Origin of the sequence: Halobacillus kuroshimensis DSM 18393 (assembly GCF_000425705.1) — a bacterium.
Classification (GTDB): domain Bacteria; phylum Bacillota; class Bacilli; order Bacillales; family Halobacillaceae; genus Halobacillus; species Halobacillus kuroshimensis.
The window spans coordinates 1-112,094 of record NZ_AUDY01000015.1 but is presented as its reverse complement, the minus strand read 5'-3'; the positions used below and the strand labels follow the sequence as shown (position 1 = coordinate 112,094).

The following is a 112,094-nucleotide window of genomic DNA, read 5'->3' as shown; positions in this document are numbered from 1 at the left end:
CCCGCTCGGCGTAGCTTCCGGGGCAGCAGGAGCTCTTGCTTTTCTTAACCGGTTGTCCGGGAACCTTGTCGGTGTTATGGTAGCGGTTGCATTACTGCCGCCTTCTGTCGCCCTTGGCATGTCCATCGGTGACGGGGAGTTTGTGTCAGCTTACGGCGCCTTCCTGCTTGTCACAGTCAACATCATGTCAATCATTCTTGCGGCCGTTATGATCTTTTCCATCAGCGGCATTCGTCCCGTCCGATGGCAGGAGGTCCAGAGAGCCAATGTTTCCCGGCCGCTTTCCATTGTTTTTGTCAGCATCATCATCCTTGTCCTGGCCATAGTCATTCTGGAAGGTCAGAAAATTATATAATTGCCGAGCGGGTTTTGAGTGAGCCTCCGGCAGGTTACCGAGGAAAAACATACGTCCGGAGCGTATGTTTTTTTATGGTTCACAGCATGGAAACTGATCTATCAAAAATAATGTCGTATTTCCCGGGAAATGTCCACCGCGTTTTTGCTGGTCGGCTTTTCATCCATAACCGTGATACAATGATGAAGCGGAGAACGCATGAGCAAGATCATGGGCTTCTCTAATTCAAAAGAGTTGGAGGCAAATCCGATGAGTGATCAAGATGAGAAAAAAAGAGACATCATTGATGAGGATTTGTATGAAGAAATAGATGAAGAAGAGTTGTATGATCTCGTGCAGGAAGAAAAGCGGAAAGCACTGGAACGGGATCGTGAAGAAAGGGAACAGCGCAGAGAAAAGCGTCCTTTTCCCAGATGGATTTTCTGGCTGATTGCCGGGGTTATGGTTGTCAACGTAACGGCAGCTCTGCCCAATACCTTTTCCATTCCGGCGGTGGATTTCCTGATGACCTCGGCTCAGTTATCCAATGACGAAACGATTCAAACATACAAAGAGGCCGTCGTCGTTGTAGAAGCAGGGCAGAGTAAGGGCACCGGCTTTGCAGTATCTGAAGACGGGACGATTTTGACGAATCATCATGTCATCGAAGGGGAAAAGCGGATTGCTGTAGCTTTTCCTGAGCAGGGATTGTTTAGTGCTGAGGTTCAAGCCGTTTACCCTGAGGTGGACCTCGCCGTCCTGCAGGCGGATGGGGAGGGAGGCTTTCCCCACTTGGACCTCGCCGCCTCCACCCGGTTTCAGAGGGATGAGCATGTCTATTTCATTGGAAACCCCCTTCGTTTCTCCGGGATCGCTAATCAAGGAAATGTGCTCGGTTATACGGACGTTTCCGGTATGGAGCAGGAGGTTCTCATGCTGGATGCCCCCATCTACCGTGGGAATTCCGGTAGTCCAGTCATCAACGGGGAAGGGGATGTCATCGCCGTCGTTTATGCTACAATGAATGATGAAGACGAAGGACGTGTCGGACTGGCTGTACCGATTGATTATTATTATGAACAGTCAGGAGAGGCTCCATGATTGGAGCTTCTTTTTTAGTTCTAAAGTCCTGTTCCGGTGTGGGAAACTGGATGATAGTTTTGTCATTTGGTGTAGAATACGGTCCCATTGGCGAAAGGTGGATGGAAAAGGGGACGAATGGCCTGAATTTTGAAATGATTATTTAATAAAATGTAAACCTCATGTGGTAGACCAGTCCCCCTTTCTTTGAGTAAAATGGTCATGCTTACATGCAATATCTATGCCCAAAACCCATTCAAACACATACTTCAGGCATATTGGTTGATACAAATCTGTAACATAAATGAAACAATTTATAGATAAACACCCAGAAATAGACGGATTTATACGAAAACATTAGTAGGCTGGAGGTGGTAAAGGTTGATCAAACGTCTTTTTCACAAAAACGACGCCTCCCTGGACGAACAAGTAGCGTCCGCAAAAGAGGGAGATGACGAAGCAAGAAACGAAATGCTCAAGCAGTATCAACCTTTTATCGCCAAAAGTGTTTCTGAAGTGTGTAAAAGATATATAGACCCTGCCAGAGATGATGAATTCAGTATTGGACTGCTCGCTTTCAATGAAGCGATTCAATCCTACTCTTCGAACAAAGGAAGTTCCTTTCTATCCTTCGCCCGTCTTGTAATCAAACGGAAAGTGATCGACTATATCCGTAATGAGCAGAAGCGTCCACCCGTTACCTCTTTGGATGAGGACTTCCATGAGGAGGAACAGATGGAGAATCCATTGGAAATCTCCGCAGCCAGAGAGCGGCATCAATTGGAGACGGAAGCTTGGCACCGCAGGGAGGAGATCCTTGAATTCCAGCAGGAGCTGGAGCGGTACAGGCTTTCCTTTGAAGAATTGATTGAAGTATCTCCCAAGCATCGGGACGCAAGGGAATCAGCGGTACAAGTGGCCCGACTCGTTTATGATGATCACGATCTGCGCGCACAGGTACTTGAAAAAGGCCGCCTTCCCATTAAAGATTTAGTCGACCGTGTGGATGTCAGTAAAAAGACACTGGAGAGAAATCGGAAATTCATCATTGCTCTCGTACTCATTTTTAAGGGGGATTATATATATCTTAAGGACTATTTGAAAGGAGTGGGCATGTGAAAACAGGCATTGTCATGGAGCGTAAGAAAGAGTATATGATTGTCATGACGAATGAAGGCCGCTTTTATCGAGCTGTTACGATTGCTCATGCAGAAGTGGGGACAGAAGTACAGTTTCAATCCATCCCCTCAAGTAAAGCGGCCCGGCAGTGGTCACAGATGCTGCAGTACCGTTATACAAAAGCCGTCGTGGCGGCTGTGCTTTTTCTAATGGTTTTAATTCCCGCATACTCCTGGCATGGCAGCAACCAGGCCTTTGCTTATATAAATATAGACATCAACCCTAGTGTTGAACTTAAGTTGAATGATCGAATGCAGGTGCTCGACATCGAGCCGAACAACGCTGAAGCGGAGGAAATTGTCGCTCTTCTTTCAGACTGGAAGAAGGAAGATGCTTCGGATGTAACAATGGACCTGATTCAAGCGAGCCGTGATAACGGTTTTGTAAATGAGGGGAACCAGGTGCTCATCGGCATCAGCTATCTGGAATCAGACTTTGATCACCAATACTTAGAAGAAATGGAAGGTACGCTGAACGAGGAGTCCAAACAGATGACTGTAGCGGCCTACCTTATTCCGGACGAATGGCGCAGAAAGGCCAAGGACGACGATCTTTCTGTGAATAAATGGATGGCCGAACGGCTCACGGATGAGGAGAATCTGAACGAAGACACAGAGAATATCCCGGAAACCATTGATGATACGGACAAAGAAATCATACAATCCTTTTATCAAAAACCGGCATCTCAAGGTGAAAAGGATACCAGTGAATCTTCTGACGATTTTTCTGATGCAGTCCCTGCCCATCCAAAAGTAGAACCGCAGAACTCCATTGAGCGACAGTCTCCTGGGGGCGATCAGGAAAAAGAACCGGAGCTTCTTCCCGGGAAAGCAGAATTCGACCTTCATCATGAAGACCGGTCTTCCCGCAGTCCCGCCACCAGTAATAATGGGAATGATCCTGTCCCGGAGACCTTACCGTAAAAGGCATGTCCTGTGTTTAAGAAAGTATTCCATGTGACTGAAAACACTCCTGATTTATTGGGGAGTGTTTTTTTATTGTATTTTGAGTGAATATAGAGGTAGTGTGAGTAAAAGGAGGAATAGTGATGAGTAAACCGTATCTGGGTGTAAAAGACGGCCGTCTGGCAGAATGTCCGTCCTCCCCCAATTGTGTGTCCACACAGACCGACCAGCAGGATAAAAAGATGAATGCTCTTCCATTTACCAATGATCTGGAAACCTCTAAGCAGGTCATGAAGGAAGTGCTCCATCAGATGGAGAGAACGACGATTGAAACGGAAACAGAAAATTATATCCACGGCATCGTCAAGTCTAAATGGATGAAATTCAAGGATGATGTGGAATTTTATTTTGATCAGGATGAACAGGTGATCCACTTCCGTTCCGCCTCCCGTACAGGGTATTCGGATATGGGGGTCAACCGGAAGCGGATGAATGGCATCTCAGAACATTACGAAAGCATGAGGAGGAAATAGACGATGGATTATGATTATCAAATTGCGGTGATCGGGGGCGGATCAGGAGGCCTTACCGTCGCCGCAGGAGCTGCAAGCTTCGGTGCAGAAACGGCTCTTATTGAAAGAAAGCCGAACCTTGGAGGCGACTGTCTTCACTACGGGTGCATGCCGTCCAAAGCCCTCATACAAGCTGCGAAAGAGGTTCACACCAGTTCTCACTATCAATCCTTCTCTAATGAGGACTACGATCACCTGTTCAGTGGAGCAATGGAGCGTGTGGCTGAAGCGGTAGAGGATGTGCAGAACCATGATTCCAAAGATCGTTTTATCGATATGGGCATCGATCTGTATGAAGCAGAAGCTGTCTTTCAAGACCCGCATACACTCCGCGTAGGCGAAAAGACGATCACGGCCAAGCGGATTGTCATCGCGACAGGGTCCTCCCCTTTCATCCCGCCGATCCAAGGAGTGGATGAGGTCGATTACTTAACGAACGAAACCATTTTTTCTCTGCGTCAGCGGCCGGCATCCATGGTGGTTATCGGCGGCGGGATTATCGGCATTGAACTTTCCCAGGCCATGAGCCGTCTTGGTGTAGACGTGACGGTATTGGAAGGGAATGATACGATCCTCGCTAATGAAGACGAGGAAATTGCGGGGATCGCCCAACAGACAGCTTCCCGTGAAATGAACATCTTGACGAATGCAAAGGCAGACCGCATTGAGAAGACGCAGACCGGAGTCAAGGTCGTTTATACAAAAGACGGCGTGGAAAACACGCTTGAGGCTGAACAGCTTCTTGTTGCGACAGGAAGAAAAGCGAATACCGGTAGTCTCGGGCTCGAACATGCAGGCGTGGAGACAGAAAAAGGAGCGGTTACCGTCAACGCTTCTTTAAGAACGTCACAGAATCACATCTATGCCGTCGGGGATTGTAACGGGTCCATGCCGTTCACACATGTCGCCGGCATGGAAGGGAAAATCGCCGTGTCCAACGCTGTGCTGGGTCTTTCCCGGAAAGCTTCCTATGAGAAGATTCCATGGGTGGTGTACACGGCACCGGAAATTTATCATCTCGGCTTAACAGAAAAGGAAGCAAAAGAAAAATACGGCGATAAACTGTTGACGTTCAAAACGAAACTGGAAAATAATGACCGGTTTATGGCGGAACGGAATACCACAGGCTTAGTGAAAATCCTGACGACCAGCAGAGGACGCATTGTGGGGGCCCATGCGGTCGGCGAAGGGGCAGGCGAATGGATGCAGGAAGTAGGAACCGTCCAAGCGCTGAATAAAAAGTTCCAATCGATTTCCAACATCATTCACCCGTATCCCGCGCGCAATAATGTCGTATCCCAGACATCAGACCTTTATTGGAGAGAGAAGTTGTTCGGCAGCCGGGTCAATGATTTGATTCAATGGTATGTGAAAAAATGGCGTTAAAAAAAGCTGATATGACATCCGGGCTCTCGGAAAACCGAGGGCTGCCTGCATGTCGGTCTATCATACAGCGGGGCCTTATCGCCTCCAAGATCCTCGTGACATTTCCTTCATGTATTCATGAGGGTGACGATAAAAAAAGCTGTAGAAAATTATTCGACAGCTTTTTTTATGGTTCTATTGATTCAAGTGCTGACTCTGGTCACCAGCCAGCCCATAAAAGAACATATGGGTAATTTCCTCTGTAAAGGCTGCAATCGATTCATCAAACATGTGATCCGTTGACTGCAGAGCTTGATAAAAAGCGTTGATAAAAAACAAAATCGATCGGAAAGAAATATCGGGATGTACGTCTCCTTCTTTTTTTCCCTGTTCAATCAATTCCATTAAGAGCGGGATGGTTTCATTCTGGGTAAACGATTGAACAAACTCCTGAATTCCAGGGTGATCTGTGAGAACGGTTTGTAGAAAGCCTGGGTCCAGATGCAGAATATTTTCTTTCTTTTCTAATATGACATGGTTGATTTTATCCTTGAAGCTCCGGTCAGGGTCCCGTACAATATGCCGAAACTGTTCGAACCGCTCGTAGAAGAACTTCTTTATCGTTTCAAAAACGAGTTCATCTTTACCACCGAAGTAATTGTAAATGGTCACCTGGGAGACCTGGGCTTTTGCTGCGATTTCCTGAATGCTGACCTTCTGTACTCCATATTCAGCGAATAAGGAGAGGGAAGCATCGAGGATGCTGCGCTTTTTTCTTTCCTTCCGCTTTTCAAATCCATTCATCGGCCACACCTCTTCCCGTACATCATACATCGAATTATGAACTGTTTCAATTCATATATTTCAAATCAGAAATTCTATGTGAATCTTCTGTAAATAAGAAGCGGCCACTGGGTATGGTTTGATATGATGAACATATGGAAAAAACAAGTAATGGGAATCACGAAGGTTTTTAAAAAGGGGGAATGGCTGTGAGAAGAAATACCGCAGTCGTCGTAACTGAAGCGGCAGAAGGCATGGGAAGAGAGGCGGCGCTCCAGCTGGCGGCCGAAGGTGCCTCCCTTGCTGTAACCGGTTATTCGGAGGATATTTTTCTATTTAAGGAAGTGTTGGAGCAGAAGGGAGCTGGACGTGTTCTTGCTTTTCAGGCGGACGTCACAGAAGAAAACGATATGGAACATGTTGTCCAGGCTGCCCGGAATGCCTTTGGAAGGGTGGATGTCCTTGTCACCCATGCCTATTTTGAGGACTCCGGTTCTTTGGAAAGCGTCACGGTGGAAGAGTGGCAGCGTACTTATGAGCGGAACGTACAGGGCATTTTCCTTCCCGTCAAGGCGGTGTTTCCAGCTATGAAGCAGCAGAGGTCAGGAAAAATCATTACGGCTTTTCAACACCCTGTCCAGCAGAAGTCTGTCCTTAACTCCTCAGGGTTGGCGGCGGTCGAAGCATTTGTCCACGCTGTCATGGAAGAAGCTGGTCCCTACCAGGTTCAAACGAGTATGGTGCATGTTTCTATCGACACGCAGTCATTGGATGATGTTGAATGGACAAAAGAATGGGCGCGTGCGTTCACAACGGTTTTGGATGATCCATCACCTATGGCTGTCCAGCGAATCAGGAGCGAAGATAAACACGTGAAATGAGAAAACCGCAGAAGCGAATTCTGCGGTTTTTTTATAAGGAAAGGCTTTCCATTGTTGTGGTTTGAGCATGATCGATATAGCTGAGCAGGGCCTCGTGTGAATGGAGGCGGTCTTTGTGCCGGCTCGGGTAATAACAGGCATGCAGAAAGGTTTCAATCTTTTTGGACAAAAGTTCATCATTGGTCCGGACCATAAGGACAAGCAGATCATCCCACTGTCCCCATATCATATAATGGAGAGCCTTATCATAATCGTACGTATTCATCGCTGACACTTCCTTTATGAAAGAAGTGTTTTTAGTATCTCCATCAGCGGTCATCCCCACACTGAAAGATCGTCACAGTTCTTCCAGACTCGACATAAAAATGCGTTTTTCTTCCGCAGATCCATGGAAATTTTGTTATGATGGAATGGAAAGTTTTTGCTATATCTACGGAGGGAGACGTTCGGATGTCGGAGAAACAGCAGCTTTATGCGCACACGGGACTTCTTGCCGCCTTCAGCTTATTCTTATTCCTGAGCTTTGTAACAGCTGAAGCCGACAGTGTCCAGAGAGTCATGATTACGATCAGTGAAGTGATTGGATGTGCATCCCTGGCAGGAGCCGTCATTTCGCTGTATTACATAAAAAGCAGTCAGCGTTTTATGATCCTGGCCATTCTTGCTTTTCTTGTGCCCTGGCTTGTTTATGGGATCGGATATGAAGCGGGATTGGATGGTGATACCTCCTATGTCTGGGTGTGGTTCATCAGTCTGTATCTCCTGCTTGTGGGCGGTTTTATCATCTTAAGGATAAGCTATAAGAAAACGGAGGAAATCTTCAAACTTGTCCCAGCATCTTTAATGTTTGTTAATGCTATTCTTTTCGTATACCTTATCTTTATACATATATGGTGGAGTCTTCCTTTCGTTTGAAAGAAAACCCAGGTCCTACAAGGATCTGGGTTTTCTTATGGTTGATTTTACAACCGCATATTTGCGTTTTGGACACACATACTAAAAGCAATCGGAAAGGAGGAATACCAATGAAAATTAAGACACTTGCCCTTGGGTTATTAGCAGCGGGTTCTCTTGTCGCCTGTCAGGCGGAACAGGAAGCCGGCAATGACGGTAACTACAATGGGGTTGAAAATACAACTTTTGAGCGCGAGGCCGACAACATGTATCAGGAAGGCCGGAAAGCGAATCAATACGACAATGACCGCGGCATGGTCCACAATACGAACTACCATGTAGCTAAAGATGCTGCCAACCGTATTATCAAAAATGTGGACGGGGTGGATCGCGCCTACGTGTTGAAAACCCGTGATAACGCCTACGTTGCCGCTGAACTTGATAATCCAGCAGGAGATAAAAACGAAGTCTCCGATAAAATGGAAAAGCAGATCAAAGAAGCGGTAAAAAATTCCGACCAGGATATCAACAACGTATATATTTCTACAAACCCTGATTTCGTCGACTTGACGAACAACTATGTGGATGATGTTGAAAATGGCGAACCTGTGCAGGGATTTTTCCGTGAATTCGGAGAAATGGTCGACCGCATATTCCCAGATGAACGTTCCTAATGGATACACCAGCTTCCTTTCCGGGAAGCTGGTTTTTTTATGTATAAAGGATGCCTGCCGGTGTTTTCTGTTAAGCTGTAGAAAAACCTATTCTGGAGGGAAGCCTGTGATTCGAACAGCGGAAAGAAATGATGCCGGACGTTACAAAAGGCTGATGGCAGAACTTGAGGGAGAGACAGACTTCCTGCTTTATGGAAGGGATGAACGCACGTGGACGCTCGATCGTGTGGAAGGAATGATTCAGCATTGCAGAGAACAGCAAGGATCACTGCTCCTTCTTTCTGAAGACGAGGGGGGACTGAACGGGCATGTCACGGTATTAGGAGGGTCTGCTCCGAGAAACCGGCATGCGGCAGGGATCATTACAGGGGTGAAGAAAAGGGTGCAGGGGACGGGAGTGGCCGATGAGCTGTTCGATGATGTAGACTCATAGGCGCGGGGCCATGGGATCTTGCGTCTTGAGCTTACTGTGATGGTTCGGAACACAAGGGCTGTCCGGTTTTATGAAAAGCATGGATACATAAAAGAAGGAAGAAAGCAGGGGACGCTGATGGTGGACGGGCAGCTTGTGGATGAATACATGATGGCTAAAATTCTATAGCGGGTGGATATAACATGCCCGTAACCTTCATGTTCGCTCTTTCCTGTTCATATAGTAAGGTAAGCGAAACTGAAGGAGGGGGCATCTTTGAAACCAGATGACCAGAAAAAGCTCGAATACGCGATCCGGGAAATTACGGAAATCGCCAAGGGATTCGGGCTCGACTTTTACCCGATGCGTTATGAAGTCTGTCCTGATGATATTATTTATACATTTGGTGCCTATGGTATGCCGACGCGGTTTTCCCATTGGAGCTTCGGAAAGCAGTATTACAAAATGAAACTGCAGTATGACCTCGGGCTCAGCAAAATTTATGAACTCGTCATCAACTCCAACCCCTGCTATGCGTTTTTACTGAATTCCAACAGCCTGATTCAAAATAAGCTGATTGTCGCTCACGTTCTTGCCCACTGCGATTTCTTTAAAAACAATGCCCGTTTTCAAAATACGAAAAGGGACATGGTTGAAAGTATGGCTGCCACAGCAGAACGGATTGCTGCCTATGATAAGCTCTACGGTAAGGAAGAAGTGGAGTCCTTCCTGGATGCGGTCCTGGCGATCCAGGAACATATCGATCCCTCTCTCGTAAGACCGAAGCTGGCATGGTCGGTGGATGATGAGGAAAGCAGCGGAGAAAAAGCGCTGCTTACGGAATATGATGACTTATGGAACATTGATGAATCGTCATCGGAAGATCAGCCCCGTTTCAAAAAGAAAAAGAAGTTTCCGCCTCGTCCGGAGAAGGACTTGCTCTTATTTATTGAACAGTACAGCCGGGAGCTTGAAGACTGGCAGCGGGATATCCTGACGATGATGCGGGAGGAAATGCTGTATTTCTGGCCTCAGCTCGAAACGAAGATCATGAATGAAGGATGGGCCTCGTACTGGCATGCGAGAATCTTGCGTGAAATGGATCTGACCAGCGACGAGTCGATCGAGTTTGCGAAATTGAACGCAAGTGTTGTCCAGCCTTCCAAAACCCAGCTCAACCCCTATTACTTAGGTTTGAAGATCTTTGAAGATATCGAGGAGCGCTATGACAATCCTTCAGAAGAGATGAAAAAGCACGGCGTCGTTCCAGGGACGGGCCGCGAGAAGATGTACGAAGTCAGAGAGATCGAATCCGATCAAAGCTTTATCCGCAACTATTTAACGAAAGAGCTTGTCCGCCGTGAAGATTTGTACCTGTTCCAGAAACAGGGGCAGAAATATAAGATTACGGATAAAGATCATGAAGCGGTCCGTGATCAGCTTGTCACAATGAGAGTCAACGGTGGCTTTCCCTATTTAACCGTGCAGGACGGAGACTACGTGAAAAGCGGAGAGCTCTACTTGAAGCACCATTATGAAGACGTGGAGCTGGACGTCAGTTACCTGGAGAAGACGCTTCCTTACGTGTATCAATTGTGGGGACGCCCGGTGCATATGGAGACGAAAGTGGAAGGGCGCGATGTCATCTTCAGCTACAGTGGTAAAAAAGTTCAGAAAAAATATGTGTAAGTGTAAAACTGCTCTTGAAAAAGGGCAGTTTTCTTCATGAAAAGGGCGCTGCATCTGCTATAATAAGTAAATAATAAAACGTTTGCAGAAGGGGTGGCATGATGCGTAACGTCCGTCTTGCAATTCTGGGTTTTCTGGCTGTCCTTACGCTTGCGGTCGTGTTTTTCTTTGACAACCGGGAATTGAATGGTCTTACGAAAGACCGCCTGTATCCGATGATGGACGAGCCCAGGCAGCATCCTCAGGCGTTAACGAGCAAAGTCAGTGAACTGGGAAACGGCATCCTTGTTACGAAGCTTTACAGCCGTAATGATTCGACAGGGTTGTATTTCGGGATGTGGTATAGAAACCAAGACGCGCTGATCGAGCTGGAAGACGTGGACTGGCTGTTGGAAGACGGAGAAATTGAATTTCTCGTCAAAGCGGTGGACTCTAATGGAACGACCTATAATGCAGAAACCGAGGGCATTGTGGAAGGCACCTTCTCCACATTCCGCTATGTGCAGTTTGATGACTTTCATTATGATGACACGTTGAAAAACCTTCATGTAGCCTTCTACCCTATGAAAAAGGAAGAAGGAGAACGGACACCGCATCACCTTCCCCTGGTGGAAGCGGATATTGAAATAGAACCAAACATCCAGTAAAGACGGCGCATACCCTGTTGTTAGGAAGGTCTTCAATCCTTCTGTTTCAAGGGTGTGCGCCGTGTATTTTTCGTGATACAGAAAGATTTACAGAAGAAAGAACAAATGGTCCGCGTTTTCTGTTAAACTAGTTCTTAATCTGTAATGGAATGCTGAGGAGGTAAAGAATGACGATTTATAACCATATTTTGACGCAGGATGATTTTGTCGGACAGGATGAGCTGAGCTATCCGTTTGAAGAACGCGGGCTGCAGTTCGGGGATGGTATTTATGAAGTCATCCGTATTTACGGCGGCCGGTATTACTTAATTCATGAGCATGTGGAGCGGTTATATCGTTCCGCAGCAGCTATAAAAATCCAGGTTCCTTATAAGAAAGAGGACCTGTATGCCAAGCTTGACGAGCTGCTTGAGAAAAACCAGGTCACTGGTGATGCCAAGGTTTACCTGCAGATCACAAGAGGATCCGCTCCAAGGGATCATGCCTTTCCTGATGAGATTGAGGCGAACCTTTACGCTTATGTGAAAGATCTCCCAAGACCTGAGGAGAAGTTGAAAAATGGGGTAACCACCATTACACATGATGATGTACGCTGGGACTGGTGCTACATCAAGAGTTTGAACCTGCTTGGAAATGTTCTGGCTAAACAGGCAGCTAAAGAGAAGGACAGTTATGAAGCTATTCTTCATAAAGATGGGGAAGTGACCGAGTGCAGTTCATCCAATGCCTATCTGGTCAAGGACGGAAAGGTCTATACCCATCCAGCTAAAAAGAACATTCTTCACGGCTGTGTAAGGATGCGTGTAGAAGCTTTTTGTCAGCAGGAGAACATCGAATTCATTGAAGAAACATTTTCATTAGAAGATCTGCAGGACGCGGATGAAGTCTTCTTATCCAGCAGTACCTCTGAAGTCATGCCTATTTTAAAAGTGGATGAGCTGATCATCGCCGATGGAAAGCCGGGTCCGGTTACACGGACGCTTCAAAAGTGCTATGAGCAGGATGCAGGACTTCCGGAAGAGGCATGCCTCTTCTCTACAGCAGCAGCGGAATAAATGAAAAACAGCCGGCAGCCGGAAGCGCTGCCGGCTTTCTTTGTGTGCTGTGGTTTTACGTATGCTATAATGCAGATGAAATCAAGGAAAGGGGCGGAAATCGTGCCGAATGTAAAGCTGGATTTAACGCAGGACCAATATGAAAAGCTTGTAGAAGCGGTGTTTCTTGGAACATGGATGGTCAACTCGACAAAAATGGAGCTGGATGAGCAGTTTGAGGACGTCCGGGAAGCCGTTCTGTCAAAATATAAAGAGGGCGGTCTGGAAGACAAGATTACGCACCATGAGCAGCTGGGTGTCCATGATCTTGATGTGGACTATGAATCCAGGCTGATGGATACCCATGTCGAGGAATATGACGAATTCAGCTTCTGGGACAAGCTGGTGGAAAAGCTCTCAGAGAAAGAACTGACGAACATCTATGGTCCGCTTGGCGATAAACTCACAGAAGAGCAGATGGAGAAGCGGATGGAAATCGAGGAAGAAATCGGACGGAAACTTGAAGAAACAGGGGTTACTCACTTAACTTTTGAAAAATAACCTCCCAAAAAAAGCGTGATGAGAGCATCACGCTTTTTGAGCGGCCTGTTTCTCGGAATCTGACCAGAGCCTGGCAATGGGACGGGCCCACTGGAAGGTCCATTGAATAAGCGGGCCGAGCAGAATCGCCACTATCAACGTTCCAAAGCCGACAGGAGCTCCCAGTAAAAAGCCGATCAATGCCATTCCCGATTCGGAAAAGATCCGGATGGAGCTTTTGGACTGATTGGTTTTCTCGTTCATGATCATCATGAAATGATCGAGAGGGATACGCGGGAACGGGGTGCGGAGGTATACCGATATCCCTACAGCTGTGGCGAGGAGGCCGAGGCTGAAGATGCCCCACTGGCCCCACCATACCTGTACATCCAGGTTTTCCAACGATCCGTACAAAAACAGATCAAGGGTGCGGCCGCGCAGGATGATCGGAATTAACGATTCATACTGCGGCCGTTTCCGCTCAAGCCGCGCGTTAACGAGAAGAAGGATGATGAAGGCGGCAATCATCACGCTTCCGACAGTGACTGGTAAATGCATGGACAAACCAACGGCAATGCTGTCCCCCGGCCCTACACCGAGGCCGGATTTTATAATCAGGGCAAGGCCGAGACTCGACACGACCAGGCCCGCAACGTAAATAATGAAGAGAAAGAAATACTTCATGATCGGCTCCTTTGCACGAACACATTTGCTTTGTTCATCATATCGCTTGAAAAGTTCGATGTAAAGCAGAGCCGGCTTTGGAAGAGGGACAGGATCGGTTCCCTCTATCTATGGAAAGAAGAAGGAGGATATGACATGAAATATGCAGTCATTACCGGCACATCCCGTGGACTTGGGGAAGCGGTGGCAGAAAAATTCATGAAGCAGGGCGTCCACGTCTTAGGGATTTCCCGTTCAGGAAATGCAAAACTGGATGCTCTGAATGGGGAGAAAGCTGGAAGTTTTGAGCACATCGAGGCAGACTTGAATGATCCTGCCGATTTGAAGAATGTTGCAGCTGTCGTAAAGGAGAAAGTTTTTCATGAACAGTCGGAATACGTGTACGTTGTCAACAATGCCGGTGTGGTGGAACCGATTGAAACAGCAGGGAATCTTGATGCTGAAGCGGTGCAGAAGCACATGCAGATTAATGTGACAGCTCCGATCCTGCTTATTAATGAACTGCTTCCAGCAGCGTCCGAAGCCAGCGTCAAGCTTGGCATTGTGATGGTTACGTCCGGAGCTGCTGAAAAGAGTATCCACGGCTGGAGTGTGTACAGCAGCTCCAAGGCTGCATTGAATCGTTTTACAGAGACGCTTGCTCTTGAGCAGGAGGGCAGCGGCCATACAATTCTAGCCTTTAGTCCCGGGGTCATGGATACGGATATGCAGCAGGAAATCCGTTCTTCCAGTGAATCCGCGTTTGCCGATGTGGATAAATTCAAAAAGATGAAGGAAGAAAATGTCCTGCGTTCTCCGGAGGAAGTGGCTGAGGTGCTCATGAATCTACTGGATCAGGAAATTACGAACGGACAAGTGTACCGCTTATACGACCTCGTTAACTAACTAAAAACCACCCTTGTACGGGTGGTTTTTGACTGTAGAAAAAGTCTGTGGGTAACCAGTTAGAGTTGTCCATTTGTCGTGTGAAGGGTCACATTCCGCTTGTTGGTGAATGAATGCCGTGGGCACGCCCACAGCTGACGTCGCCTGCCCAAGTGGATCTTCGGCCCGTGCTGTTCCCGCAGGCATCACCACCGAACGCTCCTCGTACCGACGTTAGAATATAGAGAAGAGAGGTTGTGCCCTATGCAGGTGTGCAGATTCAAAAGAACGGCATGGGATGCGCTATGGCCGCTTGCGTGGAAAAGAAAAAGTGAAGGAACAGCGCTGATAACGGCTGCCTGCCGGAGTATGAAAAGATTATCCTCCATCCAGCAAGGGTGAGCTGGGTGAAGGAGAGTCTTTTTCGATGTTAAATAACTCCCAAGGAGCGGTTCCCCTTTCGCTCCTGGCGGTAAGAAAGAAAAAAGCTTGTAAAGAAACAGGGGTTTCTGCTTATATAAAAGGATTTGTCTTTTCGTGGCCCTGTCCCTGATATGTGAATATCCACATCGGCTCACGACGTTCCCGGAGGCGTCACCACCGTGCGCTCCACGTGAGCCCAATAGATCCCGGGGCGGAAAGGGATTGGTGCTCTCCTGGTGGCTGTGGAAAACACCCCGCAGCTTTAAAAAACGGTTTGTTATCCGTGGAGACGGATGTTGACTTGGGTTTTTCCGGCCTGTATTTCTACATATCCTCCGATGGGAAAGGTGAAAATCGGGCTGGTGTGGCCGAAATCAGCTTGAACAATGACAGGGAGGTGAGCAAGCTCCGGTTTGCTTTCAATGACAGCGGTCAGTGTATCAAAATCCATATTTGAAGCCGTTTGGAACCGGCCGATCACAATTCCCTGCACTTGATCAAATCCAGGCTGTTGAATCAGCGACTGCAGGTCGCGATCAAAGGTTTCTGGATTGGAAAGCTCATCATCTTCCAAGAAAAGAACCGTACCGGCAAGCTCCGGCATAAAGGAGGTTCCCTGCAGCAGATTGAACGTACACAGGTTTCCTCCGATCAACGTGCCGGATGCTTTTCCCTCCTGAATGACGACGGGGCCTTGATTAGGGTAAAACGTACGGTCATCTTGATCAAGGTACCACGCATCATCACTCCAATGAGCGGCTGGTTCGATGTCCACAGGATCGTTTGTTGTTAACATGGTCCGGAAATGCTCCAGCGTATAGTCCAGACCTTTTTCCATTCCAAAAGTAGAAAAGTGTGGGCCGCTGTAAGTGACCAGACCTGTTTTATGGTAGATGCTGTTGGACAATGCTGTAATATCCGAATATCCACAGAAAATTTTGGGATGGGCTTTAATTAAATCATAATCCAATCGGTTCAGCAGCTGGTTGCTGTCGTATCCTCCCAATGTTGTAAGCACAGCTTTAACAGCTGGGTCCTTAAAAGCTTCATGAATATCCGAGATTCTGTGTTCCACAGGATTGGAAAAAAGCGTCGGTGCTTCTGCTGCGTACGTACTGAAGCTGGTTGTAAACCCCATGTCTTTGAAGCGCTGGCGAGCAAGCTCCTGCTGTTCGGGAGCGATGATGGACAAGCTTTTGGCTGGAGAGATGACCCGTATTTCATCCCCCTGGTTTAGTTTTTCAGGTATCATCAATAGCCCCTCCTTTTATGAATCATTTAAATATACCAAAGGAAGCGGAAGGTGTCTATAATTTGTTAATATTTTGAATCTTAAAGGGGAGCTGATTCGTAAAGAAGAAAAAAGGGGGGAGAGAACATGTGGGAAACCATACTCGGGCTTGGAGGCGTCCTTATCTTTTTCACCATGGTTTTTGTCTACCTTATACGAAATCCATTAAGGAAGCAGCAAAAGCCAAGCCTGCATCAGAAAAAACGGGATGCCTCGTTCTACGCACCTGGAATCATGGGAGCGGACAGCGGAGATGCAGGAGACAGCGGGGACTGATCCATAGAACAGAAAGGACGGAGCACAGCGGCTCCGTCCTTTTCTTGTTTATGAGGCTTTCGCCTGCTTTTTTGCTTCTTTATTGTTTTTCAAAAACATGTAAAGGGAAGCACCAAATATAGTGAAATAACCAGCAACACTCAGAAGGTCTGGAATCTGGCCGAACAGCAGAATGCTGATCAGGGCCGAATAAACAACCGTGGAGTAAAAGAAGATGGAAATTTCACGGGCTGGAGCGAATTTATAGGCAATCGTCAGACCGAATTGTCCGAGCGTCGCGAATGCACCGGCACCCAGCAGATAGGCCCACTGCCTGGCTGTCATCGGTTCGTAGAAAGCGATCGTGAACGGCAGCAAGGTTACCGTTGTGAAAAAAGAGAAGTAGAACACGATGGTGTAGAATTTCTCTTTATCCCCAAGGACGCGGAGCAGCGTGTAGGCTCCTGCAGCGAATACCGCAGAAAACAGGCCGGCCGCATATGGGATGAATTCAAGTGAAAATGCCGGCTTGATAATAAGGAGCGTTCCTGCAAAAGCTACGGCAATGGCGATAAGCTGGTACGGTCTCGTCCGTTCTTTTAAGAAGATGGCAGAGAAGATAATTAATAAAAACGGGCTCAGTTTATTCAGCATATCCGCATCGGACAACACAAGGTTATCAATGGCGTAAAAGTATAGAACCATCCCGATGGTACCGAGAGCGGACCTGGAAAGCAGAAGCTTTTGATTTTCCTTCTTTCCGAACAGACGCTCTTTATTATAGCGTACAAATCCAAAAGCGATGACAGCGGAAACGAGGTTCCGGAACAGTGTCTTCTGCACGGTTGGAACGTCTCCGGACAGCTTGACTAAGGCAGCCATCATGGAGAAACCGAACGCTGATATGAGCAGTAATACAATTCCTTTGTTACGATTTGTCATGGTTGATGTTCCTCCAGTTGTTCTTAGGTTGTTCAAAAACACCTTTACCATCCTAATACAAATCAAGAGGGATGAAAAGCAGAATTGCTTCAATCCTAAAACCGAAGAGGAGTCGTGTATAATGGAGACAGACAAAATAGAGAAGGGACGATTGGTGTGATTTGTGCTCATCCCGTCATTGTTAAAACACGGACCATCCGTAATAATCAACAGCTTTATGAAGAAAGGGAGGAAAGCCTGGAATTATATGAGGATTCAGTCGTATGCCCGGATGAAACGTTCCAGCTTAAGGACGTCCATGATGTGTCCTACAAGGAATTTTCCCAGGGCTCGGGATTTCTTTACCTTCATACCATGAAAGGCGTGCGGACATTTTTAGTGAAAGAACATCCCCGGGCATGGATGGATGCGTTCAGGACAAACGTATGACGAACACCAGAATACCGTTTGATCTGACTCCGTCGGATGATCGTGGGATTCAGGTAACGGCAGAAGGGAGGCGCCTCTATCTCCGTGAGGTTCTCCCGGAAGACTGGGAGGAATTCCATCCCTACGCTTCAGATCCGGATACCGTTAAATACCAGCCCTGGGGGCCGCACACAGAAACAGACAGCAAATTTTTTGTCCGTCAGGTCCTGATTGACGCCAGGCAGAAACACCGCTCGCGTTATGTATTTGCGGTTGTGGAAAAGGCCGCAGATCAGGTGATTGGAAATATTGAGTTGAATATCAAGGACTGGGATGGTGTCGGTGAAATTGGATTTATCATTCACCATCATTACTGGGGACAGGGATACGCGACAGAAGCCTGTCGTCTGATGCTGGCGTACAGTTTTGACGTGTGCGGTCTACATCGCGTTACAGCACTGAGCAGTCCGGAAAATAAAGCGTCCCAGCGGGTGCTCGAGAAAATCGGAATGGTTAAAGAGGGGACGCTGAGGGAGGATATTTTTGTGAAAGGCGCTTGGAGGGATTCGTCCGTCTACGCGGTTCTCCGGAGTGAGTGGAAAAAAAGAAAAAGCAGGCATTGATGTACATCAATGCCTGCTTTTCACTTTGCAGCGGATTCTTCTGTTTAATGATTGGATAGGGAAGCATCCGCTTTATGATGGACCGCCAGCTTTTTGACAAGCTGGGAGCTGTCTTTGTTGAGCCCGGCGATTTCTACTTCTTTGTCCTGTTCTCTGAACTTCAGGACAAGTTTATCAATCGCAGCTACGGCTGAGTCATCCCATACATGGGCATCAGTGAAATCAATCCGGACCGTATCGGCTTTTACATTAAAGTCGAAATGCTTCAGCAGGCTGTCCGTTGAAGCGAAAAAGACTTGTCCGGATACGTGATAAACAATCCTGCTTGTTGTTTCTTCAACATGTTCTTCGACGTGGACTTTGGAAATCTTGGACACAAAGAAGATAGCGCTCAAGATGACACCAGCCAGTACGCCTTTGGAAAGGTCATGGGTGTAAACAACGGTTCCAACGGTCACTACCATTACGACCGTGTCTGTGACCGGTGTTTTATGAAGTCTCGTCAAGGCACTCCAGTCGAAGGTTCCCACGGACACCATGATCATAATACCGACAAGCACAGCCATTGGAATCTGTACAAGAAGATCATTAAAGGCAATAATCAATGTCATCATGAAGACACCGGCCACCAGTGTGGATAAACGGCCGCGTCCTCCTGAGGATACGTTGATGACCGATTGTCCAATCATCGCACATCCGGCCATTCCGCCGAACAGACCGGAAACGACGTTGGCCATGCCCTGTCCGCGGGCTTCTTTGTTCTTATCACTTACAGTATCTGTCATATCATCGACAATCTGAGCTGTAAGCAGTGACTCAAGAAGTCCTACAAAGGCGAGAGCCAGCGATATCGGGAAAATGATCTGCAGCGTCTCAAAGTTTACTGGAATATCAGGTACAAGGAAGATTGGAAGCGTGCTTGATAGTTCTCCCATATCTCCAACGGTCTTAAACCCGGCTCCTGTTGTTACGGCAATAATCGTCATGACGACGATGGCAACAAGCGGAGATGGGACAGCTTTTGTAAACCTTGGCAGAAGATAAATGATAGCAAGAGACCCGGCAACCATGGCGTACATAGCAAGTCCTGCGCCATCAAAGTGAATCAGCTGGGACGAGAAAATCAAGATGGCCAGGGCGTTTACGAAACCGATCATCACCGATCTCGGGATGAATTTCATGAACTGTCCGATTCTTAAGGCACCAAGAATAAACTGCAGGATACCTGTCAGAATAGTGGCGGCCAGCAGGTATTCAAGTCCGTGATCCTTCACAAGCGTCACCATAAGCACAGCCATCGCTCCTGTTGCGGCCGAAACCATTCCAGGCCGTCCCCCTACAAAAGCAATGACAACAGCGATACAGAAGGAAGCGTACAATCCTACCATGGGGTCGACTCCAGCGATGATAGAGAAAGCGATCGCTTCAGGAACAAGGGCCATGGCGACGACCATACCTGAAAGCACATCGTTTTTTACGTTTCCAAACCATTGTTGTTTTAATGTTTGTGTGTTCAATTGCGCACCTCTCTCTTAAATTTTGTCTGTATTACCCTTGGCAATACGTAATTCCGGCAAGAACGTTCAGATTATATCACCTATCGAAGGATTAACATAACCCCATGTAAGCGCATAAATAAACTTTTTTCTCTTTTATTCTTCAAATATCTCTATGAAACTCTTATTTGTCTGTAGCCGTAATTTTTTCTGAAGCGGGGGTTCCAATATATGGGGGAGGGTGCGTATCTTCAATTATTTACATGGGCTTCACATTCCATGGTAAAATGATGAAAAAAGGGGGAAGCGGTCATGTATAAAAACATATTGATTGCGGCCGATGGGTCTGAGCATTCCATACGTACAGCAGAACGAGCGGCAGAGCTTGCCGGACTGCAGATGGGAGCAAAGATCACCATCATTTATGTGGTCGATGTCGACCAGTCTAAAACCGATGTCCTGACACAAGGAGATAAAACAGTGATCGATCAGAAGAGGAAAGAAAGACTGGAGCCGATCGAAGACGTCCTCCAGGGGAAAGATATCTCTTACGAAATTGTCATCCGTCATGGAGAACCCGGGCCAACCATCGTTCATTACGCCAATGATCATGCCTTTGATATCGTCATCATCGGCAGCCGGGGATTGAATGCTCTTCAGGAAATGGTTCTTGGCAGTGTCAGTCACAAGGTGGCTAAACGGGCCAAATGCCCAGTTATGATAGTGAAATAAAAACAGGCAGAAGAGGCGGTCTCTTCTGCCTGTTTTTTTGCTTACAGCAGGTTGTGGTAGCGTCGTTCTGTTAACTTCCTCATGGCCGTCTGCATAAGAAACACCAGCAGCAGAAAGATGATCAATAATGCGCCTGTTACCGGCCAAAGACCCTGCAGACTGTTGATATTCCACACAATCACTAAAATCACTCCGAAGACAAGGGCTTCAATGGCGAGGGGAACAATTCCGATGAAACGCCCCTTGAATACTTCACGCTCATCTGTCCAGTCCAGCTTGGGGCTGTATAGATCCACCATCACGCCGGCGGCAGAGGCAATCCAGCTTATGAGGAGGGACAGGATGAACCACGCTGTCCAGATTGACAGAGGGATTTTTATGACCCATAAAGCGGCTGCGCTCAAAATAACCAAGGAGATGGCATTCAGCAGATAGGCCGTCAGCATTTTACTCATGATTACCTTTGAAGGTGGAATAGGCAGATACAGATGATTGAACCAGCTTTTCCCATCCCTTGAAATCGAAGAGATGGAAGCGGGGTTCGATCCGAAAACAACTACTGAAAGACCGACAGAGGCCAGAATGACGAATTTTCCATTCATTTCTGCCAGCTGTGGGCCTGCTCCCCCTAGCGGTCCATCCATTTCCATGATGATCAGAACAATGGCCAATACAGGCAGAATCAAACTTTGCACAAAGACTTGGGTGAAAAAGGTGGGGGTGCGTAAAATCAACAGGACTTCTTTTCTGAAGAGACTGTAGATCAAAGGCTTTTTCTTCACATAAACTTCGACTGTATCCTCAGTGAACGTGTTCCTTTTTCCACCGGATAAACCGAGTACGCCTTTGAAATAAAGCTTCTGGCCGATAGTGAAGAAGAGAGCAATCCCTCCTGCGGATAGTGCGGTCATCAATACGAGAAAAAGGATGCCCTGAATGGACGCAGGGGCGGCGAGGGCTGAACTGCTTATATAAGCAGTAGGGAAAAACTTCGTCACTAATCCGAGCAGGTCCCCCTGTCCGGCCGCCAATTGATACATATTCTGACTGCCGCCCTCCAGACGGATCACAACATTGATTCCGATAACAAATCCAAAACCAAGAAGTCCAGCAATGACTTTGCTTCGGTCCTTGTTTTTCGAGATATTGACAAAACGCATCATGAACATGATGGCAATGGCAGTCAAAACAAAGGGAAGCACCGGAAGCAGAAGCCACACAAGTAAGGCGGAGCTGTAATAAAGCAGTCCCGCACCGCTGTGGAGACCGTAAAACGCAAGCCCGGGGAGCAGAATGACCGCATTCACCCCGTAAAGGGACAGAAATGGAACGGCTGCTTTTCCGGCTGCTATTTGATAAGGGTGAAAGGGGAGTGGTACAAACGATTCCACATCCTCTGCAAAATAAAAAGATGATAAAACCGTACCTATGCTGATAAAACAGTAAAAAACGGTCATTAAGACAAATAAAACCCCAAGGATGACCGCTTCATCCCCTGTCGGGCTGAAGGCGGCATACATGGCTGCGATCAGTTCGTTCAACAGTGTAAGAATCAACAGCCCGAAGGGGATCATGATGACTGCTAAGATGAGGTAGCCTGTTTTTTCTGCTGTACTGCGGTGAGCGAAGGATAACTGCATCTTCACCATCAACTTCATCAGCTTCCACGTGTTACTCATTTTGTGTCAGCTCCAAAAACAGCTTCTCAAGGTTGTTGTCCTCTTGAAACTGCTGCTTCATTTCTTTCATACTTCCTCTGAATTGAACATGTCCTTTGTTGATAATAGCCACCTCGTCACATAACTGTTCGACGACTTCCAGCACATGGGTGGAGAAAAAGACGGTCTTTCCTTTGGCTGCGTGTTCCCGCATCATTTCTTTCAAAGTATAGGAAGACTTAGGATCAAGGCCGGTTAACGGCTCGTCAAGAATCCAAACATCAGGATCATGCAGAAGTACACCACTGACAACGATTTTCTGACGCATCCCGTGCGAATATGTATGAATCTGGTCATTCAGTGCTTCATAGATGTCGAAGCTTTTCGTTAAGTATTCAATTTTCTCTTTTCGGACGTTTGGCGGTACATCAAAAACATCTCCGATAAAATTCAAGTATTCCATTCCCTTTAACCGGAGAAAAATGTCTGAGCGGTCCGGAACATAGCCGAACTGATGCTTGGCTTTCATAGGGTCTGTGCTGATATCCACGCCGTTCATGGATATGGAGCCTGCATCCAAGGGCAGGATCCCCGTCATCATTTTGATCGTTGTCGACTTTCCTGCACCGTTGGGACCGAGAAAGCCGAAAATTTTCCCGTCCGGCACCGTCAAATTCAAGTCCTTGACGGCTGCTTTGCCGGCGAAGTTTTTGGTTGCCTGCTTGATTTCAATCATTCCATCCCTTCCTTTTTCAGGAGCTTATGAATGGTATACGAACGGTAGCTTTTATCCGTTTCAATTTTACAGAAAAAGTTCATAATGCTCCTCATCTAAATAACCTGTGGGGAGTTTGATCGCTTGCTTCTCCACGCCCCAGCATTGAAAACCGAGCTTTCGATACAGCTCTCTTGCCGGGGTGTTTTCTGTAACAACGCTGAGGTGAAGGACTTCGACTTCCACTGCCCGGGCATGCTGGATCAGTTCTTCCAGCAGAAGCATGGCTCCTCCAGTCCGCCTTACCTCCGGTGTGATGTACATCGCAACGATGGATGCTTTATGTCTGAACTTCGGGTGTGTTTCCCGTACCAGTGTAACTACCCCTGCCAGTTTTTCTCCTGAAAAAAGTCCGAAGGTCCTGGTGTCTTTACTCTCCAGCCGTTCCGCGGTCGTTTCGATCGGGTTCGGTTTCTGCTTTTCCTGTTCGTAGGTCGTAATAAAAGCGTCCGGGTTTGTAAGCAGAGCTTCGAGTCTTAACTCAAAGTAGGCTTCTGCATCTGAACGGTTCAATTCGCGCGTCTCCATGGGCTTTGCCTCCTTTTGTTGTTCCTAGCCTAGCCGAAAACTATGGTAAAGTAAAGACATCAGGACTACAGGAGGGATGGCATGTCGGAGAAGGAAAAAATGTTAATGGGCGAGTTGTATCAACCGTGGGACGATGAGCTGGTGATGGAAAGGTCGCGCGCCAGACAAATCACCCATGCGTTGAATCAGACGAAGAATACAGAGGAGCATTACCGCCGTCAGCTGATCGAAGACCTGTTTGGAACAATTGCCGGGGAGATGTCCCTCGAACCGCCTTTTTACTGTGATTATGGTTACAATATTCATGTAGGTGATGGGTTCTTTGCTAATTTCAATTGTATCTTTTTAGATATATGTCCAATTACGGTGGGAAACCGTGTCTTGATTGGACCAAACGTACAGCTGTACACAGCTCTTCACCCTATGGATCGGGAAACGAGAGCAAAAGGGCTGGAGTCAGGCCGGCCGATTACCATCGGTGATGATGTGTGGATCGGAGGAGGAGCGATTATCAACCCGGGGGTTACCATTGGAAGCAATGTCGTGATTGGTTCAGGGGCGGTTGTCACTAAGGATCTCCCGGATAATGTCTTCGCCGCCGGCAGCCCTGCAAAGGTCATCAGGACAGTCGAATAAGGCTCCGGGGTAGTTTTGGCGGTATTTTTTCGTTATCATACAGAGGGATACTTGCATACGTAATAAGAAAAAAGAGAGGATTGTATCACTATGATTAAACGTAAGAGTCAAAGAGAAATTGAAAACATGCACGAGGCAGGGAAGCTGCTGGCTGATGTCCATAAACAATTGCGCACCTTCATAAAGCCGGGTGTCACAACGATGGAAGTCGAAAACTTCGTGGAAAAATATCTAGCTGAACGCGGGGCTACCGGAGAGCAGAAAGGATATCAAGGGTACGAATTTACAACATGCGCATCCATCAATGACGAAATCTGCCACGGATTCCCACGCGATGAGAAGTTGAAGGAAGGCGATATCGTAACCATCGATATGGTCGTCAACTTAAATGGCTACCTGGCTGACTCCGCCTGGACACATGCGGTGGGAGAAATCAGCGAAGAAGCTCAAAAACTGATGGATGTAACGAAAACATCTCTTTATAAAGGAATCGAGCAGGCTGTACCGGGTAAACGAATCGGTGATATCGGCCATGCGATCCAGGCCTATGCGGAAGGAGAAGGGTATTCGGTTGTCCGCGACTTCACAGGACACGGAATCGGTGAATCGATCCACGAAGATCCTTATATTCCTCACTTCGGTGCTGCCGGCAAAGGAGCACGTCTGAAAGAGGGAATGGTCATTACCATCGAGCCGATGATTAACATTGGAGACTGGGCAAGTCAGATGGATGAGAACAATTGGACGGCACGAACGGTTGATGGGACGTTATCCGCACAGTATGAACATACAGTAGCCATTACAAAAGAAGGCCCTGTCATCTTGACTGAGCAGGGAGATGAATAAATAAAAAGGGAACAGCTGTGAGCTGTTCCTTTTTTATTTTAACCTCTGTTAAAGTCTGTGGTTGATATTTTAAACGGATTACTAAATCGTTTCCGTCTGGAATTAGGGGTCCGGTCCGCTATTTACTCAGAGCATGGGATGGCAGGGAAAACCGTCCGCTTTCCGCGGGGAACGATGAGCCTCCTCGAACTTCGTTCTCCGGGGTCTCACCTTGTTCCTTTTTCCCGCAGGAGTCTACCTGTTTTCCCTGCCATCCCTTTCGTAGTGGTGTAACGGACTTCGGTTATGTCCTTTCTAACTACCCTTCTTTGAAGAGGCGGCCTTGGGAATGGCGGGACTCCTGTGGGATGAAGGTGCATCGTGAGACCCCGGAAGGCGCTGCCTGAGGAGGCTCACGGTACCCCACGGAAAGGGAGTCATTCCCAAGGCCGCCTCATACAAATCCCATGACAGAAAGGGGTGATCTGAGCTCACATGTTAAATAACAACACCAAGCAATAACAAAGCCTTATTTTAAAAACAAGACATAAAAAAACTCCCCTCGAAAGGGGAGTTTTTTATACGTTCTTATTTTTGAACGTTAGCTGCTTGTGGTCCACGCTGACCTTCTTCAATTTCGAAAGTTACGACTTGACCTTCTTCAAGAGTTTTGAAACCTTCTTCTTGAATAGCGGAGAAGTGTACGAAGACGTCGTCTTGACCTTCTACTTCAATGAAACCGAAACCTTTTTCTGCGTTAAACCATTTTACTGTACCTTCGACCATGTACAAAAACCTCCTGCGTGGAGAAACTCCACATTGTATTACTATTCTTGCTCATTCAAGTCCATCAAGACGACATCTTGCGATACATCTTCTCTTGCATGACACTCATCGAACAACGAATAATTAACCATAGTATAACAGATGGGCAAAAGGAATGAAAGCCCTATTACGAAAAAGTTCCTTTTTACTCCTGGGGCTGGGTCATATAGGCCTGGTTCATTAATGAAAGCAGGGAACGCTCCACAAGAGTATCGACTTCCTCAGGGGCTATGCGGGCCAGTTCATACAACGGCTTTCCCTGCTCGAGAAGGTGCTGGATGACAAGCCACCCTGTGTAATTGGCTTCTTTTTCAAATCCTGACGCACCGGTACCTTTGGTAAAGGAGTAGAGGGCCTCGTAATCTGTGCGGTGCAGATGGGGCTGTATGTTCATCATGACCCGGTTCGGTTCGCGGCTGCAGTTTTCTTCATCCCAGCTGAAGTAAGGATCTGATATCCCGCTTTCCTCCAGCACCTCCAATGTCGTGTGGATGGCCAGCCCCTCCTGAAAGATCAACTGTCCGAGGGTACGTGTATGGCTGGGGGCGAGTCCGGACTGGCGGCAGTGAACGACCCTGGCAAGCTCCTGAATCAAGCGCGTCTGACCACCGGGGAGTTCGACAGGGAAGCAGAGAATGTATTGATGATTTTCCTGGATGATGAAAGGATCCGTTTCAAATGTTCCGACAAAAAAGAGAACGTTTACATCAACGTAGGTGGTGCTGTGCAGAATTTGTTTAATATGATCCACGTGCCCATTCAATTCCAGCGGACTGATATCGAAATATTGAATTTTATCATAGACGTAATAGTACTTGTTCCAGGCATACTCCACCATTTCCTTTGCGAGCTGGCCTTGTTGATACCCCGGTGGTGTATGAGGGAAATCATAATATTCCATCCATAATTCATGACGCTTATGAGGGGGTTCTCGATAAGCCTGGTCATAAAACGTTAAGAAACGATCCAGCATTTGTGAGCACCTTACATCATCCATGGTGATCCCTCCGAATGTTTTAGGATTGATTTAGAAATTCCAGCCGTTTATTCCAAACATCATGAGCATCTTTTCCAATCCAGATTAAATGACTGTCAGCATTGACCTCGTAGATTTCACAATCGGGTACCGTCGATTTCAACAGCAGAGCGTTTGTATAAGGGACGCTCCGGTCTTTTTGAGAGTACATGCCGAGAACAGGTACATTCAGCTCATCCAGGTTTGTTACATCATGGTCAAGGTCAAGGATAAAGCCTCTGCCGGGCTGGGAGGTGGCGAGCATATCATAGATGAAGCGCCGGTCATTGGCCGATAAATGCTTGAGGTAATCCTCCACATCTTCGGTGGTCATATCAGCAAGAAGCTGTTTCATGACAAGGTCAGGGAAAAGCTTAAGCATAAACTTGAGGCTGCCTGTGACCATTTTTTCTGCGGGGCCGAACATCATCAATGCCTTTCTCCGGGTCTTTCGATCCCATGCCCCCGTCAGCGCTGCTTCGAGGACAAGCCGGTCCACCCTCTGCGGGTAGCGGGAAGCTAGAGCGATTCCGCTTGGCCCTGCTGCCGATACAGCAATGACATGGACGCGTTCCAAACGTAAATAATCAAGCACCTCAACGATTGTATCTGCGAATTCGTCCGGAGTTCGTCCTGTCGAGGGTTCTGTGTAGTCGTAACCAGGCCGTGAAATCGTCAGCAGTGAAAATCCTTCATATACGAGACTGCTGTGGGATAAATCTGTATCTCTACTGCAGTGGCCGCCTTTGAGCAGCAGCACAGGAGGACCTTCTCCGATATATGTAAATTCCACTATTCCGTTTGTTGAATCAAGGAGTGTCGTGGTCATGGGCTCATCCCTTTCTTTCTTTTTCCATACATTAAATATAAGCTATAATAAAAGAAAATGAAACATCAGACAATTCTGTTAATAGGGGTGGAAAAGTGAGAATCGTGTCGATATGTCCAAGCAATACTGAAATTGTCGCCTATCTGAATCAGACCCACCTGTTGGTTGGTGTCGATAATTATTCTGATTATCCGGAGGAAATCAGGAAGCTTCCGAAGCTCGGCCCTGATTTATCCATAGATATACAAAAAACAGCAGAGCTGAAGCCGGACTTGGTTCTGGCTTCGCTGTCTGTACCGGGCATGGAAAAAAATATTGAAGGGCTTGAAAAAGCCGGACTTCCTTATATCATCATCGATTCCAACAGCCTGTCAGAGATTGGGGAGGACGTCCGCCGTGTCGGCCGGGAGCTCGGGATGGGAGAGGAAGCTGATCATAGAGCGGATGCGTACAGGGATGAATTGGATCGTTTGAAGGAAAAGGCTTCTCTTGCTGAGATCAAGCCTGTGTTGTACTGGGAATGGTGGCCCAAGCCGGTTTTCACTCCGGGTGGAAAGAACTGGTTGACCGAAATCAGCCGTCTGGCCGGAGCTGAAAATGTCTTTGCAGATCAGGATACGGCCAGTTTTCAAACGGACTGGGATGAAGTCAAGAATCGTAATCCTGACCATATCTGCATGGTATGGGTGGGGGTGAAGGAAGAGAAAATGAACCCGGATCTTCTTAGGAAACGTCCGGGGTGGCTGGACATGAAGGCTGTAAAAAACGACAGGATCTATGTCCTGGAGGAATCATTATTCTGCCGTCCAAGCCCCAGACTGCTGGAGGGGCTGGAAAAGTTGACGAATGTCCTGCAAAAGGAAAATGACGAGCTCGGATAAGCTCGTCGTCTAGTGAAGCTTTCGTTTATGCTTAGGAACAGCCAGCTCGCGGAAATTGGACGCGAGCTCCTTGAGCTGATGGCTGAGGTCTTCCCCTCCCATAGGAAGTCCGTGTCCGGTGATCGCGGTGACCGGGTTCAAGGCAGCTAACTTCTGTACGGATTTTTCAGCTTCCTCCCAATTGTGCGTAAAGTAGGCCGGGGGTCCATGAACATGCTGATGCTGGATGAAAACGGCCATACTGGATTCCTGTTTTACAGTAATAAAGGCATCTCCAGCGAGAAGGGTGCCGTCGTGCGGACGGTATAATGCGACATGCCCCGGTGTGTGACCGGGAGTGTGAATGACCTGCCAGTCAGGGAGGGAGGGAAGTTTCCCGTCGTTCGGTATGGCATGGATATAGCGGCTCAAATCCGGCTGATGTGTAGGGAAGAATGGGGAAATCAAAGCAAAAAATCCTCCACCAACTGTGGCATCACCGACAGGGTAATCCCGTTGATTGGTCACATAATCCATTTCCATTGGGTGAATAAAAATGGGGACATTCCAATGGTCTGCCAGTTTTTTTGCTGAACCTACATGATCGAAATGGCCGTGGGTCAAGACGATCGCTTTTGGAGGCCTGGATCCATAGCGTTTTTCCGCAGCCGCTATGATCCTTCTGCTGTAATGGCTGATTCCACAGTCGACAAGGACCCAGTCATCGGTCTGTTCTTTTCCTATAAAGATGACATTGACAATCAACGTACGGTAAAAGGCGACATCGTCAAGAACTTGTTCAGCTTCTGCCTGCTCCATATCTAAATGATGATCCTGCTGTTCTCCATGCTGCTCCTGGTCCACACCTGTCACCCCTTTCGGATTCTCTACTGGTTAGTGTGAGGAATTATCCTGCGGATTATGCAATAGAAAAAGGACGTATCCTCTAATGGATACGTCTCTGTTTTCATATAGCTGTGTTTCCTTCCGCTGTCCGTAGATGATTCATTTTTTCCTATTCCAGCTTTAAAAGTGGAAGCGCCTCATAGGAATGAGGCGCTTCCGATTAGTTCGCTTTATGATAAGACTGAGTGGCTGCCGGAGCTATCGTTTTTCCTGTCAATCCGTACAAGATGGTAAGGATTGGGGATAACAGACAGAAGAATGCAAATGGAAGGTAATCAAGAACCGGTACTCCCAGCACACCGGAAAGGAATACACCACATACACTCCATGGGACAAGAGGGTTAATGACTGTTCCTGCATCCTCCAGAGTCCTGGACAGGTTTTTACGTGCGAGTCCCGCTTTTTCGTATACATCCTGATAGGCTTCCCCTGTCAACAGGATGGAAAGGTATTGTTCACCAATCGCGATGTTGATGCCGATCGCTGTAAATGCGGTGGAAAGTGTCGCTGATCTTGCGGATTTCAGTGAATCCTGTACACGAGTCAGGATGGCGGGAATGACTCCGGTGACGAAGAACAAACCGCCGAGCGCCAGTGCTAAAATCACAAGGGAAACCGTAAAGAGCATACTGTTCATCCCGCCCCTTGTGAGTAGTTCATTGACGACTTCCATCTCTGTGCTTCCTTCGAATCCACTGAACCATGTCTGCCATAAAGCCGTCCACGGCAGGACTTCTCTAAACCCGGCCAGAACCGTAGCTGTCAGACTGCTGACAGCCAGAGAAATAAAGGCTGGACGCTTGGTCATGGTCATGGCAACGAGGACAATGACTGGAATCCAGGATGTCCAGTGCATCAGTCCTGAGGCAGCCAGGCCGTTTTGGAAGTTATCGAGCTGTTCAACATCCGGGTTTCTGTCCGGAGATAGGAAGATGAACAGAATGAACGTGATGATGAAGGCGGGGATTGTTGTCCAAGCCATATTTTTAATGTGATCGAACAAGTCCACTTTTACAACAGTGGAAGCAAGGTTGGTTGTATCAGAGAGCGGTGACATCTTGTCTCCGAAAAATGCGCCCGAGACGACGGCTCCTGCAGTCATTGCAAGGGAGGCGTCCATGGATTCGGCCACGCCGATAAAGGCCACACCGACGGTAGCAGCTGTCGTGAAAGAGCTTCCGAGAGCCACACCGATGACAGCCGTAACGGCAAAAATAATGGCCAGGAACCAAGGGCCGTCCGCAATCGTAAATCCGGCTTCCATAAGGACAGGAATGGTACCCGCGGCCATCCAGCTGGATATAAGGATACCGATGACGAAGAACAGGAGTACCGCTCCCATTCCTGTCTGCGCGCCCTGAGTCATTCCGTACTGCAGGTCTTTAAAGGATTTTTTCTTTAATAAACCATACGTAAGCATAAAGAGAATGCCTAAAAGAATCGGGATATGTGGAACGGTCTGCAGGGAGATGATGAAATAACTGATTACTCCAATAGTCAGAACGAGCATAACTATGGATTCTACCAATGATGGCAGTTGTTTTGGCTGTAAATGAAACATGTTTCTTCCTCCTCTAATCCATACAAAAAAGCTCCGTCCCAAAGAAAGGGACGAAGCATCGCTCCGCGGTACCACCCTTATTGGTAAAGAAACGTTTCTTTACCCGCTCTTGTGGTTGTATCATTTGAACCGTACCCTGTAATTCAAAGGAAGCCGGCCCGGATTTTCACCATCCATCCGGTCTCTGCTGGCTGTCTGACTGCCTTTTACTGCGGAGTACTTGATACAAAAAATCTTCTTTGCTTAAACGCTTTTCAGTAATGAAGTAAGTTGCATTTATAATATAAGAGCACTAACGCGATGTCAACATTTTTTCATTGAAAAATCTTTCCATCATCCGCTCCAATTGGGTATAATAGTGGAAATTTTAGAAAGGAGGTGCCCTATGGAAACCCATGCTTTAAAAAACTCCCATGCCTCTTCACGGATGCATATGGTACAGAGAGGAATCACGGCCGGCTTCCCTATTATGCTCGGTTACCTGCCAGTAGCTTTGACGTATGGGGTGCTCGCTGGACAATCCGGCATGACGAATTTGGAATTGACATTGATGAGCGTGCTCGTGTTTGCTGGAGCTGCCCAGTTTCTCGCTGTTGGAATGGTTGCTGCCGGGACAGGGTTTGTTGAAATTGTTACGGCAGTGTTTGTTTTGAATTTCCGCCATTTCGTGATGGGGCTTTCCTTCGTGAACCGGTTGAAAACGATGGCTCTTCGCGCCAAGCTACCGTTAACCCTTGGGCTGACAGATGAAACGTTTACGGTTTCCACCCTCTACAAAAAGGAAGCTGCTGAACCTTATGGCGCTTATTTTTACGCATCCCTTATGTTGACTGCCTACGCATCCTGGGTGGGAGGATCCTTTTTAGGAGGGGTGCTTGGTGATGTGATTCCTGCAAGGCTGAGTGACAGCATGGGTGTAGCTCTTTATGCGATGTTCATCGGGCTCTTAATCCCTTCCGTAAAAAGAAATGGGCGGATTGCCATGATCGCTGTAACCGCTCTTCTCATTAATTATCTCTGTCAAAGGATGGGGATGAATCAAGGGTGGGCCATTGTTGCCGGCACGCTTGCCGGTGGTCTGAGCGGGATTTGGATTCTAGGAGAGGAGGAGGAATCATGATCATCTGGATGATTATTGGGATGGCCGTCGTTACAGCTGTTCCCAGATTTCTGCCTGCGTTCATTGTGGATTTTGCTACTTTTCCACGCTGGGTGGATCGATGGTTAAACGCCATCCCGTACGCAGCTTTAGGAGCGCTCATTTTTCCCGGCATCCTGACAGTGAAACCGGATGCTCCGCAGGTAGGGGTCGCCGCGGGTCTTGCTGCTGTGCTGCTGGCCTGGCTGAATATACATATCATCTTTGTAGTTCTGGGAGCCATCGGGACTGTTTTTCTATTAACGGTATAAGCACACCCGCCCAGTGGATGCATATCGTATAGGGATACTTCCGAGAAAGGAATTGATCGTTATGCATCGACAATTTGGCTTTCCTTTTGGGCAGATCTTCGGATTTCCTGGAGGAGGACCTGGTGGTCAGCCGCCCCAAGGGCCTCCACCTGGAGGACCCGGCGGTGGGCCAGGTGGACCGGGCGGACCTGGGGGGCCCGGCGGAATGCTCCCGCCTCCACCTCCAGCACCTCCATCCGGAGGACAGGGAGCAGAGTTGTATGCCGTTGACCCCGGCTCCCTGTATGGCTGTTTATACCGTTATACATGGATCCGTCTTGTCAATGGAAGGTCGTTCTGGTTTTATCCAACCTACATTGGAAGAACATCTGTAGCGGGTTATCGCTGGCGTCCCGGTCAGCAGCAGTGGGTTTATTCGGGGTTCGATACACGCAGGATCTCCAGTTTTTCGTGTCGATAATTGTGAACAAAGAGATGATGCCGTACGGAGCATCATCTTTTTGTTACAATAAAGAAAATAAATAAGAAGAAGGTGAACGGAATGCCTCGTGTCAGAGAAGCGCGTTTTGAAGATGCCGCGACTATAGCGGACATTCATGTGAAGAGCTGGAAATCCACATATAAGGATCTGATTGATGAAAGGGATATCAGTAATACAACGCTTGAGCATAGGATCACATTATGGGAAACCATTCTACGAAAACCTTTGAATGGTCAGATTGCCTTCGTCATCGAAAATGATGAAGGACAGGTGGTTGGTTTCGTTTCCGGGGGGAAAGAGCGGACGAAGAACTATGGGTATGACGGAGAAATCTACGCCATCTATCTCCTTGATGAGTATCAGGGGAGAGGGTATGGAAAAATACTGCTGCAGACTTTTGTACGTGGAATGGGGGAGGCTGGTTATCAATCGCTTCTTGTCTGGGTGTTGACCCGGAATCCGTCCAGTCAGTTTTACATAAAGTATGGAGCGGACCCCGTAGAAGCAGAAAAAGTGACGATTGGTCAAGGTACCTATGAAGAAACGGCGTATGGGTGGAAAGATCTCCATACACTGGAAGAAGCGCTGACGGTATAGGAAAAGCTCCCGCCTGGAGATGACAGGCGGGAGCTTTTATTCTTCGTAAGGTTCAATGTGGATATGGGCATACCGGATGTCATTCTCTTTCTTTAAGAGGGCCTCCACTTCATCCGTAATTTCGTGACCCTGCTGGATCGTAATGTGAGGGTCTACGTGAATGGTTGCTTCAACAAGCGTCTGACTGCCCTGTAACCTTGCCTTCACATCTTTAACGGCCCAGACGTCTGGATGGCCGGAAATCGTTGTACGAATATGTTCAATCTGTCCTTCCTCATAACCATCGGTCAAACTGTGGGTGGCTTCCTTGAAGATGTCCCAGGCTGTCTTGCAGATGATCAAACCGACGATAAAGCCAGCCAGAGGATCGAGCCAGAAGAGGCCGAGTTGGGCCCCGAAAATACCTATACAGGCTCCGATACTGACAAGCGCGTCGGATCGGTTGTCCTGTGCGGCCGCATAGAGGGAGGGGCTGTTCACTTTTTGTGAGAGATTTAAGTTATAGCGGTAGACGCCGAACATGACTCCGGCAGCTCCCAGAGCGGTCCAGGCAGTCAAAAGCGACGGCTGGCTTGTTTCTTGATGAATGAGGTCCTGCACGGTTCCTATAATGACCTCGATTCCGACAGTCATCATAATGAAGGCGGCAATCAAAGAGGCAATCGTCTCTGCGCGGAAATGTCCGTAATGATGGTCCTCATCAGGGGGCTTGCGAGATATTTTCAGTCCGACGAGTACAGCGATGGAGGCGACTACATCCGTCGTATTATTCAAGCCGTCCGCCCGTAAAGCTTCAGACTCTCCGGTATAGGCGACCAGCAGCTTGACAGAAGCCAGAACAAGGTAGGCAATGATACTGACCCAGGCTCCCCGTTCGCCTCTCTTTAAATTTTCGTATTCACTCATCCGCCTGTCACCTCCATCCTCTGTTTTACAGCATGTTTTAGCTTACCAAAACGGTCATTGGTGAGTCCAGAGAAAAAAAGCTTCCCTCATGCATGTACATTGCCTGAGGTCAAATTAAGGATAATCTCGATTTGGAGATTCTTTAGTTTTAAATAAATGAAGTGGGGGAATAGCAACAATGAAAATCATAAAATTCGAAATTCATTAAAGGAGAGATAAGAAATGGCTGAGGTGAAACTTGCGATTATTTATTACAGTTCTACAGGAACGAACTACAAAATGGCCAAGTGGGCGGAAGAGGAAGCACAGAAAACCGATGCAGAAGTGAAGCTCATCCGTGTCCCTGAACTTGCTCCGATGGAAGCTATAGAGCAGAATCCCGCTTGGAAGGACCACTACTTAGCTACCAAAGATGTTGTACCTGAAGCTACTGTTGATGATCTGGACTGGGCAGATGCTGTTATCTTCAGCATGCCGACCCGCTTTGGAAATGTGCCGGCGCAGATTAAACAATTTATGGACCAGGCCGGCGGATTATGGTTCCAAGGGAAGCTTGTAAACAAAGTCATCAGTGCAATGACATCTGCACAGAATCCTCATGGCGGTCAGGAATCCACCCTTCTCAACTTTTACACAACGATGTTCCACTGGGGTTCCATTATTGCCACTCCAGGATACACCAATGATGCGGTATTTGGAGCTGGAGGAAATCCATACGGAACGAGTGTCAGTGTAGACGGGGAAGGCAATATGAAAGAAGATGTGGAAGCAGCTGTCCGCCACCAGGTCAACCGTACTCTTGAAATTGCGGGTAAATTCACAGAATAAGGAAAAGAGGGAGGACGCAGACGTTAAGCTGCGTCCTTTTTTTATATATACGGACACAGGAAATAGAAAGTTCAAAAAAATATCAGACGGTTGTGTGTGCGGTCTCCCTAGTAAACAAGCGGTTCAGCAGGTTTATGAAAGTAGAAATCGGGGAATGATATAACTAAATATTCAGAAAACTTGTTGCGTTCTTCTAGTAAATCCTGCATAATGAAAAAAAGCATGAAGGGGGTAATCTCATGAGAAAGCAAAAGATCAATTACGTTATTCGTCGGAACCCCGGTTACAAAGGGAAAGAGATTACGGCAAAGAGAGAACTGTCTTTTGGAATCCAACTAGCCTCGCGTCTGCTTTTGGATCACCTCAGCTATCAATTCAATAAGGATCGTTTAGATAGAGAAATCAACCAGGCTATCGACAGCGGCGACCGGGAAGCGTTCGACCGGCTCAGCCTGCAGTATCAGCCGTTCACATGGGAATAAAGCACAGCCGCTGGAGTGACAGCGGCTTTTTTATATGGCATGTCACAGACCTGTTATTAGGTAGAGATGTGGATATACAACTTCTTCCTGACAATGTTATAGTTGTTACAGCATCTTTGAAAGTAGGAAGGGAATTAGAGTGAAAAAAATACTTACCATGGCCTTGATAGGGGCCGCATTAACCGGGTGTTCCAACAATCCTCTTAGTTCGGATGACCATAAGGCAGAGGAAGCACCTGCCTCATCCACCGCACAGCAGGATGAAAAAGAAGGTACACCAGCATCAGGAGAGGCGCCTCAAAATGAGGATACCGTCTTATCCAACGGAATGATTGAAGTCGGTGATCCTGAAAGTGTCGAAGTCGTCGTCAACAAACAGCGGAAACTTCCAGACGGCTATGCTCCTCCGGATTTAACCGTACCGGATGTGCCGTTTTCCTTTGAAGAAGACCATCCGAAAAAGCAGTTAAGGCAGGAGGCGGCTGATGCGCTGGAGGAGCTTTTTGAAGGAGCGGACCAAGCAGGGCTTGGACTTGTAGCCGCATCAGGCTATCGTTCGTATGAACGTCAGAAAGAAATTTATGAACGGAACGTAGAAGTGTATGGGAAAGAAGAAACCGATACGTTTTCTGCGAGTCCGGGAACAAGTGAACACCAGACAGGTCTGGCGATGGATGTGACTTCGGCAGAAATGGCGTTTAAACTGACCCAGGCTTTCGGTGATACCCCGGAAGGCGAATGGGTGGCGGACCATGCTTATGAATATGGGTTTGTCGTCCGTTATCAGGAGGGAAACAACGATATTACCGGTTATAAATATGAACCGTGGCATCTTCGCTATGTTGGTAAAGAAGCAGCGGCAGAGGTACATGAACAGCAGGTGACCTTAGAGGAATTCTTCGGTTACGAGCCGGTCAATGAGACAGAATAACAGAAAGCCGTTTCCCGATGGGAAACGGCTTCTTTTTTAATAGCAGATGCCGACACGTTTTTGCAAAAATTGGTCGTTTATAAGCGTATGGTAGGCGAAGACGGCCGTATCTCCGGTGGTCACTTTTTTACCATCCTCCGGAAGCCTATCCAGTTCAAAGCGGACGCCGCCTTGAACGTCTCCTTCAGGCAGGTAGGTCGGACAGACAATCGTCCATTCGAGTGTGGTTTTTTGTAAATGCTGGTAAACCCCGGCATGTTCTTCTGCCGCGAACGTTTTACTCCGTTTGGATTCCGAACTTTCGAACCTGTACTTTCCATCCTCAAAGCGGCTGTCGAGGATCCCGGCGGTCCCGATTGTCACCAGCCTTTTCAAGCTTTGACGCTCCATTTCATCCGTCAGAAGCGGGACGGCTGTTGTGAGGGTATCGGACTTATCCGTACTTAATCCGCAGAACACGACTTCACAGTCTGTCAGCGTCTTTCTGATATCTTCCTGATTCCTTGCATCTCCTTGGACAAGTTCTGCCCCTTCCAGCATTTCTTCTGCTTTATGAATGTTCCTGACCAATGCTTTTATTTCATGGCCCCTGCTTAGGGCATGGCGGATGAAATGGGTACTTACACGGCCTGTTCCACCGATTACGGCTATTTTCATATGGATCACCTCAAATGTTTGTAAATTTTTCTATCAAGAAACCTTTCCGCTCTTTTCTTCTGCTTTTCACAGGATTAAAAAGAGTGCGGGGAGGATGGCTGACACGAAAAAATCTGTGCGCAGCTGGGTTTTATATAATTTTGGGAACTCAGCGTCTGCCACCACCATTGTGGCTGCTGTGCTGCCTGTGTTCTATTATGACGTGGCAGCGAAAGGAGTACAATCGCTGGTTGCAGCGAGTTATTGGGGCTATTCCCAGTCAGCCGCTGTTTTAATCGTTGCGCTGCCCGCACCCTTTCCCGGTGCCGTCAGTAATTATACAGCTTCCAAGAAACGTTTTTTTATGTTTTTCGTTTTAAAGAAAGGGGCCGGACCCTTGGCGCCCATATGCAGACTGTTCCTGTTCGGTGCTGCACGGAGCAGGGGATGGGAGGCAACCCTCTCACAAAGTTCATCATTAAATAGAGTGTGAGACCAAATGTTCGGCCTGGTCGTTACCTCCTGTTTCAAAGCAAAAAAAAGAGCCGTTCCAAGGCTCTTTTCACCACTTTATACCCACTTGAGAAGTCAAGCGAGGTTTGCTTAACCTGTGCTTGATAGCCTAAGTATAGACTATTATCTGAAAAATGTAAATAATCAGAAATGGAAACGTGGAAATTTGTCAAAAACACCCGTCATTCAGGTGATTGTTCAAAAGATTCTTGATACAATGAAAGAGCATAGAAAGAACTGAAAAGGGAGGATTTTTCATGGATTACCGCGTGGAGAAAGATACAATTGGTGAAATTCATGTGCCAAGTGAAAAATATTGGGGCGCACAAACGCAGCGAAGTAAAGAGAATTTCCCGATCGGTGATGAAAAAATGCCGAAGGAAGTCATCGAAGGCTTTGCCATCTTGAAGAAGAGCGCAGCGAAAGCCAATGCCGCTCTTGGACTTTTAGAGGAGGAAAAGGCGGAGGCTGTAGGCTATGCTGCGGACCAAATCATTGCAGGTGAGCTGGATGAACATTTTCCGTTAGTGGTCTGGCAGACCGGCAGCGGCACGCAGTCGAATATGAACGTGAACGAAGTCATCGCCTATGTGGGGAATCAGTGGCTGGAAGCGAAAGGGAGTGAGACCCGTCTTCACCCGAATGACGATGTCAACAAATCACAAAGCTCAAATGATACGTATCCTACAGCGATGCATATCGCTTCCGTTCGTAAAGTGGAGGATGTTGTCCTACCTGCACTCACTCAGTTGAAGCACACGCTGCAAGAAAAAATGGAAGCGTTTAATCATATTGTGAAAATCGGCCGAACCCATCTTCAGGATGCGACACCTCTTACGCTTGGGCAGGAAATCAGCGGCTGGCACCGTATGCTTGAAAAGACGGAGAAGATGCTGATCGAGAGCAGTGAATATGTGAAAGAACTTGCTATCGGCGGCACGGCTGTCGGGACAGGTCTGAATGCGCATGAAGATTTTTCAGAACAGGTTGTTGCTGAAATCAATGCATTGACCGGCAAAGGGTTTGTTTCAGCACCGAATAAATTTCATGCCCTCACATCCCATGATGAACTTGTACATACGCACGGAGCTTTGAAAGCTCTGGCTGCGGATATGATGAAAATCGCCAATGATGTCCGCTGGCTTGCGAGCGGTCCGCGCTGCGGCATTGGAGAAATAACGATTCCGGCGAATGAACCTGGAAGTTCCATCATGCCTGGCAAAGTGAACCCGACACAAAGTGAAGCCGTCACGATGGTTGCGGCTCAGGTCATGGGAAATGACGCTACTATCGGTTTTGCTGCCAGTCAGGGGAACTTTGAATTGAATGTATTCAAGCCGGTGATTGCTCATAATTTCCTTCAGTCCGCCCAGCTTCTCGCTGACAGCATGGTTTCCTTTGATGAGCGTTGTGTCAGCGGCCTTGAGCCGAACCATGAACAGATTGAAAAATATCTGCGTGATTCCCTGATGCTGGTCACGGCTTTGAATCCTCATATCGGTTATGAGAATGCCGCGAAAATAGCAAAAACAGCGTTTGAAAAAGACCAGACGTTGAAAGAAACAGCTGTGGAGCTCGGTATTTTGACCGAAGAGCAGTTCGAGGATTATGTAGATCCAAAAGCCATGACAAAACCAAACGCCAAGTAAAAGGAATCCAGCCATGTGTCTGTTGTTTTTCTCCATTAATTACCACTATCTTTTTTGACATAAAAACAAAACCTCCGACCCATACTACGATTACACAGGACAGGAGGTGAGACACATGGCTAACAACAACAGTTCAAACGAGTTGGTTGTACCTGGTGTACAACAAGCTCTAGACCAAATGAAATATGAAATCGCTCAAGAGTTCGGCGTACAGCTTGGTCCAGATTCTACAGCACGTGCTAACGGTTCTGTAGGTGGAGAAATCACTAAGCGTCTTGTACAAATGGCTGAACAGCAGTTCGGTGGATACCAAAAATAAATACGTGTGACGAAGGAGGAAGGGTGCGCCCTTCCTCTTTATTTTTGTGAAAGAAGTGGACAAATTATGTACGAATGCGGGCTTTGTAACGGGTGGGGAGAAACGCAGCGCTCCTGCCCTAAGTGTGAGGGAAGGATGAAGGATCAGGGAAGGGTGACTGATTTTCTAGATGAATACAGCCCTTATCTGGATCTTACCTATACAGATCTTGTTGATGGTGATATCGATTCCTCCCTTCAGGATGAATGTGTTCACCTTTTTGTGTGTGAAGCCTGTGGTCTGCAGGACATTCAGACAACATAGGCTGTTGCAGGTACGGTATAGTCCGGGCGGTGTTTTTGTATAGACATTGTCCGGGTTTTACCGTTTTTGGAGTCATTCAGTAACATACAGTCTCCATAAAAAACAAAGCAGCCCTGAATAGGGCTGCTTTGTTATGATCAGCGGATACGGCTTTCTGTATCCTTATCAAAGAAGTGGACTTTGTTCATATCAATTGCCAAGGTAATTTGGTCTCCACCGTTGATATCGGAACGGGAATCGACACGGGCGATGAATTCCTGGTCATTCAATTTGGAATACAGGTAGGATTCGGAGCCCATCAGCTCAGCTACTTCAATGTCGGCCGTGATTTTCTTATCCTGGTTGGCATCGATAAAGAGCGGCTCATCGTGCATATCTTCCGGGCGCACACCGAGGATAATTTCCTTTCCGATGTAGCTCTGTTCTCTCAGAGGCTTCATTTTTCCTTCCGGTACGGCAATTTTGATTTCTCCGAGTTCAATGTGACCATCAGCGAGCGTTCCGTGCAGGAAGTTCATAGCCGGGGACCCGATGAAGCCTCCGACAAACACGTTCTCAGGCTTATCATAGACTTCCTTCGGCTCACCAACCTGCTGGATGATGCCGTCTTTCATAACGACAAGGCGGGTAGCCATCGTCATCGCTTCGGTCTGGTCGTGGGTAACATAGACGGTCGTTGTCTGCAGACGCTGGTGCAGTTTCTGGATTTCAGCGCGCATTTGTACACGAAGCTTGGCATCCAGGTTGGATAAAGGCTCATCCATAAGGAAGACTTTTGCATCACGGACGATGGCACGGCCGAGGGCAACACGCTGTCTCTGTCCACCTGACAGCGCTTTCGGTTTACGGTCCAGTAAAGCTTCCAATCCAAGAATTTGTGCGGCGTTCTTGACGCGGCGTTCAATTTCCGACTTATCCATCTTGCGGAGTTTCAAACCGAAGGCCATGTTGTCATACACGTTCATGTGCGGATATAAGGCATAGTTCTGGAATACCATGGCAATGTCACGGTCTTTTGGTGCTACATCGTTCATGCGCTTGTCATCAATCATGAAGTCTCCGCCGGTGATCTCTTCAAGTCCTGCAATCATACGGAGTGTTGTCGATTTACCACAACCGGATGGACCTACAAAAACAATGAATTCCTTGTCATTGATATGAAGGTTGAAATCGTCGACGGCTTTCACATTTTTATCATACACTTTATCAATATTGTTCAGTTTAAGTTCTGCCATTGGAAACTCCCCCTGTTTTTGAAATCGCTTTCTTAACTGGTTTCAGTGTACCGAAGTTTCTGAAAACGGTAAATGGACAAAGTGCACAAACTCACCACTGTGAGTTTTGTGCACTTTGTCGAATTACAATTGTAGATGTAAAAGAGCAAGATAGGTGATGACCGCCCCTTTGAAATCCTTAATATCCAAATCTGTTTTCTCGATGAACTTATCGACACGGTACTGCATGCTGTTCCGGTGCATATACAGCTTTTTAGCAGCGAGGGATGTGTTGGATCCGGTTTCAAGGAAAACCTTGATCGTCTGAAGCAGTTCCTTATCTTCCAGCACCTCTTGGAAGATCGACTGCTCTACCTGGTGCCAATAGGCTTCAGGTAGGTAGTCAATGTAGAAATAGGGAATAATATCCTTGTAGGAAGCGACAGCGGGCAGGTGGTATCGATCAGCCAGATCGGCTCCGCTGAGCGACCATTTCAAAATAGAGGGGGCTTCTTTTAAGTCAGAACTGAAATGGCTTGTAAAAAAACGTATATTTGTGTAGAAGTCACTCATGAGAACATCCGGAATCCCTTCGAACGAAAGGACCTCCTGTCCGCTCGAGAAGATTTCCTCCACTATATACCCCGACCGGTCCGACTGCCAGATCAGAGGCACACGTTCCGGAAATAAAGATTGAAGCGCTTCTTTTATCGTGCTTTTTTCAGTGCCGGTGTCATCAAACGTAAACAGGATGAAGCGGTAGGACTGCGGCCAGGAAATGCCTGCATACTGGCTGCCGGTGGAGGTAAGTTCCTTCCATGCTGTTTCCCTTTCTGTCTCGGTCATGGAATCTTTCTCAAAAGGAGTGAGGAAAATGGATAACAGCTCTGCTTCCTGGTTATTCCTTTCAATTTTAGGGATGGCTATGAGTTCTTTTTCCGGCGTCAGAAAATAGTCCCACTGGTCTGAGTCGCCGGCTTCTGCTTCGTTAATCACCCTCATAGAGGGGTAGATCTGCTGGAGTTGATGAATGACAGACATGAATCTCTTCCTTTTTACTAGGATATTTACTATTATAGTAATACAATGTAGAAATCCGCAAAGTCAATTGATCCCTATACATGATAAGTCGGACGGAAAGGGGGAATCGGAATGGAACACGTCAAAGAACAGAGTTTCTACGGACAAGAAACGAAAAACCGGTTAAAACGCATCGAAGGACAGGTGCGCGGTGTCCTTAAAATGATGGATGAGGAAAAAGACTGTAAAGATGTCATCACCCAGCTGTCTGCGGCTCGTTCAGCCATGGACCGCGCGATTGGTTATATTGTAGCGAAAAACCTTGAGGAATGTATACGCGTTGCTCACGAAGAGGGAGAATCTGCCGAGGATTTAATCAATGAAGCTGTGCAGATGATTGTGAAAAGCCGCTGAAATAAAGCTGTCTCTGATGGATGAGGGTCCATCAGAGACAGCTTTATTATTTTTCTGCAGGATCATTTCTTCGATTCTCCTGAACCGGGATTTCATGGGCTTCCCCAAGCTGCTCGCGCCCGTAGACCGGGGCTACGGTGCCGCCGGCCATTCCTTCATTAATCATACGGTCAACATCCAGTTCAAACTGGTCTTTTCCTTCGGCGGCCTGCTTTTTTTCCTCCTTCATTCTGTTCACCTCCTTACCTATAGGGTGGCCCGTTTAAAGAGGAATCATGAGAGGGGATATTTTTCATTTCTCTCGTTTGGCACACGCCGCATTTTTCCATTATACTTGGTACACTACGATAGAAAGAGGTTGTACGATGCATCCAATACTTCTGATTCTTTTAATGATGGGGATCGGGGCCTTGATTGGTGGAGTGACGAACTCCCTCGCGATTAAGATGCTTTTCCGCCCTTACCGTGCGATATATATCGGGAAGTTCCGCGTGCCATTCACGCCGGGACTTATTCCTAAACGACAGAATGAATTAGCACAGCAGCTCGGGAAGATGGTCGTGAATCATCTTCTTACACCCGAGGGCATCCGCCGTAAATTGACTGAACCTGCTCTGGTGAGCCAGATGACCTCCTTGGCTGAAAAAGAAGCGTTGAAATGGCTGCAGCAGGATAAATCCGTCCAATCCCTGCTGAAGGATTTCCAAATCGATGTGGCTTCAGAGGAAATTAGATCGAATACGGCTTCTTGGATCGAAGAACGGTACCATAAGCTGATGGATGGATACAGGCAGCAGGAAATCAGAGAGCTGCTGACTCCGGAATGGACATCGAAGGTGGATCATGGCGTTGACCAGGCCGCCGAACACATCCAAAAAAGTATCGAGAATTATTTCCGGAGTACGGAGGGAAAAGAGAAAGTCTCCGCCCTGATTGATAATTACCTGGACAACCAAGGTTTTCTTGGAAATATGATTTCCTCTTTTTTAGGACCGGATGGGCTGACTGAACGTCTATATCCGATTCTCCTGAAGTATGTGTCTGACAGCGAAATGAATGAATGGTTGAAAACGATGCTTCATGCAGAAAAAGAGAAATGGCTCGATATGCCCCTTGAATCCGTGGAAGAACGAATCGGTTCTGATGAAATCGGGCGTCTGATCGGGCAGACGGCGGCACAGGCTCTTCCCGTTGAGCAATGGATGGAGCGTTCGATTGCTGACTGGACCGCTCCTATTCAGGAGAAGGTAACCAAACAATGGATTCCGGTCCTCATTAGAAAATCCGTCGATGTTATCTCCGGTAAAGTGGAAGGAATGATCCAATCCGTTAGACTGGAGGAAGTCGTCAAGGAAGAGGTAGAGGCTTTCCAAGTGGATCGTCTCGAGGAGATGGTCCTTGGCATTTCGAGAAGGGAATTCAAGATGATCACATATCTCGGGGCTCTTCTTGGTGGACTGATCGGTCTGCTGCAGGCCGCTCTCGTCATGGTCATCGGATGAAACCCTATTCCTATACAGACTTCAGTGAGTCTGTTATAGTGGGGAAGGAATGTTAGAAGTACGAAATTACAGGAGGGCTTATTTTATGGCAAACCTATACGATTACGCTTATGATTTGGAAAAAGCAATCCGCAACAGTGAAGAATTCACGAGCTTGAAAGAAGCATATGAAGCGGTTATGAATGACGAAGCAGCGAAAACAATGTTTGATGATTTCCGTCAGACACAAATCACGCTTCAACAAAAACAGATGCAGGGAGAGGAAATCTCTGAAGAAGAAGTGGAACAGGCACGTAAAGTTGTAGAACTTGTACAGCAGCATCCACAGATTTCCAAGCTGATGGAAGAAGAACAGCGCCTGAACACTGTCATCAACGATATCAGCCGTATTATTACAAAACCGCTGGAAGAGCTTTATGGTAATCCGGAAGAGCCGCAGCAGTAATACAGACGAACCACCGTTTCTACGGTGGTCTGAGTCTGCAGAAAACCATGTGTTTTCTGCAGACTCTTTTTTTATGCCTGAAAAGCACCGGGTATTTTTTTCAGCAGGAGATTGTCTTTATGTTTTTTCTGCGTGATGGAAGGAATGTTGTCGACCTTTGCAGGAGAAAAGATACGCGCCGGCGAAATGTAACGAATAGAAGACATTTTTGAATCCAGGGGGAGAAAAATGGGCCACTTTAGGGTTGAAGAAAAGGATAATGTTGTACACATTACGTTGGACCGGGGAGAAAAGTATAATGCGCTCGGGACGGAGCAGTTAGCTGAATTTGCCTACGTTCTCGACCAGGTGCAGCATTCAGAGGCTCAGGTTGTTGTTTTGTCGGGAAGTGGAGACGGCTTTTGCGCCGGCGGGGATCTTACTATGATGAAGGAAGCGGCTGACCGTGACGTTTACGATCAGGTGATGGATGACATTGAATATATCGTCAAGTCTTTTTATACGATGCCTAAGGTTGTGATCGCCGCTGTTCACGGGCCTGTCGTCGGGCTCGGACTCAGTATTGCGTTATCGGCTGATTATGTAATGGCGGAAGCAGGGGCGCAGTTGTCCATGAACTTCATCGGCATCGGACTTGCTCCGGATGGGGGCGGCCACTTCTGGCTTCAGGAACGTCTGGGCACCCATCAGGCCAAGCATTTTACTTGGAAGGGGGAGCGGATGTCGGCTGCTGAAGCTTATGAATACAAGCTGATCGACCAGGTTGTTGAAGGATCGGTCCAGCAGGAAGCTGGAGACCTTGCGGAATATTGGAGCCGCCGTCCGCTCCGATCGATGATTGCGACGAAGGAGATCTATCATAAATATGGCTTGGAAAAGCTCCAGACCTATTTGACAGAGGAAAGGGAAACTCAATGGATGCTGAGGCATACAGAGGATCACATGGAAGGTGTTCAGGCTTTTATGGAAAAAAGGAATCCAGAATTTCATGGAAAATAATGAAGAGCCGCGCCTTTAAGCGCGGCTCTTTTCAGCGGTGGAAAAGAACCAGCCGTCCATCAGGAGACACGCAGCGGTGGGTAAACTCACTGTATCCATGTTCCGTCAGTTTGGCCGTCCCTATTTTTTTCGCTTCCTCGTCATGTTCAGCTTCAAAGTTCTCATCAAGTACATTTGTCCCGTCTTTTTCGAATACGGTTAAGTAGTAGCGTTTCATGGATGTCCCCCTCGAATGAATAGTTGTTCATTTATTTACATTTGTCATGGGAAAGCGAAATTCCTGCAAAAAGCTTCAAGTTTCTTCATTTTTATTTGTGGAGAAATTGAAACTCCCGGGCGGACAGGCACGTAAGATAAACAGAAAGGGGAGGGTATAGGAATGACTTTGAGGTTGGAGAATGTTACAAAGAAGTTCGGCTCGTTCACAGCAGTGGACCACTTATCCATCGAAATACCTGAACAGCAGATTTTTGGTTTTCTTGGAGCCAACGGAGCGGGCAAAACGACGACATTCCGTATGATCCTTGGGCTGCTGGATCAGACAGAAGGAGAGATATCGTGGAATCGGGGGCGAATCGGCTATGGGGAGAGCCATTTGATTGGTTATCTTCCTGAAGAACGAGGGTTGTATCCGAAATTGAAAGTGAAAGACCAGCTTGTGTACCTGGCTAAACTGCGAGGGATGTCCAAAAAGGATGCAGTGGAGGAAATCGACCACTGGCTGGAACGATTTAAAGTGCCGGAATATAAGCAGAAAAAAGTGGAGGAGTTGTCCAAAGGTAATCAACAGAAAATTCAATTCATATCAGCCGTGCTTCATAAGCCGAAGCTGCTTATTCTGGATGAGCCTTTTTCCGGACTGGATCCGGTCAATGTAGAAATGTTGAAAGAGGCCGTTGTAGAATTGAAGGAAGCTGGAACATCCATCGTGTTTTCATCCCACCGTATGGAGCACGTGGAGGAATTGTGTGAAAGTCTTTGTATCCTTCATCATGGATCACCCGTCGTTCACGGCAGGTTGAAGGAGATCAAACGGTCATTCGGAAAGAAAAACATCCGCATTCATGCAGATTTTGATACCTCTTATTTACAGTCGTTCAAGGGTGTGACCAAATACAAGCCCCTTGCAGAAGGGTGCGAGCTTCAAATCACTGCGGAAGAAGCAGCTGCGGGTATTTTTGAATCCCTTCATGGGAGAGGCTTTGTCCGCACCTTTGACTTGGAAGAACCGACACTGAATGATATTTTCATTGAAAAGGCAGGGGCTTCCTATGAATAAGTTCTTCATTATGATGGGCCATACATATAAAAATAGAGTGAAATCCAAATCTTTTGTAATTACGACCCTGATCATGCTCGTGTTTATTTTCGCTGTATCCAACCTTCAATCCATCATTGAACAGTTCAGCGGAGACGAAGATGAAAACCGTATTGCCGTTCTTTCCGAAAGTGAAGCTTGGGCGGCGGCTTTTGAAAGAAGTCTCGTTTCCAGTGAGGCAGCAGCAGCTGAAACTTATGAAGGGACGCTGGAGGAGGCGAAGCAGGAAGTAGAAGAAGGAAGTTATGAGGCTGTCGTACACATCCGGACTGGGGCAGATCAACTCCCCGAAGCGACGTACTTTGCCAATCAGATTGCGAATATAGAAGCAAGTGAGCCTGTCCGCCAGGCCCTGCAGCAGGTGAAAATCGAACAGGTGACCGAAGAAGCAGACGTGGCGCCGGAAACCCTGCAGCAGATATCCACTCCGGTATCGTTTGAACTGGAAGCCCTGGAGGAACGGGCGAAATCAGCGGAGGAACTCAATCAGACGCGCGGAATCGTATATATCATGCTGTTCTTTATGTACTTTGCCGTCATTATGTACGGCCAGATGATTTCTACGGAAGTAGCTACGGAGAAGTCCAGCCGGGTGATGGAAATTTTGATTTCCAGTGTGTCACCGGTTTCCCAGATGTTTGCTAAAATCATCGGTATCGCTCTCGTGGGCTTAACCCAGTTTGCCATCTTCCTGACCGCAGGATATTTCAGTATCCAGCAGACGATAGAGTCGGGGAGCGCCTCATTTATTGATGGACTGGGGCTGACCACGATTCAGCCTTCCACTATCATTTATGCGGTCGTATTCTTCCTGCTGGGATACCTATTGTTTGCCACCCTTGCAGCAACGCTCGGGTCTCTCGTCAGCCGTCTGGAGGATGCCCAGCAGATGACTGCTCCTATGATCATGCTCATCGTGGCTGCCTTTATGATTGCGATGTTCGGTCTGGCCTCGCCGGATTCGACTTTCATTACCATCAGCTCGTATTTCCCGTTTTTCACGCCGTTGATTATGTTTCTGAGAGTCGGGATGCTCGACGTCCCTGTATGGGAGGTTTCCCTTTCCTTAGCCGTGCTGATCGGTTCGATTGCGCTGCTCGGATGGATAGGGGCAAGAATTTACAGAGGAGGCGTGCTCCTTTACGGAAAATCATCATCTTTGAAGGATCTTAAAGCAGCCCTCCAACTATCGAAAAAAGAAAAGTCATCCTGAACGTTTCCGCCCTTCACGGGGCGGTCTTTTTTTTGCGCTGGACCCCTGAAAGCGAACGTGCATTCGTGGGTGTGCTTTGTTAAAATAAAGAAAAAGATGGAGCGAAGGAGCGGAAGCTATGCGGAATGGAATTACATTTGTCCATAGTGCAGATCTGCATATGGACAGTCTGTTTAAGACGAAAGGCCATCTCCCTGAGGAACTGCTTGAACGGCTGCGGGCGGGAACCTTTGAAGCCTTTGACCGCCTTATTCAAGTATGTATAAAAGAAGAGGCGGATTTCCTGTTGATTGCCGGGGATGTCTATCATGAGGAACTGCGCAGCCTGAAGGCCCAGGTCCATGTGCGCCGGGGTTTTGAGAAGCTGCAGAAGCACGGAATCGATGTGTTCGTCAGCTTTGGAAACCACGACTTTACGTCAGGAACGGAGCACGCGGTTTCCTTTCCCGAAAATGTTTTCCTATTCGAGAGCGAGCGTGTTCAGGAGGTTCCTTTTTATAAGCAGGGGGAGCTTCTGGCGCATATTTATGGTTTTTCTTACGAGACAAGGGTGGTGAAGGAGCATAAAGCGCAGGAGTTTCAAAAGACGGGACACCCCCCGTATCACATTGCTATGCTTCATGGAAGCCTGGAATCGAATACGGATCACGATGTTTATGCTCCCTTCACATTGGAGGAATTAAAGCGGACGGGGATGGATTACTGGGCGCTCGGTCATATCCATAAACGGGAAATTCTATCTGCAGACCCGCTGATTATCTATCCAGGAAATACGCAGGGAAGGTCTCAGAACGAACAGGGGCCGAAAGGGTGTTACGTCATCGAAGAACAGGAGGGGGAATGGGTGCACAGGTTTCAGCCTCTGCACAGCTTTGTGTATGAAAGTGTTACCGTTCCTGTTCCACCCTTGGAAAATCCGAACGAATTGGAGCGCGTATTAGAGAATGTGAAACATCACGTTGCGGAAAGCGGCGGTTCTGTGATGCTCTCTGTGACCATCGAAGGCAGCGGCCATCAGTGGAAGCGCTGGTGGTCCTCAGGGGTAATGGATGAATGGAAGGATATCGTTAACGAAAATGAAGACGTTACCGAAGGCGGCTGGGTGTGGATTGAGGATGTACGCCTGGATGAGAGGATAAGCTGGACTGAAGAAGATCTTCACGGTCCTCATTTCACGGGAGAGTTTCTGAAGAAAGTGAATGAAGCAGACGATGAAGCCTTGGATTCGTGGCTCGCTCCATTGTACGATCACAGAAAGATGTCGCGGTTCGTTCCTTCCCTTAATGAAAAGGAGCAGGCGGAAGTGTTGGAGAAAGCGAAAGCAATGGCGGTAAACCAATTATTGGGAAGCGGGGATGACGGCTTTGATCATACATAATCTATATATTCATGGCTTTGGAAAATGGAGCGGGTTCTCCCTATCCTTTGCTGAGGACCGGCCTAACATCATTACAGGAAAAAATGAAGCGGGGAAATCCACCCTTTATCATTTCTTTTTATACATGTTTTTCGGTCTGCCGCCTAAACAGAGGGAAGCTTATATGCCTAAACAAGGCGGAGGACTTGGAGGTACCATCACTGTAGAGACGGCAGAAGCTGAAGTCGTGACAGTCGAACGATTTCATGACCGATATAAAGGACAGGCGATCTGCCGCACCTCTCTTGGAGTAGAGCATGGGGAAGAATGGCTGAGGGACCAGTTGAATGGTCTGGACCGGGAGAGCTTTGAAGCGATTTTCAGTTTCAATGCCGACGACCTCCGCCATTTGGAAACACTGTCTGCGGAAAGTCTTGGAGAAACCTTGCTGGATATCGGTCTCACCGGATCGGATCGGATCAGCCGCACAGAAAGATGGCTGGAAAAGAAAGTAGAGGAGCGGTTCAAACCCCAGGGCAGAAAACCCGTGATCAATGAGCAGCTTCATAAAGTGGAAGACCTTTATAAGAAGACACGATCGCTTGAAAAAGAGGAGCAGGCCTATCTTCACCTGCTTGAGGAAAAGCAGCAGGCGATCGAGGAAATCGAAGCCTCTGGAATGGCCTGGAGGGAGAAAACGAATGCCCTCTACCGGACGGAACAATTATTGAAGGCCAGGCCGGCACTTGTGAACTATCATCAAGGACTGGAAGAACTCCAACGCCGGGAGTTCATTGTTTTTCCTGACGGGGGAATGGAAAGATACAGGCAGCTCAAGGAAAAAATTCTTCCCCTGCAATCAGAAAAGAAGCTCCTCACTTCGGATGTCGAAGCCGGAAAGGAAAAGCTGAAGGCCTTGGCGGCCGCTTACCAGCCTCAACGACTCGAGGAAGCGGCATTGCTTTTGAAGCGACGCCCGGAATCAGAAAAGCTCGGTTATGAGAAAGAACGACTGCATAAGGAAACAGAGCACAGGCAGGAAGAGCTCTCCAAGGAAGTCCAGTCGCTGGATATTCCGTTGACCGTTGACGATCTTGATGATTACACATTTCCCTTTTATATAGAAGAAACGTGGAGGGAGTTGAAAAACGAAGAACAGACATTGGTTCAGGAAAGGGCCTATATTCATGATCAAAGTATGGATCTGGAGCGGGAGTTTCAGTATGTAGAGACGAAGAAAGCTGAATTGGAAGAAGAGATGATTGGTGAAGACGAAGCGGCTGCTCTTCAATACAAGATTCAGGAAGCTTCAGAAACGGCTGCGGCCAACCGAGCCACAAGGAACAGTGGAAAAGCCGGCAGGGTCCGTCCAAACAGGGCTGCTCTTTTTGTTGGAGCCGTCGCTGTCCTATTAGGCGGGGCAGCGGTCTTTATAGGAGGCGGAAGTGTTGTATGGCTGCTGCTTGGAGTGATGTTATCCATCGGTCTCAGTTTCTATGCTTCCCGCCTTCCACAAAATGTCCAGCCTCAAATCTCAGATAGCAGAGAAAAAGATGTGGAAAGAGCGCGGGAGAAGCTGAGGGAATATGAAACACAGAGAACGGAATGGAAGCATGTTCATGATCAGTGGAAGCAGCTGAATCATGAAGACATCCGCCTTCAGGAAAAAGAGAGTCTCGCAGCGCAACGCCGGCGCCGCCTGGAAGCTCAAGTGACAGAGCAGCGAAGCCTTTATCCGTTTCTAACCGGACTTGATGTGAAACACTGGGAGAAGTTATTTCATAAAGTCGTTCAGCTTCGTGAAAAGCGAGTGGAATATCTTCAGGCAGTGAAGCGGATAGAGGAACTGGAAAGGAAACAGGACGGAATGACTGAGGATTTGAAAACGTTTCATAGACGTTTAGATTGGGAAATATTAGATCATACTGTCCGTACAGGCTGGAACGAATTGAGCGGATGGATCAAACAGCAGGAGCATTTGGAAAGGGATGTCCATCAACAAAAAGAAGCCCTGGAAGCGTTGGAACGCCGTCTTAAGAAAATCACGTATCAGCTGCAAGGTTATCTTGAAGAATGCCATCAGCTTTTTGGCGAGTGCGGGGTCGAGAGCGAGCAAGACTTTTATAAGAGAGCGGAAGAGGCAGAAACCGTAAGGAAACTCCAAGAGGACGTCGCTGGGTATCAGTTTCAAATCGATGGATTGTTGTCCGAAGAGGATCAGGCGCATGCGGATGTATGGAATCAAGTACCGGAGGAAAGCCGGCTGCTCACAGATATCCGAGAGATTAAACGGGATATCGAGCATCTGGAAACGCAACAGTCCAAAGCCCGGCAGCATCTTGCGGATATCCACAGCCGGCTGGATCAGATGGAGAATTCTGATGAGCGTTCAGCTCTGACCCACCACTATCAGGCCGAGAAAGAGAAACTGAAGGAGATGGCAAAGGAGTGGGCCGGTTATCAGGCTGCCCTGCAGGCTTTAAAGGAAACCAAACAGTCCTACCAATCGACCTATCTTCCTGCTGTACTGGCAGCGGCTGAGGACTATTTCCGGACATTGACGGACCGCCGCTATGAAAGCATAGCTGCTGATGATCCTGGACGGGGAATCACCGTGCTCGATTCAGAAGGGATGCTTTTTGCCCCCGGAGAATTATCGAAGGGGACGCGCGATCAGTTGTACATATCGCTGCGTCTGGCCCTGGGTGAAACGATGGCCGGCCAAAGGCCGCTTCCCTTTTTTATGGATGATGCGTTTGTGCATTTTGATGAACGCCGGCTGCAGAAAATGACTACGATTCTACAGGGCGTATCCACCCGTCACCAGGTGCTGTTTTTCTCCTGGAGAAGTGACCTTCAGCAAGTATTTACAGACGCAAATATTCAGCAGTTAAAATAAATTGAGGTTTAGGTCGCAATCTCAGGACTTTAATGATAAAATGTTCTAAGATTACATGAGCATTATGCAAATGGAGGGTTTCCATTGCCAGAAACAAATAATAAAGACTGGACGAAATACGAAGAAACAATTGAACAATTCATTCAGGTGATTGCTAAAAATATGAGCCTCTACGGGGTGACTCCTTCAATAGGACGACTGTATGGAGTGTTGTACTTCTCCGAGGAGCCGATGACGCTGGATGACATGCGCGAAGCTCTTGAGATGAGTAAGACGAGTATGTCCACAGGTGTCCGGGCTTTGTCTGATATGAAAATGGTGGAACCTTCCTTTAAAAAAGGGGTTCGGAAAGACTTGTACAAGTCGGAGGAAGACTGGTATAAGTCATTCACTTCCCTTTTCGGGAGCAGATGGAGACATCATACAGAAACGAACATTGAAGAGGCGGACGAGGCGATTCAGGAACTGGAATCTCTTCAGAACCGCACTTCCGATGAAGAGTTGAAAGAGAAGATCCAGGTGGATATCGACCGTTTAAAATATGCCCAGAACTACTACCGCTGGCTGATGAAGTTCATCCATGTCGTTGAATCCGGGGAAATTTTTAAATACGTTCCGAAAATCGATCAGAAGAGTGAATAACATAAAAGGACTGTCCCGGCTTTTCCGAGCATTGAATGGAAAAGCACGGGGCAGTTTTTTTGCTGGAGGGGAGCTTGTTCATATTCAGTCATGCTGATACATAAGCTAATGGTAAACAGGGCAGGGAGGAACAGCGTATGCTATTCGGTTTGCCGGTCTGGGTATTTCTATGTGTGGCTTTTATATTTTTCAGTGGTTATATGGCTTTCCGGGCTATGAGGGCGGAACATACATTGGAGCAGGAGTTTATTGAACAAGAGGGACAGGTGTATTTGAAGAGGATTGAGCAGGAAAAAGAGCGGCGGGGAAAACGGAGAATGACCTCAAACTAAAAGCCGGGTGAAGGATCACCCGGCTTTTTATTATTCTTCTGTATTTTCTTCTTCCGTGCTTGATTCCTCTTCTGCTGCTCCGTCTTCCTCAGATGAATCGTCAAAAAGACCTTCGAATTGATCATCCTTCACATCAATCTCGGCGTCTTTTTCAAGCTGATCCATTTTCTCTTGAAGCTGTGTCTGATCGACCTTCTGGCTCACAAGTGTGCGTCGGATTTCATCTTTCGTATCTTCATAAGACTCGATATCTTCTTTTTCGCGTTTGTCGGTTACTTTAATGATATGGTAGCCGAACTGTGTTTCGACAGGTTCGCTGACACTGTCTTTTTCCAATTCATAGGCTTTCTCTTCAAATTCAGCGACCATCTGTCCTGGGCCAAACCAGCCGAGATCTCCGCCTTTTTCAGAGGAGCCGTCTGTGGAGTATTCTTTGGCAAGCTCTCCGAAGTCACCACCGTCATCAAGCTTTTTCTGCACTTCTTGAGCGGTTTCTTTATCTTCTACTAGGATATGGCTTGCTTTTACTTCTGTTTTCATGCGTTCATAGTACTGTTTCATTTCTTCTTCAGTAATTTCGACATCTTCAGCTGCTGCTTGTTCCTGAAGCAGGCTCATACGGATGGTTTCCTTGAAGGCTTCTTCATCAGCGAAGCCATTCTGTTCAAGAACGGTTTCAAACTGTTCCCCGTACTGGTCCTTCAATGTCTGCAGTTCTTCTTCAACCGCTTCATCGGACACTTCATAGTTGTTGGAAAGAACTTCTTTCATAACAAGGCTTTGAAGTACCTGATCACCATGCTGGCTTTTCAGTTCCTGATAGAATTCTTCCTTCGTTACTTCTCCATCTTTCGTTTGAACGACGACTTCCGAGTCATCCGCGTTTGATGAACAAGCAGTAAGGGTGAAGACGCCTGCCGCCAAGGCAGCAGTAATGGCTACTTTTTTCATGGACATGACACTCCTAAAACATTTTGTAATTTTTTCATGACGTAGAGATTAAATAAACAGCCTATGAGTAAATATAACACATTTTCCCTGTCCTATACTATAATGTTCAGCGAAAAAGGATGGGGCAGCTTCCACCCCCAGTCTTTCCTTATCCGATCGAATATAAAACAGGCCGCTGAAGGGATCAGCGGCCTGGGTCATTATAGTGTATTTAAGACTTCCACATAGGATGAAATGAGTAAAATAGTGATCAGCACATTAATTGTTCGGAATACACGAGTCTGCTTCTCGTTCGACATTTTCGTTTTTAAGCATAAGGAATGTGTGAGTGAATTAAACACGAATAAAATGACGAGCGCGTACAAGCTGAAACCAAATGCCATGTTGATGAACCTCCTTTATTCCCTATGAAACTACTCTATCAAAGTTTACCTGGATTGAACAGGAAAACCCCGTTCCAGGTCACAAAAAAACAGCGCTCCAATGAACGCTGTTTTTGATTTTATGCTTTCGGCTGATGAATGAGAATATCGTAGCCGTCTTTGGCATTTTCAATGATGCATTTTTTCGGTGCTTTCGCGAAATGGCTGACATAAAGAAAATCTGAAAAGGACAGGCCGATATTCACAGAGGCAAACAGCACCAGATAGGCGAAGTAATTCGGGAAGACGTAGCTCATGACTAGTGTTGGAACAGTAATCAAAAAAGTCGGTGCCAGTGCCATCGTCATGGACATCGGTTTGGACAGCCTCGTCTTGCATTGATACGAGAATGTCGGTACGCAGCGTTTCCTGAATTTAAAGTGAACCCGCAGTCGTTTATAGCTGAGCATCAAAGGCAGCATATGCATGAGCCTGTGGATGGACGGCAGAAAGAATAGAATGACCAGCAGCGGTATAAAACCGTGATCGTTCATATCATGCGTCGCATGGATCATGGAAAACGGCAGGTAAAGAATTAAAAAGGACAATAGTCCGGTGAGAATAGACATGATATAAACACGGTTTAATCCGAATTCTTTATTGATGTTCACTGATTTCCAGCAGTTCATCATAAGAATCCCCCCTTACTACAAAAAATGCTGTGATTTTATTATGATTATCGATATGATAGGAGTACGTTTTCTCTATCGTTTTATTAGCACAAGACGAATAATAGTATGTTTAGAGACAAAAAGCAATAGGTTTTTCGTAAAAAATACCACTGAAGATTTCACTTGATTTCGAGGTGGTCTGAAACCCTGCTGTGACAAGGGTGACAGCGAGAGGGGAGGGAAAAGTATGAAGAATGTGAATCTTTGTGACACTCTTTCTTTTCAACTGAAATTATTGAGCAGCATCAAAGAAATTGACCACTATCCTTTTACAAAATTAGTGATTGAAAAAGATTTAACAGAAATGGAATATGACGAGACGATGCATTTGCTGCAGACGCTCTCTGATCTTTATAAGGAAGAGAAGGAGGAGGGGCTGCTGGATCACTCTTCGTTACTCTTTCATTACGCGGGGATGGTCTGCTGGAAGCTTCCCATTACAGATTCTCTCGAAGCCCTTCATAAAGAAGGGTATTATAAAGACCTGACCGAACTGCTCCTGTCCTATACATAAAAAACCCCTTTCCAATGAAACATCGGAAAGGGGTTTTCAGCATATAAGTCCGGGTTTATAAGGGATAAGCACCAGGGCGTTAAGAAGAACGTGACTTCTGCGACTTTTGTTTGTACTTTTCCAAATCCGTCGGCTCGTTGACTAAAGCCTCTTCTTCAATATTTTCAAGTGAACGCTCCAGAATCTCCATATATTCATCGCCGTAAATCTCTTTAATCAAGGCGGATAGATCAAGAAACTCAGGAAGCTTCCCGAACATTTCGGTCATCGGCATCACGCCTTTGAGTACCGAATTGTCGTCAGGGTCGTACTCATTGAGCGTGGATTCCAAAAGGTCGTTTCCTTCAGGAGTCAGTTCCACATAGGTATTTCTTTTGTCATTCTCACGTTTAGAGAATTGGAGGAGTCCGCGTTCTTCCATTTTCTTTGAAAAATTGAAGGCAGTCGAAACGTGCATCACACCATATTTGGATATTTCAGAAATGCTGGCCCCCTTGAGGTGGTAGGCAATCCATAGAATATGATGTTCATTGATGTTCAACTGAAAAGGTTTGATCCAGTTCTGCCAGTCCTTCTCGATGGCTTTCCAAAGCGCTTTGGACAGTTGTGCCATTTTATGACTATAATAAATGGCTTCTCGCTTTGTGATCTTTTCCTTCACCAATTTCACCTTCTTTGAGTATATTCTTAATTCTATTGTGCCAGATATGGCGGCAATAGGAAAGTTAGAATGTGCTATTCCAATATTCTATTCCCTCTTTATAATAATATAAAACTTTCTGTATTTGACAAGGTGTAAATAACAGAAAAATGATAAAAAAATACCAGTAAACCTATGTTTACTGGTGAGAAGCTCAAAATGGGTCCGGATGAAGGCTCTGGAGCGCCTTGGAAAGGCAGGTATGAAAATGGACCATTTCCCTCATGCGTTCCTGAAGAAACGCGGTTTCATCCATTTCTTTTTGTTTCACACAACGCTGCATGTTTGCCTGCACCTGCTCTTCTACAGCCGCTAATTCATTCTCCTGTTCATTCACAGCTGTCTGCCATTTTTGTATGTAGGAAGTCATAAAGGTTTTGTAGAGGTTGGTGGTGGGTGTATATAAATCCTTCCGAACCCCTTTTTTCCACACACGTTCAACCAGTCCTTGATCGGATAAATTCCGGATTCCAGTACTCATGGCCGTCTTGCTTTTTCCCAGCGCGCTGCTCATCTCATCAAGCGTCATTGGTGACGGATGAAGGTAAAGGGTGACAAACAAGCGGGAGTCAGCCATGGATAAACCGAACATCTCCAGGGTTTTAGAAAATTCGTGTATGACTTTCATCTGGATGTCTTCCAGGTTGTGGTGATCGTTTCCTCCCATATGCTCCTCCTTTTTACGTTCTACGACTACATTACTATAAATGGTAATCCAAGAAAAATTACGGATCGACAAGCATTTTGTCGAAATTAAACGAAATATGAAGCATTTCACCCTTTAAATTACGTACAGTTTGAACTGTACGTAATTTTTGTACTTATTTTAAAGTAAAGTGCGTTTGAACTTTTATTTGCAAATAGGTTACAGTGTATAAGGTAATGAGTTCAAAGTCACAGTTTGAAGATTTTTAGAAAATGAGGTGAAAACGTGCCGGTCATACAAGTAGAGAATTTATCAAAGATTTTTGGTAAAAACGCCAAAAAGGCGACGAAATACTTAGATGAAGGACAAACGAAAGAAGAAATTCTAGAAAAAACCGGAAATACGGTAGGTGTCAACAGAGCCTCCTTTGACGTCGAAGAGGGAGAAATTTTTGTCATTATGGGATTGTCGGGTAGTGGGAAATCCACACTCGTACGTTTGATCAACCGTCTCATCGAGCCGACGGAAGGCAGTGTGCTCATTGATGGAGAGGATTTAGCGAAGATGGACAGCCGCTCCCTTCGAGAGGTCAGACGTCAGAAGCTAAGCATGGTCTTCCAGAAATTCGGGTTATTCCCACATCGGACCGTTCTTGAAAATACAGAGTTCGGCCTTGAAGTGCAAGGTATTGATAAATCGGAAAGAAAGAAAAAAGCCGAGGAGTCTCTTGAATTGGTCGGTCTTGGCGGATACATACACCAGTTCCCGGGCCAGCTTTCCGGAGGGATGCAGCAGAGAGTCGGACTTGCCCGCGCTCTTGCCAATGATCCTGAAGTTCTTTTAATGGATGAAGCTTTTTCTGCTTTGGATCCATTGATTCGTAAGGAAATGCAGGATGAGCTTCTCGATCTGCAGGAAACGATGAAGAAGACGATCTTATTCATTACGCACGATCTTGATGAAGCTTTAAGGATCGGCGACCGCATCGCTTTGATGAAGGACGGACGGATCGTTCAAATCGGAACACCGGAAGAAATCCTCGTTAATCCTGCCAACGAATATGTCGAGAAATTCGTAGAGGATGTTGATCGTTCGAAAGTGCTGACCGCTGAAAATATTATGAAACGACCGGAGACTGTGGATGTGGAGAAGCACGGACCGAGAAGCGCTCTGGAAAGAATGCGTAAAGAAGGCCTTTCTACGATTTACGTCACCGACAGCCGGCGGAACCTCCATGGCTATGTCACAGCGGATGATGTATCCGAGGCAGCCAGGCAGGACGTGAAGGACTTGAAAGGGATTCTGCGCACAGATGTGCCGCAGATTCAGGGTTCCACGCCGATGCAGGAGATTTTTGACATCATCCATGATGCTCCTGTTCCAGTTGCCGTCATAGACGAAGGGAAGCTGAAGGGAATTATCGTACGCGGTGCTGTTATCGCAGCACTTGCAGGAAATGAGGTGAATCTACATGGAATCGATTCCTAAAATTCCAGTAGCCCAGTGGGTTTCAGATGCAACAGAGTTAACAACAGAAACATTCGGATTTTTATTTGATTTTATTAAAAATGATTTCGGTGACTTTATCGAGATTGTAGCCGAAGACTGGCTGATGGGCATTCCCGTCTGGCTGTTTATTGCCATCGTCGGAGTGCTGGCCTTCTTTGTTTCCGGGAAGAAATTCGGTTTGACGGCTTTTTCTGTCATTGGTCTTTGGTTTATCCATAACCAGGAGCTGTGGGAAGAGTTAATGAATACCTTCACTCTTGTGGTGTTTGCCAGTTTGATTTGTGTTATTGCCGGCATTCCGCTGGGAATCTGGATGTCGAAAAACCGGACAGTGGAGAAAATTTTCACTCCTGTCCTTGACTTTATGCAGACGATGCCGGCTTTCGTTTATTTAATACCGGCCGTAGCGTTCTTCAGTATCGGTATGGTACCCGGAGTTTTTGCCTCCGTTATATTTGCGACACCGCCGACCGTGCGTTTCACAAACCTTGGAATCAGACAGGTGTCCCATGAACTGATTGAAGCCTCTGACTCCTTTGGTACGACAGGTGTTCAGAAGCTGTTCAAAGTACAGCTGCCGATGGCAAAGAAAACGATTATGGCTGGAATCAACCAGACGGTAATGCTTGCCCTCTCCATGGTTGTTATCGCTTCAATGATCGGGGCTAAAGGGCTGGGCCAGACGGTGATTACCGGATTGCAGCGGGCCGAAGTAGGGACAGGATTTGTCGCGGGTCTTGGAATTGTTATCCTGGCCATTATTATTGACCGTTTTACTCAAAACCTGAATACACAGCGTGGCGAGCAGTAAGGAGAAAAAAGACCATCGTCTTTTTCTAATACACACATTTTTTCAAAGGGGAGAGATTTACATGTGGAACTGGAAACGTTTAGGTATGGCAGCAGGGGTGTCACTGACATTGATTGCTGCAGGATGTGGGTCATCAGAAGAAGAAGCGTCCGGGAGTGATTCTTCATCCGAAGAGGTCAGCTATGGGGAAGAAATGGATTATGAGATTACCGGAGTCGAAGCGGGTGCCGGTGTCGTCAGTAAAGCACAGACAGCTGTGGAAGAGTATGGCAACCTGGAAGGATGGGAAGTATCTACATCCTCCTCAGGGGCCATGGCAGCAGCACTTGGAGAAGCTTATGAGGATGAAGAGCCGATTGTTGTCACTGGCTGGACACCGCACTGGAAGTTTTCCAAATATGACCTGAAATATTTGGAAGATCCTAAGGGTGTCTTCGGTGAAGAAGAGCAGATTAAGACGATGGTTCGCGAAGGCTTGGAAGAGGACAAGCCGAACGCTTATCAAATCTTGGACCAGTTCAACTGGACAACCGAAGACATGGAATCGGTGATGCTGGATATCAATGAAGGCAGCAGTGAAGAAGAAGCCGCACAAAAATGGATCAAGGAAAATGAAGATCTTGTAGCGGAGTGGACAAAAGGGACAGAAGAAGTCGATGGAACTGAAGTGAAGCTGGTTTATGTCATGTGGGATTCTGAAATTGCTTCTACGCATGTCATTGGAGAAGTGCTGAAGCAGCAAGGTTTTGACGTAACGTTGACGTCTCTGGATAACGGACCGATGTGGGAGTCTGTAGCCTCTGGAGAAGCTTCCGGAATGGTGGCAGCGTGGCTGCCGGTCACTCACGGAAGTCAGTATGAAAAACACGAGGACAGCATTGTGGACCTTGGTGCCAACTTGGAAGGGGCTAAAATCGGCCTTGTCGTTCCATCCTATATGGATGTTGACTCTATTGAGGATCTGAAAGCGGCGGAATAACAGCTGAAACAATTTGTAAATCATGATCGAAAACCCGTGCAGGAATCAAGACATCTTGATCCCTGCACGGGTTTTTATTATGGTACACCCTGCTCATTGACTTTGAAGCATGAAAAAGCCCCCGTTTGGATTGGCGGGGGCTTTTAGGTTATTGATGGTTGATGATCTCATGGCTTGGCTGGGAAGGGTCGGTGTTTTGATCGGCCTTCGCTTTTTCCTCCAGCTCCTTCAGACTCTCTTCAATCTGCTCCAAATATTTCTGGATGTTTTTCTGGTGGGGTTCGACGGTGCGTTTCCAGCTTTCAATGGAGGATTTCACATCCTCGGAAAGCTCTTTGATTAATTCAGCACCTTCCTTGGACGTCTGAGTAATCTGGTCTCTGAGCTGCATGCCATCCTCTTTCAGGCTCAGCACGGTATTCTTCAGGTTTTCGCTTTTCAGTCTGGCATTTTCACGGAAATCCCTTCCTGATGAAGGGGCATTAAAAAGTGTGCACGCGGCCCCTACGGCACCTCCTACTAAAATGCCCAGAGCTAACGATTTTCCATTTGGCATATCCGTCCATCTCCTTTCAGATCCTTCTCCATGGTTCTATTTTCTCTTAATATGTAAGAATGAAACCTTAAAATGATAAAAAAGCATCTGTCGTTTTAAGTATAACAAAGGCACTACAAAAAAGTAGTGCCTTTGTTGACTGACAAGGTTACGATGCCTGCCGGACCGGCCCTCCCATAGAAGAACGCTTGAGGATCTTCATGGCTACAGGGTACGTAACGGCGACGAACAAGATGTTGAAGGCCGCAGCCGGGAGAACGACTGTGGCGAACATGACACCGAAACTCGCTTCCATCAGGCCGATGATATATAGGACAACGCCAAGGAAAATGGATCCGCTGATCATTGTTCCAATGCCGGCAAGAATCGGCTGCGTCAGTTTATGGTTAGAGATTTTTTTCGTCAGCAGTACAAGTCCAAAGAAAGCGAAAGCTGTCAATGGTTTGTCAATCAAGTTGGCAAGCTGGCCGCCGGGCACTGTCGTTGTCAAAGCAGCGATAAAACCGGTAGCTAATGACAGAAGCAGTACATAAGGGGCTTTCGGGAACATCAGTATGCCCAGGAACATCATGGCCAGCATCATGTCCGGACGCATCCCGAAGAAAAACGGTGGAGCCACCGCGTGAAGCACAGCGCCAATACCAACAAGCAGGGACAACATAACTAATACACGAATATTCATTTAACATCTCTCCTCAACTATTCTAATCTCTTCTAAATGACATTCCAGACGTGTCCTTCTGACCGCCTGCGAACGCATACCTGTATTATACAAAAATCACCGCCGAAAATCAAAAGCGATACTTGGTGTTAATGAGGAATCCGGCTGCTGATCTCACCGGCAACTGCCTGCAGCTGCTCCGGGGAGTAATCATCGGAATGGACTTCCCATTTTGCTCCGAAACCATCGTTTTCCCCATATCTTGGAATCAGATGAATATGTAGATGGAAAACAGACTGCCCTGCTGGTTCTTCGTTGTTATTCAGCACATTCAAGCCAACCGGTTCATACGTTTCCTTAATGGCATTGGCGATTTTAGGAATTCTGGAGAAAAGAGCAGCCGCTGTGTCAGGATGGGTGTTGTAAATATCCTTGCAGTGCGCCTTGGGGATGACGAGCGTGTGCCCTTTCGTTACCTGACTGATATCAAGAAAAGCATACACTTTTTCATCTTCATACACTTTAGCGGAAGGGATTTCTCCGTCAATAATCTTACAAAAGATACACGAGTCTGCCATGTTTGACACTCCTTTCATTATTGAATGTATTGTACCATAAGAAGCGGCAGACGCCCATTAGTGGAAAGCCCCGGCGGCGTGTGTCCAAATGGAAAATATGATAAAATTCACTCAGATGGACCAATGAAAAGAGGGATAACATGCAGTCTTTGTTACATATTGAAAACCTCCACGGAGGTTATACGCATAAAAACGTCCTGCACGGCATCAGTCTTGATGTGAAACCGAAAGAAATCGTCGGGTTGATCGGATTGAATGGAGCGGGGAAAAGTACGACAATCAAGCATATTATCGGATTGATGCAGGCGAAGAAGGGAACGGTTTCTATTAACGGAACCCGCTTTGATGAGGATCCCGAGAAGTACCGGCAGCAGCTGGGGTATATTCCCGAAATGCCGATTCTCTATGATGAGCTTACCCTTTATGAGCATCTTCATCTGACGGCTATGGCTTATAACATCCCTGAAGATGTTTTTAAGAAGCGCCTTGATCCACTATTGAAGGAGTTCCGTCTGGAGAAAAAACTGAAGTGGTTCCCTGTCCATTTCTCAAAAGGAATGCGCCAGAAGGTAATGATCATGTGCGCCTTCCTCATAGAGCCGGAGCTTTATATTGTGGACGAACCTTTCGTCGGCCTTGATCCGCTTGGAATCCAATCCTACCTGCAGATGATGGTGGATATGAAGGAGAAGGGGGCGGGCATTCTTATGTCGACCCATATTCTGGCGACGGCTGAGAAATACTGTGATCGTTTTGTCATTCTCCACGACGGAGAAATCCGTGCGCAGGGGACACTGGCGGAGCTCAGACAATCCTTCGGCCGGCCGCACGCTTCCCTGGATGATATATATGTCGAGCTTACAAAGGAAGAGCAGCATGATTAAGGCGAAGGAATTCTGGTCTGCGCGTTTTTCCGGACACATTAAGGAAACGAGCCGCTACTTGAAATACATGTTCAACGGGCATATAGCTGTGGCCATGCTGTTTTTCATTTCAGCTTCGGCCTATTATTACCAGCAGTGGCTTCAGAATCTTCCAGAGAACTTCCCCACCGCTTTCGTCATCGCTGTCGCTTTTGGTTTTCTCGCCGGCTACAGTCCGGTGCGGACGCTGCTGAAAGAGCCGGACCTTGTCTTTCTCCTTCCGGCTGAGTATCAGCTGAATGATTACTTCAAGCGGTGTCTCTACTATAGTTACATCGTCCAGCTTTATTTAATCTTTCTTGTGGCGGCTGCACTAGGCCCGTTATATTTGGCGTCTTATCCATCACTGGGCGGCCGTTATTATTTCATGATGATCGGGGTCGTCCTTGTTGTGAAGGTTTGGAACATGCTTTCCAACTGGTGGATGCTCAAGGAAAGAAATGGCCGGATCCGCCTGGTGGATCAGGTGGCCAAGGCGTTCCTGAACGGCTTCATCTTTTTCTTTCTTGCCCGGGGAGATTGGGTGTTTGCCGGAATCGTAACTGTCCTTCTTGCCGCCCTCGTCCTGTACACGTATACATTGGCGAGTCAAAAAGCCGGACTCGTCTGGGACCTGCTCGTTGAAAAGGACCAGCAGCGGATGCGTGCCTTTTACCGGATCGCCAACATGTTCACGGATGTGCCGCACTTGAAAAACACCGTGAAGAAAAGGCACGGGCTTGTCAAGCTGCTCGTGCAGAGGATTCCCTTCCGTCAGGACCACTCCTTCACCTATTTGTTCCGGATTACATTCGTCCGAAGCAGCGATTATTTAGGCATGTACCTCCGGCTGATTCTTATTGGCGGGCTGGCCATTTGGTTTGTCCCGAACGTCTGGGTGAAAGGAGCATTCGCTCTGCTGTTTCTATACTTGAGCGGGTTTCAGATGATGACCCTTTGGAATCACCACAGAACCATTATCTGGCTCGATCTTTATCCCGTTCATCAACAGTGGAAGCAGAAGGCGGTCCTGCAATGGCTGAAAACGATCATGCTTTTCCAGACGGCCGTCTTCGGGATGCTGCTTGCTCTTCAATTCCAATGGGCGGGGATGATTGGTGTCTGGGTGTTCGGTGCTTTGTTCAGTTATGCGTTCGTACAAACGTATGTCAAACAACGATTAAACTAGCGGAGAAGGCTGCGGAGAGCAGCCTTCTTTTTAAAAGGAGGATGTTCATTGAACTACGAACAAAAGGTGAAAAAAGAAGCCGTACGGTGGAGCCGGTCGCTCGATAAACGGTCCGCTCTTCTGCAGCGGACCTCGAAGCCGTTTCAGCAGCGGATCAACAATACGATTCCCGACCGCATCCATCAGCTGATAACAGAGAGTGTCCGTTCGATGATGGAAGCCGCCTTAACCACCTCTGAATACGTCAGGCCTGTGAATGTCGAAGACCACTGGACGTGGGAAGAGCGGGAGGAGAAGATTAAGGAACTGCTGAAGCAGTACAAAAGAACCGCTTCACTGGAAGGAGCCGGGACGGGGTTCGGCGGCATATGGCTGGGCCTTGCCGACTTTCCGCTGCTGTTAAGTATCAAGATGAAGTTTTTATTCGATGCGGCCCAGGTGTGCGGGATGAACATCCATTCGTATGAGGACAGAGTCTATTTACTGCACGTCTTTATGCTGGCTTATTCCAGTGATGACGTGAGGAAACAGGCGAAGGAAAAAGTGATGAATTGGAAGGACGTTCCGCTTGAGGAGAAGAATGTGGATTGGAAAACGCTCCAGATGGAGTACAGAGATACGCTTGATATAGTAAAGCTGCTCCAAATTGTCCCCGGCATCGGCGCCGTCGTCGGCTTTGTGGCCAATGGACGTTTATTGGAGCAGCTTGGTGAAACAGCATTACAGTCCTTTCGTCTCCGTTTTCTTTAGGACGGGTGTTTTTCCTGATAGCTCATGTAAGCCTGAAACAGCGTCTTTGCAGCGTGAGGCAGGGCAGACTCATCAAAGTCAAATTTTGGATGGTGATGCGGGTAGTAATGATCAGGGATTTGAGCTCCCGTAAAGTAGTACGCACCCGGTTTCTCCAATAAGTAATAGGCGAAGTCCTCTCCGGCCATAACGGGATCCACCTCTTCGGTAACGAGGGAAGCGTCTGCCTTAGGAGCGTTTTCCAGGATGATTTCAGCTTCATCGGTATGATTGATGACCGGTGGGTACCCCTTTTCATAAAGAAAATCATAGTCGGCGTCGTACCCCTGGCACGTACCTTTTGTGATTTTTTCCATTTCGCTGATGATCAGATCCTGTACATCAGCATCAAACGTCCGGACTGTCCCCGTCAGCTTGGCTGAGTCAGCTATCACGTTAAAGGCGCCGCCCGCTTCCAAAGTTCCGACCGTAACGACCGCTGTTTTCAGGGGGTCAATCCGGCGGCTGACCACCTGCTGCAGCGTAGTCACGAGCTGGGAAGCGATGACGATGGCATCTTTCGTCTGGTGCGGCTGAGCACCGTGTCCACCTTTTCCTTTGACCGTAATCTCAAAACGGTCCGCTCCAGCCATAAACGGACCTTTAGACGTCTGGATGACTCCGGTCGGTGCATTTACCCATAAGTGCGTTCCGAAGACGGCATCCGCTTCTTCGATGGCTCCAGCCTCGACCATCGGCTTGGCACCTCCGGGGGCATATTCCTCCGCGTGCTGATGAAGGAACAGCACGGTTCCCGGAAGTTCGCTCTGATAGGGGGCAAGAGCTTCGGCCAGTCCTAACAAAGCTGCCGTATGACCGTCATGCCCACAGGCATGCATCGCCCCATCATGCTTGGAGCGGTAGGAAACATCATTCTCCTCCTGGATCGGCAGGGCATCAAAATCGGCACGCAGGGCAATCGTCCGGCCTGGTTTTCCGCCTTTGAGCGTGGCGACGACACCGTTGCCGCCGACGTGGCTTTCATAAGGAATGCCCAGTCTTTCATATGTATCTGCAATAAATTGCGCCGTTTTCTCCTCGTGAAAAGAAACCTCCGGATATTGGTGAAGATACCGGCGTGTTTCCACCATTTTGTCGTATTGACGGTCGATGGCTTGAAAAACATTCTCCCTCATGTCGCATTCTCCTTTATGTTGTGGTTGTACAAATTGTAATACAGCTTCTGAATATTCTCAAATTTATCCCGGACGCATGCTTTTCTTAAAAGCTCTGTTAAAGTCTGTGGTTGATATTTTAAACGATTACTAAATCGTTTCCGTCTGGAATTAAGGGTCCGGTCCGTTGTTTACTCAGAGCATGGGATGGCAGGGAAAACCGTCCGCTTTCCGCGGGGAACGATGAGCCTCCTCGAACTTCGTTCTCCGTGGTCTCACCTTGTTCCTTTTCCCGCAGGAGTCTACCTGTTTTCCCTGCCATCCCTTTCGTAGTGGTGTAACGGACTTCAGTTATATCCTTTCTAACTCCCCTTCTTTGAAGGGGCGGCCTTGGGAATGGCGGGACTCCTGTGGGATGAAGGTACATCGTGAGACCCCGGAAGGCGCAGCCTGAGGAGGCTCACGGTACACCACGGAAAGGGAGTCATTCCCAAGGCCGCCTCATACAAATCCCATGACAGAAAGGGGTGATGATAGAAGCTCACATGTTAAATAACAACACCAAGCAATAACAGTGCCTTCTTAAAAGAGAAAGACTGCAGTGAAGAGGGACTGTTGTTCGGCGGTCATAAAAAACCCGTACGATGTTTGCTCATCGTACGGGTTGGTGCCGTTGATAGAAGATTAATCCTGCAGCCGGGAATCCTGGAGAAGGCGGCTGATTTCTTCCATGTGGTGGGTTTCATCTGAAATCATATCATCAAGCTTGACGGAAAGCTCTGTCAGGCTCAGTTCCTCTGCCTGCTGTTTTCTTTCTTCATAGCGCTGGATCGTCTGTCTCTCCGCTTCACGTGCTTCCTCGAGCATTGGACGAACTTCTTTCAGCTGTTTCACTTCTGCCGGTGTTGTTGTCGGTGTGCCTCCAAGTGTACTGATTTTTTCAGCCAAATATAAGGCGTGCCCTTGTTCATCGGCGACTTCCTCTTCGAAGAACGGCTTTAAAACGGAACGGTAAAGTCCTGTTACGACCGCCGCATTATAGGTGTACATAATGGAAGCGGCATACTCATGCGCAAGGTCTTCATTCAGTCCATCAATGAGGGCTTTCATTTTTTTATCCATGCAACAACATCCTTTCTTAATTAGTCTCATCCATTACTTTTCCCTCCCCTTTTCCATTTAAACGTTAAATTCCGTCTCAAGTCGGAAGAGATGCCCCTCTGCAGCGGGGTTCCCCCTTTCTATGGAACAGATATAATGAATACAGGCCCAGGAAAGGTTTTTATACCGTTTTTGTCGAATCATTTACGTAAGAGAAAAGGGTGATATTATGAGTGCAGCTATTGGGAGAGGGATTGCGGCCTTCCTTTTGATCGGAGCCGGAGTCATTCTTTTGTTAACGAATATGAACATCATTTCCCTGGAAATGAATCTATCCTGGGGTAGGGTTTATCCGTTTGTCATTCTGCTGTTTGGGTTGAGAATGTGGAGCGGTGCTCTTTTCAAAAAAGCGGGGAGCTGGGTGACCGGATCATTTTTGACCGTTTTTGCGGCACTGTTGATTCTGGACCGGTTCGGAGTGATGACTTTCCGCTTCTGGGATATTTGGCAGCTCTGGCCGCTGCTGTTCGTGTATATCGGGGTAGGGATCATGAAGGGAAGAAGCAGAGGCAGCGATTCCCGCTATTTTGATAAACCGCTGCCTGTATCCAGGACGATGGCGGTCGGGGATCTATCCTTTACAGAGGAAAACTGGAAGGTAGAGCCGATGAACGTCTGGAGCGCGGTTAGTGATTACAAGTTCGATTTTACAAAAGCCTTTATTCCAGATGAGGATATTCCGATCCGCGTGGCCGGCTGGGCCGGTGATGTGCGCATGTTTGTACCAAAACAGGTGCCTTTTCGTGTGGACGCAAAAGTGAAAGCCGGAGATATTAAGGTGGCCGGACAGAAGGCGGACGGAATCAACCGCTTCGTTCAATATGAAACACGGGATTATCAAGAAGCCCGCCGGAAACTGACCATCCAGATTGAATTAACGGCCGGTTCCATTAAAGTGGTTCAGGTGTAAGGGAGGGGAAGCGGTGCTGAAAAAACTAAACAGTGTACGCTACATGTTCATCCGCTCTCATCTTTACGGCCTTTTTCTAAATACATTGATCCTGCTGGCTGTCCTGCTGTCCGTTGACGTTTGGTTTGATCCAGCGTGGCTGGAAGCGGGAGCGGTTCTGCTGTTTATTGTAGTGTATGTCTTCATCGGTTTTTTGACGGCACTGTATGCCGGATTTCGTTCGAGCGGGGATATGAAACAGCGTCTCGACTATATTTCAACAATGATCACACAGCTGGCGAGAGGGAAGCTGTCGTCCAGGATTTACTTTCAGGAGGATGATGAAATTGCCGGGCTCGGAGATGAATTGAATACCCTCGGTGAAAAGCTGCAGCAGCAGAAGGATGCCCTTTTGAAGCTGGCTGACGAAAAAGGGGAGCTCGCCCGATCCGCCCATAAAGCAGCAGCGATTGAAGAGAGGCAGCGTCTGGCCCGGGATCTTCATGATGCCGTCAGTCAGCAGTTGTTTGCCTTGACCATGATGGCACAGGCGGCTGAAAAGATCTTTGAGCGTGACCCTGTCCGTGCGAAAGAGCAGGTGGGGGATATGACTCAGATGGCGCTCCAGGCTCAGACAGAAATGAGAGCGCTGCTGCTTCATCTCCGACCGGTGCATTTATCCGGGGAATCTTTGACCGAAGGGGTGGCGGCTTTAATCGAAGAATTGAAACAGAAGTGCCGGATTGAATTTCACGTGGATATGGAGGATGTAGAAGGTTTAACGAAAACGATGGAGGATCAGCTCTTCCGTATTGTTCAGGAAGCCTTATCCAACGTTCTGCGGCACGCAGGGGCGGATGAAGTGAAAGTCACCTGCACGAGCGATGGGGAAGAAGTTTTCTTACATATCTCCGACAATGGAGCAGGCTTTCATGTAGAAGAAAAAAAGGGAAACAAAGCTTCCTACGGTTTGAAAACGATGCAGGAGCGCTGTGAGGAAATCGGCGGCATTTTTTCGCTGCGGTCGAGGAAAGGAGAGGGGACGCATATCGATCTGCGTGTTCCTGTCCGTTTTACAATGGAGGGGGAAACAGGATGATCCGTGTAGTAGTCGTTGATGATCATGATGTTGTACGCAAAGGCGTCATTGCTTATTTAAGTACGGAAGAGGACCTGGATATTGTAGGGGAGGCATCCAGCGGCATAGCAGGAGCGGCCGTAGTGCAGGAGCAGAAGCCGGATGTTGTCCTCATGGACTTGATTATGGATGACGGAACCGGTATAGAAGCCACAGAAGAAATTATGAAAACCGAAAAGTGCCGGATTATCATTCTGACGAGCTATTACGACGATGAAAAGGTCTTCCCCGCCCTTGAAGCCGGGGCCTTCAGCTACATGCTGAAAACCTCCTCGGCTGATGAAATCGCAGACGCGATCCGGAAGGCTTTCGCGGGAGAAAATGTCATCGAACCGAAAGTCGCCACGAAAATGATGACCCGGTTTCGGAAAGAAAAATCCCTGCATGAGGATTTGACGAAGCGGGAGCTTGAAGTTCTCAAATGTATCGGAGAAGGGATGACCAATCAGGAAATCAGTGATGTTCTTTACATCGGCATAAAAACAGTGAAAACCCACGTCAGTCATGTGCTGAGTAAGCTTGAGGTGCAGGATCGGACACAGGCGGCTGTTTATGCCCATCGTAATGGGCTGGTACAGGCGTAATGGGAGCGGTTTATATATGGATAAACCCTTTGTTTTCAATAGATACACGAGTATAATGACAGGTAGGAGAGAGAAAGGGAGACTTGTATGAAGAAGGATCATGAAATCCGGCTGTTTGTCATCTGGGCTGTTTCTCTGATTGCCATGGCCGGAAGCTTGTTTTTTTCAGAAGTGCTCGGCTTTCCGCCGTGTGAGTTGTGCTGGTATCAGCGTATCCTCATGTACCCGCTCGTTCTCATATACGGGACGGCCCTGGTGAAAAAGGATGCGGCGATTGCGCTGCCGGGGCTGTTTATGAGCGGTATCGGGATGTTCGTGTCTGCGTGGCATTACAGCCTGCAGAAAATCCCGGCTTTGTCTGCCGGAGATTCGTGCGGCCTTGTGCCTTGCAGCGGCCAGTATATCAACGTGTTTGGTTTTATCACCATTCCGTTTTTAGCGGGAACCGCTTTTATTATCATTTTTATCATTCACATGCGTGTAGTGAAAAAGGAAGGAAGTCGTCGTTCATGAAAAAAGGCATGATTATTTTTGCCGGTGTGCTGGCTGTTCTCGTTGTTGTCCTTATCTTTGTTGTTAATTACCAGAACAATCAAAAGACAGCTGATAATCCTTATGGAAAGGAAGAACTGGACCAGGCTACAATCAACCAGCTGGACGATCCGAATTATCAGAATCAGATTCTGCCGGATGAGCTGGAAGAGGAAATCGAATCGGGAGATCCGGTTACCGTATATTTCTACAGCCCGACCTGTTCTTTTTGCCAGCGGACAACCCCTGTGCTTGTGCCGATCGTAGAGGATCTGGATATCGATATGAAAAAAATGAACTTGCTGGAATTCAGTGTGGGAGAAGAGTATCAAATTCAATCAACGCCGACGCTCGTTCATTATGAAAATGGCGAAGAGCAGGCGAGGCTTGTCGGAGAACAGCCGGAAACGGTATTTGAGGAATTTTTCCAGGATGAAGTGCTCAATGGTTCCGAGGAAGAATAAAAAGTGAGCGGCGTGTGCCGCTCACTTTTGCTATGCTAGTCTTCAAGCTGGATCATACGGTATTGTGTAATATAGGCGTCTCCGTCTATAAAGGAAGGTTTCTTCGCGTGTTTCGGTCCGGACTTTTTATGGGCATCATCAAAGGATTTGGAATTCTTCCAGTCTTCGAAATCCTGCTGGTTCCGCCACTGGGTGAAGACAACATACGTATTTCCTTTCAGCGGGCGGAGGATACGGATGGCCTGGAAGCCTTCCTGATTTTCTACGCTTCCTGCCCTCTGCTTGAAACGATCTTCAAATACGGGGCGTCCTTCTTCACTGACGGGGATGTTGTTCATGACCACATACCCTTCCGACTGGACGTCCCCGACATGGTCGACCGTTTCATAATCCCGGCCCTCAGAGAAAATCGAAGGGCCGTCTCCTTCATAATAAGCGAGGGTTTTATCCTGATCCTGCATGTAGAAAATGGAGGCGTCAGGGTGCTGCTCCCGCAGTTTAGCTAAGTAATCCAGTGTACCACTTGTCATTGAAACTTTCATAGGCGATGTCTCCTTTCCTTCGGTATCTTCAGTGTATCAATAGGGGTTGAAGGGTGGCAAGCTGGAAGGTGACAGACAGAAAGGATCGAAATGCAGTGAAATTAAAAAAACAATGGGACAAGCTTCCTTCCTGGGTGAAGAAATGGAAGTGGCCGCTCCTCGGCCTTGGCGTGCTTGTCTTTTTCTTAGTTGCAGGCTTTATGACGATCTACTTCGGCGGGCGCTTCGTCGTCAATGAGAAGGATTTAATCCTTGATGAAATGACGACAGTGGAAACAGCCGATGGTGAAGTGATTGAGCGTATCTATACGAAGAATCGGCAGGTCGTCAGCATCGACCAGGTTCCTGATCATGTGCAGGAAGCCTTTACAGCCGTGGAAGACAGCCGTTTCCGCGAGCACTCCGGCGTAGACTTCAAAGGTATTCTACGAGCTGTGTATAAGGATATCATTGCCATGAAAAAGGTGGAGGGAGCCAGTACCATCACGCAGCAGCTGGCGAAAAATGTATTTTTGACCAATGAAAAGACGTGGATGCGTAAGACGAAAGAAGTGATGGCTGCGCTTTATTTGGAGCGGAACTTCACGAAAGATGAAATTTTGGAGCTTTATTTGAATCGGATTTATTTCGGGGAAGGAACGTACGGCATTGAAGCCGCTTCCCGCCACTACTTCCAAACCTCGGTCTCAGACCTCAGTATCGCTCAAGGAGCACTATTGGCAGGGCTGCCGAAAGCGCCGAATACCTACTCGCCTTTTGAAAACCCTGAAGCAGCTGAAGAACGAAGGAACGTTGTGCTGGCACGGATGTATGATGTAGGAAGCATTGACGCCGCTGTACTGAAACAGATGCAGGGCACGACGTTAGCTGTGGAAAGAGATGAAGATACGGAGGAGACGTGGTCCAATAGTTACGTCGACCTCGTTATTCAGGAGGCGGCTGAAAAGTATCATATCTCCCGGGATGAACTGAAGCGGGGCGGTTATCAGATCATCGTGGAGATGGATCCGGTCATTCAGAAAATTGCTGCCGAAGAAATGAAAAACGGCGAATATATCCCCGGTACAGCAGGTCCTGTGGAAGGGGCACTGACGATTACAGATCACCGGACAGGAGCCGTCGCTGCCGCTGTCGGCGGACGGGATTATGTGCACGGGGACTATAACCGGGTTCTTTCAAAACAGCCGCCGGCTTCAACGATCAAACCGTTCGCGGTCTACGGCCCGGCCCTCATGATGGATGAATATGACCCGTATTCTCTGCTGTCGGATGAACGGCAGGCCTTTGGTGAGTTTAATCCAAGAAACTACAACGATGAGTATGAAGGACAGGTGTCTCTCTACGAAGCCCTTGTGGAATCGAAGAACGTGTCGGCAGTGTGGCTGCTTGACCAGATCGGCATCCCTTACGCGAAAACGTATTTAGACAAGCTTGGCCTTTCTACAAAGGACGAAGGGCTTGCGATTGCCTTAGGCGGGCTTTCTGAAGGCTTTACACCTATTCAGATGGCAGAGGCTTACGGGGCGCTTGCGCAGTCAGGAGTGAAAAAAGACAGTTATACCATCAAGCAGATGGCAGACCGGGAGGGAAAGGTTATCCATGAGCATACACCGGAAGAGGTGCAGGTGTTTGACGCTCAGACCTCCTGGTATTTGACGGAAATTCTGCAGACGGTCGTTGAGGATGGCACCGCAAGTTCCGGTGACTACCCGAAAGCCCTGGCTGGGAAAACCGGCACACAGCAGGATACAGATGTCTGGTTTGCCGGCTATACCCCGGAATATGCCGGAGCCGTCTGGATGGGGTATGACTCCAATGAAGAAGGCAGCCGTCTGGAAGGCAGCAGTGCCTATCCGGCCCGCATGATGAAACGCATCTTAACGAAAGTGGACCAGCAGCAGGAGCTTGGGACAGCGTTTGAACAGCCGGATGGAGTGGAAAGTCTTCCTGATCCTGTGTCCCTGCCGGTGATTACAGATGCAGAGGCTAATCTAAACCTGGGCGGACTGGCTACGCTGCGTGGGACGATTACGTGGAGCATACCGGAGGATGAGCGGATTATTTACCGTATTTTCAGGGAAGAAGAGGGAGAGGATGTTAAAGTCGGGGAAGTGACCGGCAAAGGGGAGTTCCGCATCAGTGCGTTCAGCGTTTTTGATGAGACCCGCTACTACATCGTCCCCGCCGACCCGCTCACAGGTAAAGAAGGACAGCCGTCCAACTCTGTACGCCTGAACTGGGACTTTTAAAATCGTACAAAATCGTGACAAACCACTTATACAGCGACATGGTTTTCCGATAAATGTTATAGTTGAAAACGGGTCGTTGATGAACGTTAAAAAGGAGTCTTATTCATGAAGAAAATTGAGAATGACACAATATTGAGAGCTTTCCGCGGTGAAGAAACCGATCATACACCCGTATGGTTTATGCGTCAGGCCGGACGGTCACAGCCTGAGTACCGCAAATTAAAAGAGAAATACTCATTGTTTGAGATCACTCATGAACCGGAATTGTGCGCCTACGTCACACGTCTGCCTGTCGAGCAGTACGGGGTGGATGCCGCCATTCTGTATAAGGATATTATGTCCCCCCTTCCGGCGATTGGTGTGGATGTCGAGATCAAAAAAGGGGTCGGTCCCGTCATCCATAATCCAGTCCGCTCGAAGGACGACATTCTAAAGCTTGGAACCATTGATCCGGAAGCGGATGTTCCTTATGTTCTGGATACCATTCGTCTGCTTACGAAAGAACAGTTGACGGTTCCGTTGATCGGCTTCAGTGGAGCGCCTTTCACATTGGCGAGTTATATGATTGAAGGTGGACCTTCCAAGAACTACAGCAAAACTAAATCATTGATGTACAGTGAGCCGATGACATGGTTTGCTCTCATGGATAAGCTTGCTGATATGGTGATCGAATATGTAAAAGCTCAGGTGGCAGCCGGAGCCGAAGCCATCCAGATTTTCGATTCGTGGGTGGGCTCCCTGAACGTTGAAGATTACCGGACATTTATCAAACCGGTGATGCAGCGGATCTTTTCTGAACTGAAGGAGGAAAATGTTCCGTTGATTACCTTCGGCGTCGGGGCTGGTCATTTGATTCACGAATGGGATGATCTTCCTGTCGATGTCATCGGTCTGGATTGGAGAATGTCGATTACGGAAGCAAGAAACGCAGGGGTGACGAAACCGCTGCAGGGAAACCTGGATCCGACGATTCTATTATCCGACTGGGACGTCATTGAAGAGCGCGCCAAACGAATCATTGATGAGGGAAGGAAGCATCCGTCCCACATCTTTAATCTTGGACATGGTGTGACTCCGGATATCAAACCGGAAACATTGAAGCGTTTGACCGATTTAATCCACACATACTCAAAAAAGAACTAAGAGGTGAAGCCGCATGGCACAGAAGAAAATGGGACTTTTAGTAATGGCTTATGGAACTCCTTATAAGGAAGAAGATTTGGAGCGTTATTACACACACATCCGCCGGGGCAGAAAACCATCGGATGAGCTTCTTCAGGATCTGCGGGATCGTTATGATGCCATCGGGGGCATTTCTCCACTGGCCCGGATCACGGATGATCAGGCGGAAGCAGTGAAGAACGCATTGAATGAAAAACAGGACGATATTGAATTTCACATGTACCTTGGCTTAAAGCACATTGAACCGTTTGTGGAAGATGCGGTGGCACAGATGGCCGAAGACGGCATCGACGAAGCGGTTTCCATTGTGCTTGCTCCCCACTATTCCACGTACAGCGTGAAATCCTATAATGGACGTGCGAAAGAAGAAGCTGACAAGCATGGCATAACGATCCGTTCTGTGGAAAGCTGGTACGATGCACCGGGCTTTATTGACTACTGGAAGCAGGCCCTGGAAGCGGAATACGGCAAAATGGATGAAGCAGAAAAAGAAAACAGCTGCCTGATCGTATCGGCTCACAGTCTGCCAATGAAGATTTTGGAAGGCGGCGATCCATATCCGGATCAGTTGAAGAAAACAGCGGATCTGATTGCAGAAGCTGCTGGCATCACCAATTATGAAATCGGCTGGCAGAGTGAAGGGAATACACCGGATCCATGGATTGGTCCGGACGTACAGGACCTGACACGGGATCTCTATCATGACAAAGGGTACACCACTTTCGTGTATGCGCCGGTCGGCTTCGTTTCCGATCACCTGGAAGTTCTATACGATAACGATTATGAGTGTAAGGTTGTCTGTGATGAAATCGGAGCAGGCTATTACCGTCCTGAAATGCCGAATACGCATCCACAGTTCATCGACACTCTTGCTGATGTCGTGCTGGATAAAGCGAAAGAGCAGTAAGGCTATGGGGGAACGAAAACAAGTCGTGGTCATAGGCGGGGGGATCACAGGATTAACATCCGCCTATTATCTTCAAAAAAAAGCAACCGAAAAAGACATCCCTCTCGATGTGTCACTCATAGAAGCCGGCAGTCGTCTGGGCGGTAAAATAGAGACTGTGAAAAGGGACGGGTTCACGATTGAACGCGGTCCCGACTCCTTTCTTGAACGGAAGGAAAGCGCCGGACGCCTGGCCCGTGAAGTGGGGCTGGGGGAAGAGCTTGTTCCCAATGGGACCGGTCAGTCCTACATTTTAGTCAATGGACGGCTTCACAAGATGCCGGCAGGATCCTACATGGGAATTCCTACCCGGATCCGTCCGTTCCTTTTTTCCGGGTTGTTTACGCCGGCAGGGAAAATCAGGGCGTCGATGGATCTTGTGAAGCCCAGAAAGACGGTGGAGGGGGATCAGTCACTCGGACTTTTCTTCCGGCGGCGACTAGGGAATCAAGTGGTCGAAAACCTGATTGAGCCGCTTTTATCCGGCATTTATGCCGGGGACATCGACCAGCTCAGCCTGAAGGCGACCTTCCCGCAGTTTTATGAGATGGAGCAGGAGCACGGCAGCCTGATCAAGGGACTGCGCCGCACCACTTCTATACCGAAGCGTAAAAAAGGCGAAAAGAAACCGAGCATGTTCCGGACCCTGAAAAACGGGCTCAGCTCCCTGGTGGATGCGGTTGAAGAGCAGCTGCATCCGGGAACAGTACAGACGGGAGTCCAAGTGAATCATATCGAGAAACAGGATGACGGCTATCAGCTTATGCTCAGTAATGGAACAGTGAAGGAAGCGGATGCTGTAATCATGGCCGTCCCCCACTTCGCTGTTCAGCGCATGCTGTCCCACTTGGACTTTCTTGAGCCGTTTAAAAACATCAATGCCACATCGGTGGCCAACGTCGCTATGGCTTTCGATGCATCAGCCATTAAGAAGGATATTGACGGCACAGGCTTTGTCGTATCGAGAAACAGCGATTTTCGGATCACCGCCTGTACGTGGACACATAAAAAATGGCCGCACTCGACACCAGAGGGTAAAGTGCTTCTCCGGTGTTATGTCGGTAAGCCTTCGGATCAGGAAATCGTCGATAAGACGGATGAAGAAATCCAGGACATCGTTTTGAAGGATTTGAATAAAACGATGAACATTACTGAAAAACCGGATTTTTCTGTTGTGACACGCTGGCATGATGCGATGCCTCAGTATAAGGTGGGGCATAAGGAAAAGCTGCAGCATATTACAGCAGCTATGGAAAAAGAGCTGCCCGGCATTTACCTGGCTGGCGGCTCCTACCGCGGCATCGGTCTTCCTGACTGTATTGACCAGGGAGAAGCGGCCGTAGAGAAGGTTCTCACACATCTTTTTGTATAATGGCACGAGAAGAGCTCCCCGTATCAACGGGGAGCTTTTTTTTTATGCAGCCTTCCTGATAGAAGCCTGCAACCTTATGAAAGGGCTTGCATGAAACGACAAGGCTTAGTATGATAATAATTGGAAACGTTTTCAAATAGCATCAAGGGGGAAATGAATATGGCTACGATTGAAGATGTAGCGAAATTGGCTGGATTATCAAGGACGACGGTGTCCCGCGTCATTAATGACCAGCCATACGTGACTGAAGAAAAGCGGCAGCGAATAGTCCAGGCCATGAAGGACCTCGGGTATGTCCCCAATTCATCTGCGCGCCGCCTGCGCAGCCAGAAAACAGAAACCATAGCAGTCCTGCTGCCCCGGGTTACCAATCCATTCTTCGGAAACTTAATTGAAGCGATGGAGCAGAAAGCATCCGAATGGGGATACCAGGTGATCGTCTGCCAGACCCACCATTCCAGAAAAAAAGAAATAGACTATCTTCAGCTGCTGAAAACAAAGCAGGTGGACGGTGTCATTATGGCTTCCCTCGTCAATGATTGGAAGGATGTCGAACCTTATCTGGAGTCCGGTCCCATCGTATTCTGTAATGAATACATGGAGGATGCGTCGATTCCGATGATTCATATGGATCATAAAACAGCCGCTTATGAAGCCGCTGTTCATTTGCTGGAGCAGGGGTGTAAACATATTGCGTACGCCAGCGGAGGGCCGGAAAGTCATCTGGGGGCTATGCGGAAGCAGGGATTCCTTGAGGCGTTGGAGGAATATGGACGACCTTTCCTCGACGAGCTTAATATCGACTGGGCGATTGATGTCAGTGACGGACAGAAGGTCTTTCATTTGATTCGCAGCGACTTCCCTTATATTGACGGGGTATTTACTGGATCGGATGAAGTAGCGGCCGGTTTAATCTATGAAGCTTCTTCCTCAGACTGGAAGGTGCCGGAGGACCTCGCCGTGGTAGGGTTTGATAATCAGATGGTGTCGCTCCTGATGGTACCGTCTGTCACAACCATCCAGCAGCCGGTCATACAAATGGCGGATAAAACGGTGGAAGTACTCATACAGCAGCTGCTTCATCCGGGAGCCATTGCACCGAAGCGGTATGTCTATCCCCATCAGCTTCTATTAAGAAATTCAACGAAACGCAGAGAGGCAGCCATTCAGTAGTTTTCTACGAATGGCTTTTTTTTATGGCATCCATAAAAAAAGCAGCTGATGCCAGCTGCTTCAAATGATAGGTTCACTCTATGGATTTTTGTGGAATACTGGAATTAACGGGCAGGGTGGTCGCAGTCGTCGCAAACATTACCATAACAGTCGGCTTTTTCCTGAATGACATTTCCACATTGAGCACAGTGCTTTTTCGGCAGGTTACGGAAAAACTCAAGAACATTCATCATGGTAAATCGCCTCCAAGTATTTTTAATGTAAAACCATTGTATTATAACAATATTCAGAAATCAACCATCTGTTATAAAACAAAGCACATTTAGGCAGAATTTTTTGAAAAAGGAGTGGATCATGTGAAAGTGACGATTATCGGATACTGGGGAGCCTACCCGGCGGCAGGAAGTGCGACCTCCGGATACTTGTTGGAGAAGGATGGATTTACGATGCTTGTCGATTGCGGAAGTGGTGTGTTGTCACGCCTGCAGCAGTACAAAAGAGTGATGGATCTTGATGCCGTCCTTCTGACTCATTACCATCATGACCATATAGCGGATATCGGACCGCTTCAGTATGCGATGCTCGTACAGAGCACTCTGCATGAAACGAATCAGAAACTTTATATCTACGGTCATAAAGAAGACAAACAGCAGTTTGAGCGACTGAGCCATCAGTATACAGAAGGCGTCGGTTATGACCCTGGAGAAACGCTTAAACTTGGACCATTTACGATTGACTTTCAAAAAACCTCCCACCCTGTTCCTTGTTATGGTATGCGGATCAGTGATGGGGACAACACGATTGTTTATACAGCGGACACGAGTTATTTCGAAGCGTGGGCGGACTTTGCAGAAGGGGCGGATCTTTTGATTACAGATACGAACTTCTATCATGGAATGGATGGGACCGGTCCGGGGCATATGACCAGTACAGAAGCTGCCTCGATCGCCCGGGATGCCGGGGTGGATACGCTCTGGCTCAGTCATCTCCCACATTTCGGGGATCATACCCGCCTGCGCCAGGAAGCCCAGAACGTTTTTCAAGGAACTATTCAGCTCGCAGAGGAAGGTTTATCCTGGAGTAAATAGATTGTTTCTCCTTTTCTAAACGATTACAATGGTACATGGAATAAGGACTGGAAAGGATGAAAGCCATGCTTTTTATAGACCACGAAGGAATTAATGATCCCAGGATTAATCTGGCGATCGAGGAGTATGCCTTAAAAAATCTCGATATTAATGAAACCTACTTACTGTTCTATATCAATGAACCGTCCATCATTATTGGGAAGAACCAAAACACGGTGGAGGAAATCAACACCAATTATGTAGAAGATAACGGCATTCACGTTGTACGCCGCCTGTCCGGTGGGGGAGCCGTTTATCATGATCTCGGAAACTTGAATTTCAGCTTCATCACGAAGGATGACGGAGACAGCTTCCATGATTTCGCTAAATTTACGAAGCCGGTGACAGAAGCCTTGAAAAAACTCGGTGTAAATGCGGAGTTGTCCGGAAGAAATGACATCACCGCAGAGGATGGACGGAAAATTTCAGGAAATGCCCAGTTTTCTACACGAGGGCGGATGTTCAGTCATGGAACGTTGATGCTGGATTCTGAAATCGAAAACGTTGTATCTGCGCTGAATGTGAAAACAGAAAAGATCAAATCCAAAGGAATCAAATCGATCCGAAGCCGCGTTGCGAACATCTCTGAATTTCTCGAAGAGCCGATTTCCATGGAGGAGTTCAAACATCTGATTCTCCGCTATATTTTTGATGTGGAGGATGTGAAGGATGTACCACAGTATAAGCTGACTGCGGAAGACTGGGACAACATCCATAAACTCGCCGATGAGCGCTATAAAAACTGGGACTGGAACTACGGCCGTTCTCCGAAGTTCAACATCCAGCACACCAAGCGGATCGAAGGAGCAGGAAGTTATGATGTCCGTCTTGATGTGTCTAAAGGTACCATCCAGAATGCAAAAGTGTTCGGAGATTTCTTCGGTGTCGGTGATATCCATGTGATCGAGGATACATTAATCGGATGCAGGTATGAACGCCAGGCTATCTCTGAAGCCTTGGATGAGGTGGATATTTCCTATTACCTAGGGAAAATCTCAAAAGAAGACTTTTTGAATATCCTTTATTGAAAGATTCCCGGTCTCTTTTGGAGGGGCCGGGTTTTTCATATTTCAGGTTTAGACATAAGTTGATAAAAAGTTTTCAGTATTTTATAATTAATTAGAAAAAACAAATAGTGAATGATTATTCATTCATGATAAGGGGGAGCATGCATGAATTTAAGCGGACAGCTGATGCTGACGGCTCGAGAAAACCCTGACAAGGATGCCTATGTTTTTCAAGGTCATTCGGTCAGCTACAAAGAGTTCGATGCGTCCGTAACGAAATTCGCTTCAACGTTGTCCAGGCTTGGCTATGGAAAAGGAGACCATGTGGCTTTGGTAAGTGGGAACAGTCCTCTGTTTATGATCGGCTTGTACGGAGCCCTCCGTGCGGGAACGACCGTTATTCCAATCAATCCGACCTACACAGCATCAGAAATTGGATACATTTTAAAGAATGGAGATGTCAAAGCTGTCATCACTATGGATGTCCTTTTGGAAATTTTTGAACAGTTGGATCATCACAGTGATGTGGAGCAATATTTTGCTGCCGATACAAACAGCGGTATTGATTTATCCGCATCTTCACTGTCTCCAAAAATGAAATCGTTTACAAATGCGGTGGAGGAAGGCAGTCCGGCCTTTGAGGGCCCGCCGCTTGAGGATGAAGACACGGGGGTCATCCTTTATACCTCAGGAACGACCGGGAAGCCGAAAGGTGCGATGCTGACCCACCGGAATTTATATTCCAACGCCACAGATGTGGCGGACTACCTGGAGTTTTCTTCCGAGGACCGGGTCATTGCCACACTGCCGATGTTCCATGTTTTCTGCCTGACCGTCTGTTTGAATGCACCGCTTATGAACGGGGGGACCGTCCTCGTCATTCCGAAGTTTTCCCCTCAGGAAGTATTTGCTGTGGCAGATGAATATAAAGCTACCGTGTTTGCCGGAGTGCCGACGATGTACAATTATTTGCAGCAGACAGGAAGAGATCAGGTACAGACCTTCCGCCATATGCGTCTGTCCATCTCCGGCGGTTCATCGCTGCCTGTATCCCTGCTGGAATCTTTTGAACAGCAGTTTCACGTACGGATCTCAGAAGGGTATGGATTGTCGGAGGCTTCGCCGGTCACGGCCTTCAACCCGCTGGACCGCCCGAGAAAAGCTGGATCAATAGGGAGAAATATAAAAAATGTAGAAAACCGCGTCGTGGATGAACTAGGGGAGGATGTTCCTGTCGGAGAAGTCGGAGAGTTGATTGTCAAAGGTCCGAACGTGATGAAGGGGTATTACAAAATGCCGGAGGAAACAGCTGTAACAATCAGAGATGGCTGGCTTTATACCGGTGATATGGCCCGTGTGGACGAAGAAGGGTATTTCTACATTGTGGACCGGAAGAAGGATATGATTCTTGTCGGGGGCTATAATGTCTATCCAAGAGAAGTGGAAGAGGTTTTATACAGCCATGAGGATATTACAGAAGTGGCGGTCGTCGGTGCGCCGCACCCGGAGCTTGGGGAAACAGTCATCAGTTTTGTTGTTTCCAGGAATCCGTCTCTGGGGGAAGCCGAACTGCTCGCTTTCTGCCGTGAGCGGCTCGCCAAGTATAAATGGCCGTCCCGGATTGAGTTTCTACATGAACTGCCGAAGAACACAACAGGGAAAATATTAAGAAAGAATTTACGTGAACAGCTCACCAGTTCTTAATCTTTAAGCCGTTCCGGTTTTATTCAGCCGGTGCGGCTTCTTTAATTTAACAATGATTTATAAGAACTTAAGACCCCGTTTATTTTCTCTTGATATTTTAAAGAGGAATAAGGAAGGGGAGGGTGTATGAGAACGTTCAAACGTCGAATGCCGCTGCTGTTAGGACTGCTGCTTGTTACAGGTTTTCTGCTGGCTGCTGAAACGCTGTATTCCGAGGAGCGTGTGGACATTCAGCTTCTCGGTGTCAACGATCTGCATGGTCAGCTGGAGGCAGAACTGACCTTTGATGGAAAGAAAGCGGGAGGTGCTGAATACCTGGCCGCTTACTTAAAAGCCTGTGAAAAGGAGAACCCTCACTCTCTTATCGTTCACGCAGGGGACATGATTGGTGGAAGCCCGCCCATTTCTTCATTGTTTCAGGATGAACCAACGGTCGAATGGATGAACAGGGTGGGCTTTGATGTTGGAACACTTGGGAACCATGAACTTGATGAAGGAGTAGAGGAAATGACGCGCCTGCTTGACGGGGGATGGCATAAGCAGACAGGGACGTTTTCTGGTTCGACAACACCTTATACTGCTGCAAATGTCGTGGATGAATCGACAGGAGAGCCGCTGCTACCTTCCCACATCATTAAAGAAATCAAAGGTGTACCCGTCGGTTTTATTGGAGTGGTGACGACAGACACGAGGGATTATGTCCTGGAAGAGAATTTGGAAGGCATCAGGATTACGGATGAAGTGACGGCGGTCAACGAAGCGGTTCAGGAATTGAAGGATAAAGGGGTTTCCTCCATTATTGTCCTTGGTCATGTATCGGCTGCATCTGACAAGACCGGTACAAAAGGATCCGAGTCCTTTGTGGAGATGGCTGGAGCCATTGATGATGAAGTCGATGTCCTGTTTGCCGGGCATAACCATACGTATGCGGATATTGAAGTAGATGGAAAACTGATCGTTCAGGCCTATTCGTACGGCCGGGCATTTTCCAAAGTGGATTTGACGATTGACCCGGCAACTCAAGATATTGTTAATAAAGAAGCGGAGATTGTTGTGACCTACCACGAAGGGATGGACCCGGATCCGGAGACAACGGCACTGCTGGAGCCGTATCAGGCTCAGATCGAAGAGGAGTATCACCAGGTGCTGGGAGAGGCGGAACATGGTTTGTCGAGGAAGAAGGATGAAAAAGGCCGTTCTGCACTCGGTGAGCTTGTAGCCGATTCACTGAAGGAGAACATGCAGGCGGATATGGCATTTGTGCATCACGGTGGGATACGTCAAAGTATCCCTCAAGGTCCCATTCAAGCTGTGGACCTGCACTCATCGCTTCCATTCAAGCATTATGGGGTCCGTCTGGCAATGACCGGCGAACAGATTGAAGACGCGCTGCTTGAACAGTGGAGCGAAGGACGGACGAACAGGGTTCAGCCATCAGGAATAACGTATCAGTGGGAAAAGAAAGACGATGTGATTTCCGTCTATAACCTGCGGGATCAAGACGGTGAACCGGTGGATCCCGAGCAGATCTATACGGTCGCTGTCACCCAGTATCTGGCTTATGGCGGAGATGGTTTTGAAGCGTTCGGACGTGGGGAACTCCTCCGTGAAGGTGATCTTCTTGTGGATATCGTGTCAGATCATATCTCTGGAAACAGCCTGTTGGATGAGTAGACTGCCTTTTACGGCAGTCTCAGTCTGTAGAAAAAGTTCGTCCTATCCAGCTAGAATTGTCCGTATGTCATGGTGAGAGGGCACGTTCCGCTTATCGGTGGATGCCTGCCGCGGGAACGGCCTAAGCTGACTTGGTCAAGAAAACCAATGGACCAAGTGGATCTTCGGCTCGCACTGTTCCCGCATGCGTCACCACCGAACGCTCTTCGTGCCGATGCCTGTGGGAAGACAGCTTTATCCTATGATAAAAGAGAACGCTGAGCATAGCTCCTTCGCCGTTTCAAAAGAACAGTACAGGCTGCGTTACTGCCGACTGCGTGCGGAAAATCCTATCCATGACCAAGTATTGGTGATCGCTCCTTTGGATTCACTAGAAAAAAGGTTTCTCTACAAGCTGAGACTGCCTTTTGCGGCCGTCTTTTTTTCATGGATGTGAAACGTTCATGTGGGTGGGGACGTAAAAAAGGAAAGGGGGAATGAATCGTGGAGAAACAATTATCCCGATTGATGGAAGCCAAAAAGGACGTACATAGGCTGAAACGTTTGGAACGTGAACATAACCAGCTGGAAAAAGAGCTTCAGGAGGCACGCGGAAAAGAAGCCCGTTTCGCTCGTAGACTGGAGGAGGAAAAAGAGGATGTGGAAAAGCTGGAGGGTGTCCGTTTGAGTCATCTATTCGTTGTCCTTACCGGCCAAAAGCAGGACCGGATGGAAAAAGAAAAGCAGGAAGTGGTCGAGGCTGGTATGAAATGGCGGGAGGCTGAAAAGTCACGAAAGGACATAGAAGGGGAAATACGCCATATCGAAGAACGAATGCAGAGCCTGAGCGGTGTGCGGGCACGCTACCGTACTCTCTACGAGGAAAGAAAAGACGCGCTTGTTTCCGGCGGAGGTGATAAAGGAGAGCGGCTGCTGGAAATCAGTGAGAAGCGCTCGCAGCTTCTTGCAGAGCTGAAAGAAATTGAAGAGGCCCTGCAGGCAGGCAGGGAAGCGCACAAGGCTTTGGAGACGGCCTCGGAGTTTTTGACGAAAGCGGAAAACTGGGGCATGGCTGATATGCTTGGCGGCGGTCTTTTCACCACAGCTGTGAAGCATTCCAGAATGGATGAGGCAGAAGAAGCTGTTCATATGGCCCAACAGCATTTGCGGAAGTTTGCAAATGAAATGGCGGACATCGGCGAATTCGCCGATGTGGACCTCCGAATCTCTGAGGGCTGGACAATAGCTGATTACTTTCTGGATGGTTTGATTGTGGACTTATTTGTACAGAATAAGATCCAGCAATCCCATGAAGAGGTACGCAGGATTCGAAAGCAGACGCACGGATCTCTTGTTGATCTGGAGTCTCTGCAGCGGGATTATGAGAAGAAAGGGATGGTGTGGAAGGAAGAGCAGGACGAGTTGATCAAATCCTCGTAAGGGAAGGTCAAATGTCATTTCTTAGTAAATACGCAAGGAGTTGCGGGAAACCGCAACTTTTTTTCGGTGATTATGAGCGGAAGATATATTACAATAAAAACAGATAAGCGGTGATGCTTATTGATCTCAAACCATTTGCGATTGGTTGTCGTAAATGGGTCAGTAACTTGTTACTGATGAGTGTAATGAAAAGAATCTTCCCTCTCAGAAGAACTTTTCAAACAATTTATTCCCTCACTCAAAAGTTAACCAGTCGTCTCTTTTGGCCAATGCTTCCTATGAAGCATTGGCACTTTTTTTGTCTTTTTTTCTCTTTCTACTATTCCGGCTTCTTATAGGTAATCATAAACTCCTCGTCTGTGAGATAAAAGTCACGATTGGGGCGGCGCTGTAACAAATCACGTTTTTCCAGCTTATAATAATTTATCCGTTTAAAAGGGTCATGATCAATGACAGGAAGTTCCTGAGTCTGTTTCATGTATTGATCCACCGCATGTTGAACGAGGTCCAGATCCTGTGCTAAGTCCAGGTCGTCTTCTTCAAACAGTTCATAGGTTTCTCTGGACATATAGTAGTTCTTTTCCGGAAGCCCCGCAAGATATGGAGCCAGTAGATCATAGTCCAGTGTCAGGTCCTGATTGATGAGGACACTCAATGGAACATCTACTGGTTTGTGATCAGCGAAGGTGTGAACAGCTTTACGGACATCGTGGATCGATAAGTCACGGACTTCCAATGTTTGTTTTCTGCCGTCTTGTGAATGTTTCTTTTTACGTTTCCACATGAATAGTCTCCTTTCTTTGGAATGGAGGGAATGAGGTGCCTGTTATGAAAGGTCAGCCTGAACTTGAGGTTTTTACACTGCTCAATCCGGATTTCGGACAGAAGGGGGAAGAAAAGAAAGACGCTTCCCCGGAAGGCAGCGGCTGTTAACTGTAGTATAGCAGATATGGATATTTTTTTGAGAATGTTTAGACTTTTTTCGTGGTTTTTGGTAAATTGAAGAAGAAAAGCGGTAAGATCGACCTGCAGGGAGAGTTACCGCTGTCTAAATGAGAAAGGGTGTTTGTGCATGACGCATGTGCAGAAAAAAGAATATGAAATCAACCCGAAGACGATGGCGCTGGTTGCTGTCCAGCAGGATAATGGACAAGTCTTTACCGAAGTTGTAGAGCGGGAAGAGCGCTTCTATGTGCACGCGGCTCCCAGTACGATCGTGGATGATTCCTGCCGCTATTTCGCCAGCAGTCTGGACGGGCGCATGGCCGGGACGAAACAACTGACAAGCTACACGCATAAACCTCCGATTGTCATCTCCGAAGCTATGGGTATTTATTTCTTCCCTATTATTTCCCCGAAACGAAAAGAATGCTCCTGGGTCGCCCACAAATATATCCGGACCTTTAACGGTGAGCGTGATAAAACGACGACGGTCCATTTCGGACAAGGAACATCCGTCAATTTTCCTGTTTCTGACGGGATGTTTGCCAATCAGGTGCAGCGCACAGCTCATCTGCGCGTTATTCTCGAAGACCGTTTTCGTGGTGGGCCGGCTGCCTCTGAGCGACGGGCGGACCGGATTGCTGAGACCTTTTCATAAGCTCAAAAAGAATGTTTTCCACCTTTTTGCGGATGGCCGGGTTGAAGTAGTTCCGCTTTTCCTCATAGCCGTGGGCAAGGAATAGAAAAGACGTGAAGGAATCATTGCGTCCGGACTCCACAACCTGGATCTTCATGGCATCCATCTGTTTTCTCAGCTCTTTTCGTTCCTGGCGCGCTTCCAGCTCCATTTTACCGAGCAGCTCCATGTACGGCTCCTTTATTTTAAATTTCCCCTGTTCCACGTGTTTCCGATCCTGCCTGATGACTGTAACCGCCATAGATAAAAACAAGTAGCGGGAAGCGAGATCCAATTCTTTCTGTTTTAAGTACCTCATGTCATTCCCCTCCGAATACGAACAAACGTTCTTGTTTTGTATTATACCACGCAGACATCCTTTTTATGCAACCTGTTTTTTCGAAGAGGTTAAAAGTGGCAGCGGGGGAAAGTCTCGGGAATCTTGATTAAACAGACTGGGCAGAGGGGATACCTATCCTATAAAATAAAAAGAAAACCCCTCTTCATAGGTGTACATAAGGAGCTTCATCATGGATGCTGTATTTGAAAAAATCAATCAATGGCGGCATTTAGCTGAGAACGATCAGCTGTTTGATTATATCATCCGCCAGCTGGAGGAGCTGGATCGCCTCGGTCCGCTTCCCGGCATTCTTCTTCCACTGCTGGAAGCCTTTCTTCCTGTTCTACCCTTAGTGGCCTTTGTGCTGGCCAATTCAGTGGTGTACGGGCTGTTCCGCGGATTTTTATATTCCTGGATCGGCTCGGTGATCGGTGCGGTCAGTGTTTTTCTCATCATCCGCAGGCTCGGAGATAAAAAGCCGTTCCGCGCCATTACAGAACAGAAGCAGGTGAAACGGGTCGTCGTCTGGGTGGAGGAACACGGCTTCGGGCCTTTGTTTCTGCTCATGTGCTTTCCTTTTTCGCCTTCCGCGGTCATCAATGTCGTTTCCGGTTTGTCCAAAGTCAGCCGCCAGCAGTTTATTCTTGCTGTTCTATTAGGAAAATCGGTGATGATCTTCACCATCTCCTATGTGGGCTCAAGCATTGCCTCATTCGCCCAGAATCCGGTGAAATCGATTGTCGTCGGTATCTGTATTCTTCTATTCTGGATTCTCGGAAAATATCTGGAGGGGCGGATTCAGAGGAAGGCAGAGCGGAAAGTGCACCGTGACGATTAAGTTCGTTCCATTGCGGGTAAAATGTGGATAGACCAACACATGGAGGAGCAGACCATGAAAACATACCTGAAATGGATACGGACTGTCCTGCTTGCCCTTCTGCTGGCGTTTGTTTTCCGGTCCTACTTATTTGCGAGTTATGTCGTCGATGGGGAGTCTATGGAGCCCACTCTGTATGACGGCAACCTTTTGATGGTGAACAAAGCCGTGTATGACTGGAGCGAGATAGACAGGCAGCAGGTCATTGTGTTCCATGCTAATGAAGATGAAGACTATGTCAAACGGGTCATCGGCATTCCCGGTGATGAAATAGAGTTTAAGAATGACCAGCTCTACGTGAACGGTGTCCTTATGGATGAAAGCTACCTTGATGATCTTCGTCCCAGTGACGGCCTTCCTTTTACGGAGGACTTCACGCTGGAGGAAGTGACAGGGTCCACAACGGTACCGGAAGGGCAGTTGTTCGTCATGGGGGATAACCGCAGAGACAGTCTGGACAGCCGCTACTTCGGTTTTGTATCGGAAGAGACGGTTGTCGGGAAAGTGGATGTCCGCTACTGGCCGTTCAGTCAGCTTGGATTACAGTTTAAATAGCCGGGAAACGGCTTCAGCGGACCTTGGGCAGGGAGATGATCTGTTCCTGCAGACGACCCTGCAAAACCTTCCATAGGCCTTTACCCAATGAGATGCTGACAAAAGGGGATCATCTGTTAAACAGATGATTCCCTTTTTATTTTTCAACAGGGTTAAAAGCGTCCGTGTCCGGGTACTGGTGACGTCCATTTTCCATCCCATAAAAAATATTGCCGTGATCCGAATCAGGTGGAGAAGAGCCTGTTTCGATCCCGAAAGGAGCCACCCCTTCTACTCCTGCGGAAAAAGCCCCGTCAGGGTGGTCTTCCTCGAGGAGACTTGGACGTTCGTCTGCGGAAAGGGAAGGATCTGTGCTCCTGAAGGGACAGAAGCAACAACAAAGGCTTTCTCTACGAGAGGTGAGGGGACACCTTCCTTTTGCGGAGTCACGGGATTCTTCATTTGGTGAGGAAAAGTGATAAAATAGAAGCAGTATGGAAAAAAAGAAGGGAGCGGAAAAGATGGGTCTGCGTTTTTTAATCGGCCGATCGGGAGCGGGGAAAAGTACGCGCTGCCTCGATGAAATCGAACAGCGTCTGCAGGAAGCCCCGCGCGGTCCGGCCATTGTCTATATTGTGCCTGACCAAATGACGTTCCAGCAGGAATACGGGCTGCTGAAACGCGAAGGTATGGAGGGATCGATCAGAGCCCAGGTCTTCAGCTTTTCACGCCTGGCCTGGCGTGTGCTTCAGGAAACGGGCGGGGGAACGAGGAAGTTTATCAGTTCAACAGGTGTTCAGATGATGCTGAGGAAAATTGTAGAAGAGCGCACATCCGACTGGCGCGTCTTTCAGAAGGCTGTTGAGAAGCAGGGGTTCATTGCTCAGCTGGAAGGAATCATTACCGAATTCAAACGGTACCGGATTACGCCTGATGATCTTCGTTCCCAGATGGATGCGCTGGAGCAGTTCGTTCACTCCACCAGTCAGGAAGAAGGACTGAAGGAAAAGCTGGACGACCTTTTCTATATTTACGACAAACTAGTAGATGCTCTAAGAGAGCAGTACATAGACGGAGAGGATCAGCTTCAGCTTCTATCTGAAAAAATTGGGGAAGCCGGTTATTTAGAAGATGCGGAAGTCTATATTGACGGTTTCCACAGCTTCACACCCCAGGAATACGGGGTCATCGAAGCGTTATTGAAAAAGGTGAAGAACGTCCACGTCACTCTGACGACCGAAAATCCTGAAGAGACAGGGAACTCAGAGCTGGATTTGTTTTATGAGACGAAACAGACCTACCTTGACCTGAAAAGGACGGCCGAGGAGGCGGGCACGCCAGTCGATGACGTGGAGGTGCTTGATCATACCGCGGGTCGGATGAAAGATAATCCTGCCTTCCTTCACTTGGAAAAGTATTATGATGTGCGCCCGGCTGAGTCTTATCCTGGTCAGGTCCCTGTAACGATTGCGGAAGCCGTCCATCCGCGGGCGGAAGTTGAAGGTGTCGCGCAGAAAATTCTTGAGCTTGTCCGCGACCAGGGGTATCGGTTTAAGGATATGGCCGTGTTGATGCGGGAGCCGGATGTGTATCACAGTTTGATTGAAACCTTGTTTGATGATTATGGTATTCCTGTGTTTATTGATGAAAAACGGACGATGCTCAATCATCCAATGATTGAACTGATTCGTTCGGGACTAGATGTGGTGGAAGGGAACTTCCGTTATGATGCGGTGTTCCGTCTGTTAAAGACCGGATTTATTCCAGCATCCCATCCGCGCTGGCCGCTCACAGAGGATGCCATTGATGAACTGGAGAACTATGTGCTTGAATACGGCATACGCTCCCGAAGTCAATGGTTTTCGGAAGAACCTTGGGTATATCAGCGGTTCCGCGGGTTTGAACAGGCGTCCAAGACGGATGAGGAGAAGGAAAAACAGGACCGGATCAACGCTTACCGGGAGCAGGTACGTGAGGCTCTGCAGTCCTTCGATGAACAGCTGCGTGCGGCAGAGTCGATTGAAGGCAGAGCAGGGGTGCTGTATAAATGGCTTGAAAATCTTCGTGTTCCGGAACAGCTGGAAACGTGGCGGAACGATTATGATGAACGTGGAGAAATTGAGCGGGGGCGTGAACAGGAGCAGGTGTGGGACGCATGTCTGCAGCTGCTGGATGAAATGGTGGAAATGGCCGGAGAGGAAAAAATGTCGCTGCAGGTCTTCCGGAAAACGCTGGACAGCGGACTGGAGGCTCTCACGTTTGCCCACGTTCCTCCGAGCATGGACCATGTCATTATCGGGAGTGTCGACCGTTCCAGGATGACGGGTATCAAAGCCGGATTCCTGCTCGGTGTGACGGATGGGATGTGGCCGATGAAGCCGCCCGGTGACGGAATGATCTCCGAACAGGAGCGCTCCCTTCTCGCTGAGCACGGATTGAAACTTGCTGACGGAAGCAGCCGGCAGCTGCTGGACGACCGTTTTTACGTGTACCTTGCTTTGACGATGGCTTCTGAGCAGCTATGGGTGAGTTATCCGTTGAGCAACGAAGAAGGAAAATCGAAAGTACCGGCGACACTCATTCAGCGGATCGAAGAACTGTTCCCGCGCTGTACGGAGCATGAATTGTGGCAGGAGCCGGATGATCTCCACGATGCACGCCGGTTTATTACCAATCCGGCAAAAACACGATCGGCGTTGACGGCACAGTTTTCCAGATATTTGAAAGGGTACATGATGCAGCCGGTCTGGTGGGAACTGCTCAACTGGTACATCGATCATGAGCCGGCCCACGGGCTGACGAACCGCGTGCTGCAAAGCCTCTTTTATCGAAATCAGCCGGTCGATTTGAAAGAGGAAACGACAAACCAGCTGTTTGATAAAAGGCTGAAAACGAGTGTCTCCAGACTTGAGACGTATCACCGCTGTTCCTACCAGTACTTTGCTCAGCACAGCCTCAACCTGGAAGAGCGGCGTACGTATAAACTGGACGCCCCGGATATCGGGCAGTTATTCCACGAAGCGCTGAAGCAGATTACCGAATGGATCAAGGAGGAAGGGCGCGATTTTTCCCAGCTGCAGCGTCCGGAGACGGACCAGTATGCGGAACGGGCGACAACCTACCTTGCTCCAATCCTGCAGAACCAAATATTGAAAAGCTCCAACCGCTATCAATATATTCAGAAGAAGCTTCAGCAGGTCATTGCGAGAGCTGCTTTCGTTCTCAGTGAACAGGCCCGGAAGAGCAGCTTCTCTCCCGTCGGCCTTGAGCTTGGTTTCGGGACGGAAGGTGCCGAGCTGCCCCCGTTATCTCTTGATCTGCCGAACGGCTATGAACTGATGCTGCGCGGACGGATTGACAGGGTCGACAAAGCTTTGTCTCAGGAAGATTTGTTTCTTAGAATCATTGACTATAAATCAAGCAGCAAAGGCTTGAACCTGGTCGATGTTTTTTACGGCCTTTCTCTGCAGATGCTCGCGTATCTGGACGTCGTCCTGACGAATGCGGAGCAGTGGCTCGGCATGAATGCTTCACCGGCGGGGGTCCTGTACTTCCACGTACACAACCCGATGATTACCGGGAAACAGCTGCTGCAGGATCAGCAGATAGAAGAAGAAATCTTTAAGAAATTCAAAATGCAGGGGCTCCTGCTGGAAAATGAACGCGTTGTCCAGATGATGGACACGGGTCTTGACAAGGGATACAGCCAGATTGTCCCGGCGGCTCTGAAAGCGAACGGCGGCTTTTACAAGAGTTCAAAAACGGCCGATGCCGAACGTTTTGAACAGCTGAAAGCCTATATCCGCGAATTGATGGGTCAGGCAGGGACGAAAATTACAAATGGAACAATTGAACTGGATCCCTATCAGAAGAAACAGCAGGTCGCGTGTGAACACTGCTCGTTCCGTTCCGTCTGTCAGTTTGATCCGACCCTTGAGGGGAACGACTACCGCAAACTGCAGGACTTGAACGATGACGATGTGTTGGCACGACTGGCTGGAAGGAAGGAGAATTCATAATGGTCAGCTGGACAAAAGAACAGGAACGGGCCATTTACTCGCACGGCTCCGACATCCTCGTAGCAGCGGCGGCTGGTTCTGGGAAAACGGCCGTCCTCGTTGAACGGATCATTCAAAAGCTGCTGCATAAGGAGAATCCCGTGGATATCGACTCCCTGCTTGTTGTGACCTTCACAAATGCGGCCGCTCAGGAGATGCGGAACAGGGTCGGACAGGCGCTTGCCAAAGCCCTTGAGGACAATCCGGGCTCCCATCACTTAAAAAAGCAGCTGGCTCTGCTGCAGAATGCGTCGATTTCAACGCTGCACGCTTTCTGTATGGACGTGGTGCGGCGGTATGCCTATATGCTGGACCTTGATCCCGGCTTCCGTATTGCGGACACAGTGGAGGCTGATCTTATCCAGCAGGAAGTCCTGGAGGATCTGTTTGAGGACTGGTACGGCAGAGATGGAGAAGAGCAGGAACGGTTCTTTGACGTTGTGGAACGCTTTTCCAGCGACCGCAGCGACCTGGATGTGGAAAAACTCGTGCTTGATCTTTATACGTTTGCTACACAGAACCCGTGGCCGGACCAATGGCTTGATCAAATGGCAGCCATGTATGATGTGCGTGAAGATGAGGAAGAAGAACAGCTGGTGTGGCTCGACCTGTTGAAGCAGGAAGTATCCAGCCAGCTGAAGGCGATGGAAACCGAGGCCCGGCAGATGCTCGATCTTACCAGGGAGCCGGACGGCCCGTATGCATACGGAGAAACCGCAGAAGGTGATCTTGAACTCATCCAGCAGGCGAAGGGGGCGCTTGCCCATTCGTGGTCTGAGCTTCAGGCGTTCATGGAAGGACAGAAATTCAAAGCTCTTTCCAGAAAGAAAATGGACGCAGATGAAGAGAAAAAGGATGAAGCGAAGAAAATCCGCGACCGGTATAAGAAGCGGTGGAATGAGTTGAGGGACGAGTGGTTTTCCCGTACCCTGGAAAGCTATCTGAAGGATATGAAGGACCTGTATCCGGTCATGGAACAGCTGGTCATCATCGTTAAGGACTTTAAGCAGCGCTACGAGCAGTTGAAAAAAGAAAAGGCGATCGTCGACTTTTCCGATTTGGAACACTACTGCCTCAATATCCTTCTTGATGAATCCGCCTCCTCTGAGGTACTGGCGGCTTCACCGGTGGCGGAGGGCTTTCAGCGCCAGTTTTCTGAAGTGCTGATTGATGAATATCAGGATACCAACCTTGTGCAGGAGACGCTGCTCCGCCTGTTGACCGAGGGGAAAGACGCCGGTCATCTCTTCATGGTGGGGGATGTGAAGCAGAGCATTTACCGTTTCCGCCACGCCGAACCTTCGTTGTTTTTAAATAAATACAAGGCTTACGCTGCGGAAGGAAGTGTGGGGGAGCGTATCGATCTCGCCCGTAACTTCAGAAGTCGGAAGCAGGTGCTGGATGCGGCAAACTACATTTTTCGTCAGGTGCTCGACGAGGAAGTCGGGGAGATGGAATATGAGAAAGAAGCCGAACTCATTTACAGCAACACGATTTATGATGAATTGACTTCGGATGATACCGAGGCTGAGCTTTTTGTTATTGACCGAGAGTCCCAGGAAGGGGACTCGGAAGATGACGAAGCCTACAAAGATTTGGAAAAGGCGCAGCTGGAAGCACGGGCCTACGGAAAAATGATCCGGCGCTGGCTCGGGTATGAAGGTGGGGATCCTGTTCAGGTGGTCGACAAGGAGACCGGAACGAAACGGTCGATCCAATACAGGGACATCGTCATTTTGATGCGTTCCATGACCTGGGCTCCGACAATCGTTGATGAACTGAAACAGCAGGGGATTCCGGTTTATGCGGAACTTTCAACCGGATATTTTGAAGCGATCGAAATCAAGGTGATGCTGAGTATGCTGAAGGTGATTGATAACCCGATGCAGGATATCCCACTAGCTTCGGTATTAAAATCGCCGATTGTCGGACTGAATGAGGATGAGCTTGCGCAGATCCGTCTGGCGAAAAAACGCTCCACCTACTATGAAGCGATGCAGGCTTATGTGGGAAATAATGAGCTGGATCGTAAAGTGGATGATTTTCTCAAATTGTTGAAAAGCTTCCGGGAACGGGCGCGCCAGGGGGCCTTGTCGGAGTTGATCTGGGAGATTTACAGAGAAACAGGCTATTACGATTTTGTCGGTGGTATGCCGGGTGGACGTCAGCGCCAGGCCAACCTCCGTGCCTTGTATGACCGGGCCCGTTCTTATGAAGCAACGTCCTTCCGGGGATTGTTCCGTTTTCTACGGTTTATCGAGCGGATTGAAGAGCGGGGCGATGATCTCGGGGCGGCCCGTGCGCTCGGTGAGCAGGAGGACGTTGTCCGGATCATGACCATTCACAAAAGTAAAGGGCTGGAATTTCCGTTTGTCATTCTTGGAGCTGTCGACAAGCAGTTCAATATGATGGATTTGAAAAACCGGTACCTGCTTCATAAAGATTACGGGTTCGGTACAAGATATATTAACCCGCAGAAGCGGCTCATGTATCCGACGCTTGCCTATCACGCGTTGAAGGAAGCGAAGCGCAGGGAGCTTCTGGCTGAGGAAATGCGGGTCATGTACGTGGCCTTGACGAGAGCGAAGGAAAAGCTTGTTATGGTGGGGAATGTTGCTTCTTTTGATAAAAAGCAGAAAAAGTGGCAGCTGGCGGCCGACGTCAAGGACTGGGTCCTTCCTCCACATGACCGGCTCGAGGCAAAATCCTACCTTGACTGGATCGGTCCTGCCTTGATCCGCCACCACCAGGCAGATGAGCTCCGGGGAGAAATGGAAGTGCAGACCGCTGAAGCCATCCAGTATGACCACTCGCAGTGGAAGGTTCATATCGCCCACGGGAGTGAATTCAATGTGCTTGACGAAGTGACGGAGAAGCGGGATGAAGAACTGCAGACGGCGGTCGAGGAGTGGACGCAGGTGGACGTGGAAGCGGATGTGGATCCTTCTTATGTGGAGCGGCTGAACTTTGTCTATCCTCACGAGCAGGCCGCTTATACGAGAGCGAAGCAGACAGTAACGGAAATGAAACGCCAGCGGGAGACGCTTGATGAATACGCCGGTGACCAGCTGTTAACTCCTTACCGTGCCCCGATTGTCAGGCGCCCGCGTTTCATGCAGGAAGAGAAAAAGCTGACAGCAGCGGAGCGGGGAACAGCCATGCACACCGTCATGCAGCATCTTCCTTTTACAAAAGTATGGACAGCAGCCGAAGTAGAAGAGTATGTGGAACACCTGGTGCTCAAGGAAATTATGCGCAGGGAGGAAGCCGATGCGGTGGACCCCGAAGCCGTCGCGCAATTCTTCCATACATCTGTCGGAGCCATGGTGCTGAATGCGGAGACGATTGAACGGGAGATCCCCTTCAGTTTGACGCTGCCGGCCCACGAAGTGTATGCCAAGTGGGAAACAGAAACAGAGGAGCAGGTATTCATCCAAGGGGTGATTGATGTGGTGATTCCTTATGAGGATGGATGGATGATTCTTGATTACAAATCTGACCAGATTCCTGAGCAGGGGGAGAAGGCCGCACAGAAATTGGCCGATCGTTACCGGACCCAGCTCGGGTTATATAAAACGGCTCTCGAAAAAATCTGGAAGCAGCCGGTACGGAATACGTGCCTGTACTTCTTTGATGGACCACTCGAGGTGGAGGTGGAGACCGATGGAGGGAACGTGTGAGCTGTGTGGACGCTCGCCCGTGAAAACGACGGAGCATCACCTGGTTCCAAGGCAGTACGGTGGTGTGGAAGGACCGACGATTTGGCTGTGCGGTGCCTGTCACCGCCAGATTCATGCATTGTTTACGAATGCGGAGCTGGCTGGTTTTTATCACACACCTGAACGCCTGAAGGATCACCCTGCCATGCAGAAGTATTTGCGATGGGTGAAAAAGCAGGATCCAAAAAAGAAAATAACGACGAGAAAATCCAATCGAAGGAAACGTTGAAAAACCGGGGATGCCCCCGGTTTTTTTCTGTCTAAAAAAGAAGCCGCCCCTGTTTCCACAGGTGCCGCTTCAGGCGTTGGCTGTAATATTCTGATCGGCAATGTCCGGATCAAAGGGGTTCGTTGAGCTGAGTCCATTGTTGGTAATAATCCAGTTACCAGTATTCAATGCTCCAGAGCCGGCATTTGTTTTGGACGTCGCTTTAGGAGATAAATAAAAGGAGTCTCCGAAGTTGACGACCCCACCTCCTACGCTGTTAATGCTGATCGGACCGACAATCGCAGGCATAGCAGTGCCTCCTTTTCATGTACGGTTCAAGCCATATACCAACAACCTATGCAGTCGTGCAGGTTATGGTTCATCCTTTAGGATTCGGAAGTGTTTCGTATAACTGAGCGCATCGATATGATCGATCCCACCGGTTTGAAAAATCCCCGCCGTTGATACACCGACGACTCTTACGTTATGGATGATGATCGGATTGTTTTGATACGTGAACGTCTCTACATTCAGAGGAAGAGGAGGGGGAGGGCTTTTTAAAGAGAAAATGGAAAAATCATCAAACTGAAATACGTCTTCTTCAAACGCAGGTCCTTCTTTCTGCACTGCCAGCACGCGGGAGTTTGGCGAAGCTTTATACACATCGCCGATATCGGCGATGGAGCCGATCGCAAGAGATTGAATTTCAATATCGTTCGTATAGACCATCCGTTTAATCATCGGCCGGATGCTCATCCTCTCGTTCTGTTTCTATGCCGGCATCGGCTTCAGCATCCACCTCTTCGAACGGTCCGATAATCAAAGATTCCGGTGGCGTATCAAAAAAAGACTGCAGACGTATGGTTTTGTTATCACCGATCAAGAAGACTGAGGAGGCTGCGACCCCTGTGACTCGGATGTTTCCTACATGCAGCCCGTAGTTGTGGACGATGTGATTCATCCTTGACCATCTCCTTCGAGGTTATCCAGATACTGGGCAATGGAATGCTGAATCTCCGCCTTTACTTGATGGAAAATCTTCTCCGGCGGTGATTCCGGGTTTTCAGTCCGGTAATATTCAAGGCGCTGAGGGAGTTGTTTCCTTATGTCGGCAATCATCCGCTCCTTGTGATCGTTGGAAATCTCCCTTTCATGATCCCGGCAGTACTGGTTCATCCAGCCGGGAATATCGGAAACCATATACTCGTGCAGAAAGTGAAGCGCCTGCTCATCCGTTTGAGGCAGCTGGGGGTGCTGTCCCTGGCCGTTGTATAGATCCCCGATGTCGGAAAGGTCACCGCCCCCCGGGGTCAGACCAATCTGAAGCGTTCCTTCGAGTGTTTCAATTTTAAGCTGATCAAAGTGGTATTCAATTTTTTCAATGACGGTTTTTGCAGGGGGTTCTGTGGACTGGAGTTGATCGATTCTCTTTTGCAGCTGGTCAATCATCTGCTGCTGCTGCTCCATCTGCTTCATCATCTGGTCGACCCATGCCTGCCACGAATAATACGGATTCAACTCCACTCACCTCCCTGTACCATCCTATGAAAAAAAGGGGACAGCTATGTTATGGAAAGAGGGACGAGTGTTCCAGGGCCGACTTCAGGGATGGATACCTCTCCGTCTTCCGGCTGCGCTTTCTTTCCAGGCGCCGTGTATCCGCCGGAATTGTACAGTTCTGATTTTGACTGAATCACCCCGGAGCTTCCAATTTGAACGACGGAAGAGTTGGCCACACTGCCGATTCTCAACACGTGAATGTAAATCGATTGATGAACCGTTATGTTCATAACATTCCTCCTACGCATTCCCTACAATAGGCTGATCGATATTTTCAGAGTCATTGACGAACGTCTCCGACCGGTTGATGTTGATGCGGATGCCGTCGCCAGTGTTGAAGGAACCGCCGCCGGCAAAGGTCTTGGCGGCAGCTTGAGGAGCCATATAGTATACATCACCGATATTGAAGATGCTTGAAGACGAAAGAGAGATGACTTTGACAACTCCCACTTTGGCAGGCATAGAAAAACTCCTTTCTATATCTTATGAAACCTCGTTGTTTAAATAACGTAAGAAAAGTAAAATAAAGGTCAGAGGAGGAATACATATGAATACACAAGCGTCTCCCCTAGGGGATTCAGGAAGGCTGAACTGGATTGATGCCGCCCGGGGCCTGGCGATCCTCGGAATTTTCATGGTGAACGTCCCGGCCTTTAACGCCCCGTACTTCCTATACGGCGGGCAAGAGGAATTCTGGCCCTCTTCGGTGGACCAGACGGTTCAGAGTATCGTGGATATTTTCTTTCAAGCCAGTTTCTACACCCTGTTTTCCTTTATGTTCGGGTTTGGGATTCAGATGATGAAGGACCGGCTCGAGGAAAAAGGGATTCCGCATATGCCGGTCATTTACAGACGGCTTTTCGTTTTAACCGGTTTCGGTATGGTGCACGCGTTTTTAATCTGGCACGGAGATATCCTGCTCAGCTACGGGGTGCTCGGGCTTATCCTGCCGGCCTTCTTTAAAGTCTCACCCGGCTTTCTGCTTGGTTGGGCTTTTGGACTGCTCGGCCTTCTCACCCTGCCCTTTACACTCGCTCTTTACGTGGTCCGTGACCAAATACAGGGGGGTGTGAACAGGTCCGCAATCGAAAGTGCGTTGAGCCATTATGGGAATGGCTCTCTGCTTGATATCTGGCAGCAGAATTTCACAGACTGGCAGTATGCCAATGCCGCCGGCAATCTTCCATTTTTAGCGTTGAGTCTTGTACCGATGTTTCTATTAGGCATGTATGTGTGCAGAAAGCGGTGGCTTCATGAGCCGGACGTCCATAGAAGTACGATCATCAAGGTGTGGGTGGTTACAGGCATTCTGTTTGTGACATTGAAAGCCGGTCCCCACCTGTATGGGAATCCGGAATGGTTCGGCCTTATGCAGGACGGTGCCGGAGGCTCTGCTTCTGCCATCTTTTACGTCTTATCTATTACTCTATTGTTCCGCACGGAAATAGGTGCCAGACTGGCTTCCCCGCTTGTATGGGTGGGACGGATGTCGTTGTCCAACTATATCCTGCAGTCGATCTTCTGCTTTTGGCTTTTCTATTCCGCCGGCTTCGGGCTGTACGGGAAGGTGCCGCCTGCAGGAAGTGTGATGATTGTTGTCCTGTTTTACATTGTTCAAGTATTCCTCAGCCGTTTGTGGCTGAAAAACTACCGGTATGGCCCGCTGGAATGGCTGTGGCGGACCCTCACCTACGGACAGAAACAACCGAATAAACGCCGGAAAAAGGCGGTTTCTTAACAGGGGGCGGAGAATTTGAAGCGTAATCAACTGCTGAAAGAAAGTGAGTGGTGGGTGGAGGAAGCGATCATTACTGAAGCCCAGCGGGAAAGGCTGTTGGAGCACTACCCTGAAAAACAGTATAAGCCGGTGCTGCTCACTTTTGCCGCTTTATTCATTGGTCTTGGTTTTCTTACCTTTACAGCATCCAACTGGTCTTACCTGGCTGATTGGGGACGGATGGCTGTTCTTCTCTTGTCCATGTCCGCTTTTTATGTGGCGGGGGAGAGGGTGTACAAAAAGAAATCCCCCCGAGTGGGTTCGAGCCTCATTTTGACGGCGCTGCTGATTTTCGGCGCAGCCATTTTCCTGATCGGCCAGATGTATCATTATACAGCTTTTAGTGCGTCTCCGTTTCTGCTGTGGTCGATGGCAGCAGCAGGGTTGTACTTCATTATGAGAGAAGGCATGTTTTATTACGCTGCTGCTGTGATTATCACCGTCGGTCAGGTTTACAGCGGTTTGGTTTTTCAAGACTTTTATTTGTGGCTCGGCTTCCTGCTGCTGGCGGGTCTTGGGTGGGTGGTCTATGAGAAACGCTCTCTTCCGTTTGCAGGGGTGTTTGCCGCTTCCTATTACATCCAGGCCCTTGTCCTTGTCTTCAGCGGCGGATATCCGTACTACTGGCTGATCGTCGTATCGATGGCCCTTTATATCGCTGATGACTTTATCATCCAAAAAGGTCAGACGAGAATATGGAAAACATCAGCAGTCGTCTTTATGTTCGCCGTCTTTTTTCTGCAGATTTTCTTTCTTGGAGATGGATACGCTGAAACGTTAACGGAATCCTCTCTTTACTTCTTTCTCATCTGGGCAGTTCTGTTCGTCTTTGCCGTTGTCCGGTCAGCCTTGAGCACGACGAATTACTACTGGATTGATCTGTTGTTGTTCATCCCCGTCTTCCGTTTTCCCTCGGGAGATCTTTTTTCCTTGATCGTCCTGTTCTTCTATGCCGTATTATGGCTTGTTTCCGGTTACCAGCAGGAAGTACGGCGCTGGGTGAACAAAGGGACAGCGGCCTTCCTTCTCACGACACTGGCTGCTTATTTCCAGCTGGCCTGGGACTTTATGGACCGCTCTGTCTTCTTTTTCGTCGGAGGTCTTTTATTATTCGGCCTCAGTTATGGGCTGGAAAAGAAACGCCGGTCGTTCCGTAAGGAGGGAGAGGAAGAGTGAATAAACAGCGTTGGTTTTATGGACTTGTATCCGTTCAGGCTTTGTTTCTCCTTCTGATGGCTGGTGGTTATTATGCGATGGACGTTGTAGGCGAAAAAGTGGTGCTGAAAACAGCTCCTGTGGATCCGCGCGACCCTTTTTACGGAGATTATGTGGAGCTCGGTTATGATATCGAAGAAATTTCCGAAGACCAGTGGCAGGGAGAAAAGGCCTTGGATGGGGGAGAGAAGGTTTTTCTTCTTCTTGAAGCAGGTGAGAACGGCGTCTATGGTCTTCAAAAGGCCGGAACGGAACGACCTGATTCTGAGGAAGGACAGGTGGTGCTGGCAGCACGTTATCTGTGGGAAGATGAGCGTGCCTCCATACATCACGTGGATATCGGGCTGAACCGTTATTATATCGAAGAAAATACGGGGCGGATGTGGGAGCAGGATGAAGAACGACTTGTAACCATTGTGCTCGCTCCGTGGAACCAGAAAAAAATTGTCTCCCTGGATTGAACTCTGAATAATGCGGAAGGGCTTGAATGGTCTGGATGATCACGTGTCCCTTATCGTGGTTGCCTGCCGCAGGTACGGTCTCATCAATGAGCGCTTTTCTGTTTATCCTGCAGGAACGTTTTTCTCTTTAAGGACCGCTGAGGCACCGGATAGTAAGAAACATATTTTACGATGAAGAATGTCGTCCGGGGTGGTTTCCGTTGAGAAGAGGATGCTCTTCCGTGGAAAAGGAAATGAATGAAGCTCTTGAAGGCATTGGATGACCTTGAGGGATCTTTATAACCAAAAAAAACCTCCCCGTAGGTACGGGGAGGTTTTTTGGATTAGGAAAGAACAGCTTTGATCTGCTGTATCGCCCAGTCTAAATCTTCTTTTTGGATCACGAGCGGAGGAGCAAAGCGGATGACATTTTCATGCGTTTCCTTACAGAGAAGACCTTTTTCTTTTAACTGTTCACAGTATTTCCGGGCAGGTTCGGTCATTTCTACACCGATAAACAGTCCCTTGCCGCGTACTTCCTTGATTTTTGGATTGTCGATCGACTTCAATTCTTCCATCATGTACGTACCGAGTTCCAGGGAACGCTCCGCCAGTTTCTCTTCTTCGAGCACTTCAAGCGAGGCGGTCGATACGGCACAGGCAAGTGGGTTGCCGCCGAACGTGGAACCGTGGGAGCCCGGGTTGAACACACCGAGGATCTCCTTATTGGCAACAACACAGGATATCGGGAATACACCGCCTCCGAGTGCCTTGCCGAGAATGAGCATATCCGGAGTCACGCCTTCCCAGTCGCAGGCGAACATTTTACCGCTGCGGCCGAGGCCGGCCTGAATTTCATCCGCAACAAACAAGACATTTTCCTGACTGCATACGTCGTAGGCTTCTTTAAGAAATCCTTCCGGAGGCATCACAATGCCTGCTTCCCCCTGGATCGGCTCAAGCAGAAAGGCGGCCGTGTTTTCTGTGATGGCTTCTTTCAGCGCGTCGATATCGCCGTAGGGCACAAGCTTGATGCCAGGAAGCATTGGACCGAAGCCGCGTTTATATTCTGCTTCTGAGGACAGAGACACGGCAGACATCGTCCGGCCGTGGAAGTTGCCGGTGCAGGCGATGATTTCCGCCTGGTTTTCATCCACCTTTTTGACATCATAAGCCCAGCGTCTTGCTGCTTTAATAGCGGTTTCAACAGCTTCAGCTCCTGTATTCATCGGAAGTGCCATATCTTTATGCGTCAATTTGCAGATCTTCTCATACCAAGGACCGAGCTGGTCATTATGGAAAGCGCGTGAAGTCAAGGTCACGCGGCTCGCTTGATCGGTTAAAGCCTGGATGATCTTTGGATGACGGTGGCCCTGATTGACGGCAGAGTAAGCGCTTAACATATCCATGTAGCGGTTCCCTTCCGGATCTTCCACCCATACACCTTCCGCTTTGGAAATAACAATCGGCAGCGGATGATAGTTTTTGGCCCCGTATTCCTGTGTCTGATCGATAATGTTTTGACTGCTTATAACAGACATGTGATCCCTCCCATTTCTATTCAATCTCCAATCATTATAACAGGTTATGCGGTGTTTTTCTTACTATTGAAAAAATTATCCGTCCTAGTTATGAATAGGAAAGTGGAAGGCAGTCGTGGTATCATAGCGGTAGATTGTTGGAAAAGGAGGAGAAACCATTATGGCGCACTTACATATTACTTCCTGGGTAATCGCTTTTGTGCTAGTCGCCCTTGTGACGACTTTTGCACGGGGAGGAAGAGAAAAAGCAGCGAAGATTTCGCATATGATTCTGCGGGTTTTCTATCTGTTGATCTTGTACTCCGGCGGTTCATTGTTTGCCAGCTACTCCGTGTACGGAGCTATGATCATCATAAAAGTACTCGTAGGACTCTGGGCAATCGCTGCAATGGAAATGGTCTGTGTGAAATATAAGAAAAAGAAACCGGCTGCGATCTGGTGGGGCCAGCTGCTTGTTGCTGCGGTCATTGCTCTTGTACTCGGCTTCGGATTTCTTGGCGCGGGCATTTTACCTGCATAAAAATGACGCTGCATGCGCGAATCGCATGCAGCGTTTTTTATAGGTAAAAGGGGGCTTGAATTCTGTTTCTTATGTCCGCTACTTGGGGGATAACGGATGTTGTTTACATATATAATGATAATGATTATCATTCCCGGTGTCAACAGGTTTGTTCCTTTTTTCATAGAAGCCCCTGTTGATTCATATAGTGAGTCATCATGGATGTTTTATCGAAAGACTTCTGTTTAGAAAAAGGATGGTGAAGCAGGATGTGTGGAATTGTCGGTTGGGTGGACAGTGATTCCCGGACAGAGGGGAAAGCTTCTATACTGGACCGTATGGCGGATACACTCAGACACCGCGGTCCGGATGATTATCAAACATGGATACACGAATCCGCCGCCTTCGGTCATCAACGCTTAATTGTCGTCGATCCTGATGGAGGCAGGCAGCCGATGGTCCGGACCGCCGGGGATGAACAGTTTGTTCTATGCTATAACGGAGAACTTTATAATACAGAAGATATTCGCGCGGTCTTGAAATCGAAAGGATGGAGCTTCGCTTCCCATTCAGACACAGAGGTGCTGCTCATCAGTTATATAGAATGGGGACCGGATTGTGTCGATCATTTGAATGGCATTTTTGCTTTCAGCGTATGGGAAACGAAACGAAAGCGGTTGTTCCTTGCCAGAGACCGTCTTGGAGTGAAGCCGCTCTTTTACAGTCATCAAGGCGGTAAACTGCTCTATGCTTCAGAGATGAAAGCCATTCTTGCCCATCCTGACGTTGAGCCGGTGGTAGACCGCAGCGGCGTACATGAGCTGCTGTCTCTCGGCCCTTCCCGTACCCCTGGGCAGGGCGTGTTCAAGGATATTCAGGAAATCCGCCCGGGGCACTGCGCTCTTTTTGAAAAGGGGAAACTTTCCGTGAAACGGTACTGGAATGTGAAGAGTGCCCCCCATGAACACACATTTGATGAGACGGTGGAACGTGTCCGGGAACTATTTATGGATGCGTCCACACGCCAGCTCGTTTCAGATGTGAAGCTTGGAACCTTTTTGTCGGGCGGTGTGGATTCCAGTGCCATTACAGCAGTCGCCGCCGACATGTATAAGCAGAATCAAAGAGGGACGCTGCAGACATTTTCCATTGATTATAAGGACCAGGCCCGGTTTTTTAAGAAAAATGCCTTCCAGCCGGACAGGGATGAAGCTTTCATTCAGCTTGTCAGTCAGCAGCATCAGACAGACCATACGATCATGGAAGCCGCTACGGATGATTTGATGGACCGGTTGAAAAAGGCCGTTGAACTGCGTGATCTTCCCGGAATGGCGGATGTGGACTCGTCTCTTCTCTGGTTTTGTGAGGAAATTAAAAAGCATGTCACGGTTGCACTTTCAGGGGAGTGTGCCGATGAAATCTTTGGTGGTTATCCTTGGTTTTACAGGAAAGAAGATAAAGAGCGGAAGGGTTTCCCTTGGATCCGGTCCTTGAATGAACGAAACCGCCTGATCAGGGATGATTTAAAAGGCGACATCGATGTTGAATGGTATATGCTGAAGCGTTATGACGAAACCATCGCAGAGACACCACTCCTGACCGGTGAGAATGAGGATGCACGGAAGCACAGAGAGATGTCGTATTTAAATATGAACTGGTTTATGCAGACCCTGTTGGAGCGGAAAGACCGGATGAGCATGGGAGCCAGTCTTGAGGTCCGCGTTCCTTTCAGCGATCACAGACTGGTGGAGTATGTGTGGAATGTGCCGTGGAGCATGAAGTTTCATAATGATCAGGAAAAAGGACTCCTCCGTCAGGCGCTGCGCGGCATCCTTCCTGACCGGGTGCTGTTCCGGAAGAAGAATCCGTATCCGAAGACCTTTCATCCCGATTATACGAGGGCCGTCTGCCGCTGGATGGATAATATTCTGAGTGATGACGGGGCTCCGCTGTTTCAGTTGTTTGACCGTGATCAAGTGAGAAAATTGAAGGACAGCGAAGGGAAGTCGATTGATACCCCTTGGTTCGGCCAGTTGATGACCGGTCCACAGTTGATCGCCCACCTTTGTCAGATCGATCATTGGTTCAGAACCTACCGCGTCCAGCTCTAGGAATGAGCAGCCAAACCTGTGCGATGTTGAAAAACACCGCACAGGTTTTTGTCTGCAGGGAGATTCCAATTCTTCGCTCCGTAAACACAGGATTGACGGTGTAGATATGAAAGCGGTACCCTTAGAGAGGAGTGTTTTTTCAGGTCGAGGGAGGACGGAATATGAAAAAGGCAGCAGGAATCCTTCTGCTTCTTCCTTTTTTCCTTTTAAACAGCATGGTTTCCACAGCTGGCGAAGGGGAAGAGCGCAGGTGGCAGGATGAAAGTGTGTATTATATCGCGGTGGACCGCTTTTTCAACAGCGACCGCAGCAACGATGAACAAGTGGACGTTGAAGACCCGCAGGCTTATCAAGGCGGCGATTTTGCAGGGCTGACAAGCCAATTGGATTACATAGAGGAACTTGGTTTTACGACGATCCAGCTGTCCCCGGTGATGGCCAATGCGCCTGGAGGATTTCATGGCTTCTGGGTCACAGACTTCCGGTCGGTCGAGGAGCAGTACGGGACGATGGAGGAGATGAGAGCTTTCGTCCAGGAAGCCCATGACCGTGACCTGAGAGTGGTGCTTGATCTTCCATTGTTCACAGCTGCTGAACATCCGTGGCTCAAAGACGAAACGAAAAGCAGCTGGTTGAAGGAAGGCGTGACAGAAGCACCAGTGTCATGGCTTGACGATCTTCCACAGCTGAACATGGACAATAAGGAAACCGCAGCCTACATAAAAGAGACGATGAACTTCTGGATGGAAGAAGCAGAGGTGGACGGGTTTCACCTTGTGTCACAAACCGGTTTGGAAATGACAGAGGATCTGGATGATATTTTGTATACAACCAGCGTGGCAGACAGTAAGGAATTTTCACAGCCGCTCAGGGATGTCTTCGCAGCACCAGGGGCTGTCAAAGGAAAGGCGGTGGATAACAGCGGTGAGACCGTTGTCCAGCATCTCGATGGACCCTTTACCGGACGTTTTACGCATGAAGCTGTCGAAAACGGGCAGAACCCTATTACCCGCTGGCGTCTCGGTCTTACCTATATCTTTACGACACCAGGGCTCCCTGTCGTTTATTACGGTTCCGAAACGCCGTTGGATGATGGAGGAAATCCTGAAGCAGCGCCCATGATTAATGTGAAAGCTGGAAATGAAGAGTTAAAGCAGCGGGTTGAAAAATTAACATCGATGCGGGAGCAATACCCGGCGATAACCCGGGGGGATTATGAAGAGTTATATAACGACAACGGGCTGATCGTTTTCGAGCGCAGCGACGAAGAAGAATCGCTGATTGTTGCCATCAACAATGCATCAGAAACGAAAACCGCAGAGCTGGATCACTTGGACAGCGGCCTCCAGCTGCGCGGCCTCCTGCAGGACGGAGTGGTACGCGAGCAGTCGGATGGCACATACCGCCTGGCGATGGACAGGGAAACGGCGGATGTGTTCATCATGGAAGAGGACAGCGGCTATAACTGGCTGTTCATTGGCTTTGTCGGGGGCGTTCTGCTTCTGTTTACCGTGGCGGTTATCATCTTGAGCAGAAAAAGCCGTTCGTCTGAAAAAGCATAGATCTTCAGGTGGACCCACCTCTAATTTAGGGATCAGGCACGTGTCTCTTATCGACGGGGGGCTGCCTCGGGTACGGCCTCAAACCATATGTGAAAACGAGTTCACAACAAGGGCTGTCGACAACTTTTCGACAGCCTGAGAATGAAAAGCGCTCCAGCCTGCTGGAACGCTTTTTTTATTTGCTTTTTCCGGAATGTCTGCGATATCTGAGAATCAACCATACGCCGACGACCAGAAGCGGAACGACAAAGGGAGAGTATCCGATGAGTCCTACCGCTGCCCAGGAAGATATGGAAGCAAGTCCGTTCAAGGAACTGAAAAACGCCTGTTTGATGCGGTCTCCTGTATGGAGGGACGTACGTTCAGGTACAGAGAGGTTTGTTTCCTTGATCATCAAAGTGATTGTTGAATACTCGCTTTGGTTTTCCAGGAAGTTCATTTCTCCCTTCAAGGACTCGATGTCTCCCTGAACACGCTCAAGATCCTGTGAGATACGCACCAAATCCTCAGTGGCTCCGGCTTCTTCTAAAAATCCAAGGAGACGGGCTTCAATTTCTTCCTTCGCTATTAATCTGGCCTCCAGATCGACATACTGTCTGGTGACATCACGGCTGCTGATATTTCTCGCCTTCACGTCGCCTGCCGCGGCCTCAAGGTCGTCAAGAAAAGGAGTGAACGACGGCTGCGGTACACGCAGGGTGATGTGTCCTTCACGACCGCCGCTGTCTGTTTTTTGAATGGATGTTTCCACCATGTACGCGTCATACTGCTTCATGCTTTTGTTCATGTTCGTTTGGTAACGGTCAAAATCATCGGTTTCAAGAGTGAGGACAGCTTCATACACCATCAACGCTCCGATGCTGGTCCCTTCCTCAGCTTTGCCGTTTTCCATATCGGCTTGAAGTTCGGACTCGGAAGGCTGTGTCGCCTGTTCTTGTTCCAACGCTGTATCTTCGTTTTCGCGGGACTCTGAACCTTCCCTGTCTGATTGACAGGCCGTAAAAAGGAAGAGAAGTAACAAAAAAAGAAAAAACGTGGATGCTGCTTTTTTCATAAAGAAAAACCCCCAATCGCTTTGGACAGGGGGATCTGTAGAGCCCATCTCCTCCCCGGCCGTCTTTATAAATGAGACGCGCAAAGAGGGAGTAGGATTACATCGTTCAGGGAATAGTTATTGATATGTGTCGTTTAAAAAGAATAAAGCGATCGTGCCCGGGCCGGAGTGGGCGCCGATGGTTGCACCGACATAATCGATGTGAATATCGGCTGTTCCAAACTGGTCCTTGATCATTTCTGCCAGCTGTTCGGCTCTTTCGAAATCATCCCCGTGGCTGATGGCCACACGCTGGTTTTTTAAATCATCTCCCCGCTCTTCCATGACTTCAAGCATCCGCTTCAAGACTTTCTTGGATCCACGGATCTTTTCAAGGGGGATCAGCTTTCCACCCTCCATATGCAGAAGCGGTTTGATTTTCAGCAGTCCTCCGACGAAAGCTGCTGTCCGGCTCACCCGGCCCCCGCGCTGAAGGTATTCAAGGTCATCGACCGTAAAGATGTGTTCCATATGCTCTGCATGATAGGTTCCTGTTTCCAGAACGGTTTCAAGGTCTGCTCCCTCACGGGCGATTTCTGCGGCTCTCAAAACGATGAGACCGCATCCGAGGGAGGCAGCCTTGGTGTCCACCACTTCAAACGCGGCTTCCGGATAGTCCTCCTTGATTTCCTGCTCGACCATTTTAGCTGTCTGGTACGTCCCGGAAAGTTCGGAGGAGAAGGAGAAATAAATGAAAGGCTGGTTTTTTTCGGCGAGATTTGTAAACGTTTCTCTGAACGTCTGCGCAGAGACTTGAGCGGTTTTCGGTGCTTCTCCCTGACGCATCCGGTCGTATACATCCTTCGGGGTAATCGTCTCCCCATCCACATATTCCTCGTCTTTCATAATCACTTTTAAAGGGAGAGAGGTAATCCCATACTTTTCAACAGTGTCCCGGCTCAAGTCACTGGCCGAGTCACAAATAATCTGCACGTTCATTAGCGTCACCTACTGTCATAGAGTTTGTATGTTTAGTGTAGGCACAATCCTGTAGATAGTCAAAATAAAAAGTAAACCATCGTTCGACAAAATCAGGGTGTTTTCCTCAAGTTTAACTTGATTTTACCTACATCGGGTGATAAAAATGAATAGATGATAGAGGTTAGGAGGTTTTTAGGTGTTTACAGTAGAAATAAAAAGGATTCTGATTGTTTTGTTCGGTGCGGTCCTGAACGCGATTTCACTGAACTTATTCTTAATTGAAGCCAACGTTTATGCGAGCGGTTTTACAGGTGTCGCCCAGCTGTCGACGAGTATCTTAAATGATTTCGCCGGCATTCCGGTCAGTACCGGGCTGCTCTTATTCATACTTAATATTCCGGTGGCCATTTTAGGTTGGATGAAAGTAGGGAAGGGATTTACCGTTTATAGTGCCATTTCTGTTGCTTTTACGACGTTCTTTCTTGAAGTCATCCCTGTGATGCATTTGTCGGAAGATATCATCCTGAACGCGGTATTCGGCGGCGTCATCGGTGGTACGGGTGTAGGAATTACCTTGAAATGGGGGGCTTCCACGGGAGGTCTCGATATTATTGCGATGATTCTGTCGAGAATGAAAGACCGCCCGATCGGCATTTACTTCTTGATGATTAACAGTGCCATCATCGTGATTGCCGGTGTGCTTTACAAACCGGAAAACGCCCTTTATACCCTCCTTACGCTTTATGTTACAACAAGGGTGATTGATGCGATCCACACACGTCATGAGAAGCTGACAGCGATGATCATTACATCCAGGGCAGCCGATCTTGAAAAAGCCATCCACGGGCACATGGTCCGTGGGATTACGACACTGCCTGCCCGTGGGGCGTTTACCCAGCAGGATAAAAACATGCTCATCATGGTCATTACGCGTTATGAACTTTATGACCTGCAGCATATCATTCAGGATGTGGATCCTAAAGCCTTTACGAACATCGTTCAGACGACAGGTATCTTCGGCTTTTTCCGAAAAGACGATCAATGATGTAACTTTTCCACCTCTGAAACGACGAATACATTAAATAGCATAAAGAGGAGTGGGGGTCATGAAAAACGTGCTAGCCGGTATCTTCGGAATAGCGCTCTTATTTGCCGCAGGATGCTCGAACCAATCGGAAGTCAAACAGGCGGAAGGTGAGGAGAGCGAAGAAGCGGCATCCGAGGAGATTACCGAGGATCAGCAGACGGAAATTGATATGGAGGGCCTGATCGAACAAATGGTTATGGATGCGGAAGTGGTTGTGGATTCCGGAGAAGTTTCGTTTGAGTTTTCCTTGAAGAATACGGGGGAGGACCCGGTCATTCTAGGCTTCACCTCAAGCCAGAAGTATGAAATCCAGGTGAAAGACAAAGAAGGAGAAGTGGTGTATACCTACTCCGCGGATCAGATGTTTGCGCAGGGTTTAACGACCGAGGAAGTCGAAGCAGGAGGCCTTCTGGAGGCTTCTGAAACGTGGCCGGCTGATATTGAGCCGGGAGACTACGAGGCAACGATGACGTTCCTTGTGGATACGATCAACGATCAGCCGCTGGATGCGAATCCTTTTGAAGTGACACAGTCATTCACCCTTGAAGGGAAGGACGCTGTAACCGAAGAGGAAGCAAAAACGGATGAAACCGGATTGAAAGAGGCCGAGTACGGGAAAGGGGAAGCTTTCCGTAAAGTGACGGTGTCAGGAGAAAACGGGTCGTATGTCGTAAAGGGGGAAGCCCGCGTTTTTGAAGGATCTTTCCTTTACAGTGTGGAAGACGGTCATAACGTACAGGTATCCCCAACACCAGTAAAAGTTAAAGAGGGAGCCCCTTCCTGGTCTCCTTTTGAAATCAATATCTCCATTCCGAAAGAGGATATGCCGGACTACGGCATGGTTACTCTGATTTTATTTGAGGAAAGTTCAGACGACGGGCGTCCGATTCATCTGAACTATATTCCTCTTGAACAGGTACAGACGACCGAATAAAAAAACAGCCCTGCCGTTTGAACTATAACCCGAATAATGGACACTTATAAAAAAGTGCCCCGTTATTCGGGTTATTTCTATCTCTAGAAATTTAACCCGTTTATAATGAAAATAAGTTTATGAACGGAGTGGATGGAATTATGAGTAAACAACTATATTCAAATTTGGAAATGAAACAGCTGGAGGTTAACCCAAATGTGATAAGGGTTTCAGATCGTTCCATTACCTATCACCCTCATTTTAAGAAAGTCGCCATTCGTGAATATCAAAATGGAAAGTTCCCCACTCAAATTTTCGAGGAACACGGATT

123 protein-coding genes and 1 pseudogene (1 of these 124 running past the window's edge) are annotated in these 112,094 nt (G+C 48.1%); 79 read left to right on the top strand and 45 right to left on the bottom strand.

From position 1 onward, the window contains the following. From H615_RS0118900 to H615_RS0118870, 6 genes are all read left to right on the top strand, one after another. On the top strand, positions 1–355 hold the final stretch of the coding sequence (locus H615_RS0118900) for a TIGR00341 family protein (protein ID WP_244877777.1). The gene continues 653 nt to the left of window position 1, outside the view; only the last 355 of its 1,008 coding nucleotides appear in the window; its start codon lies off the left edge, out of view; the stop codon is at positions 353–355. 249 nt (positions 356–604) lie between these two features. Further along, positions 605–1,435, top strand: coding sequence for a S1C family serine protease (locus tag H615_RS0118895; RefSeq protein ID WP_027956603.1), 831 nt, complete (start codon positions 605–607; stop codon positions 1,433–1,435). Between the two features lie 360 nt (positions 1,436–1,795). After that, entirely contained in the window at positions 1,796–2,533 is a 738-nt protein-coding gene (gene sigI / locus H615_RS0118885) for an RNA polymerase sigma factor SigI (protein WP_027956602.1), read from the top strand. Beyond that, on the top strand, positions 2,530–3,516 hold the full coding sequence (locus H615_RS0118880) for an anti-sigma factor domain-containing protein (protein WP_027956601.1): 987 nt from the start codon (positions 2,530–2,532) through the stop codon (positions 3,514–3,516). The genes sigI and H615_RS0118880 overlap by 4 nt, the downstream gene beginning before the upstream one ends. A gap of 125 nt (positions 3,517–3,641) precedes the next feature. After that, on the top strand, positions 3,642–4,031 hold the full coding sequence (locus H615_RS0118875) for a DUF1499 domain-containing protein (RefSeq protein ID WP_027956600.1): 390 nt from the start codon (positions 3,642–3,644) through the stop codon (positions 4,029–4,031). Between the two features lie 3 nt (positions 4,032–4,034). Further along, on the top strand, positions 4,035–5,456 hold the full coding sequence (locus tag H615_RS0118870) for a dihydrolipoyl dehydrogenase family protein (protein WP_027956599.1): 1,422 nt from the start codon (positions 4,035–4,037) through the stop codon (positions 5,454–5,456). Positions 5,457–5,630: 174 nt separating this feature from the next. Here the strand turns inward: H615_RS0118870 and H615_RS0118865 are convergent, their stop codons facing one another. Then, the gene (locus H615_RS0118865) at positions 5,631–6,239 is read right to left on the bottom strand and encodes a TetR/AcrR family transcriptional regulator (RefSeq protein WP_027956598.1); all 609 of its coding nucleotides are present in this window, start codon (positions 6,237–6,239) and stop codon (positions 5,631–5,633) included. A 188-nt stretch (positions 6,240–6,427) separates the two neighbouring features. On the opposite strand from H615_RS0118865, the gene H615_RS21640 reads away from it, so the two are divergent. Continuing rightward, complete coding sequence (locus H615_RS21640) at positions 6,428–7,099, top strand: SDR family NAD(P)-dependent oxidoreductase (protein ID WP_051254770.1); 672 nt, start codon at positions 6,428–6,430, stop codon at positions 7,097–7,099. A 31-nt stretch (positions 7,100–7,130) separates the two neighbouring features. Here H615_RS21640 and H615_RS0118855 read toward each other — a convergent pair whose 3' ends face one another. After that, on the bottom strand, positions 7,131–7,364 hold the full coding sequence (locus H615_RS0118855; RefSeq protein WP_027956597.1) for a YhdB family protein: 234 nt from the start codon (positions 7,362–7,364) through the stop codon (positions 7,131–7,133). Between the two features lie 185 nt (positions 7,365–7,549). Here H615_RS0118855 and H615_RS0118850 point away from each other — a divergent pair, with 185 nt between their 5' ends. The 8 genes and pseudogenes from H615_RS0118850 to H615_RS0118815 all read left to right on the top strand — a co-directional run bounded on the left by H615_RS0118850 (position 7,550) and on the right by H615_RS0118815 (position 13,010). After that, positions 7,550–8,014 carry a hypothetical protein gene (locus H615_RS0118850; protein WP_027956596.1) on the top strand — a complete coding sequence of 155 codons (465 nt, stop codon included), beginning with the start codon at positions 7,550–7,552 and terminating at the stop codon, positions 8,012–8,014. Between the two features lie 110 nt (positions 8,015–8,124). Then, positions 8,125–8,667, top strand: coding sequence for a YhcN/YlaJ family sporulation lipoprotein (locus H615_RS0118845; RefSeq protein ID WP_027956595.1), 543 nt, complete (start codon positions 8,125–8,127; stop codon positions 8,665–8,667). Positions 8,668–8,773: 106 nt separating this feature from the next. Next, positions 8,774–9,100, top strand: a complete 327-nt coding sequence (locus tag H615_RS21635; protein WP_027956594.1) for a hypothetical protein — start codon at positions 8,774–8,776, stop codon at positions 9,098–9,100. A 12-nt stretch (positions 9,101–9,112) separates the two neighbouring features. After that, positions 9,113–9,268 (top strand): annotated as a pseudogene (locus H615_RS22445) (GNAT family N-acetyltransferase); the annotation flags it as partial. An 87-nt stretch (positions 9,269–9,355) separates the two neighbouring features. Then, complete coding sequence (locus H615_RS0118830; RefSeq protein ID WP_027956593.1) at positions 9,356–10,768, top strand: SpoVR family protein; 1,413 nt, start codon at positions 9,356–9,358, stop codon at positions 10,766–10,768. Between the two features lie 101 nt (positions 10,769–10,869). Next, positions 10,870–11,415, top strand: a complete 546-nt coding sequence (locus H615_RS0118825; RefSeq protein WP_035532710.1) for a hypothetical protein — start codon at positions 10,870–10,872, stop codon at positions 11,413–11,415. Between the two features lie 167 nt (positions 11,416–11,582). Then, entirely contained in the window at positions 11,583–12,470 is an 888-nt protein-coding gene (gene dat, locus H615_RS0118820) for a D-amino-acid transaminase (protein WP_027956591.1), read from the top strand. Further along, positions 12,471–13,010, top strand: coding sequence for a hypothetical protein (locus tag H615_RS0118815; protein WP_242520526.1), 540 nt, complete (start codon positions 12,471–12,473; stop codon positions 13,008–13,010). A 27-nt stretch (positions 13,011–13,037) separates the two neighbouring features. On the opposite strand, the gene H615_RS0118810 is transcribed toward H615_RS0118815, so the two are convergent. Continuing rightward, complete coding sequence (locus H615_RS0118810; RefSeq protein ID WP_027956589.1) at positions 13,038–13,673, bottom strand: YczE/YyaS/YitT family protein; 636 nt, start codon at positions 13,671–13,673, stop codon at positions 13,038–13,040. Between the two features lie 135 nt (positions 13,674–13,808). Between H615_RS0118810 and H615_RS0118805 the strand changes: the two genes are divergently transcribed. Then, entirely contained in the window at positions 13,809–14,558 is a 750-nt protein-coding gene (locus H615_RS0118805; RefSeq protein ID WP_027956588.1) for a (S)-benzoin forming benzil reductase, read from the top strand. Here the strand turns inward: H615_RS0118805 and H615_RS0118800 are convergent, their stop codons facing one another. Continuing rightward, entirely contained in the window at positions 14,559–14,750 is a 192-nt protein-coding gene (locus H615_RS0118800; RefSeq protein ID WP_156896530.1) for a hypothetical protein, read from the bottom strand. It abuts the gene before it with no gap. 487 nt (positions 14,751–15,237) lie between these two features. Next, a complete protein-coding gene (locus H615_RS0118790; protein WP_027956586.1) occupies positions 15,238–16,212 on the bottom strand; it encodes a S66 family peptidase in 975 nt (324 codons plus the stop codon). Positions 16,213–16,338: 126 nt separating this feature from the next. Here H615_RS0118790 and H615_RS0118785 point away from each other — a divergent pair, with 126 nt between their 5' ends. Further along, a complete protein-coding gene (locus H615_RS0118785) occupies positions 16,339–16,527 on the top strand; it encodes a hypothetical protein (RefSeq protein ID WP_027956585.1) in 189 nt (62 codons plus the stop codon). A gap of 48 nt (positions 16,528–16,575) precedes the next feature. Here the strand turns inward: H615_RS0118785 and H615_RS0118780 are convergent, their stop codons facing one another. Then, complete coding sequence (locus H615_RS0118780; RefSeq protein WP_027956584.1) at positions 16,576–17,448, bottom strand: DMT family transporter; 873 nt, start codon at positions 17,446–17,448, stop codon at positions 16,576–16,578. 114 nt (positions 17,449–17,562) lie between these two features. On the opposite strand from H615_RS0118780, the gene H615_RS0118770 reads away from it, so the two are divergent. Together H615_RS0118770 and H615_RS0118765 are read left to right on the top strand one after the other, a co-directional pair. After that, the gene (locus H615_RS0118770) at positions 17,563–17,877 is read left to right on the top strand and encodes a hypothetical protein (protein ID WP_242520525.1); all 315 of its coding nucleotides are present in this window, start codon (positions 17,563–17,565) and stop codon (positions 17,875–17,877) included. Then, a complete protein-coding gene (locus tag H615_RS0118765; protein ID WP_244877775.1) occupies positions 17,874–18,479 on the top strand; it encodes a GNAT family N-acetyltransferase in 606 nt (201 codons plus the stop codon). The genes H615_RS0118770 and H615_RS0118765 overlap by 4 nt, the downstream gene beginning before the upstream one ends. 44 nt (positions 18,480–18,523) lie before the next feature. On the opposite strand, the gene H615_RS0118760 is transcribed toward H615_RS0118765, so the two are convergent. Beyond that, complete coding sequence (locus H615_RS0118760) at positions 18,524–19,996, bottom strand: SulP family inorganic anion transporter (RefSeq protein WP_027956581.1); 1,473 nt, start codon at positions 19,994–19,996, stop codon at positions 18,524–18,526. A 291-nt stretch (positions 19,997–20,287) separates the two neighbouring features. Between H615_RS0118760 and H615_RS0118755 the strand changes: the two genes are divergently transcribed. Further along, a complete protein-coding gene (locus tag H615_RS0118755; RefSeq protein WP_027956580.1) occupies positions 20,288–20,707 on the top strand; it encodes a universal stress protein in 420 nt (139 codons plus the stop codon). A gap of 41 nt (positions 20,708–20,748) precedes the next feature. On the opposite strand, the gene H615_RS0118750 is transcribed toward H615_RS0118755, so the two are convergent. The 3 genes from H615_RS0118750 to H615_RS0118735 all read right to left on the bottom strand — a co-directional run bounded on the left by H615_RS0118750 (position 20,749) and on the right by H615_RS0118735 (position 23,668). Next, a complete protein-coding gene (locus tag H615_RS0118750) occupies positions 20,749–22,386 on the bottom strand; it encodes a putative ABC transporter permease subunit (protein ID WP_027956579.1) in 1,638 nt (545 codons plus the stop codon). Beyond that, positions 22,379–23,101, bottom strand: a complete 723-nt coding sequence (locus H615_RS0118745) for an ABC transporter ATP-binding protein (protein WP_027956578.1) — start codon at positions 23,099–23,101, stop codon at positions 22,379–22,381. The genes H615_RS0118750 and H615_RS0118745 overlap by 8 nt, the downstream gene beginning before the upstream one ends. A gap of 66 nt (positions 23,102–23,167) precedes the next feature. Continuing rightward, positions 23,168–23,668 (bottom strand): GNAT family N-acetyltransferase, encoded by a 501-nt coding sequence (locus H615_RS0118735; RefSeq protein WP_027956577.1) that lies wholly within the window; start codon positions 23,666–23,668, stop codon positions 23,168–23,170. 81 nt (positions 23,669–23,749) lie between these two features. Here H615_RS0118735 and H615_RS0118730 point away from each other — a divergent pair, with 81 nt between their 5' ends. Together H615_RS0118730 and map are read left to right on the top strand one after the other, a co-directional pair. Next, positions 23,750–24,304, top strand: coding sequence for a sugar O-acetyltransferase (locus tag H615_RS0118730; protein WP_027956576.1), 555 nt, complete (start codon positions 23,750–23,752; stop codon positions 24,302–24,304). A gap of 90 nt (positions 24,305–24,394) precedes the next feature. Beyond that, complete coding sequence (gene map / locus H615_RS0118725) at positions 24,395–25,150, top strand: type I methionyl aminopeptidase (RefSeq protein WP_027956575.1); 756 nt, start codon at positions 24,395–24,397, stop codon at positions 25,148–25,150. Between the two features lie 567 nt (positions 25,151–25,717). On the opposite strand, the gene H615_RS0118720 is transcribed toward map, so the two are convergent. From H615_RS0118720 to H615_RS0118710, 3 genes are all read right to left on the bottom strand, one after another. Continuing rightward, the gene (locus tag H615_RS0118720; protein ID WP_008634702.1) at positions 25,718–25,915 is read right to left on the bottom strand and encodes a cold-shock protein; all 198 of its coding nucleotides are present in this window, start codon (positions 25,913–25,915) and stop codon (positions 25,718–25,720) included. Positions 25,916–26,099: 184 nt separating this feature from the next. Then, the gene (locus H615_RS0118715; protein WP_027956574.1) at positions 26,100–26,951 is read right to left on the bottom strand and encodes a hypothetical protein; all 852 of its coding nucleotides are present in this window, start codon (positions 26,949–26,951) and stop codon (positions 26,100–26,102) included. 19 nt (positions 26,952–26,970) lie between these two features. Further along, positions 26,971–27,798 (bottom strand): alpha/beta fold hydrolase, encoded by an 828-nt coding sequence (locus H615_RS0118710; protein ID WP_027956573.1) that lies wholly within the window; start codon positions 27,796–27,798, stop codon positions 26,971–26,973. Between the two features lie 95 nt (positions 27,799–27,893). On the opposite strand from H615_RS0118710, the gene H615_RS0118705 reads away from it, so the two are divergent. After that, positions 27,894–28,679 carry a cobalamin-binding protein gene (locus tag H615_RS0118705; RefSeq protein WP_027956572.1) on the top strand — a complete coding sequence of 262 codons (786 nt, stop codon included), beginning with the start codon at positions 27,894–27,896 and terminating at the stop codon, positions 28,677–28,679. 9 nt (positions 28,680–28,688) lie between these two features. On the opposite strand, the gene H615_RS0118700 is transcribed toward H615_RS0118705, so the two are convergent. Both H615_RS0118700 and nhaC read right to left on the bottom strand, forming a co-directional pair. Further along, positions 28,689–29,522: an MBL fold metallo-hydrolase gene (locus H615_RS0118700; RefSeq protein ID WP_027956571.1), complete on the bottom strand. Its 834-nt coding sequence runs from the start codon at positions 29,520–29,522 to the stop codon at positions 28,689–28,691. A 202-nt stretch (positions 29,523–29,724) separates the two neighbouring features. Next, positions 29,725–31,125 (bottom strand): Na+/H+ antiporter NhaC, encoded by a 1,401-nt coding sequence (nhaC, locus tag H615_RS0118695; protein ID WP_027956570.1) that lies wholly within the window; start codon positions 31,123–31,125, stop codon positions 29,725–29,727. Between the two features lie 385 nt (positions 31,126–31,510). Here nhaC and H615_RS0118690 point away from each other — a divergent pair, with 385 nt between their 5' ends. Both H615_RS0118690 and H615_RS0118685 read left to right on the top strand, forming a co-directional pair. Continuing rightward, positions 31,511–32,245 carry an AzlC family ABC transporter permease gene (locus H615_RS0118690; RefSeq protein ID WP_027956569.1) on the top strand — a complete coding sequence of 245 codons (735 nt, stop codon included), beginning with the start codon at positions 31,511–31,513 and terminating at the stop codon, positions 32,243–32,245. Next, positions 32,242–32,535 (top strand): AzlD domain-containing protein, encoded by a 294-nt coding sequence (locus tag H615_RS0118685; protein WP_027956568.1) that lies wholly within the window; start codon positions 32,242–32,244, stop codon positions 32,533–32,535. The genes H615_RS0118690 and H615_RS0118685 overlap by 4 nt, the downstream gene beginning before the upstream one ends. A 59-nt stretch (positions 32,536–32,594) precedes the next feature. Here the strand turns inward: H615_RS0118685 and H615_RS22920 are convergent, their stop codons facing one another. After that, positions 32,595–32,843, bottom strand: coding sequence for a hypothetical protein (locus tag H615_RS22920; protein ID WP_156896529.1), 249 nt, complete (start codon positions 32,841–32,843; stop codon positions 32,595–32,597). A gap of 233 nt (positions 32,844–33,076) precedes the next feature. On the opposite strand from H615_RS22920, the gene H615_RS0118675 reads away from it, so the two are divergent. Then, the gene (locus H615_RS0118675) at positions 33,077–33,613 is read left to right on the top strand and encodes a GNAT family N-acetyltransferase (RefSeq protein WP_027956567.1); all 537 of its coding nucleotides are present in this window, start codon (positions 33,077–33,079) and stop codon (positions 33,611–33,613) included. A 36-nt stretch (positions 33,614–33,649) separates the two neighbouring features. On the opposite strand, the gene H615_RS0118670 is transcribed toward H615_RS0118675, so the two are convergent. Beyond that, the gene (locus tag H615_RS0118670) at positions 33,650–34,519 is read right to left on the bottom strand and encodes a cation diffusion facilitator family transporter (protein ID WP_027956566.1); all 870 of its coding nucleotides are present in this window, start codon (positions 34,517–34,519) and stop codon (positions 33,650–33,652) included. A gap of 222 nt (positions 34,520–34,741) precedes the next feature. Here H615_RS0118670 and wrbA point away from each other — a divergent pair, with 222 nt between their 5' ends. From wrbA to H615_RS0118655, 3 genes are all read left to right on the top strand, one after another. Further along, the gene (wrbA, locus tag H615_RS0118665) at positions 34,742–35,347 is read left to right on the top strand and encodes an NAD(P)H:quinone oxidoreductase type IV (protein ID WP_027956565.1); all 606 of its coding nucleotides are present in this window, start codon (positions 34,742–34,744) and stop codon (positions 35,345–35,347) included. 239 nt (positions 35,348–35,586) lie between these two features. Next, positions 35,587–35,829: an IDEAL domain-containing protein gene (locus H615_RS0118660; protein ID WP_027956564.1), complete on the top strand. Its 243-nt coding sequence runs from the start codon at positions 35,587–35,589 to the stop codon at positions 35,827–35,829. Between the two features lie 139 nt (positions 35,830–35,968). After that, complete coding sequence (locus H615_RS0118655) at positions 35,969–36,760, top strand: M15 family metallopeptidase (RefSeq protein ID WP_027956563.1); 792 nt, start codon at positions 35,969–35,971, stop codon at positions 36,758–36,760. A gap of 36 nt (positions 36,761–36,796) precedes the next feature. On the opposite strand, the gene H615_RS0118650 is transcribed toward H615_RS0118655, so the two are convergent. Then, positions 36,797–37,417, bottom strand: a complete 621-nt coding sequence (locus tag H615_RS0118650) for an NAD(P)-dependent oxidoreductase (RefSeq protein WP_027956562.1) — start codon at positions 37,415–37,417, stop codon at positions 36,797–36,799. Between the two features lie 94 nt (positions 37,418–37,511). Here H615_RS0118650 and H615_RS0118645 point away from each other — a divergent pair, with 94 nt between their 5' ends. The 4 genes from H615_RS0118645 (at position 37,512) to H615_RS22435 (ending at position 40,180) form a co-directional block, all read left to right on the top strand. After that, positions 37,512–37,889, top strand: a complete 378-nt coding sequence (locus H615_RS0118645) for an MFS transporter (RefSeq protein ID WP_027956561.1) — start codon at positions 37,512–37,514, stop codon at positions 37,887–37,889. 277 nt (positions 37,890–38,166) lie between these two features. Next, the gene (gene fumC, locus H615_RS0118640; RefSeq protein ID WP_027956560.1) at positions 38,167–39,558 is read left to right on the top strand and encodes a class II fumarate hydratase; all 1,392 of its coding nucleotides are present in this window, start codon (positions 38,167–38,169) and stop codon (positions 39,556–39,558) included. A 115-nt stretch (positions 39,559–39,673) separates the two neighbouring features. Further along, entirely contained in the window at positions 39,674–39,877 is a 204-nt protein-coding gene (locus H615_RS0118635) for an alpha/beta-type small acid-soluble spore protein (RefSeq protein WP_027956559.1), read from the top strand. 153 nt (positions 39,878–40,030) lie between these two features. Beyond that, positions 40,031–40,180, top strand: a complete 150-nt coding sequence (locus tag H615_RS22435) for a hypothetical protein (protein WP_156896528.1) — start codon at positions 40,031–40,033, stop codon at positions 40,178–40,180. Positions 40,181–40,317: 137 nt separating this feature from the next. Here the strand turns inward: H615_RS22435 and H615_RS0118625 are convergent, their stop codons facing one another. Both H615_RS0118625 and H615_RS0118620 read right to left on the bottom strand, forming a co-directional pair. After that, positions 40,318–41,415: an ABC transporter ATP-binding protein gene (locus H615_RS0118625; protein ID WP_027956557.1), complete on the bottom strand. Its 1,098-nt coding sequence runs from the start codon at positions 41,413–41,415 to the stop codon at positions 40,318–40,320. Between the two features lie 123 nt (positions 41,416–41,538). Continuing rightward, complete coding sequence (locus H615_RS0118620; protein WP_027956556.1) at positions 41,539–42,435, bottom strand: PucR family transcriptional regulator; 897 nt, start codon at positions 42,433–42,435, stop codon at positions 41,539–41,541. A 111-nt stretch (positions 42,436–42,546) separates the two neighbouring features. Here H615_RS0118620 and H615_RS0118615 point away from each other — a divergent pair, with 111 nt between their 5' ends. Further along, positions 42,547–42,828 (top strand): metal-sensitive transcriptional regulator, encoded by a 282-nt coding sequence (locus tag H615_RS0118615; RefSeq protein WP_027956555.1) that lies wholly within the window; start codon positions 42,547–42,549, stop codon positions 42,826–42,828. A gap of 46 nt (positions 42,829–42,874) precedes the next feature. Here the strand turns inward: H615_RS0118615 and H615_RS0118610 are convergent, their stop codons facing one another. Beyond that, entirely contained in the window at positions 42,875–43,057 is a 183-nt protein-coding gene (locus H615_RS0118610) for a hypothetical protein (RefSeq protein ID WP_035532704.1), read from the bottom strand. A gap of 136 nt (positions 43,058–43,193) precedes the next feature. Between H615_RS0118610 and H615_RS0118605 the strand changes: the two genes are divergently transcribed. The 3 genes from H615_RS0118605 (at position 43,194) to H615_RS0118595 (ending at position 45,774) form a co-directional block, all read left to right on the top strand. After that, the gene (locus H615_RS0118605; protein ID WP_027956553.1) at positions 43,194–44,330 is read left to right on the top strand and encodes a DUF445 family protein; all 1,137 of its coding nucleotides are present in this window, start codon (positions 43,194–43,196) and stop codon (positions 44,328–44,330) included. A gap of 85 nt (positions 44,331–44,415) precedes the next feature. After that, the gene (locus H615_RS0118600; protein ID WP_027956552.1) at positions 44,416–44,775 is read left to right on the top strand and encodes a YlbF/YmcA family competence regulator; all 360 of its coding nucleotides are present in this window, start codon (positions 44,416–44,418) and stop codon (positions 44,773–44,775) included. Positions 44,776–45,003: 228 nt separating this feature from the next. Continuing rightward, complete coding sequence (locus H615_RS0118595; protein ID WP_027956551.1) at positions 45,004–45,774, top strand: enoyl-CoA hydratase; 771 nt, start codon at positions 45,004–45,006, stop codon at positions 45,772–45,774. Positions 45,775–45,805: 31 nt separating this feature from the next. Here the strand turns inward: H615_RS0118595 and H615_RS0118590 are convergent, their stop codons facing one another. Then, entirely contained in the window at positions 45,806–45,991 is a 186-nt protein-coding gene (locus H615_RS0118590; protein WP_027956550.1) for a YhzD family protein, read from the bottom strand. Positions 45,992–46,153: 162 nt separating this feature from the next. On the opposite strand from H615_RS0118590, the gene H615_RS0118585 reads away from it, so the two are divergent. The 6 genes from H615_RS0118585 to H615_RS0118560 all read left to right on the top strand — a co-directional run bounded on the left by H615_RS0118585 (position 46,154) and on the right by H615_RS0118560 (position 53,535). Continuing rightward, the gene (locus tag H615_RS0118585) at positions 46,154–47,053 is read left to right on the top strand and encodes an ABC transporter ATP-binding protein (RefSeq protein ID WP_027956549.1); all 900 of its coding nucleotides are present in this window, start codon (positions 46,154–46,156) and stop codon (positions 47,051–47,053) included. Beyond that, positions 47,046–48,305: an ABC transporter permease gene (locus tag H615_RS0118580; protein ID WP_027956548.1), complete on the top strand. Its 1,260-nt coding sequence runs from the start codon at positions 47,046–47,048 to the stop codon at positions 48,303–48,305. The genes H615_RS0118585 and H615_RS0118580 overlap by 8 nt, the downstream gene beginning before the upstream one ends. 118 nt (positions 48,306–48,423) lie before the next feature. After that, entirely contained in the window at positions 48,424–49,683 is a 1,260-nt protein-coding gene (locus tag H615_RS0118575; RefSeq protein ID WP_027956547.1) for a metallophosphoesterase family protein, read from the top strand. After that, complete coding sequence (locus tag H615_RS0118570) at positions 49,670–52,561, top strand: ATP-binding protein (protein ID WP_169516226.1); 2,892 nt, start codon at positions 49,670–49,672, stop codon at positions 52,559–52,561. The genes H615_RS0118575 and H615_RS0118570 overlap by 14 nt, the downstream gene beginning before the upstream one ends. Before the next feature lie 84 nt (positions 52,562–52,645). Further along, on the top strand, positions 52,646–53,203 hold the full coding sequence (locus H615_RS0118565) for a GbsR/MarR family transcriptional regulator (RefSeq protein WP_027956545.1): 558 nt from the start codon (positions 52,646–52,648) through the stop codon (positions 53,201–53,203). Between the two features lie 137 nt (positions 53,204–53,340). Next, the gene (locus H615_RS0118560; RefSeq protein WP_027956544.1) at positions 53,341–53,535 is read left to right on the top strand and encodes a sporulation YhaL family protein; all 195 of its coding nucleotides are present in this window, start codon (positions 53,341–53,343) and stop codon (positions 53,533–53,535) included. Positions 53,536–53,565: 30 nt separating this feature from the next. On the opposite strand, the gene H615_RS0118555 is transcribed toward H615_RS0118560, so the two are convergent. The 3 genes from H615_RS0118555 to H615_RS0118545 all read right to left on the bottom strand — a co-directional run bounded on the left by H615_RS0118555 (position 53,566) and on the right by H615_RS0118545 (position 55,540). Next, complete coding sequence (locus tag H615_RS0118555; protein ID WP_027956543.1) at positions 53,566–54,486, bottom strand: peptidylprolyl isomerase; 921 nt, start codon at positions 54,484–54,486, stop codon at positions 53,566–53,568. Between the two features lie 200 nt (positions 54,487–54,686). Then, entirely contained in the window at positions 54,687–54,869 is a 183-nt protein-coding gene (locus H615_RS0118550) for a hypothetical protein (protein WP_027956542.1), read from the bottom strand. A gap of 119 nt (positions 54,870–54,988) precedes the next feature. Beyond that, on the bottom strand, positions 54,989–55,540 hold the full coding sequence (locus H615_RS0118545; RefSeq protein ID WP_027956541.1) for a DUF3267 domain-containing protein: 552 nt from the start codon (positions 55,538–55,540) through the stop codon (positions 54,989–54,991). Positions 55,541–55,766: 226 nt separating this feature from the next. Between H615_RS0118545 and H615_RS0118540 the strand changes: the two genes are divergently transcribed. Continuing rightward, the gene (locus tag H615_RS0118540) at positions 55,767–56,093 is read left to right on the top strand and encodes a DUF1878 family protein (protein ID WP_035532700.1); all 327 of its coding nucleotides are present in this window, start codon (positions 55,767–55,769) and stop codon (positions 56,091–56,093) included. A gap of 79 nt (positions 56,094–56,172) precedes the next feature. Here the strand turns inward: H615_RS0118540 and H615_RS0118535 are convergent, their stop codons facing one another. Next, on the bottom strand, positions 56,173–56,763 hold the full coding sequence (locus tag H615_RS0118535) for an HTH-type transcriptional regulator Hpr (RefSeq protein ID WP_027956539.1): 591 nt from the start codon (positions 56,761–56,763) through the stop codon (positions 56,173–56,175). 184 nt (positions 56,764–56,947) lie between these two features. Then, on the bottom strand, positions 56,948–57,460 hold the full coding sequence (locus tag H615_RS21630; protein ID WP_035532697.1) for a GbsR/MarR family transcriptional regulator: 513 nt from the start codon (positions 57,458–57,460) through the stop codon (positions 56,948–56,950). Between the two features lie 264 nt (positions 57,461–57,724). Here H615_RS21630 and H615_RS0118525 point away from each other — a divergent pair, with 264 nt between their 5' ends. The 3 genes from H615_RS0118525 (at position 57,725) to H615_RS0118515 (ending at position 60,738) form a co-directional block, all read left to right on the top strand. After that, on the top strand, positions 57,725–58,927 hold the full coding sequence (locus tag H615_RS0118525) for a quaternary amine ABC transporter ATP-binding protein (protein WP_027956538.1): 1,203 nt from the start codon (positions 57,725–57,727) through the stop codon (positions 58,925–58,927). After that, positions 58,911–59,759: an ABC transporter permease gene (locus H615_RS0118520; protein WP_027956537.1), complete on the top strand. Its 849-nt coding sequence runs from the start codon at positions 58,911–58,913 to the stop codon at positions 59,757–59,759. Before H615_RS0118525 ends, H615_RS0118520 begins: the two co-directional genes overlap by 17 nt. 61 nt (positions 59,760–59,820) lie before the next feature. Beyond that, entirely contained in the window at positions 59,821–60,738 is a 918-nt protein-coding gene (locus H615_RS0118515) for a glycine betaine ABC transporter substrate-binding protein (RefSeq protein WP_035532695.1), read from the top strand. Positions 60,739–60,886: 148 nt separating this feature from the next. Here H615_RS0118515 and H615_RS0118510 read toward each other — a convergent pair whose 3' ends face one another. From H615_RS0118510 to H615_RS0118500, 3 genes are all read right to left on the bottom strand, one after another. Next, the gene (locus H615_RS0118510; RefSeq protein ID WP_027956535.1) at positions 60,887–61,294 is read right to left on the bottom strand and encodes a YtxH domain-containing protein; all 408 of its coding nucleotides are present in this window, start codon (positions 61,292–61,294) and stop codon (positions 60,887–60,889) included. Positions 61,295–61,442: 148 nt separating this feature from the next. Further along, positions 61,443–61,976: a tryptophan transporter gene (locus H615_RS0118505; protein ID WP_027956534.1), complete on the bottom strand. Its 534-nt coding sequence runs from the start codon at positions 61,974–61,976 to the stop codon at positions 61,443–61,445. Between the two features lie 128 nt (positions 61,977–62,104). Then, entirely contained in the window at positions 62,105–62,533 is a 429-nt protein-coding gene (locus H615_RS0118500; protein WP_027956533.1) for an HIT family protein, read from the bottom strand. A gap of 140 nt (positions 62,534–62,673) precedes the next feature. Between H615_RS0118500 and H615_RS0118495 the strand changes: the two genes are divergently transcribed. Genes H615_RS0118495 through H615_RS0118485 form a run of 3 tightly spaced genes read left to right on the top strand, consistent with a single transcriptional unit; the run spans position 62,674 to position 65,374 of the window. Further along, positions 62,674–63,417 (top strand): ABC transporter ATP-binding protein, encoded by a 744-nt coding sequence (locus H615_RS0118495; protein WP_027956532.1) that lies wholly within the window; start codon positions 62,674–62,676, stop codon positions 63,415–63,417. After that, positions 63,410–64,624: an ABC transporter permease gene (locus H615_RS0118490; RefSeq protein ID WP_027956531.1), complete on the top strand. Its 1,215-nt coding sequence runs from the start codon at positions 63,410–63,412 to the stop codon at positions 64,622–64,624. Before H615_RS0118495 ends, H615_RS0118490 begins: the two co-directional genes overlap by 8 nt. A 48-nt stretch (positions 64,625–64,672) precedes the next feature. After that, a complete protein-coding gene (locus H615_RS0118485; RefSeq protein ID WP_027956530.1) occupies positions 64,673–65,374 on the top strand; it encodes an EcsC family protein in 702 nt (233 codons plus the stop codon). On the opposite strand, the gene H615_RS0118480 is transcribed toward H615_RS0118485, so the two are convergent. Continuing rightward, on the bottom strand, positions 65,371–66,549 hold the full coding sequence (locus H615_RS0118480; protein ID WP_027956529.1) for an amidohydrolase: 1,179 nt from the start codon (positions 66,547–66,549) through the stop codon (positions 65,371–65,373). The genes H615_RS0118485 and H615_RS0118480 overlap by 4 nt on opposite strands. 663 nt (positions 66,550–67,212) lie before the next feature. Beyond that, a complete protein-coding gene (locus H615_RS0118475; protein WP_027956528.1) occupies positions 67,213–67,650 on the bottom strand; it encodes a ferritin-like domain-containing protein in 438 nt (145 codons plus the stop codon). A gap of 208 nt (positions 67,651–67,858) precedes the next feature. Here H615_RS0118475 and liaF point away from each other — a divergent pair, with 208 nt between their 5' ends. The 5 genes from liaF (at position 67,859) to H615_RS0118450 (ending at position 71,295) form a co-directional block, all read left to right on the top strand. Then, the gene (gene liaF, locus H615_RS0118470; RefSeq protein WP_035532691.1) at positions 67,859–68,599 is read left to right on the top strand and encodes a cell wall-active antibiotics response protein LiaF; all 741 of its coding nucleotides are present in this window, start codon (positions 67,859–67,861) and stop codon (positions 68,597–68,599) included. 13 nt (positions 68,600–68,612) lie between these two features. Next, positions 68,613–69,677: a sensor histidine kinase gene (locus H615_RS0118465; protein ID WP_027956526.1), complete on the top strand. Its 1,065-nt coding sequence runs from the start codon at positions 68,613–68,615 to the stop codon at positions 69,675–69,677. Next, a complete protein-coding gene (locus tag H615_RS0118460) occupies positions 69,674–70,300 on the top strand; it encodes a response regulator (protein ID WP_027956525.1) in 627 nt (208 codons plus the stop codon). The genes H615_RS0118465 and H615_RS0118460 overlap by 4 nt, the downstream gene beginning before the upstream one ends. An 87-nt stretch (positions 70,301–70,387) precedes the next feature. Beyond that, on the top strand, positions 70,388–70,813 hold the full coding sequence (locus tag H615_RS0118455; RefSeq protein WP_027956524.1) for a disulfide oxidoreductase: 426 nt from the start codon (positions 70,388–70,390) through the stop codon (positions 70,811–70,813). Continuing rightward, positions 70,810–71,295: a thioredoxin family protein gene (locus H615_RS0118450; RefSeq protein ID WP_027956523.1), complete on the top strand. Its 486-nt coding sequence runs from the start codon at positions 70,810–70,812 to the stop codon at positions 71,293–71,295. Before H615_RS0118455 ends, H615_RS0118450 begins: the two co-directional genes overlap by 4 nt. Positions 71,296–71,330: 35 nt before the next feature. Here the strand turns inward: H615_RS0118450 and H615_RS0118445 are convergent, their stop codons facing one another. Then, positions 71,331–71,837: an antibiotic biosynthesis monooxygenase family protein gene (locus H615_RS0118445; protein ID WP_027956522.1), complete on the bottom strand. Its 507-nt coding sequence runs from the start codon at positions 71,835–71,837 to the stop codon at positions 71,331–71,333. Positions 71,838–71,890: 53 nt separating this feature from the next. On the opposite strand from H615_RS0118445, the gene H615_RS0118440 reads away from it, so the two are divergent. The 5 genes from H615_RS0118440 (at position 71,891) to H615_RS0118420 (ending at position 78,759) form a co-directional block, all read left to right on the top strand. Next, positions 71,891–74,086, top strand: a complete 2,196-nt coding sequence (locus tag H615_RS0118440) for a transglycosylase domain-containing protein (protein WP_244877774.1) — start codon at positions 71,891–71,893, stop codon at positions 74,084–74,086. A gap of 105 nt (positions 74,087–74,191) precedes the next feature. After that, on the top strand, positions 74,192–75,229 hold the full coding sequence (gene hemE, locus H615_RS0118435; protein WP_027956520.1) for a uroporphyrinogen decarboxylase: 1,038 nt from the start codon (positions 74,192–74,194) through the stop codon (positions 75,227–75,229). A 13-nt stretch (positions 75,230–75,242) separates the two neighbouring features. Beyond that, the gene (gene hemH / locus H615_RS0118430; RefSeq protein WP_027956519.1) at positions 75,243–76,175 is read left to right on the top strand and encodes a ferrochelatase; all 933 of its coding nucleotides are present in this window, start codon (positions 75,243–75,245) and stop codon (positions 76,173–76,175) included. Between the two features lie 4 nt (positions 76,176–76,179). Further along, positions 76,180–77,586, top strand: a complete 1,407-nt coding sequence (gene hemY, locus H615_RS0118425) for a protoporphyrinogen oxidase (RefSeq protein WP_027956518.1) — start codon at positions 76,180–76,182, stop codon at positions 77,584–77,586. Positions 77,587–77,745: 159 nt separating this feature from the next. Further along, complete coding sequence (locus tag H615_RS0118420; RefSeq protein ID WP_027956517.1) at positions 77,746–78,759, top strand: LacI family DNA-binding transcriptional regulator; 1,014 nt, start codon at positions 77,746–77,748, stop codon at positions 78,757–78,759. Between the two features lie 104 nt (positions 78,760–78,863). Here the strand turns inward: H615_RS0118420 and yhfH are convergent, their stop codons facing one another. Then, positions 78,864–78,992, bottom strand: coding sequence for a protein YhfH (yhfH, locus tag H615_RS22195; protein WP_084163219.1), 129 nt, complete (start codon positions 78,990–78,992; stop codon positions 78,864–78,866). 123 nt (positions 78,993–79,115) lie between these two features. On the opposite strand from yhfH, the gene H615_RS0118410 reads away from it, so the two are divergent. The 5 genes from H615_RS0118410 to H615_RS0118390 all read left to right on the top strand — a co-directional run bounded on the left by H615_RS0118410 (position 79,116) and on the right by H615_RS0118390 (position 85,690). Beyond that, positions 79,116–79,847, top strand: coding sequence for an MBL fold metallo-hydrolase (locus H615_RS0118410; protein WP_027956516.1), 732 nt, complete (start codon positions 79,116–79,118; stop codon positions 79,845–79,847). Positions 79,848–79,912: 65 nt separating this feature from the next. Next, positions 79,913–80,914, top strand: a complete 1,002-nt coding sequence (gene lplA, locus H615_RS0118405) for a lipoate--protein ligase (protein ID WP_027956515.1) — start codon at positions 79,913–79,915, stop codon at positions 80,912–80,914. Between the two features lie 144 nt (positions 80,915–81,058). Next, complete coding sequence (locus H615_RS0118400; protein ID WP_027956514.1) at positions 81,059–82,597, top strand: fatty acid--CoA ligase family protein; 1,539 nt, start codon at positions 81,059–81,061, stop codon at positions 82,595–82,597. A gap of 126 nt (positions 82,598–82,723) precedes the next feature. Next, positions 82,724–84,271, top strand: coding sequence for a bifunctional metallophosphatase/5'-nucleotidase (locus H615_RS21625; protein WP_051254768.1), 1,548 nt, complete (start codon positions 82,724–82,726; stop codon positions 84,269–84,271). A gap of 483 nt (positions 84,272–84,754) precedes the next feature. Beyond that, entirely contained in the window at positions 84,755–85,690 is a 936-nt protein-coding gene (locus H615_RS0118390) for a hypothetical protein (RefSeq protein WP_027956513.1), read from the top strand. A gap of 319 nt (positions 85,691–86,009) precedes the next feature. On the opposite strand, the gene H615_RS0118385 is transcribed toward H615_RS0118390, so the two are convergent. Beyond that, the gene (locus tag H615_RS0118385) at positions 86,010–86,474 is read right to left on the bottom strand and encodes a DUF3939 domain-containing protein (RefSeq protein ID WP_027956512.1); all 465 of its coding nucleotides are present in this window, start codon (positions 86,472–86,474) and stop codon (positions 86,010–86,012) included. A gap of 288 nt (positions 86,475–86,762) precedes the next feature. Here H615_RS0118385 and H615_RS22190 point away from each other — a divergent pair, with 288 nt between their 5' ends. After that, entirely contained in the window at positions 86,763–87,290 is a 528-nt protein-coding gene (locus H615_RS22190; RefSeq protein WP_084163217.1) for a competence protein ComK, read from the top strand. On the opposite strand, the gene H615_RS0118365 is transcribed toward H615_RS22190, so the two are convergent. Continuing rightward, on the bottom strand, positions 87,211–87,627 hold the full coding sequence (locus H615_RS0118365; protein ID WP_027956510.1) for a YhjD family protein: 417 nt from the start codon (positions 87,625–87,627) through the stop codon (positions 87,211–87,213). The genes H615_RS22190 and H615_RS0118365 overlap by 80 nt on opposite strands. Positions 87,628–87,838: 211 nt before the next feature. Between H615_RS0118365 and H615_RS0118360 the strand changes: the two genes are divergently transcribed. The 5 genes from H615_RS0118360 (at position 87,839) to H615_RS0118335 (ending at position 97,065) form a co-directional block, all read left to right on the top strand. Then, positions 87,839–88,486, top strand: a complete 648-nt coding sequence (locus H615_RS0118360; RefSeq protein ID WP_027956509.1) for a TVP38/TMEM64 family protein — start codon at positions 87,839–87,841, stop codon at positions 88,484–88,486. Between the two features lie 39 nt (positions 88,487–88,525). Beyond that, positions 88,526–89,080, top strand: a complete 555-nt coding sequence (gene lepB, locus H615_RS0118355) for a signal peptidase I (protein ID WP_027956508.1) — start codon at positions 88,526–88,528, stop codon at positions 89,078–89,080. A 500-nt stretch (positions 89,081–89,580) separates the two neighbouring features. Next, a complete protein-coding gene (gene addB, locus H615_RS0118345) occupies positions 89,581–93,078 on the top strand; it encodes a helicase-exonuclease AddAB subunit AddB (protein WP_027956507.1) in 3,498 nt (1,165 codons plus the stop codon). Then, a complete protein-coding gene (gene addA / locus H615_RS0118340; RefSeq protein WP_027956506.1) occupies positions 93,078–96,797 on the top strand; it encodes a helicase-exonuclease AddAB subunit AddA in 3,720 nt (1,239 codons plus the stop codon). Before addB ends, addA begins: the two co-directional genes overlap by 1 nt. Further along, positions 96,781–97,065 (top strand): hypothetical protein, encoded by a 285-nt coding sequence (locus H615_RS0118335; protein WP_027956505.1) that lies wholly within the window; start codon positions 96,781–96,783, stop codon positions 97,063–97,065. Before addA ends, H615_RS0118335 begins: the two co-directional genes overlap by 17 nt. A 69-nt stretch (positions 97,066–97,134) precedes the next feature. On the opposite strand, the gene H615_RS0118330 is transcribed toward H615_RS0118335, so the two are convergent. The 6 genes from H615_RS0118330 to H615_RS0118305 form a co-directional block, all read right to left on the bottom strand. Then, positions 97,135–97,353, bottom strand: a complete 219-nt coding sequence (locus H615_RS0118330; RefSeq protein WP_027956504.1) for a spore germination protein — start codon at positions 97,351–97,353, stop codon at positions 97,135–97,137. A gap of 63 nt (positions 97,354–97,416) precedes the next feature. Beyond that, positions 97,417–97,785 (bottom strand): spore germination protein GerPE, encoded by a 369-nt coding sequence (locus tag H615_RS0118325; protein WP_027956503.1) that lies wholly within the window; start codon positions 97,783–97,785, stop codon positions 97,417–97,419. Continuing rightward, positions 97,778–98,005, bottom strand: a complete 228-nt coding sequence (locus H615_RS0118320; RefSeq protein WP_027956502.1) for a spore gernimation protein GerPD — start codon at positions 98,003–98,005, stop codon at positions 97,778–97,780. Before H615_RS0118320 ends, H615_RS0118325 begins: the two co-directional genes overlap by 8 nt. Further along, positions 98,002–98,562, bottom strand: coding sequence for a spore germination protein GerPC (gerPC, locus tag H615_RS0118315; protein WP_027956501.1), 561 nt, complete (start codon positions 98,560–98,562; stop codon positions 98,002–98,004). Before gerPC ends, H615_RS0118320 begins: the two co-directional genes overlap by 4 nt. Positions 98,563–98,606: 44 nt before the next feature. Further along, a complete protein-coding gene (locus H615_RS0118310) occupies positions 98,607–98,834 on the bottom strand; it encodes a spore germination protein GerPB (protein WP_027956500.1) in 228 nt (75 codons plus the stop codon). A gap of 10 nt (positions 98,835–98,844) precedes the next feature. Further along, on the bottom strand, positions 98,845–99,066 hold the full coding sequence (locus H615_RS0118305; protein ID WP_027956499.1) for a spore germination protein: 222 nt from the start codon (positions 99,064–99,066) through the stop codon (positions 98,845–98,847). 85 nt (positions 99,067–99,151) lie between these two features. On the opposite strand from H615_RS0118305, the gene H615_RS0118300 reads away from it, so the two are divergent. The 3 genes from H615_RS0118300 to H615_RS21905 are packed head-to-tail and all read left to right on the top strand — an operon-like array spanning position 99,152 to position 102,057. After that, on the top strand, positions 99,152–100,342 hold the full coding sequence (locus tag H615_RS0118300; protein ID WP_027956498.1) for a DUF418 domain-containing protein: 1,191 nt from the start codon (positions 99,152–99,154) through the stop codon (positions 100,340–100,342). 15 nt (positions 100,343–100,357) lie between these two features. Further along, the gene (locus H615_RS0118295) at positions 100,358–101,557 is read left to right on the top strand and encodes a DUF2157 domain-containing protein (RefSeq protein WP_027956497.1); all 1,200 of its coding nucleotides are present in this window, start codon (positions 100,358–100,360) and stop codon (positions 101,555–101,557) included. Then, positions 101,554–102,057 carry a GDYXXLXY domain-containing protein gene (locus H615_RS21905; protein ID WP_027956496.1) on the top strand — a complete coding sequence of 168 codons (504 nt, stop codon included), beginning with the start codon at positions 101,554–101,556 and terminating at the stop codon, positions 102,055–102,057. Before H615_RS0118295 ends, H615_RS21905 begins: the two co-directional genes overlap by 4 nt. Positions 102,058–102,380: 323 nt before the next feature. Here H615_RS21905 and H615_RS0118285 read toward each other — a convergent pair whose 3' ends face one another. Further along, positions 102,381–103,577, bottom strand: a complete 1,197-nt coding sequence (locus H615_RS0118285; protein WP_027956495.1) for an ornithine--oxo-acid transaminase — start codon at positions 103,575–103,577, stop codon at positions 102,381–102,383. Positions 103,578–103,737: 160 nt separating this feature from the next. Here H615_RS0118285 and H615_RS0118280 point away from each other — a divergent pair, with 160 nt between their 5' ends. The 3 genes from H615_RS0118280 to H615_RS0118270 all read left to right on the top strand — a co-directional run bounded on the left by H615_RS0118280 (position 103,738) and on the right by H615_RS0118270 (position 107,749). Further along, the gene (locus H615_RS0118280) at positions 103,738–104,097 is read left to right on the top strand and encodes a YisL family protein (protein ID WP_027956494.1); all 360 of its coding nucleotides are present in this window, start codon (positions 103,738–103,740) and stop codon (positions 104,095–104,097) included. Positions 104,098–104,345: 248 nt separating this feature from the next. Next, positions 104,346–106,187: an asparagine synthase (glutamine-hydrolyzing) gene (gene asnB, locus H615_RS0118275; RefSeq protein ID WP_027956493.1), complete on the top strand. Its 1,842-nt coding sequence runs from the start codon at positions 104,346–104,348 to the stop codon at positions 106,185–106,187. Between the two features lie 161 nt (positions 106,188–106,348). Beyond that, entirely contained in the window at positions 106,349–107,749 is a 1,401-nt protein-coding gene (locus tag H615_RS0118270; RefSeq protein ID WP_027956492.1) for an alpha-amylase family glycosyl hydrolase, read from the top strand. 175 nt (positions 107,750–107,924) lie between these two features. Here H615_RS0118270 and H615_RS0118265 read toward each other — a convergent pair whose 3' ends face one another. Then, complete coding sequence (locus tag H615_RS0118265) at positions 107,925–108,803, bottom strand: DUF4349 domain-containing protein (RefSeq protein WP_027956491.1); 879 nt, start codon at positions 108,801–108,803, stop codon at positions 107,925–107,927. Between the two features lie 117 nt (positions 108,804–108,920). Continuing rightward, positions 108,921–109,781: a DegV family protein gene (locus H615_RS0118260; protein ID WP_027956490.1), complete on the bottom strand. Its 861-nt coding sequence runs from the start codon at positions 109,779–109,781 to the stop codon at positions 108,921–108,923. Between the two features lie 178 nt (positions 109,782–109,959). On the opposite strand from H615_RS0118260, the gene H615_RS0118255 reads away from it, so the two are divergent. After that, positions 109,960–110,808 carry a YitT family protein gene (locus H615_RS0118255; RefSeq protein ID WP_027956489.1) on the top strand — a complete coding sequence of 283 codons (849 nt, stop codon included), beginning with the start codon at positions 109,960–109,962 and terminating at the stop codon, positions 110,806–110,808. Between the two features lie 61 nt (positions 110,809–110,869). Further along, positions 110,870–111,784 carry a BsuPI-related putative proteinase inhibitor gene (locus H615_RS21900; RefSeq protein WP_051254767.1) on the top strand — a complete coding sequence of 305 codons (915 nt, stop codon included), beginning with the start codon at positions 110,870–110,872 and terminating at the stop codon, positions 111,782–111,784. Positions 111,785–112,094: the final 310 nt, after the last annotated feature.

What these genes read in the sequence shown, in the direction of transcription:
- H615_RS0118895 (WP_027956603.1), top strand. Translation starts at nt 605, where the DNA reads ATGAGTGATCAAGATGAGAAAAAAAGAGACATCATTGATGAGGATTTG.
- H615_RS0118875 (WP_027956600.1), top strand. Translation starts at nt 3,642, where the DNA reads ATGAGTAAACCGTATCTGGGTGTAAAAGACGGCCGTCTGGCAGAATGT.
- H615_RS0118870 (WP_027956599.1), top strand. Translation starts at nt 4,035, where the DNA reads ATGGATTATGATTATCAAATTGCGGTGATCGGGGGCGGATCAGGAGGC.
- H615_RS0118865 (WP_027956598.1), bottom strand. Translation starts at nt 6,239, where the DNA reads ATGAATGGATTTGAAAAGCGGAAGGAAAGAAAAAAGCGCAGCATCCTC.
- H615_RS0118855 (WP_027956597.1), bottom strand. Translation starts at nt 7,364, where the DNA reads ATGAATACGTACGATTATGATAAGGCTCTCCATTATATGATATGGGGA.
- H615_RS0118850 (WP_027956596.1), top strand. Translation starts at nt 7,550, where the DNA reads ATGTCGGAGAAACAGCAGCTTTATGCGCACACGGGACTTCTTGCCGCC.
- H615_RS0118845 (WP_027956595.1), top strand. Translation starts at nt 8,125, where the DNA reads ATGAAAATTAAGACACTTGCCCTTGGGTTATTAGCAGCGGGTTCTCTT.
- H615_RS0118825 (WP_035532710.1), top strand. Translation starts at nt 10,870, where the DNA reads ATGCGTAACGTCCGTCTTGCAATTCTGGGTTTTCTGGCTGTCCTTACG.
- dat (WP_027956591.1), top strand. Translation starts at nt 11,583, where the DNA reads ATGACGATTTATAACCATATTTTGACGCAGGATGATTTTGTCGGACAG.
- H615_RS0118815 (WP_242520526.1), top strand. Translation starts at nt 12,471, where the DNA reads ATGAAAAACAGCCGGCAGCCGGAAGCGCTGCCGGCTTTCTTTGTGTGC.
- H615_RS0118810 (WP_027956589.1), bottom strand. Translation starts at nt 13,673, where the DNA reads ATGAAGTATTTCTTTCTCTTCATTATTTACGTTGCGGGCCTGGTCGTG.
- H615_RS0118805 (WP_027956588.1), top strand. Translation starts at nt 13,809, where the DNA reads ATGAAATATGCAGTCATTACCGGCACATCCCGTGGACTTGGGGAAGCG.
- H615_RS0118790 (WP_027956586.1), bottom strand. Translation starts at nt 16,212, where the DNA reads ATGATACCTGAAAAACTAAACCAGGGGGATGAAATACGGGTCATCTCT.
- H615_RS0118785 (WP_027956585.1), top strand. Translation starts at nt 16,339, where the DNA reads ATGTGGGAAACCATACTCGGGCTTGGAGGCGTCCTTATCTTTTTCACC.
- H615_RS0118780 (WP_027956584.1), bottom strand. Translation starts at nt 17,448, where the DNA reads ATGACAAATCGTAACAAAGGAATTGTATTACTGCTCATATCAGCGTTC.
- H615_RS0118765 (WP_244877775.1), top strand. Translation starts at nt 17,874, where the DNA reads ATGACGAACACCAGAATACCGTTTGATCTGACTCCGTCGGATGATCGT.
- H615_RS0118755 (WP_027956580.1), top strand. Translation starts at nt 20,288, where the DNA reads ATGTATAAAAACATATTGATTGCGGCCGATGGGTCTGAGCATTCCATA.
- H615_RS0118750 (WP_027956579.1), bottom strand. Translation starts at nt 22,386, where the DNA reads ATGAGTAACACGTGGAAGCTGATGAAGTTGATGGTGAAGATGCAGTTA.
- H615_RS0118745 (WP_027956578.1), bottom strand. Translation starts at nt 23,101, where the DNA reads ATGATTGAAATCAAGCAGGCAACCAAAAACTTCGCCGGCAAAGCAGCC.
- H615_RS0118735 (WP_027956577.1), bottom strand. Translation starts at nt 23,668, where the DNA reads ATGGAGACGCGCGAATTGAACCGTTCAGATGCAGAAGCCTACTTTGAG.
- H615_RS0118730 (WP_027956576.1), top strand. Translation starts at nt 23,750, where the DNA reads ATGTCGGAGAAGGAAAAAATGTTAATGGGCGAGTTGTATCAACCGTGG.
- map (WP_027956575.1), top strand. Translation starts at nt 24,395, where the DNA reads ATGATTAAACGTAAGAGTCAAAGAGAAATTGAAAACATGCACGAGGCA.
- H615_RS0118720 (WP_008634702.1), bottom strand. Translation starts at nt 25,915, where the DNA reads ATGGTCGAAGGTACAGTAAAATGGTTTAACGCAGAAAAAGGTTTCGGT.
- H615_RS0118715 (WP_027956574.1), bottom strand. Translation starts at nt 26,951, where the DNA reads ATGGATGATGTAAGGTGCTCACAAATGCTGGATCGTTTCTTAACGTTT.
- H615_RS0118710 (WP_027956573.1), bottom strand. Translation starts at nt 27,798, where the DNA reads ATGACCACGACACTCCTTGATTCAACAAACGGAATAGTGGAATTTACA.
- nhaC (WP_027956570.1), bottom strand. Translation starts at nt 31,125, where the DNA reads ATGTTTCATTTACAGCCAAAACAACTGCCATCATTGGTAGAATCCATA.
- H615_RS0118690 (WP_027956569.1), top strand. Translation starts at nt 31,511, where the DNA reads ATGGAAACCCATGCTTTAAAAAACTCCCATGCCTCTTCACGGATGCAT.
- H615_RS0118685 (WP_027956568.1), top strand. Translation starts at nt 32,242, where the DNA reads ATGATCATCTGGATGATTATTGGGATGGCCGTCGTTACAGCTGTTCCC.
- H615_RS22920 (WP_156896529.1), bottom strand. Translation starts at nt 32,843, where the DNA reads ATGTATAACGGTATAAACAGCCATACAGGGAGCCGGGGTCAACGGCAT.
- H615_RS0118675 (WP_027956567.1), top strand. Translation starts at nt 33,077, where the DNA reads ATGCCTCGTGTCAGAGAAGCGCGTTTTGAAGATGCCGCGACTATAGCG.
- H615_RS0118670 (WP_027956566.1), bottom strand. Translation starts at nt 34,519, where the DNA reads ATGAGTGAATACGAAAATTTAAAGAGAGGCGAACGGGGAGCCTGGGTC.
- wrbA (WP_027956565.1), top strand. Translation starts at nt 34,742, where the DNA reads ATGGCTGAGGTGAAACTTGCGATTATTTATTACAGTTCTACAGGAACG.
- H615_RS0118660 (WP_027956564.1), top strand. Translation starts at nt 35,587, where the DNA reads ATGAGAAAGCAAAAGATCAATTACGTTATTCGTCGGAACCCCGGTTAC.
- H615_RS0118650 (WP_027956562.1), bottom strand. Translation starts at nt 37,417, where the DNA reads ATGAAAATAGCCGTAATCGGTGGAACAGGCCGTGTAAGTACCCATTTC.
- H615_RS0118645 (WP_027956561.1), top strand. Translation starts at nt 37,512, where the DNA reads ATGGCTGACACGAAAAAATCTGTGCGCAGCTGGGTTTTATATAATTTT.
- fumC (WP_027956560.1), top strand. Translation starts at nt 38,167, where the DNA reads ATGGATTACCGCGTGGAGAAAGATACAATTGGTGAAATTCATGTGCCA.
- H615_RS0118635 (WP_027956559.1), top strand. Translation starts at nt 39,674, where the DNA reads ATGGCTAACAACAACAGTTCAAACGAGTTGGTTGTACCTGGTGTACAA.
- H615_RS0118625 (WP_027956557.1), bottom strand. Translation starts at nt 41,415, where the DNA reads ATGGCAGAACTTAAACTGAACAATATTGATAAAGTGTATGATAAAAAT.
- H615_RS0118620 (WP_027956556.1), bottom strand. Translation starts at nt 42,435, where the DNA reads ATGTCTGTCATTCATCAACTCCAGCAGATCTACCCCTCTATGAGGGTG.
- H615_RS0118615 (WP_027956555.1), top strand. Translation starts at nt 42,547, where the DNA reads ATGGAACACGTCAAAGAACAGAGTTTCTACGGACAAGAAACGAAAAAC.
- H615_RS0118610 (WP_035532704.1), bottom strand. Translation starts at nt 43,057, where the DNA reads ATGAAGGAGGAAAAAAAGCAGGCCGCCGAAGGAAAAGACCAGTTTGAA.
- H615_RS0118605 (WP_027956553.1), top strand. Translation starts at nt 43,194, where the DNA reads ATGCATCCAATACTTCTGATTCTTTTAATGATGGGGATCGGGGCCTTG.
- H615_RS0118600 (WP_027956552.1), top strand. Translation starts at nt 44,416, where the DNA reads ATGGCAAACCTATACGATTACGCTTATGATTTGGAAAAAGCAATCCGC.
- H615_RS0118595 (WP_027956551.1), top strand. Translation starts at nt 45,004, where the DNA reads ATGGGCCACTTTAGGGTTGAAGAAAAGGATAATGTTGTACACATTACG.
- H615_RS0118590 (WP_027956550.1), bottom strand. Translation starts at nt 45,991, where the DNA reads ATGAAACGCTACTACTTAACCGTATTCGAAAAAGACGGGACAAATGTA.
- H615_RS0118585 (WP_027956549.1), top strand. Translation starts at nt 46,154, where the DNA reads ATGACTTTGAGGTTGGAGAATGTTACAAAGAAGTTCGGCTCGTTCACA.
- H615_RS0118580 (WP_027956548.1), top strand. Translation starts at nt 47,046, where the DNA reads ATGAATAAGTTCTTCATTATGATGGGCCATACATATAAAAATAGAGTG.
- H615_RS0118575 (WP_027956547.1), top strand. Translation starts at nt 48,424, where the DNA reads ATGCGGAATGGAATTACATTTGTCCATAGTGCAGATCTGCATATGGAC.
- H615_RS0118560 (WP_027956544.1), top strand. Translation starts at nt 53,341, where the DNA reads ATGCTATTCGGTTTGCCGGTCTGGGTATTTCTATGTGTGGCTTTTATA.
- H615_RS0118555 (WP_027956543.1), bottom strand. Translation starts at nt 54,486, where the DNA reads ATGAAAAAAGTAGCCATTACTGCTGCCTTGGCGGCAGGCGTCTTCACC.
- H615_RS0118550 (WP_027956542.1), bottom strand. Translation starts at nt 54,869, where the DNA reads ATGGCATTTGGTTTCAGCTTGTACGCGCTCGTCATTTTATTCGTGTTT.
- H615_RS0118545 (WP_027956541.1), bottom strand. Translation starts at nt 55,540, where the DNA reads ATGATGAACTGCTGGAAATCAGTGAACATCAATAAAGAATTCGGATTA.
- H615_RS0118540 (WP_035532700.1), top strand. Translation starts at nt 55,767, where the DNA reads ATGAAGAATGTGAATCTTTGTGACACTCTTTCTTTTCAACTGAAATTA.
- H615_RS21630 (WP_035532697.1), bottom strand. Translation starts at nt 57,460, where the DNA reads ATGGGAGGAAACGATCACCACAACCTGGAAGACATCCAGATGAAAGTC.
- H615_RS0118520 (WP_027956537.1), top strand. Translation starts at nt 58,911, where the DNA reads ATGGAATCGATTCCTAAAATTCCAGTAGCCCAGTGGGTTTCAGATGCA.
- H615_RS0118515 (WP_035532695.1), top strand. Translation starts at nt 59,821, where the DNA reads ATGTGGAACTGGAAACGTTTAGGTATGGCAGCAGGGGTGTCACTGACA.
- H615_RS0118510 (WP_027956535.1), bottom strand. Translation starts at nt 61,294, where the DNA reads ATGCCAAATGGAAAATCGTTAGCTCTGGGCATTTTAGTAGGAGGTGCC.
- H615_RS0118505 (WP_027956534.1), bottom strand. Translation starts at nt 61,976, where the DNA reads ATGAATATTCGTGTATTAGTTATGTTGTCCCTGCTTGTTGGTATTGGC.
- H615_RS0118500 (WP_027956533.1), bottom strand. Translation starts at nt 62,533, where the DNA reads ATGGCAGACTCGTGTATCTTTTGTAAGATTATTGACGGAGAAATCCCT.
- H615_RS0118495 (WP_027956532.1), top strand. Translation starts at nt 62,674, where the DNA reads ATGCAGTCTTTGTTACATATTGAAAACCTCCACGGAGGTTATACGCAT.
- H615_RS0118490 (WP_027956531.1), top strand. Translation starts at nt 63,410, where the DNA reads ATGATTAAGGCGAAGGAATTCTGGTCTGCGCGTTTTTCCGGACACATT.
- H615_RS0118480 (WP_027956529.1), bottom strand. Translation starts at nt 66,549, where the DNA reads ATGAGGGAGAATGTTTTTCAAGCCATCGACCGTCAATACGACAAAATG.
- H615_RS0118475 (WP_027956528.1), bottom strand. Translation starts at nt 67,650, where the DNA reads ATGGATAAAAAAATGAAAGCCCTCATTGATGGACTGAATGAAGACCTT.
- liaF (WP_035532691.1), top strand. Translation starts at nt 67,859, where the DNA reads ATGAGTGCAGCTATTGGGAGAGGGATTGCGGCCTTCCTTTTGATCGGA.
- H615_RS0118460 (WP_027956525.1), top strand. Translation starts at nt 69,674, where the DNA reads ATGATCCGTGTAGTAGTCGTTGATGATCATGATGTTGTACGCAAAGGC.
- H615_RS0118455 (WP_027956524.1), top strand. Translation starts at nt 70,388, where the DNA reads ATGAAGAAGGATCATGAAATCCGGCTGTTTGTCATCTGGGCTGTTTCT.
- H615_RS0118450 (WP_027956523.1), top strand. Translation starts at nt 70,810, where the DNA reads ATGAAAAAAGGCATGATTATTTTTGCCGGTGTGCTGGCTGTTCTCGTT.
- H615_RS0118445 (WP_027956522.1), bottom strand. Translation starts at nt 71,837, where the DNA reads ATGAAAGTTTCAATGACAAGTGGTACACTGGATTACTTAGCTAAACTG.
- hemE (WP_027956520.1), top strand. Translation starts at nt 74,192, where the DNA reads ATGAAGAAAATTGAGAATGACACAATATTGAGAGCTTTCCGCGGTGAA.
- hemH (WP_027956519.1), top strand. Translation starts at nt 75,243, where the DNA reads ATGGCACAGAAGAAAATGGGACTTTTAGTAATGGCTTATGGAACTCCT.
- hemY (WP_027956518.1), top strand. Translation starts at nt 76,180, where the DNA reads ATGGGGGAACGAAAACAAGTCGTGGTCATAGGCGGGGGGATCACAGGA.
- H615_RS0118420 (WP_027956517.1), top strand. Translation starts at nt 77,746, where the DNA reads ATGGCTACGATTGAAGATGTAGCGAAATTGGCTGGATTATCAAGGACG.
- yhfH (WP_084163219.1), bottom strand. Translation starts at nt 78,992, where the DNA reads ATGATGAATGTTCTTGAGTTTTTCCGTAACCTGCCGAAAAAGCACTGT.
- lplA (WP_027956515.1), top strand. Translation starts at nt 79,913, where the DNA reads ATGCTTTTTATAGACCACGAAGGAATTAATGATCCCAGGATTAATCTG.
- H615_RS0118400 (WP_027956514.1), top strand. Translation starts at nt 81,059, where the DNA reads ATGAATTTAAGCGGACAGCTGATGCTGACGGCTCGAGAAAACCCTGAC.
- H615_RS21625 (WP_051254768.1), top strand. Translation starts at nt 82,724, where the DNA reads ATGAGAACGTTCAAACGTCGAATGCCGCTGCTGTTAGGACTGCTGCTT.
- H615_RS0118385 (WP_027956512.1), bottom strand. Translation starts at nt 86,474, where the DNA reads ATGTGGAAACGTAAAAAGAAACATTCACAAGACGGCAGAAAACAAACA.
- H615_RS22190 (WP_084163217.1), top strand. Translation starts at nt 86,763, where the DNA reads ATGACGCATGTGCAGAAAAAAGAATATGAAATCAACCCGAAGACGATG.
- H615_RS0118365 (WP_027956510.1), bottom strand. Translation starts at nt 87,627, where the DNA reads ATGAGGTACTTAAAACAGAAAGAATTGGATCTCGCTTCCCGCTACTTG.
- H615_RS0118360 (WP_027956509.1), top strand. Translation starts at nt 87,839, where the DNA reads ATGGATGCTGTATTTGAAAAAATCAATCAATGGCGGCATTTAGCTGAG.
- lepB (WP_027956508.1), top strand. Translation starts at nt 88,526, where the DNA reads ATGGAGGAGCAGACCATGAAAACATACCTGAAATGGATACGGACTGTC.
- addB (WP_027956507.1), top strand. Translation starts at nt 89,581, where the DNA reads ATGGGTCTGCGTTTTTTAATCGGCCGATCGGGAGCGGGGAAAAGTACG.
- addA (WP_027956506.1), top strand. Translation starts at nt 93,078, where the DNA reads ATGGTCAGCTGGACAAAAGAACAGGAACGGGCCATTTACTCGCACGGC.
- H615_RS0118335 (WP_027956505.1), top strand. Translation starts at nt 96,781, where the DNA reads ATGGAGGGAACGTGTGAGCTGTGTGGACGCTCGCCCGTGAAAACGACG.
- H615_RS0118330 (WP_027956504.1), bottom strand. Translation starts at nt 97,353, where the DNA reads ATGCCTGCGATTGTCGGTCCGATCAGCATTAACAGCGTAGGAGGTGGG.
- H615_RS0118325 (WP_027956503.1), bottom strand. Translation starts at nt 97,785, where the DNA reads ATGATTAAACGGATGGTCTATACGAACGATATTGAAATTCAATCTCTT.
- H615_RS0118320 (WP_027956502.1), bottom strand. Translation starts at nt 98,005, where the DNA reads ATGAATCACATCGTCCACAACTACGGGCTGCATGTAGGAAACATCCGA.
- H615_RS0118310 (WP_027956500.1), bottom strand. Translation starts at nt 98,834, where the DNA reads ATGAACATAACGGTTCATCAATCGATTTACATTCACGTGTTGAGAATC.
- H615_RS0118305 (WP_027956499.1), bottom strand. Translation starts at nt 99,066, where the DNA reads ATGCCTGCCAAAGTGGGAGTTGTCAAAGTCATCTCTCTTTCGTCTTCA.
- H615_RS0118300 (WP_027956498.1), top strand. Translation starts at nt 99,152, where the DNA reads ATGAATACACAAGCGTCTCCCCTAGGGGATTCAGGAAGGCTGAACTGG.
- H615_RS0118285 (WP_027956495.1), bottom strand. Translation starts at nt 103,577, where the DNA reads ATGTCTGTTATAAGCAGTCAAAACATTATCGATCAGACACAGGAATAC.
- H615_RS0118280 (WP_027956494.1), top strand. Translation starts at nt 103,738, where the DNA reads ATGGCGCACTTACATATTACTTCCTGGGTAATCGCTTTTGTGCTAGTC.
- asnB (WP_027956493.1), top strand. Translation starts at nt 104,346, where the DNA reads ATGTGTGGAATTGTCGGTTGGGTGGACAGTGATTCCCGGACAGAGGGG.
- H615_RS0118270 (WP_027956492.1), top strand. Translation starts at nt 106,349, where the DNA reads ATGAAAAAGGCAGCAGGAATCCTTCTGCTTCTTCCTTTTTTCCTTTTA.
- H615_RS0118265 (WP_027956491.1), bottom strand. Translation starts at nt 108,803, where the DNA reads ATGAAAAAAGCAGCATCCACGTTTTTTCTTTTTTTGTTACTTCTCTTC.
- H615_RS0118260 (WP_027956490.1), bottom strand. Translation starts at nt 109,781, where the DNA reads ATGAACGTGCAGATTATTTGTGACTCGGCCAGTGACTTGAGCCGGGAC.
- H615_RS21900 (WP_051254767.1), top strand. Translation starts at nt 110,870, where the DNA reads ATGAAAAACGTGCTAGCCGGTATCTTCGGAATAGCGCTCTTATTTGCC.